Genomic DNA, 115,343 nt, shown 5'->3' on the forward strand with positions numbered 1-115,343 from the left:
GGGCCTTTGACCCAAGGTCCGGCCTTGCCCGGGACCATAGCACCCGGGGCGAACCTTGCGCCGACCTCACCGCAAAGCGCCTCGGCGCTGGTGGCCTCGGCGCCTGCGCTGGTGCCCCATGCCGCGGCCCCCAACGGCTTGCCCGAGAACGCGGCCATTGTGCCGCCCGCCTTGGACAGCCGGTTTGGCGGCCACAGCCTTGGCGTGCCCCATGCGGGCAGTGCAGCAGCCGCGCCTTCGGGGCCGCAGCCCTCGGCTCCGGCGGGTCTGACGCAAACCTTACCCACAGGCCATCTGCCCCCCGGTCGGGCGCCGAGCCCGCCCTCGACGCCGTTCTACTTCCTTGAGGAATCAACCTCGCTGCCCGCGCAACCCTATGCCGCGCCGAAGCAAGACCATCTCGCCGCGCGCAGCTTCCATCTGCCACAGGACGGCGACCTCCGCGACCTGCTGGCCGATACCCGCCAACCGCGGGAACCCGACACTCAGGCGCCGCAACAGGGCTACTACTTCCTGCTCAAGGACACTTCCTCTGACGGTCGCGGCGTCCCGCAGGTCGGCCGTGGCGCCTATCCGGCCTTTGACGTCAACGCCGTGCGCCGCGATTTCCCGATCCTGCAGGAAAGGGTGAACGGTCGCCCCTTGGTCTGGTTCGACAACGCCGCCACGACGCAAAAGCCGCAGTCGGTGATCGACCGCGTGTCGTACTTTTACGAGCACGAGAATTCCAACATCCACCGCGCCGCCCATGAACTCGCCGCCCGCGCTACGGATGCCTACGAAAAAGCCCGCGAAAAGGTGCGCGCCTTCCTCGGCGCGGCAGCGGTCGAGGAAATCATCTTCGTCCGCGGCACCACCGAGGCGATCAACCTGATTGCCAAGACATGGGGCGTGAAGCACGTGGGTCCGGGGGACGAGATCATCGTCTCGCACCTCGAACACCACGCCAATATCGTGCCGTGGCAACAACTTGCCGCCCAGGTCGGGGCCAGGATCAAGGTCATCCCGGTGGATGACTCCGGTCAGGTCCTGATGGAGGAATACAAGAACCTCCTGTCCGACCGCACCAAGATCGTCTCGGTCACGCAAGTGTCGAACGCCCTGGGAACCGTGGTCCCGGTCAAGGAAATCGTCGAACTCGCCCACCGCGCCGGAGCCTGCGCCCTTGTCGATGGTGCGCAGTCGGTGTCGCACATGCGGGTCAACGTGCAGGACATCGGGGCGGATTTCTTCGTCTTCTCGGGTCACAAGGTCTTCGGACCGACTGGCATTGGTGTGCTTTACGGCAAGCGCGCCCTCTTGGACGACATGCCGCCCTGGCAAGGTGGCGGCAACATGATCGCTGACGTGACCTTCGAACGCACGATCTTTCAGCCCCCGCCGAACAAGTTTGAGGCGGGCACCGGCAACATCGCCGACGCCGTGGGTCTTGGGGCCGCCATCGACTACGTCCAGCACGTCGGCCTGGAGGTGATCGACCGCTTCATCGCCATTGCTCAAAGGCTCAGTCGGGAAAGACGTTAAGACCCTGAACCCGTACCTGATGCCGGGATTGGCCATGCAGAGCACCACGCTCCGCATGGCCAATGCAGCTCATTCTACCAACTGCCTTCGCAAGCCGATCAGCCCCGGTTGCCCGACAAACGCGCCCGAACCTTCACGGGTACAAGGCACATAGGCAACGCCGGATTTTCAAACTTGCACCAAGGTTTGCCACCTGCGGCGTCCGTTCACGCAAGTTGCGACCGTTTGCAGCGAGCAAGCGACAAGCCCTCTTGCAGTCTTTTCAGGAATCTCGTAGGTGCGCTCTTGGGACACCCCTCCCCACCGGGGGGCTTTTAGCTGGAAGGCTACCATGACTGATCTGACTGCACCGGCCACGCGCCCGGCAAATCCGCGCTTCTCCTCTGGCCCCTGCGCCAAGGTTCCCGGCTTCTCCCTTGACATGTTGGCTGATGCACCGCTGGGTCGGTCGCACCGTGCCGCCGTTGGCAAGGCCAAGCTGAAAGAGGCGATCGACCTCACCCGCGAAATTCTTGGCGTTCCCGCCGACTACCGCATTGGCATCGTGCCCGCATCGGATACCGGTGCGGTCGAAATGGCCATGTGGTCCATGCTGGGCGCCCGTCCGGTTGAAATGCTGGCCTGGGAGTCGTTCGGCGAAGGCTGGGTGACGGATGTGGTCAAGCAGCTGAAGCTGAATGCAAAGGTCAAGATCGCGCCCTATGGCCAGATCGTCGACTTCGCCACCGTCGATTTCGATTCCGACGTGGTCTTCACCTGGAACGGCACCACCTCTGGCTGCCGCCTGCCGAACGGCGACGGCATTCCGGCCACCCGCCAAGGCCTGACCATCTGCGACGCCACCTCGGCGGCCTTTGCCATGGACCTGCCGTGGGACAAGCTGGATGTCACCACCTTCTCTTGGCAAAAAGTGCTGGGCGGCGAAGGTGCGCATGGCATGCTGATCCTGTCGCCCCGCGCCGTCGAACGGCTGGAAAGCTACACCCCTGCCTGGCCACTGCCGAAGATTTTCCGCCTGACCTCCAAGGGCAAGCTGATCGAGGGGATTTTCGTCGGCGAAACCATCAATACCCCCTCGATGTTGGCTGTGGAAGACTACCTCGTCTCGCTGAAATGGGCCAAGTCGGTCGGCGGCCTCAAGGGCCTTGTGGCTCGCGCCCAAGCCAACGCCAAAACCATCTGGGATTTCTGCGCCGCCAACCCGTGGATCGCAAATCTGGCCGAAACGCCGGCGATTGCCTCCACCACCTCGGTCTGCCTGAAATTCACCGACCCGCGCATCAAGGACGGCGAGGCTTTCGCCAAAGCTGTGGCCAAGCGGATTGAAAAGGCCGGGGCGGGCCTTGATATGGGCGCCTACCGCGACGCCCCTCCGGGCCTGCGCGTCTGGTGTGGCTCCACTGTGGAAACAGCTGACGTTCAGGCGCTTCTGCCTTGGATCGCCTACGCTTTCGCAGCCGAAATCGCCGCACAATAATTTCCAAGGCGGTGCGTGAAATCACGCACCCTACCCCTCATCCGTAGGGTGCGTGATTTCACGCACCGTTTGAAAAGGATCAAGACATGGCCCCCCGCGTTCTCGTTTCCGACGAACTCTCTGAAACCGCCGTCCAGATCTTCCGCGACCGTGGCGTCGAGGTCGATTACATGCCGAAACTCGGCAAAGACAAGGACAAGCTGGCCGAGATCATCGGCCAGTACGATGGCCTCGCAATCCGCTCGGCCACCAAGGTGACCGAAAAGCTTCTGGCCAATGCCACCAACCTCAAGGTCGTGGGCCGCGCCGGCATCGGTGTCGACAACGTGGACATCCCCGCCGCCTCCAAGAAGGGCGTCATCGTGATGAACACGCCCTTCGGCAACTCGATCACCACGGCGGAACATGCCATCGCCATGATGTTCGCTGTCGCCCGCCAGATCCCGGAAGCCAACGCCTCCACCCAGGCCGGCAAGTGGGAAAAATCCCGCTTCATGGGTGTGGAATTGTTCAACAAGACCCTGGGCGTGATCGGCGCGGGCAATATCGGCGGCATCGTCTGCGACCGCGCCGTCGGTTTGAAGATGAAGGTCATCGCCTACGACCCCTTCCTGTCCGACGAACGGGCCAAGACGCTCGGCGTGACCAAGGTGGAACTGGATGATCTGCTGGCCAAGGCCGATTTCATCACCCTGCATGTGCCCTTGACCGACAAGACCAAGAACATCCTGTCGCGTGAGGCGCTGGCCAAGACCAAGAAGGGCGTGCGCATCATCAACTGCGCCCGGGGTGGCCTGATCGACGAACCGGCGCTGGTCGATGCGCTGAACTCCGGCCACGTTGCCGGCGCCGCCCTGGACGTGTTCGAAGTCGAGCCTGCCACCGAAAACCCGCTCTTCGGCATGGCCAACGTCGTCTGCACCCCGCACCTTGGTGCTGCCACCACCGAAGCGCAGGAAAATGTCGCCCTGCAGGTGGCCGAGCAGATGTCGGACTACCTCTTGACCGGTGCAGTGCAGAACGCGCTCAACATGCCCAACGTCACGGCGGAAGAAGCCGCCGTCATGGGCCCGTGGATCAAGCTCGCCAGCCACCTTGGCGGCTTCATCGGCCAGATGACCGAAGAGCCGATCCGCGCCATCAACATCCTGTATGACGGCAAAGTCTCCGCGATGAACCTTGCCGCACTGAATCAGGCTGTCATCGCCGGTGTGATGAAAACTGCCAACCCCGACGTCAACCTGGTCTCCGCCCCCATCGTCGCCAAGGAGCGCGGCATCCAGATCTCGACCACGCGGCAAGACAAGTCAGGGACCTTTGACGCCTATATCAAGGTCACCATGGTCACCGACAAGCGCGAACGCTCGGTTGCGGGCACCTGCTTCAGCGATGGCAAACCACGTTTCATCCAGATCAAGGGCATCAACATCGACGCCGAAATCGGCCAGCACATGCTGTATACGACGAACGAGGACGTTCCGGGCATCATCGGCCTTCTGGGCATGACCATGGGCAAGAACAACGTGAACATCGCGAACTTTACCCTTGGCCGTTCCGGCGTCGGGCAGGATGCCATCGCGATCCTGTATCTTGACCAACCGATCGACCCCAAAGTCGTCAACACGCTGGAATCCACCGGCATGTTCAGCCAGGTCAAGGCGCTGGAATTCGTGGGGGCCTGAGGCGCGCGGTCCAAAGGTCTCGCCTGAATATTCCGGGGGCGCGCGAACTGCGCCCCCGGCTTTCCCCTTAAAGGCGGCGGCATGCACATTTACGCCATCGGCGACATTCACGGCCATCTTGATCTGCTGAAAGGCGCCCATCACCGCATCCAAGCGGATATGGCGCTGCATGGACATGGCAAGATCGTCCACCTTGGCGATCTGGTCGACCGTGGCCCTGACAGCCGCGGCGTTGTCGACTTCCTGATGAAGGGGGTAGAGGCCGGACGTGACTGGGTCGTCTTGAAGGGCAACCATGACAGGCTCTTCACCGGCTTTCTCACTGATCCGGACTGGAAAGACCCCGGTCTGCGCATTGAACATTCGTGGCTGCATCCCAAACTTGGCGGCGCGGCCACCCTTGCGTCATATGGCGTGCGCAGTCCGGCGGATCGCCCGGTTGCCCCGGTGCATGCTGACGCACTTGCCGCCGTACCACAGGCGCATCGCGCGTTCCTGGAAAACCGACCGACCCGCTTTGCCTTTGAATCGGCCATCTTCGTCCACGCTGGGATCCGTCCGGGCATCGCCCTAGAGGATCAGCAGGAAGACGACCTCGTCTGGATCCGCAAGGACTTTCTGGAGGATCGCCGCGATCACGGTGCCCTCGTGGTCCACGGCCACACAGCCATCGACAAGGCCACCCACTATGGCAACCGCCTGAACCTGGATAGCAGTGCAGCTTATGGTGGCCCGCTGTCGGCGGCCGTGATCCAAGGTCGGCAGGCCTTCCTGCTGACGGATGCGGGCCGGGTGCCCCTGCTTGCAGCCTAGCGCATCATGCTGCGGTATGACGCGACAGAGGCCAGGGTTGCGCCGCCGGCCACTGCCGCCACCAGCCAGAAGAAGCCGTGCGGCCCCAGTGCATCCATGAAGCGGGCGTAGACCAAGGGCGACACGATTGCCCCCACCAAACCAACCGCCAGAATGACGGGCGACACCCGTGGGTCATCGCCCATCTTGCGCGTCGCGGTCACATACTCGCCTTGAAAGAACAGGCCGGCCGCGACACCCATCGGAGGATAGAAGAACGCCGGGCTGATCAGCGCTGCCCCCAAGGCACAGACGGCTGCCCAAGCCACGGCAAAGACGAATATGCTGAAGTCGGGAAAGCGATGCGCGATGAGGATCAGCGCGATGCGCCCCGCAAGGGCAGCCACGAAGAATAACGACAGCAGCACAGCCGCCGCCGTTTCGCTGACGCCTGACCGGATCAACGCCGTGGGGCCAAGACCCGACAGGCTGGCCTCGATGCCGATGGCCAGCAGCGCCAGGCCAAGGATCGGCAGATGCAGCTTGAAGCCGCGCCCCTGCGCCTCGGGAACCAGCCCGGTCAATTCCACTTTGCCCGACAGGACCCAGGTCAGCGCCGAAACCGCCGCCATCGACCAGAACACGGGCCGCAGATCGCTGCCAAGCAGCGTAAACCCATAGGGCGCCAAAATCGCGCCGAAGGAATACAGCGCGTTCAGCATCCCGACCTTTGCTGCGCCTGTGCCCCCGAAGGCCGACAGAACACGCGGGTTGAACAGGGCCGCCACCGCACCGTACCCCACCCCAAAGATCAGCGCCCCCGCCAAGGCCACCGGCCACAGCGGGGCAAGGGCCAGAATGACAGACCCTAGCACCAGCAAGGCCAAAGGCAGACGCGGGGTGACCTGCGCGCCCTTGAAGTACATCAGCATGACACCGGACAGACAGCCTACCCAAAGCGTCGAGATCAGCAAACCCGATGTGGCCGTGGTGATCTGAAACGCCTGCTCAAACACCGGAAGGGCAGGTCCAAAGATCGCTGTGCCGGCCCCGACGATAAACAAGGACGACAGGCCCGACAGCAAAAGGGCGTTGTTGGCCGCGGATGACATACGAAATTCCCGGAAAATGTTGCCCTGCAGGCCTATCGGCGGGGCCAGGCAAGGTCAACCGGCACTCAGCGCAATCGTACTCGGGTGTGGGCCGAACGTCCCTCGGCATCAATGACAGACAGGGTGACAAAGCCGCGGCCAAGGGCGGGCAGCAGGATCGAAGGTTCTTCCTCGTCGCTCATCACCGGGGTGCCATCGGCCAGCCAGGTGAACGGTGCCGTCCCCCCCGTGACGCGGACCATCAACCCCTCGGGCAGCAATTCCACCTCTGCCCCATCTGGCGGGAAGGTCACCTGCGGCGACGCGGCATCCGGGGCAAAGGCCGCCTCACGACTGCGGAAATGGCGCAAGGGCTGCGGCAACTGCGCGTTGGACAACATCAGCGCGTCGGGCGGCGGTGGGGGCTGCGGGTCCAGCGCAGGCTTCAGCCTGGCGAAGGCCTGAAACAAGACCGGCGCTGCCAGATCGGCGCCAAAGGCCCCCGGCACCGGGGTTCCGTCGGCCCGCCCCATCCAAACGCCGATCACATCCTTGCCGTCAAAGCCAATCGCCCAGGCATCACGGTGGCCGTAAGAGGTGCCCGTCTTGTAGGCCAGTCGGTTGCTGGGTGCGCCGGGCGGCGGCGCCAGCCCGGCCAGAATATCCCCCACCTCCCAAGCCGAAACCTTGGTCATCACCCGCTGGCCCTCGGGGTTGTCGGCACCCAGAGTGTGCGTCAATGGCCGGGCCACGCCGCCCCGCGCGATGGCGCAGTACAACTGCACCATGTCCTCCAGCGTCACCCCAATTCCGCCCAAGGCCACCGCAAGACCGGGTTGACCGGTCGGCAGGGCGGATTTCATGCCAGCACGGTCCATGCCCTGCAGCAGTTTCGGTGGCCCCAAGGCATCGGTCAGCGCCACGGCCGGGATGTTCAGCGACAACTGCAGCGCCTCGCGTACGCGGATGGTGCCGCGGAATTGGCGGTCGAAGTTCTGTGGGCGATAACCGTTGAAATCGGTCAGCTTGTCGTCAATCGTCGATTCCGGGTGGATCAACCCCTCATCAAAAGCCAGCCCATAGATCAACGGCTTCAGCGTCGAGCCCGGCGAACGCAGCGCCGTCGTCATATCCACGAAACCCTGCCGCTGGTCCCCGGTATAGGCTGCCGAGCCGACCGAGGCGAGGATTTCACCCGTCGCATGGTCCGCCACCACCATCGCCACCTGAATCCGGTCACCCCGGCTGACAACCGTGTCCACGGCAAGCTTTTCCAGCGCCGCCTGCAATCCCTTGTCGATCGTGGTCACATGCCGGGTTTGATCCGGCACCTCGGCAATCACGCGGTCTGACAAATGTGGCGCCAGCGCCGGGAACGGTCGACGCGCTGTCGGCACCGGCTCGGTTTCCGCCGAACGCGCCTGGTCGGCATCAATGAGGCCGTCCGACAAGGCACGTTCCAGTACCCTGTCACGGGCCGCCTTCACTTCGCCGCTGCGATCGGGCCTTCGGGTTTCCGGGCTTTGCGGGATGGCCACCAGAAGGGCCGCCTCCGCCGGGGTCAGGCGGTGCGGCTCCTTGCCGAAATAGGCAATCGTCGCAGCCCGCATCCCCTCGACGTTGCCGCCATAGGGCGCAAGCAGCAAATAAAGCGACAGGATCTGATCCTTGGTCAGATGACGCTCCAGCGCGAGGGCAAGGCGGATCTGCCGCAGCTTGCCGGCGATGCGCCCCGTGCCGGAATCTTCCAGAAGCCTGGCGACCTGCATCGTCAGGGTCGAACCACCCGACACGATATGGCCATTCCAGACGGCCTGCCCCAAGGCACGCAGCAAGGCCTGCGGATCAACCCCACCATGTTGGTAGAACCGCTTGTCCTCGTAATCCAAAAGCAGGCTGATGAAGAACGGATCCACTGCGGCCACTTCCGTCGCCATCCGCCAACGCCCGCCGTCTACCGTATAGGCGCGCAACAGATCGCCGTTGCGGTCCAGAACCTCCTCGCTGGTGTTCAGCACCAAAGGGGGAAGCACCGTGGCATCGATCCACCGATCCACTCCGTCGCGCGCAAAGGCGGCGAGCCACAGACCCGCCGCCGCCGCCATGAACCATCTTGCCCGCATCACTTCGAGATGGTGACCGTTCCTGCGTCCGTATGGGCGTTCAGGTCGGGCCGGTACATATCCTCAACCGAAGCGGCCGGCTGGTGGTACTTTCCAGGGGAAACCGCACGCACGATATAGGCGACGCGGAAGCTGGAGTTGTCAGTCCGGTCAATCGCCGTCAGGAAACGGTCTTGCCGGAACTCGGAATGCGCCACTTCGGTCGCCAGATCAAGGAAGTCGAGCTTGCTGACCGAACCGCCGGTGATCAGGTTCGGGTTGTCGATCTCGAACCCGGCCGCAAGCGGATCATTCACCATCAGACGCGCTTCACCCTTGCCAAAGGGCGTCACTTCCAGCACGGCCACGAACCGATCCCCAACCTTGGCACCATCAAGCGTCGCCGGTTGGCCATCCATCGTGTAATAGCTGCGGGTGATTGAATAGCCATTGCCGCCCGCCGCCACCGGATCAGTCGGCACACCGAAGGTGGTGACGGTCAGCGTGGTCTTGTCACCATCGTTCTTCACGACGACCGGATCTTTGTAGCTGGCATCCAGCACCTTGACCATCGCACCTTTGGCAGGCTCTCCGTTCAGGGAAATTCCGGCGCCGCTGGGGGTCCCGATCAGGGCATTGGCGGCTAGCAGGGTCCAGGTTGCCTCTTGCGTCGACAAGGTGCCTTGGGTTGCGATGCGCGTCGTCAGCGCCTCGCGATCCACGGACTTGGAGCCCGCTTCGACCGCGAGGGTCAAAACGGCCGCCGCATCGCGATAAGGCGTGCCATAATCGGCGCGCATGATCTGGTCTTCCTTGGTCGGTAGCCCATCCAAGGCTTTGACCGCTTTGGCAAACATGGCATCCGCCCGCGGCTGATCGCCATAGCTGGCTAAAGCCGCGCCCAATTGCGCCATCGCCGTCGGGGTGGCAAACGCATCACCCTTCACGTCGGCGTAATAGCGCAAGTCCCCCACCGCTGCCGCCCCTTCGCGGGCCAGAACCATCAGCGCATAGGCCAAAGGCTCTCCTCCCTTGTCGAAGTCGGCATAGTAGTTGACCTGATTGCGCAGGTTGTCGAGGGCAGAGCGGAAGGCTTGATCCGGCACCGCATAACCCTGCGCCTTGGCACGGGACAGGAAGTCGGTGACATAGGCATCCAGCCACATATCACCCTGACCCGGTTCCCACAGGCCGAACGATCCAGAAGCGCTTTGGTTGGTCAGGACCGCAGAAATCGCCTCCTCCACACGCCCCTTGATGTCAGTGGCACCCGGCAGATCCATCGCCTGCGCGACCTGATCAAAGTACAGCAAAGGCATCGCCTTTGACGTAATCTGTTCCGTGCAGCCATAGGGATAGGCGTCCAGCGCGGCCAGCACGCCCGGGGCATTCAGCCGGGCAATCGGGCCGATCGCCATGACGGCCTTGCCCGAACCCGGCAGCAAACCGTCGAAGACATTTTCGTCAAATGTGAAGGACTTACCCTTGGCGAGGTCCAGCCGCGTGACCCGCGAAATCACCGGATCGTCTATTTGAACCGGAATTTTCAGGTCTTTCGTCAAGACCTTGCCATCCGGTGTGGTCAGGCTGACCTCGATGGTTTGTACACCAACCGCATCAGCCTTGATCGGGATTTCCACCACCGCCTTGCCAAGGTCGGCCAAGTCAACCCCGTCCGGCACCTTGCCGATCGTCAAGCCCGTCGAGGTCACAGCCAAGGCCATATGACCAGAGGGCCCCTTGGCATGCACAATCTCCAGCAGCAGGCGGCTTTCGTCGCCGGGTTGCAAGAAGCGGGCAACGCTGGCGGTCACCACGACAGGGTCGCGGACCAGAACGTCGGCGTTCGCCTCACCGACGCCGCGCTTGCTCCATGCCACCGCCATGACTTTCACGGTGCCGTTGAAGGCAGGCAGATCAAAGCTGACGCGGGCATACCCATCTGCCCCCACCTCCACCGGCCCGGCGAAGTTGGCCACCAGTTGCTCTGTCGGAGGCGGCGCCTGCAGCCGCGCATTGGCCCCCGCATCACCACCCGAGCGCACGGTGCCCTCGGCCCCGTTCAACCCATCGATCAACCGTCCATAAAGATCGCGGATGCCCACGCCCAACTTGCGCTGGCCGAAGTAGTGATCCTGCGGATCAGGCGGCAGATAACTGGTCAGGTTGAGGATGCCGACATCAACGGCCGCCACCGTCACATAGGCCTTATCGCCGGGCTGCACGCCGTCCACCTTCACTGCGATGTCAAGCGGACCACGGGGCGCGGCCTCAGCGGCCGTTTCAATCGTCGTCGTCAGGGCGCGGGTGCCCGGGTCAATCTTGGCATAGGCCAGACCCAAGGCGCGCGCCGGGTTCCGGCCCGCCGCCACATCCATCGGGCGCAACACGGCCGCTGTCACGTAAGCGCCGGTCCCCCAGTCATCTGTCACGGGAACCGGGATCAGGTTTTCCCCCTCTTTGACCGCAACCTCTTGATGCGAGACGACCTCGTTGGACAGAACCGTCACCAAAGCCGTCCCAGCCGCCCGTGGCACGATCCGCAGCATGGCCGTATCGCCGACCTTGTAGGACGGCTTGTCCAGCGACAATTGCAGCGTATCGGGCGTCGAGGAAACATCTGGCGGCGCATACCAACCGGCATAGAACTGCACCGAGGACGTGGCCTTCTGCCCGTCACTGCGCGTGACAGACAGCTCATATTCACCCCATGTCACCGGAGCCGCAATCTCGGCCGGAGCGGCAGCCGTCAGATCGGCGTCTCCCTCACTCACCCGGGCGCGCGAGGTCACGGCTTCCCAGTTCCAGCTGCCACTTTGCTGATACCACTGGTAGTTCGTATCGATCCGGGTCAGCTCCCAATGCACTTTCATCGCGGTGGCTTTGCTGTCGTCCCCGACACCAACCAGATCGAACCGCGCCTGCGAATTCTCGGTCACGACATCGGTGAACAGGGGCTTGATGCCAATCATCGCAGCGGAAGGCGTCAAAGCCTTGGTGACTTTCCGCTCGACCGGGCGACCGGACCCTTCGGCAACGCGGGCGACAATCTTGACCTGCAAGGGGATCAGCGGGTCATCGACCTGCGGCAAGGCGGCGTCAATCTCGGCATGGCCTTTGTCATCGGTGCGAATATCCGAGAAAGACGCCAGCTGCGCATCAAAGGCTGCGTCGAATTTGCCGAACTTGTAGCCCGGCCAAGCTTCCAGCCCATCAGCGGCGCTGACGATCACATCGCCTTCCACCGCCAGATCAGCCCCCGGCGCCCCGAACAGATACTTGGCATCGAGCGCCACCTTCGGAACGTCACCCAGATGGATCGGTTGATCCCCGGCATCCAGCTTGAAGTCGATCCGCTCGGGCAGGAAGTCTTCGACGAGGAAGGTCTTGGAAGACAGCGCGGGCGCATCGAGATCCGAGTAAACCGCCATGGTCCACTGGCCGCGCGGTGCATTGCCAGAGATCGGGAAATCGAACACATGACCACCCGCCCCGGCATCATCCGCCATCGCCCGCACATATTCGACCCCATCGGGGCGCGACAGGATGGCTGTCAGCGGCAGGCCGGTGATCGCCTCTTGCTTGGCGTCGCGGGCCAGCGCCGTTGCGTGAACGGTTTCACCAGCCCGGTAAGCACCGCGGTCGGTCGACAGGAACACATCAACCGGAGGCGCCGCCTCATGCCCTTCAACGCCGCGATCCGACAGGTCAAACTCCGGGTCGGTCAGCGACAGGAAGGCTGTGTCCACCTCGCCATCACGCACCACGATCATCGCGGGCGCGGCACTGTCAGTGCCGCGAATCAGGCCCGGTTCGAACAGCACATGTCCATCTGCATCGGTCTTGGCGGTTGCCAGAACCTCGTTTGCGACGGACAGCAATTGCACGTCCACCCCGGCCTTTGCCGTCGCATCTCCCAAAGAGCGGACGAAGACGTTCAATCCGTCGACCCCGCTCATCGTGGTCAAGCCAAGGTCGGACACGACGAACCACTGCCACGTTGCCGGAACCGTCGACACATCGACGCCCGGAACCGAGGCCCGCAGCGCATAGATCCCGGAGGGCTGACCCTTGATCGCCTCGTCCAAGGGCAGGCGGGTGGTGACGTCCTTGTTCACATCCTGCCCAACCGTGGCCGTCCCGGTCCACAGCTTGGTCGCCATTTGATTTTCGAAATCATATTCGTTGTAATCATACATCGGCGCGTCGAAATAGCCGTTTTGCATGATGCGCAACAGGTTGCGGTCCGTGACTTTCCAAACCTCCAGATCCAGCTTGGTCGTGTTTACCGTCACCACCGGGATCGAAGCATTTCCAGTCTTGGGCAGCACATAGCCACGGCCGGTAAACCGCACGCCAGGATTGCGGTCGCGGATATAGGCGGTGATCGGAACGTTTTTCAGCAGCTTCTCGCCCGTCAGTGAAGGCAAGCCCTCACGAAAGGTCAGGGTATACCGGGTGCCAAAGGAAATCCCCTCGACACACAATTGCCGGGAACTGGCCATCGATACGGAAAGCCCCGTGTCGGGCAACTGCACAAAACTGGAATAGTCTACGCCAGAGGCCACCAGATCATCCGAGAAATTCACGCAAACCCGCGGGCGGGCGCTGTCGGTCTGCACCTCGTTGTCGGTGATGCGGAATCCGTATTTCGCAGCTGCATCGTCCAGAAGCGCCGCCGTATCGTCGCGTGGCTGCAATTGTTGCGCCAGACGATAGGCCTGCACAGTGTCGCGACCGCGGTCGAGCTTTTCCAGCGCTTGGCCCATCTGCACCAGGATCGAGTGCTGCAACGCCACATTGTCGGCCCGAAGATAGGCGTTGATCGTCGACCGGAAGGCATCATCGCGCCAGGTGGCCGCGTTGTTCTGGTCATTCTCCGCCGCCAATAGCAGAAGCCGCGCGTATTCCAGCCAGTTTTCCGGCGTATCCGAAACATTCAGGGCCGCCCCGACGAAGGCGAAGGCCCCCGCATAGTCAGCATTGGATTCCGCATCCTTGGCGGAAGACAGAAGATCGTCCGCAGAAACAGCATCGGTGACGTGGCGGTTGGCCATGTCCGCCGCGATGGTCGTCGCAGGCGTAATGTCCCAATCGGGCAGGAAGGTCAGTTCAGGCCGCCGTTTCTGCGCCAGCGCTTCTGCCCCTTTGTCAGCCTTGATCACGGCCCCGGAATAGGCGCCATCAAAAGACTTCGGCGACCCTGCCGTGCTTTTCAGAAAACAGGCGTTCTTGTTGGTGTTGAAGGTGATCGCTTCGCATTTCTTGTTGGTCAGGCAGGCGGTTTCGCAGGCATTCAGCGTCGTATCCAGAATCGAGGACAAATCACCGCCCGGCAGATCCGTGTTTTCGGAAAGGACAAATCGCTTCGGCGGGATCAGATCATCAGCCTGCGCCGATGTCCCGAACAGGAACAGACCCAGAATCACCACGGCCACGGACCGCAACGCAAATCCACGCATCGAAAATTCCTCCGCCCAACGATGGCATAGTCATGCCACGACCGGCCCCGGTTCGGCAAGGAATTAACCCTACATCGTTAAGGGAGCGTTCACACCGATGCGGCAAGTTCACCTCAATCGCGGCAGTGATTCAGGGTTCGGAACGGGCGCAGGCAGGAATGGATATTGTGGAACGTCTGGCGAAGGAACGGCGTGCAAGACTGGCTGCCGAACGGCTTTTGGAACAAAAGAGCCGAGAGTTGTTTGCCGCCAACGAAAAGCTGGGCATGCATGCCCGCTCGCTGTCCGATCAGATCGTGGAACAGCGCGTCGTCACCCGAAATGCGGTGTCCGAGGCCCAGATGCTCAAGGGCCAGCAGTCCCGCTTCATCGAGGATCTGGACCGCGCCCATACCCATGCCGTGATGGCCGAACGGCGGCTGTGGGATTCGATCAACACCATCAATGATGGCTTTGCCGTCTATGATTCCGACTTGAAACTGGTCGCCGCCAACAGCGCCTTCCTGCGCCCGCTGGAGGGTTTGGCGATTGCCCCCGGGATTGCCTATGCCGACATGCTGCGCCTTTTGGCTGCGGGCGGGCGGACAGAACTTTCAGGCGCCTCCGTCGATGACTTCGTGGGCGCGATGGTGGCGCGGCTCGACTCGGACCCGATCGAACCGGTCACGCTGCAAATGACCAACGGGCTCTGGATCAAGCTTGTGAACCGCAGGGCCCGCGACGGCGATCTTGTCTCGCTGGCTGTCAACATCACCGAACAAATGCGCATCTGGGCCGCGATTGAGGCGATTCCGGATGGCTTCGTTCTTTTCGATCGGGAGGACCGGCTTTTGACCTGCAACCAACGGTATCGTGACATTTATTCCGTGTCGGCCCCCGCCATGAAACCGGGCGCGACGTTCGAGGACATCCTGCGCTTCGGGCTGGAGCGCGGCCAACACTCCGACGCCATCGGGCGCGAGGAGGATTGGCTGGCCGACCGCATGGCCCAGCATCGTCAGGCCGATGGGGTCAGCGAACAGCAACTGTCCGATGGCCGCTGGATCCGCACGCAAGACCACGCCACGCCAGACGGCGGGCGGGTCGGCCTGCGGATCGACATCACGGCGCAAAAGGAATCCGAAGCGGCCCTCCTCGCCGCAACCCAGGCCGCAGAGGCTGCCAATCGGGCAAAGTCCGCTTTCCTCGCCAACATGTCGCACGAAATCCGCACCCCGATGAATGGCGTCGTGGGGATGGCAGAGCTTTTGTGCGACACCTCGCTTTCGCCGGAACAGCGGCTGTTTGCCGAAACCATAAAATCCTCGGGCGAGGCGCTTCTGGTCATTATCAACGACATTCTGGATTACTCGAAGATTGAGGCGGAACGCCTGACGCTGTACCCGGAACCTTTTGATCTGGAACGCACAATCCACGAAGTCGCCATGTTGCTGCAACCCAAGGCGCGGGCCAAGGGCATCGACCTGATGATCGACTTCGACATGTTCCTGCCCACGCGCTTCGTGGGCGATCCGGGGCGTTTGCGGCAGGTGCTGACCAATCTGGTGGGCAACGCGGTCAAATTTACCGAAAAGGGCCACGTGCTGATCCGCGTCGTCGGCCTTGAAACCGACCCGGGCGAACAACAACTGCACGTCACGGTCGAGGACACCGGCATCGGCATCGCGCCCGAACACCTCGACCACATCTTTGGCGAGTTCAATCAGGTCGAAAGCGAATCGAACCGCAAGTTTGAGGGCACAGGTCTTGGCCTTGCCATCACGCAGCGGCTGATCGAACGGATGGAGGGGGCGGTCTGGGTTGACAGCGAACCGGGCAAAGGCTCCTGTTTTGGCTTCCGCGTTACCTTGCCTGTGGCAGAAGATGCCGTTGGGCCGGACCTGCCCATTGCCCTCAGCCGTGTGCTTGTGGTCGATGACCTGTTCATCAACCGCACCATTCTGGAACGCCAGCTGCAACCCTCCGGGGTTGAGGTGACGCTTTGCCGCTCGGGCGCCGAAGCGCTGGAGGTTCTGGGGCGCGACACCACCTTCGATGCAATCCTGACAGACCATTCCATGCCAGAGATGGATGGGCTGACCCTGGCATCGCGCATCCGGGCTTTGGGGCTGGCCATGCCCATCGTCTTGCTGTCCTCCAACCCCGCCCAGGCGCGAGAGGGCGAGGGGGCGGACTTTCTGGCGGCGATCATCCAGAAGCCCATCCTTCGCTCTGATCTATACCGCCGGCTGAAGGAAATCGGCGGCGTTCCCGAGGCGGAGGGTGTGATTGAACCGCCACCTCCCGCGACGCTGCGCACGATGCGCATCCTGACGGCCGAGGACAACCGCACCAATCAACTGGTCTTCCAGAAAATGGTGAAGGACGTCGACATCGAACTGGTCTTCGCCAACAACGGGCGCGAAGCCGTGCAGTTGTTTCAGACCTACCACCCCGACCTGATCTTCATGGATATCTCGATGCCGGAAATGGACGGTCGCGAGGCCGCCCGTGCTATCCGCGCGTTAGAGGGCGGCACGTCTCATCTGCCCATCGTTGCCCTGACCGCCCATGCCATGGACGGCGATGCTGACAGCATTCTGGCCGCCGGGATTGACCGCTATATGACCAAACCACTGCGCAAGGCCGCGATCTTTGCCGTCATGGCCGAATTCTGCCCGCCGGAAGCCCGCCCGATCACGATCGAAGAGGTTGAGGTGAGGACCGGCACTTAGGCGTCTTGCAGCACGGCCAGAAAGGCGGGGCCAAAGCGCTCCACCTTCTGGACACCCATGACCTCGGTCATCTCTGCCAGGCTGGAAGGGCGACGTTCGGCTATCTGACGCAGCATCGAATGCGTGCAGGACAGGTACTTTCCAGTGCCGTCCTCGCCCCGCGCCAGTGCCAGCTGCGCCTCGGCCAACCGGTCGAAGATCGGCCCGGCATCGCGGCCTGTCAGTTTGCGGCGGGCGGGATGGACGTTGGCGGGCGCATGGCCAAGGATCACCTCCAGAAACGCCTTTCCGTAGCTTTCCAACTTCCGGGCACCGATGCCGTTGATCCCGATCATCTCTTCCAGCGTCATCGGGCGTTTCTCGGCCATCTCGATCAACGTCTTGTCCGGGAAGACCACATAAGCCGGAACCCCTTGCGCCTCAGCCAGATTGCGCCGCTTCGCCTTCAGCGCGGTCAGCAGCGCGACGTCCTCTTCATCAACCTGCACCCGGGCAATATTTCGTTCGGATTTATCCGCCTTTTCAATGGTATCGGCGCGCAGGGTGACGCTTTCCTCGCCCTTGAGGATCGGCACCGCCGCATCCGTCATCCGCAAGGCCCCAAATCGTTCGGGATCGGGGCGCACCAGATCACGCCCCATCATCTGCCGAAACACCGCCGCCCAAGCCGATTTCGACAGATCCCGGCCGACGGCGAAGGTCGGCAACTTGTCATGCCCGCGCTCCACCACCTTCGGGGTCGCGGTGCCGGTCAGGATATCAATCAGATGACCCGCGCCGAAATATTCGCCCGTCCGCAGCACCGCCGACAGGGCCTTGCGCACAGCCTCGGTCGCATCGAACAACTTGGCGGGACGCTGGCACAGATCGCAATTGCCACAAGGCTCTGAATTTTCGCCGAAATAGCCCAGCAAGACCTGACGCCTGCACAGCATCGCCTCTGCCAGACCCAGCAGCGCGTTCAGCCGCCCGTGATCTGCCGCCTTGCGTTCGGCCGGTGCCGCCCCTTCGTCAATCTGTTGCCGCCGCAAACGGATGTCATCGGGCCCATAAAGCGTTAGGGTATCGGCCGGGGCGCCATCGCGCCCGGCACGGCCGATTTCCTGATAATAGCCTTCAATCGACTTGGGCAGGTCGGCATGGGCCACCCAGCGGATGTCCGGTTTGTCGATCCCCATGCCAAAAGCCACCGTCGCCACGACGATCAGCCCATCCTCTTGCTGAAAGCGCAGTTCAGCCTGCCGCCGCTCCTCGGCTTCCATACCGGCGTGGTAGTGCAGTACGGAATGGCCTGCCTCGCGCAGCGCCTGGGCCAGAACCTCGGTCTTGGCCCGGCTGGAGCAATAGATGATCCCAGACTGCCCCTTGCGGGCCGCCGCATAGCGCAGGATCTGCTCGCGAGGGGAATCCTTCACCGCAAAGGCCAGCCGGATGTTTGGCCGATCAAAGCCACGCAGGAACGTAACCGGGGGCACACCGTCAAACAGCCGGGTCACGATCTCGGACCGGGTTTCGGCATCGGCCGTTGCGGTAAACGCCGCCAGCGGCACACCCAAAGACTGCCGCAGGGCCCCGATCCGCAGGTAATCTGGGCGGAAATCATGGCCCCACTGGCTGACGCAATGCGCCTCGTCCACAGCGATCAAGGACACCCCGATGCGCCGCAGCATCGGCACCGTCGCCACCGCGGCCAACCGCTCGGGTGCCAGATAAAGAAGCTTCAGCCGGCCATCATCCAACGCCTGAAAGACGGCCTCGGTTTCCTCTTCGGTGTTGCCAGAGGTCAGCGCCCCCGCCTCCACCCCGGCCGCCTTCAGCGCCCGCACCTGATCCCGCATCAAGGCGATCAGCGGAGAGATCACGACCGTCACCCCGTCACGGCACAGAGCTGGCAGTTGAAAACACAAGGATTTCCCGCCACCCGTCGGCATGATCGCAAGGGTGTTCTGCCCGGCGATCACCGCCTGGACAATCTCCTCTTGCCCCGGACGGAATCCTGCGAACCCCCACACCTGGTGAAGCAAAACGTCCGGAGAGCTCATGGGATCAATGCTGTACACATCGGCAATTTGCCGCCTTGGGGGTAAACGAAGGGTTAAAACGCGTACATGTTGTTGTGGATCACCACTTCCAGCGCATAGACCGCGAACAGCACGATCAGCGGCGCAAAGTCGATGCCGCTTGTGGCGGGGATCAGCTTGCGGATCCGCGAGTAGATCGGCTCCAGCGTGCGGTTCAGCGCGTACCATATCTGCGCCACCAAGGGTTGCCGCAGGTTCAGGACCTGAAAGTTGATCAACCACGACATGATGACTTGAACCAGCACGATCCAGCGTACAATCTGGACAGCGAACAGCAGGATTTGCAGAAGCGAGGTCATGGGCCAGCCTTTCGATTGCGCACATCTGGTAGCGCGCATGGCACCCAAGCGCAATCTGTTCTGCGGCGCTTGCTTAATTCCGCAGCGTCAGGCTTGATCTGGAAAAACGGGGGCGGTCATGGCAGGCAGGCGGATCTGGGGCTGGTACTTCTATTTCTGGGCGCAGCAGCCCTATTTCACCCTGCTTCTGACCTTCGTCTTCGGCCCCTACATTTCGACCCTTTTTCCGCAAGGCACCGAGGCGCAGACGGTCTGGGGCAATGTCAACACGGCGGCGGGGTTGCTGGTGGCAATCCTGTCCCCGTTTCTGGGCGCCGTGGCCGATAAGGCCGGGGGCAAGCTGCGCTTCATTGCCGTCTTCAGCCTGTGCTACGTGGTGGGCGCTTCCGCCCTGTGGTTCTCGGCACCCGCCGATTTCAACATCTGGTTCATCGCGCTTTTCTTCTCGCTTGGCCTTGTGGCCACCGAACTTGCCGCGATGTTTGCCAATGCCATGCTGCCCGACCTTGGGCCGCCCGAAGCACTGGGCCGCATTTCGGGCGCGGCCTGGGGCTTTGGCTATGCCGGCGGGGTGGTGGCCCTGATCCTGATGCTGGCATTCTTTGTCGAGCAACCCAGCGGGCTGACCCTTCTGGGCTGGGCGCCTGCCTTCGGACTCGATGCCAGTCAGCATGAAGGAACGCGCTTTGTCGGCCCCTTCACGGCGATCTGGTATGCCATCTTCATCCTGCCCTTCTTCCTGTGGTCGCGTGAGGCAAAGGGCGCAAAACATGCGTCGATCCGACAAGCGCTGTCGCAGGCCTGGCCCGAGTTGCGCGGCACCCTCATCGCCCTGCGCCGCCAACCGGTGCTGTCGCGGTACCTTATGTCCTCGATGATCTACCGCGACGCCTTGAACGGCATCTTCGTGTTTGGCGGCCTTTATGCCACGGGTGCCTTGGGGCTTTCAAACGTGGATATCGGCATCTTCGGCATCGTTGCGGCCGTCTCTGGCGCGGTTTTCGCGTGGATCGGGGGCAAGGCTGACAGTGCCTTTGGCCCGAAGCCCGTGATCATCACCTGCCTTCTGGCGCTTATTGTGGCTGGACTGGCACTTTTGTCGGTCAGCACAACCCGGGTTTTGGGTCTGGACCTTGGCCCCTCCGGCCCAAAACTGGCCTTCATCGCCATCGGGGGCCTGATCGGGGCGGGGGCGGGCAGCGTCCAGGCCGCAAGCCGGACGCTGATGGTTCACCTGTCCGACCCCACCAAGCTGACCGAAAGCTTCGGTCTGTACCAACTGGCCGGGCAGGCAACCACCTTCGTCGCCCCCTTCTTTGTTGCCCGCGCCACGGCCGCAAGCGGCAGCCAGCAGATCGGCATCTCTCCGATCATCGCCCTTTTGCTGCTTGGGCTTTTCCTGTTTCTCAAGGTTCCGAATTTCCGCCCAGATCGAGGTGAGCCATGATCCGCCACGCCCTAGCCCTGGTTCTCTTGCTTGCCACCCAGGCAGGCGCTGAGACCCTTGCCGCCAAGCTTTTCGCCGGCCAGACCCAGCCAAGCTCCGGCCCGGCAGAGCCGATTGGCACCTATGCGCGCGGTTGCGCCTCGGGCAATGTCGAACTGCCAGAGACCGGTCCAACCTGGCAAGCCATGCGCCTGTCGCGCAACCGAAACTGGGGCAATCCGGCGCTTGTCAGTTATCTGGAGGATTTGTCGCAAACCGTGACGGCCTTTGGCTGGAAGGGTCTCTACATCGGCGATATGGGCAATCCGCGCGGCGGGCCGATGATTTCCGGCCATGCCAGCCATCAGATCGGGCTGGATGCCGACGTCTGGTATCTGCCACCCGCCAGCCTGACACTGACCGCCCCACAGCGCGAGTCGATCTCGTCCATCGCGATCCGCACACCGGACCAGCTGTCGGTCAACGAGAATTACAATGACAGCTACCGCCAGATCCTGAAGGCCGCGGCCTCAGACCCAAGGGTGGACCGGATTTTCGTCGCCGCAGCGATCAAGCTTGAGATCTGCAAGACGGCCAAGCCGGCCGACACCGTCTGGTTGCAGCGTCTTCGCCCCGAAGTCGGTCATGAAGACCATTTCCATGTCCGCCTGAAGTGCCCTGCCAATTCACCTTTGTGTGAAACGCAAAAGCCGACCGTCTCGGACCTGTCAAAAGGCGGCAATGGATGCGATGACACGCTGGCGTGGTGGGTGTCTGACGCCTATCTGCATCCGAAACCACCGAAGAATCCGGTCAAGAACCCCGGCCCGAAACCGCCACACAAGAAGGGGCCAAGGGAATTCACCATGGCCGATCTGCCGCAACAATGCTCCGCTGTACTCTCGGCCGACTGATCATTCTGCTGGTGATGGCCGGCTTTCGTGGCAGCGCCGGCCCGATGCCGGGCCCGGGCTTCCTGCAGGCAATCGCCTTTTACGGCCACGGCAGCCTGTTTGGCGGCTTTTCTGCGTTGCATATGGCGCCAGACGGGCTGAACTTCATCGCGGTATCTGACCACGGGGCCTTTGTGACCGGGCATTTCGAGCGCGACGCGACCGGCCAGATCGTCTCGATTGCCACCGCAGACATGGTGCCCTTGCTGGACGACGCGGGCAAACCGCTGCGCCCGGGCCGCACCGACAGCGAAGGTCTGGCCATCGCACCGGACGGCGAGGTCTACATCTCGTTTGAGGGTCCGGCGCGGGTTCAGCATTATGCTACACTGGGCAGCGCCGCCGATACCCTGCCCTCTCCCGCGGCTTTCGCCAGAATGGCCCCCAATCGGTCGCTGGAATCTGTCACTTTGGCCGCCGATGGCACGCTTTACACCATCCCCGAGGAATCCCCGGCCCCGGACCTGCCCTTTCCTGTCTTCCGGTTCATGGCGGGCCATTGGGACCAACCCTTCACCCTGCCGCGCCGTGGTCCGTTCCTGATGTCGGATGCCACCTTCGGCCCCGATGGCCGCCTTTACGTGCTTGAACGCGAGTTTCTGGGTCTCGGCGGCTTCGCCACCCGTTTGCGGCGCTTTGACCTGACTCCGGCAGGGCCCGCCAATGAGGTGACCCTGCTGCAAACAGACCCCGGCACCTTCGACAATCTGGAAGGCCTGTCCATCTGGCGCGATGCCATCGGGCTGCGTGCCACCATGGTCACTGACAACAACTTCATCCCATTCTTCCGCAGTCAGATCGTCGAGTATCGCCTGCCCGATTGACAGGCCGCAGCCCGAAGGCTACACGCCCCCGTCCTCATGGGGAGGGCCAAGTCTCCGCGACCTTGTAAAAAACGGATGTGAACATGCAAAAACTTCTTCCGGGCATCCTTGCCATGGCGGTCATTGTCGTGGCCTCCAACATTCTCGTCCAGCATCCGATGGGCGCCTATCTGACCTATGGCGCGCTGACCTATCCGCTGAGCTTTCTGGTCAATGACATCACCAACCGGCTGCAAGGCGTGCGTGCCGCCCGGACGGTGGTGCTGGCGGGCTTCGTGGCCGGGCTGATCTGCTCGGTCATCGGAACGCAAATCCACAATGATTTCGGGCCTTTGGTAACCCTGCGCGTCGCCTTGGGCTCTGGCACCGCCTTCCTGGTCGGCCAGCTTCTGGACGTCACGATCTTTGACCGCCTGCGCAAGGCCGAGTGGTGGCGCGCGCCGCTGATCTCGACCCTCATGGGATCGACCATCGACAGCGTGATCTTCTTCACCATCGCCTTCGCCGCCTCGCTGACCTTTCTGGAGCCGTGGAATGACGTCTCCTGGGCCGCCGCCCCGGGGCCGCTTCTGGGCGTCGGACCGCAGGTTCCGTTCTGGGTTTCCCTTGCTGTCGCCGACTGGTGCGTAAAATTTGGGATCGCTTTGTTCGGACTGCTGCCTTTCCGTCTATTTGTTGCACGAATGACCGCACGGGTTGCGTAAAAGGTTTTGACAAACACAAAATCTGTGCCAACCTGACCTCATCGGCAACAATTTCGAAAGGAGGTGATCCAGTGTCTAGAGTGATATTGGAGAGTGGTGTCGGGACAGCCGGGAGGTTCGTTTTCTAGGGGCAACCCCCTTGCAAGACGGCCAAAGGTTGGATGGATGCCCTAACTGGCCCATCTCCTTGGAACTCGGGAAGGGTCGCTGGCGAAGCGACCCTTTCTCATTTATATCAACGACATGCTGCACATCACCGACGCCATTCAAATCGCCGACTGGGAACTGTCAGAGCAGTTCGTTCGTGCCTCGGGGCCGGGCGGCCAGAATGTCAACAAAGTGTCGACCGCTGTCGAATTGCGGTTTGAAGCGGAACGTTCGCCGCACCTGACCCCCGCCGTCAAAACCCGCCTGAAACGACTGGCGGGGCGTCGTTGGACCAATGAGGGTGCGATCGTCATCCAGGCCGAAGAAACCCGCAGTCAGGCGCAAAACCGGGAACTGGCACGCGAACGGCTGGTCGCCATGATCCGCGAGGCGTTGATCCCTCCGAAACGTCGGCTCGCCACCAAACCCACTTACGGCAGCATTCAGCGGCGCCTGGTGGCCAAGAAGGTCCGCAGCGGTATCAAATCCGCAAGGCAAGCGCCCGAGGAAGAGGATTAGACCCTGACATCCATCGGTTCCTGCATGCCTACGTCAAACACCCGCTTGTAGCGTTCAATCTGATCCGCCGGACCCATGGCCTTGTTCGGGTTGTCTGACAGTTTGACCGTTGGCCGCCCGTCGGCCGAGACCGCCTTGCACACCAGCGAAAACGGCGCCAGGGCGTCATCCGGCACCAAGCCACTGAAATCGTTGGTCAACATCGTCCCCCAGCCAAACGAAACCTTGACCCGCCCCACAAATTGGCGGTGCAACTCTTCGATCTTGGCCACGTCCAGCCCGTCCGAGAAGATCACCAGTTTCTGCCGCGGGTCTTCGCCGCGTGCCGTCCACCACCGAATGGCAACCTCTGCCCCATGCGCCGGATCGCCGCTGTCGATCCGGATGCCAGTCCACGAGGCCAGCCAGTCGGGTGCCTTTTGCAGGAAACCCTCGGTGCCATACGTGTCCGGCAGGATGATCCTCAAGTTGCCGTCGTGTTCCTCCTGCCAATCCGCCAGCACCTGATAGGGCGACCGGGCCAGTTCGGCATCCGTGCGTGCCAAGGCCGAATAGACCATGGGCAGTTCATGCGCATTGGTGCCAATCGCCTCGATATCGCGGCGCTGCGCGATCAGGCAATTGGAGGTGCCGATAAAGCTCTTCTCCAGCCCCTCCATCATCGCCTGCACCGACCAGTCCTGCCACAGGAAGGAATGCCGGCGCCGCGTGCCGAAATCCGCGATCTTCAGGCCCTCAATCGCTTTCAGCCGGGTGATCTTTTCCCACAGCTTGGTCATGGCGCGGGCATAGAGCACTTCAAGCTCGAACCGGCCCAATCGTTGCAGGACGGCACGGCCCCGCAGTTCCATCAACACTGCGAGGGCGGGAATTTCCCATAGCATCACCTCATGCCAGCGCCCCTCGAACGTCAACTCATACTGGCCATCGCGCTTTTCCAAGTGGTAGGGCGGCAGGCGAAGCCCCTCGAACCACTCCATGAAATCAGGGCGGAACATCTGGCGTTTGCCGTAGAACATGTTGCCACGCAGCCAGGTGCTTTCGCCCCGGGACAGCGACAAGGACCGCACATGATCCAGTTGTTCCCGCAACTCCCCCTCATCGACCAAGTCTGCCAGACGGATGTGGCGGCTGCGGTTCATCAGGCTGAACTGGACCATAGTGTGCGGTCGGTTGCGAAAGATCGACTGACACATCAATAACTTATAGAAGTCCGTGTCGATCAGGGATCTGACGATCGGGTCAATTTTCCAGCGGTGATTCCACACCCGTGTCGCAAGATCAACCATGATGAGGCTCCTTCCGCCGGTGACTATGGCAGCAAGCCGGGCAGAAGGTCAAAGCCCCATCGCACGCTTTTGCCGGGTATCAGGCGGGCAATGCGTGCCGATTTCCGCCAGAAGGTCGTGTCGCGACAGCGGTTTGACCAAAAACCCGTCCAGCCCGGCGGCCCGGCAGGCGGCCCGATCCTCGCCAAAGGCATTCGCGGTCAAGGCCACCACCGGACAGCGCGGCAGGGATCGCGCTGCTTCGAAGGCGCGGATGTCGCGGGTGGCTTGCAGACCATCCTTGACCGGCATCGACACATCCATCAGCACCATATCCGGCGGGTTGTCCTGATACAGCTGCAACGCCTCCTCGCCATTTTCCGCCTCGATCAGGGCGGCGATCTGGCCCTTGAGCATCTTGCGCAGGATCATCATGTTGGTTCGGTTGTCCTCGGCCACCATGATCCGCAGGCCCGGGCGCAACAGGGTGACCGGCCGCAGATCCACGTCCACTGCAACCGCCTTGGCCCGTGGCATGACAACCCGCAACGTGAAGACCGAGCCGCGGCCAATCACCGAACGGACAGAAATCCCGCCCCCCATCTGTTCGGCCAGCATCGAGCAGATCGTCAGCCCCAACCCGGTTCCGCCAAACTGCCGCGCGATTCCGTTGTCGGCCTGACTGAAACTGTCAAAGATCCGGCCAATCCGATCGGGCGCGATGCCGATGCCGGTATCAGCCACGTCAATCTCCAGCAGATCCGCAACCGACGGCCGCACTGTCACCGTCACGGCCCCCTCTCGGGTGAATTTCACTGCATTTCCGGCCAGGTTCAGCAGGATCTGCCGCAGTTTTCCCTCGTCACCCAGCACAGTCATTTCTGGCGGGGCCACCAGACGCAGCTCCAGCCCTTTCTTCGCCGCCACAGGCCCAAGGATGCGCATCACCCCCTCCACCGCGCCGGTCAGCGAGAAGGTGCGGCTTTCCAGCGTGGCCTTGCCCGATTGCAGCTTGGCCAGATCAAGGATGTCATTGATGATGTCGAGCAAGAGACGCCCGGATTCCAGAATGGTTTCAACATATTCGCGCTGCGCCTTGGACAATCTTGTGTCTGCCAGCAGTTCGGCCACGCCAATCACGCCGTTCATCGGCGTGCGGATTTCGTGGCTCATGTTGGCCAGAAAGCGCGATTTGGACTGACCCGCCTCCTCGGCGGCGGCGCGGGCGCGGGCAAGTTCAGCCTCACGTTCCTTCGCCTCGCTGATTTCACGCTCCACCGCAATCCAGACCTGCAACTGGCCGGCGTCATCCAGGATCGGCGTGATAGAGGTTTCCATCCAGAACACCCGCCCGTCCTTGGCCTGGTTCAACACCTCGGCGCGGACGGGACAACGGTTTTGGCGCGCGTGGTTCAGGCGCGCAATCGTGTCAGGGTCGGTCCCTGGCGCGTTCAGGATGTCCCCCGGGATCCGCCCCACCGCCTCGTCAAAGGCATAGCCCGTGATGCGGGAGAAGGCGTCGTTCACCCATTCTATCCGGCCGTCCGGGCCAGAGATGATGATGCTGTCCTTGGCATATTTCGCCACCAAAGCAAGACGTTGGCTGTCGCGGGCCGACCGCGCCAGGTCAACCTGCGCCAGTTGCTGCTCGTGCTGATGTTTCAGCAGGGCATATTCGTTGCGCCGGCGTTGCAGATAGTTCCGCTCCACCGTGTTGATGAACAGGATCGAAATATAGGCCAAAAGCCCGAAGGCCGCCGCAAAGAACCCGTATTCCAGCGAGGTCGCCAGTTCTACCCGCCGCAGATCCAGCGCCATCATCAAAAAGCCGGTCAGCGCAAAGATCGCCAGCCGGACATCCGCCGCAGGCCGCAGGTGGGGGCGCGCCAGACCGGCGTTGATCATCGCCGAAATCAGGAAGGCCGAGGCGAAGAACCGCGCCTCATGCAGGGTGATCCCCTGCCAGCACAGCGCCACGCAGCCCGCAATCGTCACCGCCTGAAACCCCGCCGATATCAGCGCAATCCGCCGGGGCCACGGCCCGGCGTCGCCCGCCTCCAGCCTGCCAATCACGGACCGCAGGCAGACCATGTCAACACCCTCTCCCGCCAGGGCCAGCGCAGCCAGCATCACCCCCAGCCAGCCCGACGCCAGCAGCGCAATCGTCCCGGCGCCGAAAACGGTGAGGGTCTGGCGCAGCCAGAAGGTGCGGATGCGGCCCTTTGCATAGTGCAAAAGCTGTCCTGCCGGGCTCATCCGGTCTTCAAAATGCGCCAAGTCAATCAGCGCATCGGTCTGCAAGTCCGCCATGCCCGCCCTTTCCCGAACCTTTGGCGAAAGCCTAGGGCCACAGGGTTAAGGAAGGCTGAACTCAATCGCGCAGCGTGACGCCCGCCGCCCGCATCGCCGCCCTTTGCGCGGCCAGCGAGCCGCCAAGGTCTATCGCCCGGCAGGCACCCTCAAGCACGGTCACGGCAAAGCCCGACGCAGCATCCAGTGCCGAAAACGCCACGCAATAATCCGTCGCCAGCCCGACCAGCGTCAGCTGTGTCACGCCACGCTGACGCAGATAGCCCTCTAGCCCGGTCGAGGTCTTGCGGTCATTTTCAAACAGCGCAGAATAACTGTCGATGGCGCTGCGAAAGCCCTTGCGGATCACCAGATGCGCCAGATCTGTCCGCAGCGCCGCGTGAAACGCAGCGCCTTCGGTGCCCTGCACGCAATGCACCGGCCACAGGGTTTGCGGGCCGTAAGGCATCTGAACCGCGGAAAACGCCTGCGCCCCAGGGTGGTTCGCCGCGAACGAGCTGTGATCCGCCGGGTGCCAGTCCTGCGTCAGGACCACGGTCTGAAACTCCTCCATCAGCGCGTTGATCTGGGGGATGATCGCATCCCCTTCCGCCACGGCCAGGGCACCGCCGGGGCAGAAGTCGTTCTGCACGTCGATCACGATCAGGGCTTCGTCATTGGGGCGCATGGCAACCTCGCTTTGCATCAGGGTTAGGCACAGTGTCGCAAAGGGTCAAGCGCCCCTTGAGTTCGCCCGCCCAACCGCCTAATTCCGCGCCATGTTCACCGTGGCCGCCCTGTATCACTTCACCCCCTTCGCGGACCCTCAGGCCCTGCGCGGACCGTTGTTTGACCTGTGTCAGGCGCAGGGCATCAAGGGCACGCTTCTTTTGGCGAACGAGGGCATCAACGGCACGGTCGCAGGTCCGGCCGAGGGGATTGCGGCCCTCCTGTCCCACATCCGCGCGCTTCCCGGATGTGACAGCCTGATCTGGAAGGAAAGCCACGCCCAGACCATGCCCTTCGTCCGCCTGAAGGTGCGTGTGAAGCGGGAAATCGTCACGCTTGGCGTCGAAGGGGTTGACCCTCTGGCCCGCGTCGGCCGCCACGTGCCGCCGCAAGATTGGAACGCGCTGATCACGGCCCCCGACGTCGCCGTGATCGACACGCGCAATGCCTACGAAATCTCCATCGGGTCGTTCGAAGGCGCCATAGACCCCGGCACCTCGACCTTCCGGGAGTTTCCCGCCTGGTGGCAAGCCAACCGTGCCAAGTTCGAGGGCAAACGCATCGCCATGTTCTGCACAGGCGGCATCCGGTGCGAGAAGTCGACCAACTACCTCCTCGGTCAGGGCGTGCCGGAAGTCTTCCACCTGCAAGGCGGCGTCCTGAAGTATCTGGAAGACATCCCCGAGGATCAAAGCCTTTGGCAGGGCGAATGTTTCGTCTTTGACCACCGCGTTGCCGTGGGGCACGGTCTGAAACAAGGCACCTCGCAGATGTGCCGGTCATGCGGCCATCCGATGGCAGCGGGAATGGATTGCCCGGAATGCGGTCCAAAAGAGATTGTAGCCATCACAAATTAGCATTTGACGCTGCTGCGGGTTAGGGCGAGTTTGCGCGCCTTCTCTGGCAGGTGCGCAATGTCCAAACCCTCGGTCTTTACTCCCGTTCTCATCGCGGGCGGCGCAGTGCTGATGCTCAGCTTTGCCCTGCGCGCCAGCTTTGGCGTCTTCCAGATCCCGATTGCCGCCGATTTCGGTTGGCCAAGGTCGGATTTCTCGATGGCCATCGCCATCCAGAATCTCGCCTGGGGCATCGGCCAACCCGCCTTTGGCGCCATGGCTGAACGGTTCGGCGACAGGCGGGCCATCATCGTCGGCGCATTGCTTTACGCGCTGGGGCTGCTGCTGACCGGCATGTCCACCACACCGGGCGCCATGCAACTGGTCGCGATCCTGGTTGGCTTCGGCATCGCGGGCACGGGCTTCGGCGTCATCCTCGCCATCGTCGGCCGCGCCACCAGCGCCGAGAATCGTTCGTTGTCGCTTGGCATCGCAACCGCCGCAGGCTCGGCCGGCCAAGTCGTCGGCGCTCCGGCAGCGGAACTGCTGCTGCAGCATTACCACTGGCCTGCGGTCTTCGGCATCTTCGCCGTGGCCATCCTGTTCGTCCTCTTCGCACTGCCCTTCCTCAAAGCCCAGCCGATGGCCACCAAGGCCGAGCTGCAGGAAAGCCTTGGCACCGTCCTTTTGCGTGCCATGAAGGACCCGTCTTACGCGATGATCTTCATGGGCTTCTTTTCCTGCGGCTATCAGTTGGCCTTCATCACCGCCCACTTCCCCGCCTTCGTGACAGAGCGCTGTGGCGCGATTGACCCGACGGGGATGCTGGCGGGGATCGGCATCACCTCGACCTCCGCACTGGGGGCCATCGCGATCTCGGTGATCGGGCTGTTCAACATCGGCGGCTCGTTGCTGGCGGGTTACCTCGGCAAACGCTATTCGAAAAAGTACCTGCTGGCCGGCATCTACACCGGCCGCACCTTGGCCTCGATCGCCTTCATCATGCTGCCGATGACACCCACGACCGTTCTGGTGTTTTCCGCTGTCATGGGCTCGATGTGGCTGGCCACGGTTCCCCTGACCTCTGGCCTTGTCGCCCACCTCTACGGCATCCGCTACATGGGCACGCTTTATGGCTTTGTCTTCCTCAGCCACCAGCTTGGGTCTTTCATGGGCGTCTGGCTGGGCGGCACGATGTATGACCTGACCGGAGATTATACCACCGTCTGGTGGATCGGCATCGCGGTCGGTGCCTTCTCGGCCCTGATCCACCTACCGATCCGCGAACGCCGGATGACCCTGCAACCGGCGTAACGCTTCCCAAGCCCGGGCCCATGCGCTAACCAGCGATAAAACGCCAAGGTCCGCATGTCCCAAGCCCTTACGCCCCGCGTCATCGTGATGAACGACACCTCCGGACGCAGCCACCACGGCTGTGCCCGGGTGATGCGTCTGCTTTATCAGGGTCTGGCACGGCATGGTGTCCAGGTGATCCACCGCAGCATGGCCCGTTCAGACTGGACGCGCGAAAAGGGCTTTGCCGAGGCGCTGACGCAGGCAGACCTGATCGTCATCAACGGCGAAGGCACCCTGCACCACGGGCGCGAGGCGGGCCGCACCCTCCTCAACGTCATCCCAGTGGCGAAAGCGCAAGGCGTGCCAGTCGCCCTGATCAACGCCCTCTGGCAAGACAACCCGGCCGAGTGGCTTGACCTGCTGGCAGGTGCCGCCCTGATCGCCACCCGCGACCACCGCAGCGCGGCCGCGCTTGCCAGCCTCGACAATGTCCGGACCCTGCCCGACCTGTCCCTGTCCGCCGGATCAGAACCCCAACCCGGCCCCCGCGACCGCCTGTATTTCGGCGACTCGGTCCGCTGGTCCACCCGCCGCGCCCTCGCACTTGCGGCCAAGCGCCTGAAAGCCGACGCGCTGCTGCCGACCAAAACCCGCGCTTCAGCCCTGTGGACCGGCAAGCCCCTCGGCCCCTGGCTCTCGGCCGCCTACCACGGCGCCGCCCCCTTCGGCCTGCCCCCCCTGCGGCTGGCGGCCTCAGAAGCCGACTACCTCGCTCTCCTCGGCCGCGCCCGCATGCATGTCACCGGCCGCTTCCACGGCATCTGCCTGTCCTTGGTCACCGGCACGCCCTTCCTCACCACAGGCTCCAACTCCTGGAAGATCGAGGCGCTTCTATCCGACGCTGGCCTCCCCAAATCCCGCGCCTTGGCCGAGGCTGACCTTGCCACCCTCACCCAATCCGACCTGAACCGCCCCTTCTCGCCCGAAGAATCCAAAGGCATCGCCGCTTTCCTGACGCAAGCGCAACGAGAAAGCGAATTCCTCTTCAAAGACCTCGCCGCCCTCGCCTGGAGGGGCCGGCCATGATCCTGACTTTCCTCTGGGCCAAACTGACCCGCAACGAGACCGCCCTCGAACGCCTGTCCCTGCCCCCTCAGGCGCTGATGGCTGACCTCAAAGGCAAGACCGTCGCCCTGATCGGCAACGCCAAAAGCCTGTCGCAAGGCCAGTTCGGCCCGCAGATCGACGCCGCCGACATCGTGATCCGCCTGAACGCCGCCCCGATGCCGTCAACCGCCTCGCATGGTGCGAAAACCGACTGGATCGCCCTCTCCACGCCGATCCCGGCTGACATCCTTGCGGCCCGCAACCCAAAGCGCCTCCTCTGGATGACCCGCAAGCGCAAACGCCTGCCCTATGCGCTGGCCACCCGCCCCGGCTTCTACCTCAACCGCCGCGCTGATGTGATGACGCTCCGCGCCAGGATCGACGGCCCCCCCACCACAGGCCTGATGATGATCGACCTCCTGTCCCGGTCCGAGGCCGCCAAAATCACCCTCTATGGCTTCGACTTCTTCGCCTCCCTCTCCCTCTCCGGCAGCCGCACCGCCGCGCAGGTCCCGCACGATTTCAACGCCGAGCGCGCCTTCGTCGAGGCCCTTCTTGCCCGCGACCCCCGGTTTTCCCTGCAAAACCCCTCCGCTATATCGGAATAACCCGCATATCGGCGGAGAGTCGGGCCCATGGCCCATTCGCCCCTTTCCCCCCTCGCCGTCATGCGATAAGGCCCCCCAGTCTTGGAAGGAACCGAGGCTTTGACGTAAAAGGAGAACCCCGATGGGCTATAAGGTCGTCGTCGCGGGTGCCACGGGCAACGTGGGCCGCGAAATGCTGAACATCCTCGCCGAGCGCGAGTTCCCGGTGGACGAGATTGCCGCACTGGCGTCGCGCAAATCCCTCGGTACTGAAATCAGCTTTGGCGAGAAAACCGTCAAAACCAAGGACCTCGACACTTTCGACTTTACCGGCTGGGACATTGCCCTGTTTGCCGTGGGTTCGGAAGCCACCAAGATCTACGCGCCCAAGGCGGCAGCGGCGGGCTGCATCGTGATCGACAACTCCTCGCTCTACCGCTACGATCCGCAAATCCCGCTGATCGTGCCGGAAGTGAACGCCGATCAGATTTTCATGTACAAGAACAAGAACATCATCGCCAACCCCAACTGCTCCACCGCGCAGATGGTCGTGGCCTTGAAGCCCCTGCACGACCGCGCCCGCATCAAGCGCGTTGTGGTGTCGACCTACCAATCCGTCTCCGGCGCCGGCAAGGAAGGCATTGACGAACTGTGGAACCAGACCAAGGGCATCTATGTCCCGGGGCAAGAAGTGGCACCCAAGAAGTTCACCAAGCAGATCGCCTTCAACGTGATCCCGCAGATCGACGTCTTCCTCGACGATGGCTCGACCAAGGAAGAATGGAAGATGGTGGCCGAGACCAAGAAGATCCTCGACAACAAGATCAAAGTCACCGCCACCTGCGTCCGCGTTCCGGTCTTTGTCGGCCACTCCGAAGCGATCAACATCGAGTTCGAAGAACCCCTCGATTGGCAAGAAGCCCAAGACATCCTGCGCGAGGCGCCTGGCGTCCTGCTGATCGACAAACGCGAGCCCGGTGGTTACATCACGCCGATCGAATGCGTGGGCGAATACGCCACCTACGTCTCCCGCGTCCGTCAGGACTCCACCATTGAAAACGGCATCTCGCTGTGGTGCGTCTCCGACAACCTGCGCAAGGGTGCAGCCCTCAATGCCGTGCAAATCGCCGAAGTGCTGGGCAACAAGGTGCTGAAGAAGGGCTAAGGCCCAACCGGGCGGCTTCCCCGCGAAGCCCGCCCGCTCAGTCCTGCAAAAGCGCCGCTCTTCAAAGGCCCTTCCTTCTGGCGGGGCCTTTTCCATTTCATTTCTGTCAAATTTGCCAGACCCCAACCCCTCCGCCGCATCCGGGCGCATGGGGTGCGATCAACACCCTCTCTCCCCACGGGCCGCCTTGCACCCAATTCGCCAAAGATCCGTCTGACCCGCACTGTCCCCCCATTTGCTCCTTTGGAAATACTCCGGAGGGGCACGGGGAGGCTGGCCTCCCCGCCGTCGTCACAAAGTGACCGTTCACCCCTGCAAGGCCGCCACAAAAGCCGCGAACAGCTTCTTCATTGCGGGCTTCTTGTAGGGAAACAGGCTTTCGCTATCCATGTCGTGCACGATCATCGCGACATCCAGTTCAAACACCAACAGCCGCCCGTCCGGAAGTTCCGCACAATCCAGTCCGAAGTAGTCCAGACCCAACCGATCTGCGATGGCCCGCATTGCACCGCCATGGCGCTTGGCAAAGCCCGCGTCAAAGTCCGCCATCCACGCCGCCTCCACCGCCCGTCGCGCCGGATTCGCCTCCATCCCGGCGTTCAGGTAATGCACCATCCAGTGCGGCGAGCAGGCCATGTGGCTGGCATAGGCCTGCCCCTTGATCAGCACGACACGGGCCTTGGCAAACATGCCATCTACGCCGCGATAGTCGACAAAAGGCGCGCAATAGAAGTCATCCTCCGGGCTGATCGCCAGAAAAGCGCTCAAATCCTCTATGTTCTCGACCTTCAGCAGCCCTTTGCCCGCATGCGACCCCACGGGCCGCACCACCGAAGGAAAGTCAAAGAACCGGCCCGAATAGGCCGCCGCGCTCAACATCAGCCGGCTGATCCGTCGCGTTGGCGGGCACAGCACGCCGGGCACGTCGGCCAGCATCTCGCTCACCCGGTCACGCGTCAGGCGGGCGATCAGACCCGGCGCGTTGTTCAGCACCCGGCCGGGATAATCCTTCAGCAAGCGCGCCAGATTGCGCAGCACGCCCACGTTCTCGGGCCCTTCTCCCACGGCCATGAACACCACGTCATGCGGCGGCAAATTGTCCAGGCTCTCTGTCTCCTCATCGACGAAATGCTGGATCAGCACGGCGTCAGAGCCCGCCAGCAGGAAGTCGATCGGCGTGTTCGCCATGAAATCACCCGGTGTCACCAGCGCCAGCACCCGTGGCCCCGCCCCCGTGCCATGCACGACCTCGAAGCTTTGCTGCACCCGGACCGCAGCCCGCTGCATCACCCGCCCCTCGTCCGCCCAGACACCGCCTTGCGCCAGCAGCAGTGTCGACAGGTCCATCGCCGCGCCCGGGTCTGCCACCTCGGCTCCGGCGCGGTTGATCAGTCCGGCGGCAAGCGGGCCGAGATCTGCTTGTTCATAGACCTGTCGCAGGATCGCCGCCTGACCAAGGCTGGGCACGATCTGCGGTTTGAATTCCTGCGGGGCTGCATGTTGCATGGACGCTCCTTCTGAATGCGTGGCCCAACGGCTACCGTCCCGAGGTGAACGACTCGTTTAAGCCCCACCCGTGCATCCATAAAATTCTCTCTGCCCCCAGAGTTGTAGAGCATTGCCCTCCAGGCGCCGCTATGGTCCCGCTGCGAACAGAAAAAGGAACCAACCGTGTTCAAACAAATCCTGCTGGCGATAGCCCTGATCGCCGCACCTGTTGCCGCGTTTTCGGCATGGGAGCATTGGTATGGCCAAGCGCCAGACCAAGCCGCTGCCCCGAACGCCCTTGGCGACATGACCGCCTTCAAGACCATCGCCACCGATGTGCAAACCATTGCCAACAAAGGCGATCTGCCCGGTGCTGCGACCCGCATCACCGATCTGGAATCGGCCTGGGACGATGCCGAAGACAAACTTCGCCCGCTGGACGGGGCGCAATGGGGCGCCGTCGATGGCAAGATCGACGCCGCCCTGAAAGCCCTGCGCGCTGCCTCACCCGAGGCTGCCAAGGTCACTGCCACCCTCGCCGCCCTGCAAACCACGCTCGACAATCCCGGCGCTGCCGTAGGGACCACGGGCGTCCAGATGGTCTCGGGCATTGCTGTCACGGATGCAGGCGGCCATCCGATCTCGTGCGAGGTCATGCTAAAGGACCTCGCTGCGCAACTGGCCCTCAAGCCCAGCGCCGACGCCACCGCTCTGCAAGCCAAGGCGCTGGAGCGCTGCAATGCCGATGATGACCAGCATGCCGACGCCTTTTCAGCTCAGGCGCTTGCACTTCTGCGGTAAGGAAGCGGCGTGACGTCAAGCGTCGCCCCCAAAATCACGCGCGACGTCCGGATCATCCAGCTCCCTGCCGTCATCACCATGGGCGGCACCGTCGATCCTCATCTGGCAGTGCGCAGGACCGCGCCACCATCACGACCTCGGCCCTGTTTCTGGGCACGATCATCCTCGTAGGGACTTGTCGAAGCGTCACCGGCAACGGGCTGGCGGCCACACGGAAAAAGGCGGCCTCAGGCCCCCACCGCTTTCAGCGCCTTTTCCAGATCATCCGCCTGTTCGCAGGTGCCGCACAACGACTTGATCTTCACGAGGTTGCCCTTGGCCAGATCAATCTTGCCGGTCGTGATGAACAACTCGCCCTGATACTCCAAGGCGCCCAGATGGTTGGGGTTGATCGACAACACCACCAGATAGGCCTTGGAGCTTTCGTCCAGCTGCCCCAGCTTGCGATAGGTGAAACCCAGCAGGTTCCAGGCATCGGCGTTCTTGGGGTCAACCTTGGTCAGGTTATCCAGCTTGGGCAAGGCCGCCGCATAATTGCCCTCGTCCACCATCGCCTTGGCCTCGTCATAGACCGAAACCGTCGCCGAAGCAGTGGAAGAGCCGTCAGAGGTGCCCGCCGCCATCGCCGGGGCGACGAAGACAGAGAAAATCGCCAGAATGCCGACCAAAAAGCTGCTGATAATATGTGCCATGTCACCGCTCCGTTTTTATTTGTTCGACCGATGATACGCACAGGGCAACGATTCCCGGCAATCAACCCTGCGTGAGGCTCAGGCCAAGCCTTCCGCCTGCAGCACTTGTTTGATCGAAGTGGTGCATTTGCCCACAATTTCCTCAAGTTCCGCATCGGTGCAGTTATAGGGCGGGGCAAGGATGACGATATCGCCCCGCGTCCCATCCACATTGCCGCCGACCGGATAGCAGATCAGCCCATTCTCCATCGCCTGCGCCCGGATCTTCAGGAACAACTTGCGCGTGGCGTCGAAGGGTTCCTTCGTCGCCCGGTCCGCCACCAGTTCCGCGCAGATGAAGTGCCCCCGGCCGCGAATGTCACCCACCGCTTCCACCCCCGCCAAGGCGTCCGCCATCCAGCCCTTGATCCGCGCCTCATTCCCGGCAACCCGGGCCAGCAATCCGTCACGCGCAATGATCTTCTGCACCGCCACACCGGCCGCACAGGCCGCCGTGTGGCCGGTAAAGGTATGCCCGGTGCCAAAGGCGCCATCCTTGGCCCGGATCACCTCCCACACCGCCGAGGTGCAGATGGCGGCCCCCAAGGGCACATACCCCGCCGCCAACCCCTTGGCGACCGACATGATGTCCGGCTCTACGCCGTCGCGTTCCAACGCGCGCCACGGCCCGGTGCGCCCGGCACCGCACATCACCTCATCGGCGATCATCAGCACACCGTAGCGGTCACAAATCTCACGCACCCGCCGCGCGTACCCCTCTGGCGCCGGCACGCAGCCGCCCGCCGCCCCCACGACCGGCTCAAACACAAACGCCGCAATCGTCTCAGGCCCAGAGGCCAGGATTGCCGCCTCCAGTTCCGCCGCGCAGGCCTCCCCCGCCGTCTCGACCGTAGCTCCCGCAACCGGTCGATAGGCATTGGCCGGTGACAGCTTGATCGACGGGATGAACGCCCCTTCATAGGCCGCCGTTCGTTCCTCGAACCCCGACAGCCCCAAGGCCCCCAGCGTATTGCCATGCCACGACCGCTGCCGAGAGATGAACCTGCGCCGAGATTTCTGGCCATTGGCGCTGTGATATTGCAACGCGATCTTCAGGCAGCTTTCCACCGCCTCAGACCCGGAGGTCACATAGACCATCTCGCGCAGAGTGCCGCCACAATGGCCCCGAATGATCTCGGTCAACTCCTCCAACGCATCGGTGGTGAAGTTGTAGCGGTAGGCGTGGGCAATATCGCCCATCTGCGCGAAGACCGCCCGGTTCACCTCGTCATGCGCATGGCCCAGACAATAGACCGCCGGCCCACCCGATCCGTCGATGTACTGCTTGCCCGCCGTGTCCCACAGATAACTCCCCTTGGCGCGCACGACCTTCGGCAGACCACCGGTGGAAACCAAGGCATCAGACTTCGCAGACATCGGGAAAACTCCTCTTTTGCCGCACCTTCGCAGCCCCGCCTATCCTCGGCAAGAGCCTTGCCGGACACCGCAGCCAAGCCTAACCTTCCGCCAATTGGAGGAGATTTTCATGCGCCGTTTCATCATCCTTGCCCTTGTCCTGCCCGTCCCCGCCTGGGCCGACACCCTTCAGGCCACCAGCCACATCACCGCCATCACGATCTACCCGCAAGGCGCCCAGATCACCCGAGAGGTGACCTTCACCGCGCCCCCCGGTCCGCATGACATCTTGATCACCGATCTGCCCGCCGACGTCGAACCGACGATGATCCGCCTCGCCTCGCCTGACGCCACCATCGGCGCCTTCGCCTTGCGCACCGACCGCCTGCCGCCGCGCGCCGAGCCCAGCTCTCCGGCGACAGACGCCGCCAAGGCCGCCGTGACGGCCGCGCAAGCCAGCGTGGCCGAGGCGCAAAAGGCCGTCGACGCCATCAATGCCCAGGTCGAAGCGCAGCAGGCCCAGATCGGCTTCCTGACCGGCCTGAAACTCGACAACGGCGGGGCGACCGCAGATAGCCTGACCGCCATCGCCGACATGATCCAGACCAAGGTCCTGACCGCCCGCCAGGCTGCACAAGCCGCACAAGCCGGCCTTCCCGCCGCCAATGCGGCCGTGACCAAGGCACAAGACAGCCTGACCCAGGCGCAAGCCGCCCTCGACGCGCTGTCGAAACCCGATGCCGACTATGCCGCCCTCTCGGTCGCCATCACCTCCACCACCGGAACCGGTCACCTGACCATCTCTCACTTCATGTCTGACGCCTCTTGGGCCCCGGTCTATGACATGACCCTCGACCGCAAGGCCCCGAAACTGACCGTCGACCGTGGCGTTCTGGTCAGCCAATCGACCGGCGAGGACTGGACCGGCGTCGACCTCACCCTGTCCACCGCGCAGCCCTCGCAGCAATCCGAACCCACGCAACTGACGCCAGAACTCAAAAGCATCGGTGACCCGCAACCCCCGGTCGCGCAAGACGCCGTGTCGGACGGCACGGCGGCAGAGCCTTTGGCCGCCCCTGTCGCCGCCGCCAGCGTGACGGCGGGCGTGACCTACCAAGGTGACACCGTCGTCTACCACTACCCCACTGCCGTCGATGTCGCGACCGGCGTGGAAAACCTGCGCCTTGCGCTCGACACGCTGACCTTCACGCCCAAGGTTCAGGCCCGGGCCGTGCCGCGCTATGACGCCACCGCCTACTTGATGGCCAAATTCACCAACACTGCAAAGGAAATCCTGCTCCCCGGTACCGCCTACCTCTTCCGCGACGGCGCTCTCGTCGGCTCGACCGATGTGCAATCCCTCGCCCCCGGCGCGGACACCACCCTCGGCTTTGGCACCATCGAGGGCCTGAAACTGACCCGCGACATGCCGCAAAAGGCGCAAGGCGATCACGGCATCTTCACCACCTCCACCCAGATGGAAGAGAAAGCCACCCTCAAGGTCGAGAACCTGACCGAGGAAAGCTGGCCCATCCACCTGCTCGACCAGGTCCCCTATTCCGAACAGGAGGATTTGCAGATCACCTTCACCGCCGACCCTGCGCCCAGCGCGCAAGACGTCGAAGGCCAGCGCGGCATTCTGGCATGGGATTTCGACATCGCCCCGAAAGAGACCAAAGAGGTCAAGCTCGACAGCGTCATGTCGTGGCCCCAGGGCAAGGTGCTGCAGTAGGCGTCCCGTAGGGTGGGGTTATAACCCCACCCTACCTGTGTCTCAACGCCCCAGGATCTTGTTCATCGACTTCACGTCCTGCGCCTTGTCCGCGAACAGCTTGCCCAATTGCTTGATCAGCTCATCCATCTCCTTGATCCTGGCCAGATCGTAGGCGGTGTTCCTGTCGACATTGTCTTCGAACAGCGAAATGCTCGACTCGACAACCGAGGCGTCAAGCGCCACCTTTTCCGCAGCCTTGGCCTGCTTGTCCAAGGCCCTCTCGGCCAACTCGGTCTTCTTGATCAGGTCCTTGTTGGTCTTGTCCTTCTGCAGGGCCTTTTGCAGGTCATTGAACTCGTTTGCCATTGTGGTCAGGGTATCGAAATTCTCCTCGGCCCGGCGCAGGATCATCTCGACATCGCCGGTCAGGGCCTTGGCCGCCCTTCGGACCTCTTTCAAACCCGCCAAGTTGGTCGAGATCATGTTTTCAGTCGCGGCAAGGACCGAAACACACTCCTTGATCGTGGCACCAAGGCCCAACTGATCCGACATTGCTTTGGAATAAGCCGTCTCGATCCCGTCAATCCGTTTGTCCGCCTCCTTCAAAGAGGATTTGAACTTCTCAACCTTCGCCAGCACTTTCTTGGTATCCAATGCCATTCTATCGCCTCCTCGTCAAAAGAGGGCATCAGACTACATCAGCCCACCCTTTGATCAATCGGTTTCAGGACGCATCGGCATGGCGCAGCCTAGGCTACGCCGCGTGACATCTTCCTAACAAATGCCTAACAGAATTTTCAAAACCTCTTAATTTCAAGGACTTGACCATGATTGCACGCGTGCAATCCGCCGGATTTCACACCGGAACGAAGCCACCCTTGGTGGGATCAAACTGCTCCAGCCCACCCTCGCCGGTGTTGTTCCAAAGGCCATGCAGGGTCAACATGTCATCGGCCACCGCATCCCTGACGAAGGGGAAGGTCATCAGGTTTTCCAGCGAAACCAGCACCGCCTCCTTCTCCAGCGCCGCGATCCGCTCCTCCGGGGGCAGACGTTCCACCCGCTGGTAGCCCGGCCGCAAGATATCCATCCACCGGCCTACGAACGAGGATTTCTCCTCCAGCTGCGGCGCCAAGCCCGAACACATATCATGGCAGCCCTTCACGCCGCCACAGTTGGAATGCCCAAGCACGACGATATGCGCCACCTTGAGCGAGGTCACGGCATACTCTACCGCCGCCGAGGTCCCGTGATACTGCCCGTCGGGATTGAACGGCGGCACCAGATTGGCCACGTTGCGGTGGATGAAGAACTCCCCCTCATCCGCGCCGAAGATCGAGGTCACGTGAACCCGGCTGTCGCAGCACGAAATCACCATGGCCCGCGGATGCTGCCCACTTTCCGCCAGCCTGCGATACCAGGCGCGGTTGTCCTGATAGCTGGTGGCGCGCCAGCCGTGAAAGCGGCTGACCAGATAGGACGGCAGGGGGCGGGCTTGGTCCATGCGAGGCTCCTGTAGGGTCGCCTGACCATAGTTTGCAATCGCAGCAAATTCGAGCAGAATCGTAGCCAATAAGCTGGCGCACGCACAGCTGCAGGCAACCCTTTCTTCAGCATGGCAGGGCAAAGTGAGCCTTGGGTGAGTTAGGAGTGTGGGACATGTCTGAGGACAATGTAGTGGCCTTGCGGCCAAATGATCGGGTACGTCAGGATGCGGAGCCCATCGCAACGATCTATCGAAACCTCGGCACGGCTTCGGCCGAACAGGTGGTGACGCGGGCCTTGACCGAGCTTGCGCTGACCATGTCTGGCCTTGCAGCCCAAGTGCAGGCGCATGATCTGGCCGACATGGCCCGCCAACTGCGCCGCCTGCAACGGATGAGCGAGAATTTGGGCCTCATCAGCCTCGGCCTGATCGCCGCCGACGTCAGCACCTGCATCGAACGCAAAGACGTCACCGCCTTCTCCGCCGTCTGGGCGCGGCTGATGCGGGTGGCCGAACGCTCGCTGGCCGCCGACCGCAGCCTGCTGGGCCTGACGCAGGGCTAGGTCTCGGGCACAACCTCAACCAGATCGCCCACGACGGTGACAAGCCAGCGCTTGCCAACGGAGGTGAAGCGCTGGCGGAAGACCGACCGTTTCGCGGCGATCTCTAGTGAGAACTCGCCCAGGATGCATGGGACGGACGACATCTCCCGGCTTCGGGTCTGGCCATTGCTTTGCTACGGAGCAAAATTCCCGTGTGCCAAAGTTCCGGCGTTTGTGGGTCGCGCAGAGTGCCACAAGTGCCTCGAAATGCCCCGCGGCCATTTCCGACAGCACAAGGCGCCAGTCGCCATATTCACGCACTGGCTGGAAGCTGAACCGCGCCACGGCATCAGGACCGATAAAGAACCTATGGGAGCAATCCTCCTTGCCGTATTTTCCCTTGAACGGGTAAGTGATTTCCAAAAAAATGCACGGGGCTGGCGGCCCTGGAATAACGGAAGGTCTGCGGCTGGATCACGTCAGGGGCCACATCGCCTTTGAAAAGCAGAAACTGTGCAATGTCTGCGCTGAACATGGGAGAGTAGCCACGCTCTGCCGCGATCTGCGCCATCAGGGCTTCGTCCACGGGGCCGACGTTCTTGCCATTGCAATAGCTGACGACCTGCAACCCCTGATCCGTCTGCGCCTGAGCGCACTGGGGCCATCCAACGACAGCGAGAAGCACCAGAAGCACGGCGCTGCCGATCATCCTGAAAAGCCTTTGCATCCTGAAATCGCCTTCTCCTGAAACCCTTGCGCCCATCGAACCTGCCCCCCCCCCGCAGGTGTCAACACCCTTGCGGCCAAGCGCCGAACGGCTAGGGTCGCAGCAGAGGAGATTGCCATGACCGCACCCCGTTTCGCTGACGCTTCCGCCACCTACCGCACCTTGACTGTTGTCACCGCCGAAGACTGGCCCGCCCTGCGCGACAGCCATCACGCGAAAGACTGGCTGTTGGCCTCGGGCTTCGAGGCTGGGTTGGGGGAGTTGCGGTTGATCCCCGGTGAGGGTGGCGTGGCCTCTGCCATCGCGGGCTTGGGCAATGCCAAGGCACGGGCGCGGCTGCGCTTCGGGCTGGCCAAGGCGATTGCGGTTTTGCCTGCGGGGAATTGGGCGCTGGAGGGTAATCTGACGGCGGCCCAACGGGATGAGGCCGTGCTGGCTTGGCTGCTGCAAGGCTATCGCTTTGACCGTTACCGCGCGGCCAAGCCTGCCGAGGCGCTGCTACGCCTGCCGGAGGGGGTTGATGGCGCGAGGCTGCTGGCGATGGCGGAAGGCGAGTTCTTGACGCGGGATCTGGTGAACACCCCCGCCTCCGACATGGGACCAGAGGAGTTGGAAGGTGCTTTTGTAGCGCTGGCGCAGCGCTTTGGCGCGGCGACGACTGTCATTCGCGGCGATGACCTTCTGGCGCAGAATTTCCCGATGGTCCATGCAGTCGGCCGCGCCTCCACCCGAGCGCCGCGGATCATGCAGATGCGGTGGGGCTCGGCTGGCCCGAAGCTGACGCTGGTCGGCAAGGGGGTCTGCTTTGACACGGGCGGGCTGAACATCAAGCCCTCCAATGGCATGAACCTGATGAAGAAGGATATGGGCGGGGCGGCCACGGTGCTGGGGCTTGCGCACATGATCATGTCGTTGGACTTGCCGTTGCAGCTGCGGGTGATTGTGCCGGCGGTGGAAAATGCGATTGCCGGCAACGCCATGCGGCCCAAAGACATCCTGACCTCCCGCAAGGGGCTGACGGTGGAGGTGAATGACACCGACGCCGAGGGCCGACTGGTGCTGGGCGACGCTTTGGCCTGGGCCGAGGAGGAGCCCTCGGACATGATCCTGTCGATGGCCACCCTGACCGGCGCGGCGCGGGTGGCGGTTGGCCCCGACCTTGCGCCCTATTACTGCAACGACGCACACGTGGTCGCAGCCTTGGAAGCGGGCGCGGTGGCGGGCTTTGACCCGGTGTGGCGCCTGCCGTTCCACGATCCCTATGAAGCGATCATCGAGCCGGGGATTGCCGACCTTGACAATGCCCCGGGCTGGGGCTTTGCCGGAAGCGCCACGGCGGCTTTGTTCCTGCGCCGCTTTGTCGACAACCCCAAGTACCTGCATTTCGACATCTACGCCCATACGCCCGCAGACCAGCCCGCCCGGCCAAAGGGTGCCGTCGGACAAGGTGCGCGCGCCGTGCTGGGCGCATTGCCTGCCATTCTGGGCCTGTAAATGGACCGCCGCCTGACCCCCGCCAGCGCACGCGTCGCCCATGTATCGTTGCGCGGGATTGTCGAGGCGCAGGCCTATACCGATGGCCAAAGGCTGCAGATTGCGACGCCTTTGGTCGACCTTTTGCGCAGCCCCAAAGGCGCGCGCGAGCGGCAGCTGTGGCTGGGCGAAGGCTTCATCGTGATTGACCGCGACGCAGGACATGCCTTCGGCTTTGCCGAAAAGGATGGCTACTGCGGCTGGCTTCCCGAAGCCGCGCTGGAGGATGGGCCCAAGCCAACGCATTGGGTGGCCTCGGGCGGGACGCATCTTTATCCCGAGCCCAAGGCCAGTTCGAAGGAACTGGCCGCCCTGCCGATGGGCGCGCGGATCACGGTTATCGGACTGGTCGGCAAATACGCCCAGACGACGCAAGGCTATATCCCGGCCAGCCATCTGCTGCCGCTTGGGCAGTACCATGCAGACCCGGTTGCCGTGGCCGAAATGTTTCTGCAGTCTCCCTATCTTTGGGGCGGCAATTCCCGCGCCGGATTGGATTGTTCAGGCCTCTGCCAGATTGCTCACCATGCTTGCGGCATTCCGATCCCCGGCGATGCGGACCTGCAGGAAACGGCCGGAACGGTGGTGCAAGGCGAATTCCAGCGCGGCGACCTGCTGTTCTGGAGCGGCCATGTCGCCATGGCGGTGGATGCGGACCGCCTGATCCATGCCAATGGCCACACGATGTCCGTGGCCTACGAGGGCATTCAAGAGGCCATCGCGCGGATTGCCGCCTCTGACGGGGCCGCCCTGCGCAGCCACCGCCGTCTTTAGCTACTCGATCACCCGCACCGACTTGGCTTCCAGCACGCGCAACACTTGTGTCAGGTCATGCCCGCGCCGCAGGATGCGGCCATCCATCGCAACGACAGCATACATCCCCTGCTTGGCACGCAGTGCTGGCCGCTTTTCCACCCGGTAGAGGGGCATCTCTGCCGTGCGCCGGAAGATCGAGAACACCGCCATATCGCGCAGGGTAGACAGGCCGTAATCCCGCCATTCCCCGGCCGCGACCATCTTGCCATAGACCGAGAAGATCACTCCAAATTCCCGCCGGTCAAAGCAAACCTGCTCCGGCGGGCGTTCGTTCAACGGGAAGGGGGTCGGCGTCTGGACCGTCATGCTATAATTCTATCGCTGAACCTTCACAAATCAAGTGCCGCGCCAACCCATTCGTCTTGGTCCATACACTCGATTTCACAATCCGAACACGCAATGACCGCAAACGGGTCACGCCGTGGCCCTCTGCCCGCCACATATCCCCGGCATACAGTCATTACCGAACGCAGGGGCCGATGGGGCGGGTTATAGCCCCCACCAAGCACGTCACACCGGTTCCTGCCGTTAAGAAGGCCCTCACCAGTATGGTGGGGGCCTTTGCTTTGGGAGGCATCGGCCCACGCAGGGTTACAGAAAGCCTTCGGCCAGTTGCAGGATTCCGGTTTCTTTGCCGCGCCAGTTCTTTTGCACCGCGTTCAAACGCTTTCTGGCGTAAGGATGTTCGGCGTCCAGCGCCCCCAACCGGACCAGCAGCGCCGTGATCACCGCGTCAGAGGCCCGATAGCCGCCGTCCACGATCTTCACCGCAATTCCGCGCTTCAACTCGGGCAGAATCGCAATATGGACAGCTTCCGCCCCGCCTTTCAGAGTGACCTTGCCATCCATCGCCCGCATCAACTCAGTGTCGGTCGAGGTGTCGCCGGCCACCAGTTCGGGGTATTTGGCCATCGCCCGGCCCAGCCGATACATCGCGCGGTCCCGGGCATCGCCCTCGCCCGTCGCACCGGCAAAGCGTCCCATCGCGCGTGCCAGCCCATGGACCGAGGTCGCAAAGTTCGGGGCAGAACAGCCGTCAACCCCCCAGCCGGGGCTGGTCTCGCCGGTGGCTTCCTCGAAAGCCTGCTTCACCATCACCTGCAGCGGGTGGTCATGCTCGACATATTCCGAGCCGCCCTTGATGTGCTGGTTCAACGTCAGGAAACCCGAGTGTTTGCCCGAGCAGTTGTTGTGGTACTGACACGGGCTTTCATTCGCACGGATCAGACGGTCCCGCTCGATCTTGTCGGAGGGTTCGTGCGAGCCGCAGCGCAGATCGGCCTCGCCCATGCCCAAGCCCTCAAGCCAGGACGACGCCATCTTCACATGCAAGGCTTGCCCGTGATGGCTGGCGCAGGCGAAGGCCAGTTGCGCCTCTGTCAGACCCACGGCGTCGGCGGCCCCGCTTTCCACCAGCGGCAAGGCCTGCAGCATCTTGCAGGAGGACCGCGGGAAGATCACCTGATCGGGGTTGCCCCAAGCTTCGACAATCTCGCCTTTTTCGTCGCAGATCACCGCGTGACCCGCGTGAAAGCTTTCCAAAAGCCCGCCACGCCAAGTCTCCACCATACGTTGCGCCTGCCGGTTTGTCGTCGTCATACCATTTCCCTCACGTTTCAGCGAAAACCTGCCCAAGGGGCTTTCGCAAAAGTGCCATTGTCGTTTAGATATGGGATATCGAGTGAATATGGTCCGCGCCACAGGAAAAACCCCGCATCAAAGGGTTCCAGGCGGGCTGAGGCTTCTGGAGGCTTAAGTATGACAAACTGGATGATGCGCGCCGTGATCGGCGCTGCTCTGGTCCTGACGGCAGAGTCGGCAGGTGCGCAGACAAGCACGGCCCAGTCCGACAATCTGGTGGCCACCAAAACCGCATGGAGCGTGTTTGCGGATACCAGCCCGAAGGAATGCTGGGGCGTGTCCAAACCCAAGGAAAGCGTGAACACCCGTGACGGCAAGCCCGTGACGGTCAAGCGCAGCGACGTGCTGCTGTTCGTGACCTTCCGTCCCGGCCAAACCGGTGGGGAGACGTCATTTACCGGAGGCTACCAGTTCGCCGACAAATCGAACGTGGATGTCACCATCGACGGCCAGACCTACGAGATGACCACCAAGGGCGAATGGGCTTGGGTTGCCACCCCCGAGGATGACGCCAAGCTGCTGGCCGCGTTGCAAAAGGGCTCTGAGGCCACTCTGACGGCGCATTCTGGCAAGGGCACCCAGACCAAGGACACCTTCAGTCTGTCCGGATTTACCGCTGCGATGTCGGAAGCTGCAAGCCGCTGCAAGTAACTGCGGCTCGACTCGCGCAGCGCAAGTGGCCGTGACGTCGAGGACACGGCATAAAGCTTGGCAGGGCTGCGAAATAAGATGAGGGGCTCCCACCCCTAGGAACCCCTCATCCACCCCACGCGCTCCCAGCACCGCACGTGTTCTATGAAAGGTTCGGGACATGATGTCCGTGTTCAAAACATAGCAGGAATCAGCGCGGGCTGGCAAAGGTCAAGAATAGAAAACTTGACCCTTAACCATGCGTTGTCCTGTTCGATCAGGCGAAAGCGGCCTCTTTGCCGAAATGCTTGGTCAGGATATAATACAGAACCGCGCGGAACTTGCTGCGCTCGGACCGGCCGTAAGTGTCCAGGGCTGCGGAAATGGCCTCGTCCAAGGCCGGGCTGTCGGTCAGGCCCAACTTCTTGATCAGGAAATTCTTCTTCACGGTGTCAAGCTCAGCCTTGTCGGTGCCCGCCACGGTCGAGGCATCCTTGTCATAAATCGCCGGCCCGCAGCCGATGGTAATCTTGGTCAAAAGCGCCAGATCGGGGTTGATCTTGCATTTGGTTTTGAGGTCTTCGGCATAAACCGCAATCAAATCGTCTCGCTTGCTCATCTCACTCATCCTGTTTGAATACTTGGCCAGCAGAACTGCGCTGCCCGACAGCACTTTAGGGCCACCGTGAAAAGCCACAAAGGGAATATTTGTCGCGGCTTCCCCCTCGGCGGAAAGCGAAAGGCCCGCCGAGGGGGCGGGCCTTTGACTTGGGACGGCAGGGGCAATCGCTTAGTAGCGGTAATGTTCGCTCTTGAACGGGCCCTCGACCTTCACGCCGATATAGGCGGCTTGGTCCGGCTTCAGTTCGGTCAGCTTAACGCCGATCTTTTTCAGGTGAAGGCGGGCGACCTTTTCGTCCAGCGCCTTCGGCAGGATATAGACGCCGGGGGCATAGTCCTTGCCCTTGGTGTAAAGCTCCAGCTGGGCCAGAACCTGGTTGGTGAACGAGGCCGACATCACGAAAGACGGGTGGCCGGTCGCGTTGCCAAGGTTCAGCAGACGGCCTTCCGACAGCAGGATGATCCGGTGCCCGTTGGGCATCTCGATCATGTCGACCTGTTCCTTGATGTTCGTCCACTTGTGGTTGCGCAGCGCAGCCACCTGGATTTCGTTGTCGAAGTGGCCGATGTTGCCGACGATCGCCATGTCCTTCATCTCGCGGATATGCTCGATGCGGATGACGTCCTTGTTACCGGTGGTGGTGATGAAAATGTCGGCGGAGGCGACTTCATCTTCCAGCAGCGTCACTTCATAGCCGTCCATCGCCGCTTGCAGAGCGCAGATCGGGTCCACTTCCGTGACCTTCACCCGCGCGCCAGCGCCGCGCAGAGACGCCGCAGAGCCTTTGCCCACGTCGCCATAGCCGCAAACGACCGCGACCTTGCCGGCCATCATGGTATCGGTGGCGCGGCGGATGCCGTCGACCAGCGATTCCTTGCAGCCGTACTTGTTGTCGAACTTCGACTTGGTGACCGAATCGTTCACGTTGATCGCCGGGAAAGGCAGTTGGCCTTTCTTGTGCAGCTCGTACAGACGATGCACGCCCGTGGTGGTTTCTTCGGACACGCCCTGAATCGCGGCGCGTTGCTTGGTGAACCAGCCGGGCGACAGCTTCAGACGCTTCTTGATCTGGTTGTAGAGGCAGACTTCTTCGTCCGAGGTCGGGATCTCGATCAGGTCGGTCTCACCGGCCTCAACCCGGGCGCCAAGCAGGATGTACAGCGTCGCGTCCCCGCCATCGTCGAGGATCATGTTGCAGGTGCCGCCTTCGCCGCCGAACTGGAAGATCTTGTCCGTGTAATCCCAGTATTGCTCCAGCGACTCGCCTTTGATGGCGAAGACCGGCGTTCCCGAGGCGGCGATGGCCGCGGCCGCGTGGTCTTGCGTCGAGAAGATGTTGCAGGACGCCCAACGCACATCTGCGCCAAGGGCTTTCAGCGTCTCGATCAAGACACCGGTCTGGATCGTCATGTGCAAGGAGCCAGAGATACGGGCCCCCTTCAGCGGCTGGGTCGGGCCAAACTCCTCGCGGCAGGCCATCAGGCCCGGCATTTCAGTTTCAGCGATGGTCAGCTCTTTACGACCGAAGTCAGCAAGGGCGATATCTTTGACGATGTAATCCGCAGCCATGCGGTGTTCTCCTTGAATCTGTTGTTGCCCGGCAGATAGCATCTACAAGGCAATTCGACAACTCGTGGTAAAGAAATGAAGCAACCCAGAGCCTGGCAGAGAATGCTTTCCGGTCGCCGGCTGGATCTGCTGGATCCATCGGCCGTCGACATCGAGATCGAGGACATTGCCCATGGCTTGGCTTTTGTGGCCCGCTGGAACGGGCAGACGCGGGGGGACTGGCCCTATTCGGTGGCCGAGCACTCACTGCTGGTCGAAGAGATCTTTCGGCGTCAGGGCGGCAGTGACCCGCGCTGGCAACTTGCCTCCTTGCTGCACGACGCGCCGGAATATGTGATCGGCGACATGATCAGCCCGGTCAAGGCCGCGGTGGGATCCGGCTATGGCGATTTGGACGCAAGACTGACGGCGGCGGTTCATATTCGCTTTGGTTTGCCTGCGGCACTTCCTGTCGCTGTGAAGAAAGCAATCAAGGTGGCGGACAAAATCTCTGCCTGGCTTGAGGCGGTGCAGATCGCCGGGTTTTCGGAAACCGAAGCCGACAAATTCTTCGGCAGGCCAGGAGATCACATTCTGCGGGGTCTGGAAATAAGACTGCGCCCGCCCACTGTGGTGCGGGCGGACTATATTGCGCGGCACAAGGCCTTGTTGGATCTGCTGTAGCGTTTACCGGCCACGTTTCGGTGCCTTGTGTTTGGGCATCGGATCAAGCCGGGTCACCAACATCAGCGCATCTGCAAGCAGGGATAACATTTTCGTCTCCTTTCTAGTCATTCGATGCTACGAATATATTGGAAATCGAGGCGCATTCCGAGTCAAAGAAAATCATGGTCTGTTAGGTGTACTAACATGTCGATCGACTGGCGCAGTTTTCCTTCGCTTACTTCGCTGCGCGCTTTCGAGTCCGCCGCACGTCTGCAAAGCTTTTCGCTCGCGGCACGGGAGCTGAACGTCACCCATGCCGCCATAGCACAGCAGGTGCGCGGGCTGGAGCAGCATCTGAGCCGTGAGTTGATCTTCCGTGCCGGTCGGGGCCTGGCCTTGACGGCAGAAGGGGTCAAACTGGCGCAGGCCTTGTCAGACGGGTTCCGCAGCATTGCTCAGGCGCTGGAGGATGTGAAAGTGGCCGGGCCGGGCGCGCCACTGCGCGTGACGCTCACGCCCGCCTTTGCCGCGCAATGGCTCATGCCTCGGCTGGGGGCGTTCTGGAAATCTCATCCTGAGGTTGAGATATCGCTGAACCCCGAAAAACGCATAGTCGATCTTCGGCGCGATGGGATTGATCTAGGCCTGCGCTTTGGCAATGGCACGTGGCCGGGACTGGACGCCGAGTTCCTGACGGCGGCCCATTACGTGATTGTGGCTGCGCCAGAGTTGTTGAATGGCAAACGTGACCTGTCCACAACTGACTTGTCCGCGATGCCTTGGGTCATCGAACAGGATTGGCCAGAAGCCCTGACATGGCTCAAAGGCTTCGGGTTGAAGCCCGATGCCATGAACATTGCCTATATGCCCACTGAAGAGCTTGCCCTCTCAGCGGCGCGACAGGGCTACGGCCTGCATGTCGAAGCCGAGGCTCTGGTCGAGCAGGATGTGGAAAACGGCGCGCTGGAGATTGTCGGGCGTGTCGAGGACGACAGCCTTGCCTATTACATGGTAACGCGGCCGGGGCCAAAACGCCCGGAGTTGAAGACCTTCATGAAATGGCTGAAGGCCGCCTTGTAAGGCGGCCTTCAAGTCGTTGAAAGCGACAGATCAGATTGCCAGATCTTCGGGCTGCTTCCCTTCGGCCAAAGCCGCTATGAACCAACGCGGCTTGCGGCCACGGCCAGACCAAGTATCGGATTTGTCAGCAGGATTGGCATATTTTGCGCTTGCAGGAGCACGGCGGCGCACCACGGGAGCACCCGTGAGTTCTTCAAGATCGAAACCTTTTGCCCGGGCGAATTCGTGCAGTTCCGCGAGGGCTTCCTTTTTCTTGCGATCTTCGAAGGTCGCAATCGCCTTCGCTACTTGGGATTGAAGATCCTTCAACTCTTTAAGCGACAGGCTGTTCAGGTTTTCCACGGGGCTATTCCTTCTTGGTTCCCGACGAATTACTAGGATTAGTCGGAAAGAAACACAAGATGTCTAATTCTATTTCGGACTGCGTTTGGCCAGAATGCGCTGAAGCGTACGCCGATGCATCGAAAGCCTGCGCGCCGTTTCCGATACATTGCGATCGCACATTTCATAGACCCGCTGAATGTGCTCCCAACGCACACGATCAGCCGACATCAGGTTCTCGGGCAATGTCGGGAGCGCCTCATCACGCGCCAAAAGCGCATTCATCACATCGTTGGCGTCCGCTGGCTTCGAAAGGTAATCAATCGCGCCAATCTTGACGGCCGCAACTGCGGTGGCAATTGCCCCATAGCCGGTCAACACCACCACCCGGCAATCTGGCCGCCGGGCGTGCAAAGCCTCGACCACATCAAGTCCATTGCCGTCGCCCAGCCGCAAATCAACCACGGCATAGGCCGGTGGCCGAGCGTTGGCGATGGCTTTTCCCGCTTCGACGCTTTCAGCCGTTTCGGTTTGAAACCCCCGTTTGTCCATTGCTTTGGCCAGACGCTTCACAAAGGCCTCATCGTCATCGACCAGAAGCAGGGTGCGATCCGGTCCGATTTCGGGTGCTGTCTCTTCCGCCAATTTCTCCCCCCCTGCAGCCTTCTTAAATCGGCGGCCAGTCCCCTACGCTAGCCTAGCTTGCCTTCAGGAAACAAGCAGTCCTGTCCGCGATTTCTTGCGCAGTGGCGTCTCGTTGGAAGAAATCGGCAAATCCGGTCTTGGGCAACATAAGGTAAGTCATGGTCGTGTGGTCAACCGTGTAGCCGGGATCGCGTTTTTCGGGCAGCTGGTAGTAAACCTTGTAGGCCTTGGCGGCGGCGGCCACCTGCGCCTCGGTTCCGGTCAGCGCCGTCAGATGGCTGAAGTTGCTGACATAATCAGCAAGGACTTGGGGCGTATCCCGGGCCGGATCGACCGAAATGAAAACCGGAGTCACCTCAAGCCCCTTCTTTGCCAGAATATCTGCAGCTTCGGCATTGCGTGCGTTGTCCAGCGGGCAAACGTCCGGGCAAGAGGCATAGCCGAAATAGACCAGAGACGGCTTCGCCAGCACCGTGGTATCAGTCACCGCAGCCCCCGTCGTGTCCACCAGGGAAAACGGGCCGCCAATCTGGCCACCCGCAACGGCAGCCCCACGGCAATTGGCAAATGCATCGGCACCCCGGCCCCGGATTGCCGTGTAGATCAACGGCGAGCCGATCAGACCCGCAAGCACGATCACTCCGATCCCCACGTATATCTTTGACATGTAAGCCTCCGTTGCGGTCATCCATTGATCAGACCTGTGCGCCTCAATAACAATGCGTGACGCAAGGGGCGAGGGTGGATGTCGATGACTTACGCAGATGTGCATCCGGGGTTCCGCTATGTTCACGGCGATTGGGTGCGGTTGCGCACCCTGACCGCGCTGCGCTGGGTGGCGATTCTTGGGCAACTGATCGTCCTGATCGCGACAGCCTACTATTTTGACCTGGTGCTGCCACGTGGCCCATGCGCCATGGCCATCGGCGCCTCGATTGCGCTCAACATCGGGCTGTCGCTGGTATTCCCGATCAACAAGCGTCTCGCAGACCACGAGGCCATGTTGCTGCTGTTGTTCGACCTGACTCAGATGGTTTTCCTGATCGCGGTGACTGGTGGCCTCAGCAACCCGTTCGCATTGCTGGTGATCGTGCCCGTCACCATCTCGGCCTCGGCGCTGGAGTTGAAGTCGACGGTGTTCTTGGGTGGGCTGACGATCCAGTTGGTGACCGCCATCGCCTTCATCTACAAACCCCTGCGCTTCACCAGTGGCGCCATGCTGAGCCTGCCCATGCAATTCGAGACGGGTTACTGGCTGGCCATCGTCACCGGGACGGTCTTTCTGGCCGCCTACTCTCGCCGGATTGCCGTGGAAATGCGGGCGATGTCGGATGCCCTTCTGGCCGCGCAAATGGCCTTGGCCCGTGAACAGGAGCTGACCGATCTTGGCGGGGTCGTGGCGGCAGCAGCCCATGAATTGGGAACGCCACTGGCAACGATCAAGATGGTCGCCGCCGAGTTGATTGACGAGTTGGAAGGCCAGACCAGCCTGCAGGATGACGCCAAGTTGATCCGGGCCCAAGCGGATCGCTGCCGGGATATCCTGCGCTCCATGGGGCGGGCCGGGAAAGATGATCTTTTCATGCGTCAGGCACCCCTGATCGCCGTCGTCCGCGAAGCCGCCGAACCGCACATGGACCGCGGCAAGGCGGTGATTTTCAACGACCAGATTGGCGCACCGTTTCAGCCGACGATCCTGCGGCGACCCGAGGTGATCCACGGGATTCGCAACCTCATTCAGAACGCCGTCGATTTTGCGACCTCGACCGTTTGGGTTGATTTGGAATGGACGGGGCAACAGATTCGCATCCGTATTGTAGATGATGGCGCGGGTTATCCACCTCAACTGATCCATCGGATCGGCGATCCATTCGTCCGCCAGCGCCGCGAACCGCAACAAGACGGCCTGCGTCCGGAATATGAAGGGATGGGCCTTGGCCTATTCATTGCCAAGACACTGCTGGAACGCTCCGGTGCGGCTTTGACCTTCGCCAATGCAACCGATCCATTTCTGGCAGCCTACGAACGCCCTGATCGGTGCGGTGCCGTTGTAGAGGTTGTCTGGCCGGAAGCCGAACTTCTCGCCCCTCCGGATTCGGGAATCGGAGAAAACAAGCGCAATCGCGTTTGAGTTTGCCGTAAAAGGGCCGGATCCCGGCAAGTGCTTAACCGTTCATTAACCTGCTCCGCTTTAGGTTGCAGGGGTAAGAACGGGAGTTGTGCCATGCAGATCAACTGGATGCTGGAGCTTGACCTGCTTATCATGGCGCTGGGGGCCGCTACGGTGGCCCTGGTGGCGATGGTGTATTTTGAACGGCACCATAATCGGCGGCCGGTGACAGTCTTTACCGAAGACACCTCTGCCACAGTCTACCTGTTTGACGGCGACGTGCTGATTGACAGCACGCCCTCGGCTCGCGCCCTTCTGGCGGCCAGTCAGGTTCATGGCACGGCCTGGACAAAGCTGATGACCTATCTAGCACCCCATTTCGCCGACCTGGAGGCGAAATTGCTTCGCTTGCCTTATGAGGGGGCGCTGACCCTTGCCTCGGCGCCCACCCGGGGTAATCCCCTGTTGCTGCAGGCCGAACAGCGCGGTGGACTGACCCGCCTCGTTCTTGCTGATCCCAGCCGAGAAGATCTTTCCATCGGGCAGGACCTGATGGCCCAGCGCGCCATGCAGGAAGAACTTGACCTGCTGCGCGACACCATCGCCCGCGCCCCGGTTCTGATGTGGAGAGAGCGGTCCAATGGCGACATCATCTGGGCCAACGCCGCCTACATGCTGCGCGCCACCGATGTCCTGGACAAGGGGCTGGACCTGACTTGGCCCCTGCCCCGGCTGTTTGAACGGCAAGCCAGCGCCCAGGGCATCACCGGGCAACGCCAAAAGCTAACCCCACGCGATGCAAAGCCGGTGTGGTATGAATTGACGGGCTTTGCAGACGGCGAAGAACGGCTGATCTTTGCCACGGGTGCAGACTCTGCCGTCCATGCTGAAACCGCCTTGCGCGATTTCATGTTGACGCTGACAAAGACCTTCGCCCACTTGCATGTCGGCTTGGCCATCTTTGACAAACAGCGCCAGCTGGTGCTTTTCAATCCCGCCTTGATGGACCTGACCGGCCTGCCGGCCGATTTCCTGTCCATGCGGCCCTCGCTGCTGTCGGTGCTGGATGGCATGCGCGACCGTAACATGATTCCCGAACCCAAGGACTATCGCGGTTGGCGCCGCCAACTGATGGAGATGGAGCGTGCCGCCGCCTCGGGCCTGTACGAGGAAACCTGGAGCCTGCCCGGAGGTCAGACCTACCGTGTGATCGGCCGCCCCCATCCCAATGGCGCACTGGCCCTGATGATTGATGACATCTCTGGTGAAATGTTGCGGACGCGTCGGTTCCGGGCAGATCTTGAACTTAGCCAATCCGTGATTGACGAGGTTGACGAGGCGATTGCCGTATTCTCGCCCGCCGGCCAGCTGGTCATTTCCAACACGGCCTATGCGCGGTTGTGGGGCGGTGATCCGGCAGCCAATCTGTCGGACGAAACCCTTCGCTCGCTGTCCGTGCGCTGGAGGATGCAGTGCTCTCCCAGCCCGGTCTGGGCGGATCTGGAGGATTTCGCCTCCAACCCCGGGGACCGCGCGCAATGGAAAGCAGAGGTGCGCCGGCTTGACGGCCGCCTGATCGACTGCCGCTTTGCGCCCTTGTCAGGCGGGGCCACGATGACCGCCTTCCGTCTGCGGGATGCCGGAACTGGCCCCAAGGCGGTTTTTGCCGGCACGACGCTGAAGAGGGCATAACAGGCGATTCCAACCGGCCCGAAGCTCGGCTAAGGTCAGGGCATGAACGCGCCCCTGATCCTTGACCTGCCGACTGAAGATGACACAACCCGGCTTGGCCAGGCCTTGGCCGCCAATCTGGTGGCCGGCGATGTGGTGTTGCTGGATGGCCCGATTGGCGCCGGGAAGTCCCACCTTGCCCGGGCTTTTATCCGGGCCAGGCTGGGGGAGGATGAGGATGTTCCTTCGCCAACCTTCACCCTTGTGCAAACCTATCCCGGCAACCCAGATATATGGCACGCGGACCTGTATCGCCTGACCCACCCCGATGAAGTGCTGGAACTGGGTCTGGAAGATGCCTTTTCCACCGCGATCTGCCTCATCGAATGGCCCGACCGGCTGGGCAGCATCCTGCCAGGCAACCCCCTGCGGCTGAGGCTGGAAACATGGGGCGAAGGCCGGCGCGCCACCCTTTGGCCTGGCAACCGCACCGAGTTTGCATCCAGACTGACCGCAGGGCTGCGGACCCTGGCCATGGATGCCTTTGTGCAAACCGCCGGTTGGGCGCAAGCCCTGCGCGTGCCCTTGGCCGGAGACGCCTCTGCCCGCCGATATGAACGACTCAGGATGGGTCCACATACCGCGATCCTGATGGATGCCCCACCCGGGCAGGCGGACTCGGTGACAGATTTCGTCAGGATCGACAGGCATCTGCGGTCCCTGGGACTATCGGCCCCCCAGATCCGGACTCAGGACATTCCGCATGGTTTTCTCCTGCTGGAGGACTTTGGTGACGGACTTTATCCGTCGCTGATCGACAGCAATCCCGCTTGTGAGGGCCTGCTTTACCAAGCCGCAACCGATGTCTTGCTTCATCTGCAAAGCCAGCCTCCCGCGTCCGATTTGCCCGATCTGACGGTACAGGATTGGGCCGAGGCAGCGGGTTTCGCGATCGACTGGTACCGCAAAGGGGTTCTGGGCGACACGAAAGGCAAAGAGGACTGCGTCTCTGTTCTGGCACAAACTCTGGCACAGCACGCGGACGGCCCGCGCGTGATGATCCTGCGCGACTACCACGCGGAAAACCTCCTCTGGCTACCAGAGCGGCAGGACCTTGCCCGCGTTGGACTTCTGGATTTCCAACTCGCCCAGTTGGGTCAGCCCGGCTATGATCTGGTTTCCCTGCTTCAAGACGCCCGGCGCGCCGTGCCGGAAGCCATCGAAGCCGCCATGGTGCACCGTTTCGCCACAAGGCAGGGCGCCGAACTTGCCCAATTTCAGGCGGCCTATGCCGCATTGGGGGCCCAAAGGGCCTTGCGCATTCTTGGCATCTTCGCGCGGCTTTGCCTCAAAGACGGCAAACGTCGCTATACCGCCTTGATCCCGCGGGTCTGGGCTCACTTGCAGCGCAATCTGTCGCATCCGGCGTTGAGCGGATTGCAAGCAGTCTGTGGCAAGCTTTTGCCAGCCCCCTCCCCCGAAGCTTTGGAAAAACTGGAGGCTCAATGCGGCGCTTTCCGGTAATGGTATTTGCAGCAGGCTTTGGCACGAGAATGGGCGACCTGACCAGACATCGACCGAAGCCTTTGATCCGGGTGGCCGGCAAGGCGTTGCTGGACCATGCGCTGGACCTGTGCACGGACGATCTGGTCACGCGAAAGGTTGTGAACCTGCACTATCTTGGCGACCAGATCGCTCAACATCTGCAGGGCCATGACATTGCGTTAAGCCATGAAGATCCCATTCTCGAAACCGGCGGAGGCTTGCGCGCTGCGTTGCCCTTGTTGGGCAAGGGGCCCGTGATGGTGCTGAACAGCGACGCCGTCTGGACGGGGACAAATCCGCTTGAAGAACTCGCCGCGGCTTGGGATGAAGAGAAGATGGATGCCTTGTTGCTGGTGGCCGAGGTCAAGGATGCCACGGGACACAAGGGAACCGGCGATTTCAGGAGTGATGCCGAAGGGCGTCTGAAACGGGCAAATGGCGCCCCGGGAGTGGTTTATTTGGGGGCGCAGATCCTGCGGACCGAAGGTTTGGCGGATGTGTCGCAGAAGGTCTTCTCGCTCAACCTTCTTTGGGATCAGCTGATTGCGCGGGGGCGTGTCTTCGGGCTGGTCCACAAAGGCGGATGGTGCGACGTCGGACGACCCGAGTCCATTGCCCTAGCAGAGGCGATGTTGCATGGCTGACAAGGTCTTCGCTCTGCCGCCCGGTGTCGATTTTGCCACCGAACTGGTGCGCGGCTTACAGGCCCGCTTGCAGGACCAACCGCCCGAGGCGATGGCCAAGGTCACACTATACCTCAACAGCCAGCGGATGCGCCGTCGCGCGACAGAGGTCTTTGTGCAGGGCCATGCCAGTTTTCTGCCGCGCATGTTCGTCCTGTCAGACCTTGCCAGCCATCCCATCCTTGCCGATCTGGCACAGCCGTCCAGCCCCCTGCGCCGCCAACTGGATCTGGCGCGCCTGATCGACCGTTTGTTGCAGGCGCAACCCGATCTGGCCCCGCGTGCAGCCCTGTTCGACCTTGCCAAGAGCCTTGGGCTTCTCCTGGACGAGATGCAGGATGAAGGGGTGGCGGCAGAAACGATTGCCACGCTCGACGTCTCGGGCCATTCCGAACATTGGGCGCGGACGCAGGCTTTCCTGCGCATCGTCGCGCCGATCATGGAGGCGCAGGATGGTCCGGCGCGTCACCGCATCGCCTCGGCGCGCTTGGCACAGGTTTGGCGGGCCAATCCGCCGCAGGGCCTGGTGATCATCGCGGGTTCCACCGGCTCACGCGGGCCGGTCGCGCTGTTGATGAAGGCCGTGGCAGGCCTGCCGCAAGGGATGCTGGTTGTGCCCGGATACGACCCTGACATGCCCGAAACAGTCTGGGCGCAGATGGATGATGCCCTGACGGCCGAGGATCATCCGCAATACCGCTACCGTCGCCTGATGGATCAGTTGGGCCTGCCCCCTTCGGACATCAGGCCGTGGACGCCGAAGGCGCCGCATGACCCGGCCCGGAACAAACTCGTCTCGCTATCGTTGCGCCCCGCTCCGGTCACGGATCAATGGCTGGTCGAAGGCCAAGCCCTGCCGGATCTGGTTGAAGCCACCCGCCAAATGACCCTGATCAAGGCCGCCAACCCCCGGGCCGAGGCGCTGACGCTGGCCCTTATCCTGCGCCGGGCGGTGTCGATTGGCCAGAAGGCGGCTCTGGTGACGCCAGACCGCAATCTCGCCCGGCGGATCGAGGCGCAACTGGATCGTTGGGGCATTCTGCCCGACGATTCCGCTGGGGTTCCGCTGGCGCTTTCCGCACCCGGCCGCCTGTTGCGCCACATCGCCCGCGCATTTGAGGCTCCGCTGACGGCTGATGTGCTGATGACGCTGCTGAAGCATCCTTTGGCCGGAAGTGGCGGGACCCGGGGCGTTCACCTGTTGCTGACCCGTGATCTGGAACTGGAATTGCGCCGGAAGGGACCTGCGTTCCCGAATGCCGCGTTTCTTTTGGCATGGTCCGAAGCGCGAAAAGAGCCGGAAGCGGCCGCCTGGGGCACAGCCATGGCGCAGGTCTTGACGCTTTTGGCCTCACCGCCGGCCGTAAGGCTGGCCGACCATATCTCCCGCCAGCGTGCCGCCGTCGAAGCCTTGGCACGGGGCACCGCTGAAAATGGCGCGGGGGAGTTGTGGGCGCAGGAACCCGGCGTCGCTGCGGCCAAGCTGATGGACCTGTTGGCACGCGAATCCGATCATGAAGGGGCGCTGTCGCCTGCCGACTACCGGATGTTGTTTGAAGGCCTGATCGCCAAAGAAGAAGTTCGCAGCCCGGTTACCGGCCACCCGCTTGTGGCTTTCCATGGTCCGCGCGAAGCGCGCGAGGTTGATGCCGATCTGGTCATCCTGGCCGGTTTGAACGAGGGCACCTGGCCTGCAGCCTCGGACCCGGACCCCTGGCTGAACCGCAGGATGCGCAAGGATGCGGCCCTGCTCTTGCCGGAACGGCAGATTGGCCTGTCTGCGCATGACTATCAGCAGGCAGTTGCGGCCCCCAAGGTCATCCTGTCGCGCGCCCTGCGCGATGCCGAGGCCGAAACGGTTCCCTCGCGCTGGCTGAACCGTCTGTGCAACCTGATGGCCGGCCTGCCTGGCAAACGCGGCGATGAGGCGCTGCGGCAGATGGAGGCGCGGGGACTGGCATGGCTGGACCGGGCCGCCAAGCTGGAACGCCCCGAAGGCGTGCTGGATAGCGGCCTGAAGCCCGCCATGCGCCCCCGCCCCGCCCCGCCGGTGGCAGCGCGCCCGAAGGAATTGGCGCTGACCCGGATCAGAACCCTGATCCGCGATCCCTATGCCATCTATGCGCAATATATCCTGCGTCTCAAACCACTCGACCCGTTGCGTCCCCAGCCAGATTCCCGGGATCGTGGCACGGCGCTGCACCGTATTCTGGAACGCTTTGTGCGTGAAAGGCCCACAACAGAGACACAACAGGAAAGTCGCGCCCGGCTTTTGAGCATCGGCGCCGATGTGCTGGCCGAGGAAACCCCCTTCCCTTCGGCGCGCACCCTTTGGCTGGCCCGGCTGGAACGTGCGGCGGATCATTTCCTTTATCAAGATCAGAAACATGGCGGGCACGCCCTGCAGGTCGAATCCAAAGGCCGCACCAAGGTAGAAGGCACCGATTTTACCTTGTCCGGCACCCCGGACCGGATTGACGTTCTTCCCGATGGCCGCCTGCATCTGATCGACTACAAGACCGGCACGCCGCCGACCAAGGCGCAGCAGACAGTGTTCGACCTGCAACTTCACCTTGCCGCCGCTATGGCTGAACGGGGCGGGTTCACACCGCATCCGATAGAGGTAGCTCTGATCAGCTATATAGGTCTGGGCGCGGGCGAAAAGGTCGAGGAGACGCCGCTGACACCCGAGGATATCACCGCGATCTGGGATCGATTTGTGGCACTGATCAAGGCCTATTCCGATCCGGCGACAGGTTACACCGCACGCCGGGCCGTGTTCGATACGCGCTACCCCGGGGATTATGATCACCTCGCCCGGTTTGGCGAATGGGACATGACGGACCGCGCCGAAACCATCAAGGTGGGCCAAGATGACCCCGCGTGAAGCCATTTCGGCCCAAGTGACCGCAGCCGATCCGGCGGCGTCGACATGGCTGTCGGCCAACGCCGGCTCTGGCAAGACGCGGGTGCTGACCGACCGGGTTGCCCGTCTGCTTCTGGCCGATGTCGAACCGCAGCGCATCCTGTGCCTGACCTACACCAAGGCCGCCGCGACCGAGATGCAGAACCGACTGTTCCAGCGTTTGGGCGAATGGGCAATGATGCCAGACGCGCGCCTGACGGCGGCCCTGGCCGAACTTGGTGAGTTGGTCAAGCTTGACGCCGCGCATCTGTCGCGCGCGCGCCGCCTGTTTGCCCGCGCCATCGAGACGCCGGGCGGCTTGCGCATCCAAACCATCCACAGTTTCTGCGCCAGCCTGCTGAGGCGCTTTCCGCTGGAAGCCGGGGTGTCACCCAACTTCGTCGAACTGGACGAACGCGCCGCCCGCCTGTTGCGGCAGGATATTCTGGAGGAAATGGCCGACACGACCGCGACCGAAGCCGTGCGGCAAGCCGCGCTGGTCTTTCAAGGCGACGATTTCACCAGCCTGATGGAGGAGGTCGCCGGCTACCCTGATGGCTTTTCGGGCTCTGTTCCAGCGATTTTGGGGCTACCCGCCGGCGAGAGCGTCGCTCGGGTGTTGGCAGACGTCTTTCTGGGCGATGAGGCGGACGTTCTGCGGACCTTGTTGCCAGCTCTCGCCTTGGGAGGGGCCAACGACAACAAGGCCGCGGACAAGCTGCGGGGAATTGACCTTTCGTACCCTGATCTGGCGACGCTGGAGCGGTTGGAGGGTGTGTTTCTGTTCGGTTCCGGCCCGCGGGCCGGGTTGGCCAAGATTGGCGACTTTCCCACCAAAGCCACACGGGGCAAGATCGCCGACCTGATGCCCCGGCTGGACAATCTGATGGGCCGCGTGGAACTGGCCCGAAGCCGTCGTCAAACCTTGCAGGCGGCCGAGAAGACCGAAGCCATCCACCGCTTCGCCCATGCTTTCTTGCCGGTGTATCGGAACCGCAAAGCCGCGCAGGGGTTGCTTGACTTTGACGACCTGATCGCCCGCGCCCGCCATCTGTTGTCCGCGCCTTCGGTGGCGGCTTGGGTCCTGTTTCGGCTTGACGGTGGCATCGACCACGTTCTGGTGGACGAGGCGCAAGACACCTCCCCCAGTCAGTGGGATGTGATCGGTCTTTTGACCGCCGAATTCACGGCGGGCGAAGGATCACGCCCAGGGGGACGCACCCTGTTTGTGGTGGGTGACAAAAAACAGTCGATCTACTCTTTCCAAGGCGCGGATGTGGCAGCCTTCGACCAGAAACACATCGAATTCGAGGGTCGGTTCACCGCCGCCCGTCAGACGTTTCAGACCCTGCCGTTGCAATATTCCTTCCGATCCTCTCCGGCGATCCTGACTCTTGTGGATGCCGCACTGGGGGGCCTTTCGCCCGAAGCTTTGGGCGCGACCGTCAGCCACAGCGCTTGCTTCCCGGACCTGCCGGGTCGCGTCGATCTTTGGCCTCTGATCGAGGCGGACGAGGAGAAGGACGATATCCATTTCGAAGACCCGGTCGATCTGATCCGCGCGACCCATCCCGTAGCCCAGTTGGCCGACCGGATTTCTACTGAAATAGAGACACTTTTGTCCAGCGGAACCCAGATCACCACGCGGCAAGGACCGCGCCCTGTCCATGCCGGTGACTTTCTGATCCTCGTGCAGACCCGGGGTTCGCTGTTCGCGGAAATCATCCGCGCCTGCAAGGCCCGGGGCCTGCCGATTGCCGGGGCCGACCGCTTGAAACTGGGTGAGGAGATGGCGGTCAAAGACCTGGTGGCCCTGTTGTCCTTCCTCGCCACGCCTGAGGATGATCTGTCGCTTGCGGCGCTGCTTCGCTCCCCTCTGATTGGGATCAGCGAGGCGGAACTCTACACCCTTGCCCATGGTCGCCCCGGGTATCTGTGGGAAAAGTTGCGCAATCTTGATCACCGCGCCGTGCCGATCCTGACGGACCTGCGCAATCAGGTCGATTATCTTCGCCCGTTTGATTTGTTGGAACGCGTATTGGTCCGCCACGACGGTCGTCGCCGCCTTATCGCCCGGTTGGGGCAAGAGGCGGAAGATGCCATCGACGAACTGCTGAATCAGGCTCTGGCCTACGAACGCACTGCGGTGCCAAGTCTTACAGGGTTTCTGTCGTGGCTTGAGGCGGACTCGGTGCAGGTCAAGCGCCAGGCCGATGGGGCGGGCGACAAGATCAGGGTGATGACGGTGCACGGCGCCAAAGGGCTGGAGGCCGAGATCGTCATCCTGCCCGACACAGCGGACCGCAACCCGCAGGAACGCGATCAGCTTTACGAAGATCCGGCCGGTCAAATGCTTTGGAAGACGCCGAAAGACGAAAGCCCGCCAATCATCGCGGCTTTGCGGCAGCGCAAACAGGCCCGCGAAGCCGAGGAGAACCTGCGCCTGCTTTACGTCGCCCTGACCCGGGCGCGGTGTTGGTTGATTGTCGCGGGTGCCGGAAAGGCAACAAAGGACGGCGCTTGGCACCGGATCGTTGCCCACGGCATGGCGAAGCTGACAACGGTGCCAGTGGCGAATGGCATGCGCTATGACTGCGGTCAGTGGCCGGCACCTCTGGCCCGGACTGAGCCCATCAAAAAGCCGGAGCCAGCCGCCGAAGACTGGATGTTCCTTCCGACAGAAAGGCCCGCGAAAACGACCCTTTCGCTGTCCCCGTCTGACCTCGGCGGAGCAAAGGCATTGCCCGGCGCAGGGGACGACAGCGAAATAGCAAAGGCCCGTGGAACCGCCTTGCATCTGTTGCTGCAGCACTTGCCGGACCACGGCGAAGAGACATGGGTCTCAATTGCCAGCCATCTGGTTGGGGATCAGGCCTTGGATCTGCTGCCACAGGCGCGCAGCCTGCTGACGCATCCGGCCTTGAAACAGCTTTTCGGGCCGGAGTCTTTGTCGGAAGTGCCGCTGACCGCGCCGTGGAGGGGGCAGCGCCTATTGGGAACCATTGATCGTCTGGTCCTTGCGCCACACCTTCTTGCTGTAGACTTCAAAAGCAACCGGACGGTCCCCCAGACGGTCGAAGCCGTACCAGAGGGCATTCTGCGCCAGATGGGCGCCTATCAGCACATGCTGGAGACCCTTTATCCCGAACGCCCCGCAGACCTTGCCATCTTGTGGACTGAAACGGCCACCCTGATGCCACTCCCCCCCGATATGCTGAGGGCGGCGCTTGGTCGCGCCACGATTGATGGTGTCAGCAACCCTTGACGTCAGCCCCCCTCGCCCATAGGTTCAAAGGCCGAAATCCCTAGGAGAACCATCATGGGCGCTGCAACCGTTGCCGTGACCGATTCCACCTTCGACAAGGAAGTCCGCCAATCCACCGTCCCGGTGGTTGTCGATTTCTGGGCGGAGTGGTGCGGCCCCTGCCGTCAAATTGGCCCGGCTCTGGAAGAGCTGGCCGCTGAATACGGCGGTAAAGTGAAGATCGTGAAGATCAACGTGGACGAGAATCCCGATAGCCCGGCAGCCTTGGGCGTGCGTGGCATCCCGTCGCTGTTCCTGTTCAAGGACGGCCAGGTCGCCTCGAACAAGGTTGGTGCGGCGCCGAAAGCCGCCCTGAAGAACTGGATCGACTCCTCCATCTGACGTGTAAACATGGCTTCAATGGGGCGCCTTCGGGCGCCCTTTTCGTTTGCCCCGCTCTCCCCCATATTGGCACAAACGGAGGCTTACATGTCTGACGATAAATTCCCCGGCTGGCACGGCACGACAATTCTGGCGGTTCGCAAAGGGGGCGAGGTTGTGGTGGCGGGTGACGGGCAGGTCAGTCTGGGCCAGACCGTAATCAAGGGCACTGCACGCAAGGTGCGCAGGCTTTCCCCGGGGGGCAAGGATGTGGTCTGCGGCTTTGCGGGTTCCACGGCAGATGCCTTCACCCTGCTGGAACGGTTGGAGAAAAAGCTGGAGGCCGCGCCCGGCCAACTGGCCCGCGCCTGTGTCGATCTGGCGAAAGACTGGCGGATGGACAAATATCTGCGCAACCTTGAAGCCATGCTGATCGTCACCGATGGCGAGGGACTTTACGTTCTGACTGGCGCCGGCGACGTGCTGGAGCCCGAGCATGACGTGACCGCGATCGGATCGGGCGGCAACTACGCCCTCGCCGCTGCGCGCGCCCTGATGGACAGCGACCTGCCGGCCGAGGTGATTGCCCGCAAGGCCATGGCGATTGCGGCGGATATCTGCGTCTATACCAACGGCAACCTGACGGTGGAGAAGATCCGCAAATAGGCAGTCCGTCACCGGGGAGGGGAGCGGATGGATACAGAGTTTGACGCCCGCTGTGCGGCCCTTCTGGGCAGCATCGGTCTTTGTAACCCCAGCGACGTGTCAGAGGTGCGCCGACTGACTGGCGGGGTCGCATCCGACATAGCGGCGGTGTCTTTCGGCGGGCGCACGGTTTGCGTCAAATTCGCCCTGTCCAAGCTGAAGGTGGCGCAGGATTGGTTTGCGCCTGTGCATCGGGGGCGGGCAGAATTCGCCTGGCTGAACGTCGCGGGTACGACCGTTCCCGGGACGGCGCCGATTCTTTATGGCTGGTCTTCGCGGGAAAACGGATTTGCGATGGAATACGTCGCCGGTCCGCAGGTTTACTTGTGGAAATCCGCTCTTCTGCAGGGCGCCGCACCAAAGGGCGAGGCGGCGGCGGTGGCTGACGCCTTGGGCCAGATCCACGCGGCCTCCACCGAGCCGGGCTTTGACATCACCCCCTTCGACAATGCCGATGACTTTGACGCGATCCGGCTGGAGCCCTATCTGCGCTTCACGGCCACGCGCCATCCGGCCTTGGCGTCTGGGTTGGTGGCGATGGCGGATGCAACCAAGGCCAGCCGCAAGGCGCTGGTGCATGGCGATGTCAGCCCCAAGAACATCCTGTTCCGGGCGGGACACCCGATCATCCTTGACGCCGAATGCGCCACGATGGGGGATCCGGCCTTTGACGTGGCGTTTTGCTTGAACCACCTGATCCTGAAATCCGTCCACCTGCCCTTGCGGCGGGATGCGCTGCGTGCAGAGGTTCTTCAGTTCTGGTCGACTTACGTCCGCCACGTGTCGTGGGAAGCCGCTGCCGATCTGGAATGCCGCGTCGCAGCCCTGCTGCCAGCGTTGATGCTGGCCCGCGTCGACGGGAAATCCCCGGTGGAATATCTGACCGATCCGGCCCGGGTACAGGTGCGCGAAGCCGCCGTAGCCTTGATCGTCAGGCCAGAAGACGCTCTCGCAAGCCTGCTCAATCGCCTGCCAGAAGGACCAGCCGCATGACACAGTCCACGATTGCCAGGGTGCAGGCGCGCCGGGTCTGGGACAGCCGGGGCAATCCCACGGTGGAGGTTGAGGTCACGACCACCTCGGGCAAGCTGGGCCGCGCCATTGCACCAGCCGGCGCGTCGCGCGGGACACGCGAGGCCGCGGACCTGCGGGATGGCGGAGCTAAGCTGGGCGGGATGGATGTGCAAGCCGCCGTCGCCAACGTGAACCGGGTGATTGGCCCCGCGCTGATCGGGATGGATCCCCGGGACCAGGCGGCGGTGGATGGCGTGCTGATCGCGCTGGATGGCACCGTCCTTAAATCAAAGCTGGGCGGCAATGCCGTCGTGGCGACCTCTTTGGCCGTTCTGCATGCCGGCGCGGCGGTTCAAGGCCTGCCGCTTTGGCGGCATGTCGCTGACATCAGTGACCAAACTCCCAGCCTTCCCCTGCCGGAAATCCAGATCTTCGGCGGGGGGGCGCACGCCAGTCGCCGCGTCGACGTTCAGGATTTCATGGTCATGGTCCCCGGTGCCAGCAGTTTCGCCGAGGTGATGGAGGTGACGTCGGAAATCTACCGCGCTGCCGGGGCCATCATGAAAGGCCGAGGCCATTCCATTGGCGTCGCGGATGAGGGTGGCTGGTGGCCGGTCTTTGACAGCACCGAACAGGCGCTGGATACCCTGATGCAGGCCATCGAAGCCACCGGGGAAAAGCCCGGAGACCGCGTTGTCATCTCGCTGGACATTGCTGCCTCTGAATTTGGCAGGAATGGCCGCTATCGGCTGGCACTTGAAAACCGCGATCTGGACCGCGACCAGATGATTTCCCTTCTGGGCCGCTGGCTGGACACTTACCCCATCGCGTCCATCGAAGATCCCTTGGCCGAGGATGATCCGGACGGCATGGCGGCCTTCACCCAAGCTTACGGCAACCGGGTGCAGATCATCGGTGACGACTACTTTGTGACAAATGCCCGCCTCGTCAACGCTGCCGCCAAGGCGGGGGCCTGCAATGCGGTGCTGATCAAGGTCAATCAGGCCGGCACGGTGACGGAATCGACGCTGTGCATGGCAACCGCGCAAGCGGCGGGGTACCGTTCCATCGTTTCCGCCCGCTCCGGCGAGACCGAGGACACCTCGATCAGCCACCTCGCGGTGGGATTGAATGCCGGCCAACTGAAGGTCGGTTCCATCACCCGGTCAGAACGTATGGCCAAATGGAACGAATGCCTGCGGATCGCCGAAGTTTTGCCCGCCAATGCCTTTGTCGGCGGTGCGCCGCTGGCGGACACTTGGTGGGGCCGCGCAAGCCGCGTTCCCTGTTCGACCTGATCTTGTTAGGCTCTCTCAAACACATGAACCCAAAGGCCCCGCGATGAACACTTATGATTATACCGACAAAGTGGCCGTGATCACCGGCGCTGCAAATGGGATCGGAGCAGCCGTCGCCGAACGCATGGTCCGGTCGGGCGCCAAGGTGGCGATCTGGGATATGGACATCACCGCACCCGAGGCGAAGGTCTCCGGCCTGCCCGACGCCGCACGCCTGTTCGTGCAGGTTGATGTCAGCGATGAAGCCAGCGTTGCAGCGGCCCTGACCGAGACCGAGGCCGCCTTTGGCAAGGTCGATGTCCTGGTCAACAGCGCCGGCATCGCGGGCCCGACCGGACCTTTGGCCAAATACGACACAGCCATGTGGCGCAAGATCCTTGCCATCAACCTCGACGGGACCTTTCTGTGCTGCAAGGCTGTCACCCCCGGCATGATGGCGCGCAATTATGGGCGGATCGTCAACATCGCCTCCATCGCAGGAAAAGAAGGCAACCCGAACGCCTCGGCCTATTCTGCCTCAAAGGCCGGCGTGATCGCCCTGACCAAGTCGTTGGGCAAGGAACTTGCCGGGCATGACATCGCCGTCAACTGCGTCACCCCTGCCACCGCCAAGACGCGCATTCTGGAGCAGGTGTCCCAGGAATTCATCGACTATATGCTGTCGAAAATCCCCCGTGGCCGCTTCGTCACCGTCGAGGAGATTGCAAGCATGATCCTGTGGATCGCCTCGGCCGAGAATTCCTTCACCACAGGCTCGACCTTCGACCTGTCCGGTGGACGCGCGACCTATTGACCTGCCATTTGGGACATCACCATGTCTGACCTGACCCCACGCGAAATCGTCTCGGAACTTGATCGTTTCATCATCGGCCAGCGCGATGCCAAGCGCGCCGTGGCTGTGGCCCTGCGCAACCGGTGGCGCAGGAAACAGTTGGGCGACGACCTGCGCGATGAGGTTTACCCGAAGAACATCCTGATGATCGGGCCGACGGGTGTGGGCAAAACCGAAATCGCCCGCCGTCTGGCGCGCCTGGCCAAAGCACCGTTCCTGAAGGTGGAAGCCACCAAGTTCACCGAGGTCGGCTATGTCGGCCGCGACGTCGACAGCATCATCCGCGATCTGGTCGATGTGGCCCTCGTCGAAACCCGCGCCCGCATGCGCGAGGAGGTGCGCGCCAAGGCCCAGAAAGCGGCGGAGGAGCGGGTGGTGGAAGCCCTTGCCGGCAAAGATGCGCGCGAACAGACGCGCGAGATGTTCCGAGGCAAGCTTAGGCGCGGCGAACTCGACGACACGCTGATCGAACTCGATATCGAGGAGCCCAGCCCTTCCATGCCTATGATGATGGGCGGGCAGGGCATGGAAATGCAGATGCAAGGCCTGCAGGACCTGTTCAAGGCGTTTGGCAGCCGCACCAAGAAGAAGAAGGTCACGGTCGCCGACAGTTATGACCTGCTCTTGGGGCAGGAAGCCGACAAACTGCTGGATGACGAGGCGGTCAAGGCTGCAGCTCTGGAAGCTGTTCAACAAAGCGGGATCGTATTTCTGGATGAAATCGACAAGATCTGCGCCCGCGCGGAAACCCGTGGTGCCGACGTCAGCCGCGAAGGGGTGCAGCGCGACCTGCTGCCGTTGATCGAAGGCACCACGGTGTCCACCAAATACGGCCCGATCAAGACCGACCACATTCTGTTCATCGCCTCTGGCGCGTTCCACATTGCCAAACCCTCCGACCTGCTGCCCGAATTGCAGGGCCGTCTGCCGATCCGCGTGGAACTGCAACCTTTGACCGAAGAGGATTTCGTCAAGATCCTGACCGAAACCGACAACGCCCTGACCCGCCAGTACACTGCCCTTCTGGCGACCGAGCAAGTCAAGGTCACCTTCACGGCCGATGGCATCGCCCAACTTGCCGCCATCGCCTCTGAAGTGAACCGCAGCATCGAAAACATCGGGGCCCGCAGGCTTTACACGGTGATGGAGCGGGTGTTTGAAGAACTGTCGTTCAACGCCCCGGATCGCGCCGGAACCGAAGTCGTCGTCAATGAAGTCTTCGTCGAGGCCAATCTGGGGGCCCTGTCCCGTTCGGCTGATCTGTCCCGCTATGTTCTGTGAAAGGTGCCATGTCCGATGCGCCGGATAAGCCGGGTCATTCCGATCCTGTGTCTGGTCTTGCTGACCGCCTGCACCCAGCGCGGTTCGGTCACGCTGCTGCCCGAAGGGGCCGCCGTTGGCGATGTTGAAAAGGTCTTCATCGGCACCACCCGCAAGCAAGAGCCGGACGGATCCTTCAGCGGAGGCCGGTCCGAGGCGGTGCGATTTGCCGAATACGATGTCTCGGTCCCAAAGAATCGCGCGTTGGGAGAGATCAACTGGCCACCGCGGTACGGCAAGATCGATCCACAAACCCAGTTTGTCACCTCGTATGAAGAGGTCTTCCAAACAGACGCAACCTTCCGCGGCAGGCTGCACCAACAACTGTCGCAGACAGGGGGCGAAGCCGTCATCTTCGTGCACGGATACAACACCAACTTTGCCGAAGGGGTCTACCGTGTCGCACAGTTCGCCCATGACCTGAAACTGTCCGGCACCATCGTGGAATATTCCTGGCCCTCGGCGGCCGCGGCTTTGGGCTATGCCTATGACCGCGATTCCGCGCTGTTTGCCCGTGATGGTCTGGAGTCACTGATCCACGAGGTCGCCGCTGCTGGGGCCAAGCGCATTCTTCTGGTGTCGCATTCCATGGGGTCGGGCCTGATGATGGAGGCGTTGCGCAGTTCAGCCTTGCGAGGCGACCGTCATGCCATGGGTCTGATCGGTGGCGTGATCCTGATTTCGCCGGATATTGACGTGGATGTGTTCCGCGAAGAAGCCCTTTCGATCGGCACATTGCCGCAGCCTTTCGTGATCTTCGGCTCGGACCATGATAAGTTTCTGCGCCTGTCCGCCGCCCTGACTGGGCAATCCGAACGGCTTGGCTCGCTGAGTGATGTGTCGCGGGTGGCGGATCTGAAGGTGACATTCATGGATGTCCGCGCCTTCGCCAAGGGAACCGGGCATTTCGTCATCGGCGACTCCCCGGCGCTGATCGCCCTTCTGAACCGGATCACCGACATTCAAGGGGCGTTTGAATCGGATCGTCAGGCACGGGTTGGCCTGCTGCCGGGTCTGGTGCTGACGGTGCAGAACGCCACCCAGATCATCCTGCGTCCGCTGACCGGGATAGACACATCGCCGTACAGATGAACGTCAGCGCCCGCGGCGAAGATAGATATAGTAGGCGCCGCCGCCGCCGTGCTTCAAATGCGCCTCGGTGACTTGCAGGATTGCCGGACCCAGCGGTGCCATGTGCAACCATAGCGGCACCTGATGGCGCAGCACGCCGATGCGCTGTGGGATCGGGCCATGGTCCGGGCCTTGCTTGCCTTTTCCGGTGATCACCAGCACCAGCCGCAGTCCAGCCGTCTGGGCGTTGAGGATAAACCGGATCAGTTCGGGATGCGCCTCGGCAAGGGTCATGCCGTGCAGGTCAATCCGCGCCTCGGGTTCCAGCTTGCCGCGGGTCATCTTGGCGTGCTTGCGGGCGTCCATCAGCAGCGGAGCTTGCGCGAGCGCCTCAGCCGGGGTGGGTGCGATATGGGCGGCAGAGCGCAGGGGCCGGGCCTTTTCACCAAGACGGAAGGCGGTGAACAGATGCTTGGGTTCGTGAACCGCCGGTGCGGCGGCGGGGCTCTCGACCACATGCACCGGTTTGCGCAGCCGGGCCAGGGCCGCTTCGGACGTCGGGCGGATGGTGCGGGCAACCTCGTGCCACAGCTGTTCTTCTTCAGGCTTCAGGATACGGCGACGGGCCATGGGTCACCCGTTCGGCAGCATGGCAAAGGCGCGGTCAATCGGCAAAAGCATGATCAGCCGCCCCGCATCCTTGATCGCCCCGGCCGCCAGTCCAGCGGCTGACCCGGTGCCATAGTAAATATCCGCACGTTGCGCCCCTTTGATCGCGCCCCCGGTGTCCTGCGCCACCATCAACTGATGTAGCGGATCGGCCCCTTCCTTCTCGACCCAGACCGGTGTCCCCAAAGGCACATAGGCCGGGTCCACCGCAACTGACCGCAATGGCGTGATAGAGCGCCCCATGGCGCCAATCGGGCCCTGATCATCGGCCAGATTGGTCAGTTGGCGAAAGAAGACATAGGACGGATTTTCGTTCAGCAGATCCGCCCCCATCGTGGGATTGGCCCGCACCCATTGGCGGATCGACTCGGCAGAAAGCTGATCTTGCGACATGTATCCCCGCTGCACCAGCATTGACCCGATGGAGCGGTAGGCATAGCCGTTGCGCCCGGCATAGCCAACCCGGATCACGCGGCCATCGGTCATGTGGATGCGGCCAGAGCCTTGGATGTGCAAGAAAAATACCTCAACCGGGTCGTCCAGCCAGGCAATCTCCAACCCGCGCCCGTTCAGGATGCCGCGTTCGATCGTGGCGCGGTCGTACCATGTCACCCCGTCGCGCAACTCGGGCGGGCGGCGGTAGATCGGGTAGGCAAACCGCGGCGTCCGCACCGGCGAGCCTTGCAGAACGGGTTCATAATATCCCGTAAACAAAGCCGGCGGAGAGCCGATCAGAACGGGGCGAAACAACAGCTCGAAGAACGCCCGCGCGGCTGCCTCGTTGGCGTCAACCGCCGCCGCAAATTGGCAGATCGGCTGCCAGTCCGGCTGGTCGATCAGGTCACAGGTGCGCTGAAAACTTTGCAAGGCCGCCAGATGATCATCCTTGTCCCATCCTGGCAGGGATTCGAAATCCAGCACCTGAGCCGTCGCGGGCGTCAGCGACATGAAGACCAAAGCCAAAGCAAGCAGCAGCGCACGCATTCCCCCGCCTTAGTCGCTTGTAGCCGTCAACTGCCAGTTCGGATCGCCCGCTCCCATCAACCGCGAGAAGGTCCAGGTCTCTTTCTGGCGCTGGATGGCCGTGGCATTCCCTTCGATCACCGTGCCGGAGGCATCGCGCACCGCGCGGATCAACTCTCCCATGAAACGCACCGAAATCTCCGCGCGTTTGGTGGTGGCGTCAAATTCCGCCTCGGCCAACGTCAGTTCGCGTACGCCGACAAACGTCGACGTGACCGAGAGCCCGCGTTTGGCCCGATCAGCCACGGCGGCGTCAAAGCTGGCCTCGACCTCATCACCGACGAAAGGCCGGATCCGGTCAATCTCACCCCGGTCAAACGCCATAAGGATCATCTCATAGGCCGCGCGCGCGCCTTTCAGGAAATCAGTCACAGAAAAGTCCGGCTCAACCGCCTTCATCGCCGCCAAGGCCGAGCGCGACGCGTCATCGGTTGCGTTGTCGATGATGTCATGGTCCAGCGAGCCATCGATCACAACCCCGTTTGGAACAGGTCGCAGGGTCGGGGCTGGCGTGGTCTTTTCAAATCCTTCCCGCGTGCCCAGAACCGAGCGTAGCTTGAGGATCAGGAAAATCGCGATCCCGGCGAGGACGATAAGCTGGATCGGTGCGGAACTCATGCGGAACCTTTTTGCAGGGCCAAGGGGGCTGGCCGTGAAGTGGCGTCGACCTTATGTAAGGGTTGGGGTTGGCCAAGTCCACCTGCCGAGGCTGGAAGATTTCGTTCGAGGGTCCGCAATGCGCGTCATATGGCTGCTCCTGGTGTGGACGATGATCGAAATCGGGCTTTTCGCCAGCATCGGTGGCCGAATTGGCGTTCTGGCCACTTGGGGCGTGGTTCTGGGCAGTGCAGCTTTGGGCCTGTGGCTGATCCGATGGCAGAAGCGCACAGCCCTTGGGCAGGTGATGCACGATTTGCAGGCCTTGGGCGATCCGGTGACGCCAGCCGCCCATTCCGCACTGATCGTTCTGGCAGGCGTCTTGCTGATCCTGCCGGGGTTTCTGACGGACGTGCTGGGTCTGGCCCTGCTGATCCCGGCGGTGCGCAATCGTCTCATCGGCCATCTGCGCCAAAGGGCCCGCATGTCTGCTGTCGACCGGGCCGTCGTGGGCATGTTGCACCCAAGGTCATCGCAAGATGCGCCCGATGTGATTGATGCCGTGGCCGAAGAGGTTCCCGCGGCCGCATCACATCCCCGCAATCCTTCGGGATGGACCAAACCCTGACCGCCTGTTAGGAACACTCTGACCATTTGCGGAGGGGTTTGATATGGCCGAAGAAAATGAAAATGGCGCAGCAGCGCCTCAGTTGAAAATGCAGGTGCTCGCGCAGTTTATCCGCGACCTGTCCTTTGAAAATCTGGTGGCACAAAAGGGCCTGTCCGGCACCGAAATGCAGCCCGAGATTACGGTGGGCGTCAATCTGGATGCACGCCAGCGGCCGCAGCCCAACACCTATGACGTGATCGCGAAATTCAAAGTTTCGTCCACCAACAAGGCGAATGGGGACACGCTCTTCCTGCTTGAGCTTGACTATGGTGGCGTTTTCCATGTCGAAGGCGTTCCTGCCGAACAGCTGCACCCATTCCTGCTGATCGAGTGCCCGCGCCTGCTGTTCCCCTTCATCCGCCGCATCATCTCGGATGTGACGCATGATGGCGGCTTCCCGCCGCTGAATATCGACAACGTTGATTTCTTGCAGCTTTACCGTCAGGAAATGTCCCGCCGCGCCCAGCTTGCCGCAGCACAGCCGACAGCCTCGGCCTGACGCCCTAGCTCCGCTTCAGCCACACTGCCGCGTCGCCCATCTTGCCTACGAAGGCCTGATGGGCGGCCGCCTCTTCCGCACTCAGACGCGATGGCAGGGGGTTCGGACGCGGCTTGACACTTCCCGCGAGTTTACTGCGTTGATTGGCCGCAGTCTGTGCCGCCGCCGTCGCAAGCATGAAATCCGGTTGTCGCCCGCCAATCAACTCCAGATAGACTTCCGCCAGCAATTCCGAGTCCAATAGCGCGCCATGTTTTTCGCGGCCCGAATTGTCGACGCCAAAGCGCCGGCACAGCGCATCCAGTGTGGCGGGCGCACCGGGAAACTTCCTGCGCGCCACCGCCAGCGTATCCAGTGCCTGGCTCATCGGCAGACCGGGGTGGCCAAGGGTCTGCAATTCGGCATTCAGGAATTTCATGTCGAAAGAGGCGTTGTGAATCACCAGGGTGGAGTCGCCGATGAATTCGATGAATTCGCGCGCGATGGCCTTGAAGACCGGCTTATCACGCAGGAAATCATCACCCAGCCCATGCACATCGAAGGCCTCTTTCGGCATCATGCGTTCGGGGTTGATGTACTGATGATAGGTGCGTCCGGTCGGCATGTGGTTCAAAAGCTCAACCGCGCCGATTTCGACTATGCGGTGCCCTTCCGAAGGTTCGAAGCCGGTGGTTTCAGTATCCAGCACGATTTCACGCTGACCTGCCGGTTTTTGAGTTTCAACCATCATCTCACCTTCCGGGTTCTGCATTCGACGCTAAGGCACGCCCCTCGGACTATACGCGCCATGGCCCGTCGCACAAGGTCGCCCCAGACGCAAACCTGTCGCCTCTGTCTGCGACAACCACCCCCTCAGGCGCAGGATATCATCTGACATTGCCGCAGGAGGCCCCATGCAAACCGTCATCAAACTTCCCCCGACCCACGGATTTGACCCTTCGACCGACGACCTCGATGGCTGGGTCGTCACCGAAGGCACCCCCAGAATGAAGACTTGGGTGCTGCACACCTCTGCCGCCGGAGACATGGCTTCGGGCATCTGGGAATGCACAAAAGGCAGCTATCACGCCACCTACACCGCTTACGAATATGTCGTCCTGATCGCCGGTCGAATCACGATCACGCCGGATGGCGGCGAGCCGGTGACGGTGAAGGCAGGGGATGCTTTCGTGGTGGAACCCACGTTCAAAGGCACCTGGAAGATAGAAGAGGACGTGCGCAAGCACTTCGATTTCCGTCTGAAGTAGATCTGACGGGCGGGGGGCCCTCCCCGCCCGACCCCATCCAGAATTTCCAGTATACATTTAAATCAATGCATTACGGCGAACCCACCTGCCTGTTATCCCATAGCAAGCCGCTGATTTTGCCTAGCCCGCCCCAAAGGTCCATGTCTGTCCCAAGGCAAACGCCAATCGGCCCTGCCACCCCATCCACTCGAAAGGACATGACATGCTGCCCCTTATGTCGAACGTCAAAACCAAACTGATCGCCGGCACTGTCGCCGTCGCCCTGCTGGCCACTTCTGCCGCCCCTGCCATGGCTTGGGGCAAGAATGAGCAGAACATGGCGAAGGGCGCCTTGGCCGTGCTGCTGTTCGGCGCCCTGATGCGGGACGCCAACCACCACGCGCAAGAGCAACAGCCGGTCTACAACCCGCCGGTCTATAGCGGCCCAGTCTATTATCAGGACGAACCGCGTCATCATCATCACGACTATCAAGACCAGGACAATCAACCGCCGGTCTATCAGCCGCCAGTTCAAAGCTACTACAACACGCCCGCTGCGATGGCTTTCAACGCCTACTCCGGGGACGAGCGTCTGCGCATTCAAGGCACTTTGGCCAACTACGGTTACTACCACGGCCGTGTGGATGGCAACTTTGGCGCCGGCACCTATCAGGCGCTGACCGCTTATGCTTCGCAAACCGGCAAGATGGCCATGCTGGAAACCCGTGGCGGCGCCTTCGGCCTGATGGACGGTTTGCTCTACTAGATTTACCCCGGGGAAAAAGACCATCGAGCAGGCTTCCCCACAAAAGCCCTTTTCAGCACAGTCAGGAGGCGGGCGTCCCCCCGCCTCCTTTTTCTTGGGCTGCAGCCAAGGATAGACGGGCGGGCTGCGTCAGACCTAATGTGATGCCTATGAAAACCGATGATGAAGCCCTTGCCCGTGCCGCCGCTTCCGGCGATCGGGCCGCCTTTGCCGCGTTGATCGGACGCCACTACGACCGGATTCTTGGGTTAAGCTACCGTCTGACCGGGCTTCGGGCCGAGGCGCAGGACCTGACGCAAGACATCTGCGCCGCACTGCCGGCCAAGCTGGTGGCATGGCGCGGCGAGGCGCGGTTCACGACCTGGCTTTACCGTATTGTGGTCAATGCGGCCCATGACCGCCGCCGAAGGCAGGCCACACGTGCCAAAGCGGCGCAGGGCTGGGGCGATTGGGAGATTTCGCGTCAGGACGAGATTGCTGTTCAGGCCGAGGCGCTAGATTGGCTGACCCAGACCATGCAACGCTTGTCGCCCGAATTGCGCGACACTGTCGCGCTGGTCCTGGGCGAAGACCTTACACAAGCGCAGGCCGGTGAGGTCTTGGGCGTTTCGGAAGGCACCGTGGCCTGGCGGATGTCCGAAGTGAAGAAACGCCTGCGGGCGATGGCCGCAGAGGATGCAAAATGACCGATGATCTTGACGCCCTGCGCGCCGCCCTGAAGGCCACGCCCGCCCCTGATCCGCAAGCCAGAGAACAGGCACTGCGGCTGGCGATGGAAAATTTTGACAGGCTCCAAGCATCGGTTGATCCCGCGCGTCTACCTTTGGACCGCCCACAAGGGGCGGGGTTCCTGACAAAGGTGCGCATCATGCTCAAGACCATTTCCTCCCGCCCGATCCTGACCGCCACCACCTCTGCCGCCGCCCTCTGCCTTGGCGTGGTGCTGGTGTTGCCCTTGTTGCAACATCCACTGCCCGTGGCAGAGCCGAAAGTGGTGGCGCAGACCGAAACCCTGCAAAAGCCCGCAACAGAGCCTGTTGTCGTGGCCCCGACCGTTCCGCAAGGGCCGCCCAAGCCGGTGATGGAAAAGCCGTTGCCCCCGGCGAGCCGGACCGATGCGCCGGCCAATGCGGGGAACGCCCCGGCTCCCGCGCCGGTTGAGGCGGGCAAAGCTGCCGCCGATCAGGCCATGCCGCAAAGCCCGCAGGTCGAGTCACTCGGCATCGCGCCTGCGGCCAAGATGGCTGCGCCGTCCATGGCCGCGTCTGGAACCGTTTCAGACACTTCGGCCGCACTGCCCCCGCCGCCCAACACCGAGGCCTTTGCCAATGCCGCCCAAAACCCGGTTCACGTCACCAGCGAGGAGCCGGTCTCCACCTTCTCCACCGACATCGACACCGCGGCCTATTCCGTGATCCGATCCTCGCTGAACGCCGGTCAACTGCCGCCCGCAGAAGCTGTGCGGGTGGAAGAGATGGTCAACTACTTCCCCTACGATCTGCCGCAACCCAAAGCCGATGCGCCGTTTGAGCCCTCGGTTTCGGTGATGCAAACGCCGTGGAACCCGAACACCCGCCTTGTGACGATCGCCCTGCAAGGTCGCTCTGTCACCGAACGCCCGCCGCTGAACCTCGTCTTCCTGATCGACACCTCTGGCAGCATGGAAGACGCCAACAAACTTCCCCTTCTGAAGCAAAGTCTGGCGCTGATGCTGCCCAAACTGCTGCCACAGGACCGCGTGGCCATCGTCACCTATGCCGGGTCCGCTGGTGAGGTTCTGCCCCCCACTCCTGCCAGCGACCGCAGCACGATCCTGAAGGCGCTGGACAATCTGTCCGCCGGCGGCTCCACGGCAGGGGCCGAGGGTCTGACGCTGGCCTATCAAGTTGCTGATCAGATGGCCGAGAAAGATCGCATTTCCCGCGTGCTTCTGGCGACGGATGGCGATTTCAACGTCGGCATCGACAACCCGGATGATCTAAAGACCTTCATCGCCACGAAGCGCAACAGTGGCACCTATCTGTCCGTGCTTGGCTTCGGTCGCGGCAATCTGGACGATGCCACGATGCAGGCGCTGGCGCAGAACGGCAATGGCACCGCCAGCTACATCGACACCCTGTCCGAGGCGCAGAAGGTGCTGGGCGATCAGCTGACCGGCGCCCTCTATCCCATCGCCAATGACGTGAAGATCCAAGTGGAATGGAACCCCTCGCAGGTCGCCGAATACCGCCTGATCGGCTATGAAACCCGGGCCCTGCGGCGCGAGGATTTCAACAATGACAAGGTGGATGCCGGTGACATCGGCGCCGGCTTGCAGGTGACGGCGCTGTACGAGGTCACAGCCCCCGGCAGCCCAGCCATCCTGAACGATACGCTGCGCTACGCGCCTGCGCCGCAAGCCAGCGGGTCGCGTGAACTGGGCTTCCTGCGGCTGCGCTACAAGGATCCCGGACAGACCATATCCCATCTGATCGAAACGCCAATCACGCCCGATACCCCCGCGACGTCCGAAGCCCATTTCGCGGCCGCCATTGCAGGCTTCGGCCAATTGCTGGAACATTCCTCCTATCTGGGCAGTTGGGGCTATGATCAGGCCATAGCCCTTGCAACCGCCTCGAAAGGTGCTGATCCCTACGGTTACCGGGCCGAAGCGGTCACCCTGATGCGGCTGGCTCAAAGCCTGTCGCAGTAAACGGCGTGACGGACAATGTGCCCAAAGTCCCTATGCAAAAGGCCCGGGACATCCCCGGGCCTTCTTATCATCTCGACAATTTCAGGAAACCTTGGCTTCCAGCGCCTTGACCTGACCTTGGCCAATTTCAATGCGGCGCGGCTTCAGCGCTTCGGGCGTTTCGCGGACGAGGTCGATCGAGAGCATCCCGTTTTCATGCACGGCCCCGGTCACACGCACATGATCGGCCAGCGTAAAGCGGCGTTCGAAGGCGCGGGTGGCGATGCCACGGTGCAGGTAGGTCTTGGGATCCGTCTCGGCAGCGCGTTTGGCCGACACCACCAGACCGCCTTCCTTCACCTCGACCGACAGTTCGTCAGAGGTGAACCCGGCGACGGCGATCGAGATCCGGTAGGAATCCTCACCGGTCTTTTCGATGTTGTAGGGCGGATAGGTCGGCTGCGCGACATCCGCGCTCAGGGCGCGGTCCATCAGGTTGGCGATCCGGTCAAAGCCAACAGTGGCACGGTACAGCGGAGCAAAGTCAAAAGCTTGCATGGCATCCTCCTTGGAGCGATACATAAGGCCCTCCATATGGCAGGGCAGTTGATGGCCGGACCCATCTGGCATCCGGCACAGGTTTGATGTGGGAAAAGCCCCTGATGATTTCAAGGGGGGCGCAGGGACGAAGTCATGTGAACTGCGCCCCTGCTTTGGTGTATCAGCTCAGAACCTTAGCCCGACTTTCACTGTCAGTGCGGTGTCCTTCAATGTGACGCCGGTGTTGTTGAAGTCATTGTAGCGGTTGGTGGAAAGTTCGCCGCCGACGGTCCACTGCTGGTTCAGCGCATAGTCGGCCCCGATCCCCACGGAATAACCAGTGTCAGTGGCGGTAACGCCTGCCAAGGTTGCATCGGCTCTGGCAACGCCTACAGCGCCATAGACCAGTGTCCGGCCCAGATCGGTGCCGACGATCAGTTTCAGGCCGGTCGTATTGTTGATCGTTCTGTCCGCCGCGCCCACGTTGACGTTGTCCTTGTCATAGCTCAGCTCTCCGCCAAGGACGAGCGTTCCCATCTCTTGACGATACCCAAGGTTCACGCCGGCAATGTGCAGTTTGCCGTTTTGACCGAGGCCCTTGGTTTGCGAGGTGCCGTAGCCGACCGTCAGGCCCGAATAGAACCCGGTCCAGTCGCCAGATTGTACAGGCTGGCTCACGGGTGCTGGCGTGGTGACCGGCGGCTCCATCGCGGGTGTTGCAAGACCGCCAGCCATGGCGGCGGCCGGCGCGGCAAGAAGGATAAGGGTCGAAACTGCGATCCGTTTCATGTTTCTGCTCCTGTGGAATTTATGGCATCTGGTGGCACATGCGCCCCGTGCACCCCTAGGGTGGGGTCTGATCAGCGCCTGCACCAGTGCCTGACAGAACACGTCCTGTTGAAGTCTGGATCGAAATGCCGGTCTCGGCTGAAATCAGCCAAGGTCTTGAAAGTGTTAGGCCAATCTTGGCCGATCTCGTCGTGTCGGCTTGGTGGGTGGGCTCCGCTCGCGCACGACGGGGTCGTCTGCTGCCCGCACATTCGGCGGACGTTGCAAAGCTCAGGGCGTATCGGTCGCCGCAGGCTTCACAAATTTCGCACCGCCACCAAGACCGCCTGACAGGATCTGCACATGCGACAGATCGCCGGTCGCAGTCTCGCCCGCCTGCAATTCGTCCATCAGCTTGCCCAACGGGATCTGCAGGGCTGAACCCAGCGAAACGCGCTTCCCCTCCACCTCGGCCTTGGCTGAAATGACGGACACGACCATCGGCACGCCATCCTTCATTTGAAATACAGGGGCGCCCGACGATCCGAAATCCACGTCGCAGGTCATCACCAGAATGCCGGTTTGCTTGTCCATCACGGTGCAGGCCTGCTGCAGGGACGGATTGTCTGCCCGGTCCTGCCCATAAGACACCACCGCAACGGTATCGCCAGCCTCGGGTGTGTCGGCAATCGAGAAGGGATGCACAGCAGGCGTCAGGATCGGCTGATCAAGTTCGATCAGCGCCACGTCATCAGCCACCCGGTCCAGCGAGTTATCCTCACCATAGACATAGTTCGGATGCGCCACAGCCTGCTTCACGCCCCGATAGGCCTCGGCCCGGCCATTGCGCCACCCGGCGAGGAACTTGATCTGACGCGGGTCCAACCTTGCACCGGTTTCCTTGTCGAACAGGCAGTGGGCCGCGGTCAGGACCAGTTGCGGGGCAATCAGTGCCCCTGTGCAAAAGCCCCGGTCGCCCAGGACCAGCTTGCCCACCGCCTCCCAGCCTCGATTGTCGTTCAGGGTCTGCAGCTTGACCAAGGGTTGGTCGGCCCAGGCGGGTGCAGCGATCAGCGCAAGAAGCATCAGGAAACGCATGGAACCTCCGGTGTCGCCCTCTGCCTAGTCTGTCAGCTTGGCAGGATTGCGGCACTCATCTGGCGCAGTGCGGACGGAATTGGCCCGCCTGTCGCCCAATCCAGCAGGCTGACCGTGTGCACCACCGGCACCCCGGCTTCCTGCCCGATCTGGATCATGCAGCCCAAGTTGCCGGCTGCGATCACGTCAGGCTTGCGCGCCATCAGTGTCGCCACCTTGCGCGTGCGCAATTGCCCAGAGATTTCCGGTTGCAGAATGTTGTAGGTTCCCGCCGACCCGCAGCACAGATGGCTGTCCGCAGGCTCGCTGACCTTGAACCCGGCGGCCTTCAGCAAATCCTTCGGCAGCGTCTTGATCTTCTGGCCATGCTGCAACGAACAGGCCGAGTGATAGGCCACCGCGATCCCTTTGGCCTGAACTTTGGGCAGTCCCAAGGCGGAAATCACCTCGCTGACATCCTTGGCCAAGCCTGCCACCGTCGCTGCATCGCCCGAAAGCCCCTCGCGGGCGAAAAGATGCCCATAGTCCTTGATCGTCGTCCCGCAACCCGAGGTGTTGATGACCAAAGCGTCCAGCCTCTCTCCCCGGTGCTCTGCCATCACTGCCGCGACCATATCCCGCGCGAGCGGCAGGGCGGCATCCTCCTTGCCCATGTGCAACGGCAGACCGCCACAGCAGCCCATGTTGCGCGGCACCACCACCTCGGCGCCCAAGCGGGTCAGCAGACGGATCGTGGCATCGTTGATCTCTGTATCCAGCGCCTTCTGCACGCAGCCGGTCATCAAGGCCACCCGCATCTTACGAGGCCCAATCGCGGCAAACACCTGCGCGTCATCATTCCGGCTGACCGGCGGCAGCGTCTTCGGTGCCAGTTTCAGCATGGCCTTCACGCGGGCATCAGGCACCAGAGCCGCCAAAGGCCGCATCACCCGCGCCGCAAACAGCGCCAGCCGGAATCGCGTCGGATAGGGCATCACCCGCACCAGAACCGCCCGCAGCAGTCGGTCCATCCAGGGTCGCTTGTAGGTCTTCTCAACATGCGCCCGCCCCATGTCGATCAGATGCGCATAGTCAACGCCCGAGGGGCAGGTCGTCGTACAGGCCAGACACGACAGGCACCGGTCAATATGCTTGGCGGTCTTGGCATCCGCGGCCCGCCCGCTCTCCAGCATCTCCTTGATGAGGTAGATCCGACCACGAGGGCTATCCAGTTCATCGCCCAGCACCTGATAGCTTGGGCAGGTCGCAGTACACAGGCCGCAATGCACGCAAGTGCGCAGGATCTTGTTGGCCTCGGCCAAAGTCGGGTCGGCCAACTGCGCGTCGGTGAAGAAGGTCTGCATCAGCGCCCCGCCTTTTGATCGAATATCCCTGCATTCAGAAGCCCTCGCGGATCGAACTTCGCCCGCAAGGCCCGGCTCAATGCCGCCACACCGGAAGCCTCCGGATGAAATGCCGGCGCGCCGCTTCCGCGGATCAACGTCGCATGACCCATGCCCATCAGAGCGGTCCGGATCAACGAGGCCCCGGCATCTGCCGCGCCGCGCACCGCGATCCAGATCAACCCGCCACCCCAGTCGAACGTGGCGTCATGATCCAGCCCCTGCAAAGCCGCAACCACAGCCATCGCCGCCGTAGGCTTGCACGACACCCGCCACAAAGCGCCCTCCCCCAAACCACCGCCGTCGCGCACGGTTGCCCAAAGCGCCTTGCCCTCCACCTCTGCCCAACCGCCACCAAGCAGCGCCTTCAAAGCCCGCGCCCGATAGCGGACCGAAGCCTCCATCCCCTCGATCCGCAAAATTGCGCCAAACGCCCCATAGGCAGCCCCCGATACCTCGAACGGCGAGCCCAAGGCCTGACGCAACAGGGAAAGGCCCTGCGCCAAAGGCACCCGAGCCTGCAACGTCACCTCTGCCTCAGGCACCGCCTGCAGTTTGAAGGCCACCTCTGACAGAACGCCCAAGGTTCCGTGGCTTCCGGCCATCAACTTCACCAGATCCAGCCCCGTGACGTTCTTCATGACCCGCCCGCCAGACTTCACCACTGTCCCCGCGCCGTCGATGAACCGCACGCCGATCAGGTGATCCCGGCACGCCCCGACCTGCACGCGTCGCGGACCACAGGCATTGACCGCCACCACCCCGCCCAGCGTCGACACACCCTCGCGTCCCAGAACCTGCCGCATGTCTGGCACCTCGAAGGCCAGCCGCTGGCGTTCGGCCGCAAGAACTGCCTCCACTTCGGTGACTGAAGTCCCCGCCCCCACAACCAGCGTCAGGGCCCCCGGCTCGTAAAGCCTGATCCCTGACAGGCCTGACGTCTCCAGAACAGTGCCCGGCCCAAACGCCACGCCACGGGTTCCCCCACCCTGCACCCGCAGCGGCGCTGTCGCCGCCCGAACCATATCGCTCAGTTCCGCTTCACTCTCGGGCTTCATTGCGCCTTCTTCCGTTCCTGATCTTCTGCACGCGGACCAGAGGGTCAGACCCTCCGACCCTTCATCCCGCGCGCCGACTGGCCGTCACATCCAGCGGAAACACCTTGGCCGGGTTAAGCAGCCAGCCCGGATCGAACACATCCTTCACCCGCAGTTGCGCGTCCAGATCGGCGGCATTGAATTGCACGGTCATCAGATCACGCTTTTCAACACCCACCCCATGTTCCCCCGTCAGGCAGCCACCGACTTCAACACACAGCTTCAGGATATCGGCGCCCAACTGCTCGCAGGTCTCCAGTTCGCCCGGTTCATTGGCGTTGTACAGGATCAGCGGGTGCATGTTCCCGTCGCCAGCGTGGAACACGTTGGCCACCGAAAGCCCCACTGCGGCACTCATCTCGGCAATCCGTCGCAGCACATAAGGCAGTTCCGACACCGGGATTGTCCCATCCAGACACATGTAGTCCGCGATGCTTCCCATCGCACCAAAGGCAGACTTGCGCCCAAGCCAGATCTTGCGGCTTTCCTCTTCCGACCCGCTTTCGCGGTAGGCCACAGGGTCATGGCGCAGGGCAATTTGCTTGATCCGCGCCAACTGGGCGTCAATCTCGGGATCGCTGCCCTCGACCTCAACAATCAGCAGCGCTTCGCAGTCCGGATAACCGGCCTTGGCGAAATCCTCACAGGCGCGGATACAGGGGCGATCCATGAACTCGATAGCGACCGGCAACAACCCGGCCCGGATGATATCCGCCACACAGGCCCCCGCCACTTCGTTGGAGCCAAATCCCATCAGCACCGGCCGCGCCCCCTCAGGCTTGGGCAGGATGCGCAGGTAAGCCTCGGTGACCACCCCCAACTGCCCCTCTGACCCGCAGATAACCCCCAGCAAGTCCAGGCCCGGCGCATCATTCCATGGTCCGCCAATCTCGACGATCTCACCGCTCATCAGGACAAGGGTCACACCCATCAGATTGTTCGTCGTGACCCCGTATTTCAGGCAATGCGCCCCGCCCGAATTCATTGCGATGTTGCCCCCAATCGCGCAGGCCAACTGGCTGGAGGGGTCGGGTGCGTAAAACCAACCGTCCGCTTCAACCGCCCCGGTCACGGCCAGATTGGTCCGCCCGGTCTGAACCCGGATGAAACGGTTCTCGTAATCCGTCTCGATCACGCCGTTCATCCGCGACACACCCAGCACGACGCAGTCGGCCGTCGGAAAGCTGCCCCCGGCCAGACTGGTGCCTGATCCGCGCGGCACGACCTTGACCCCCATCTCGCTGCACAGCCGCAGCAGGGCCGAAACCTCTGCCGTGGTCCTTGGCAATACCACGGCCAACGGGGCGCAACGATAGGCAGTCAGGGCGTCGCATTCATAGGCCCGCGTTTCAGCCGGATCCGAGATCACGGCTTCCGCCGGCAGCACGCCCCGCAGGCGCGCAATGATCCTGTCGCGCGCCGTCATCACGTCGCGATCTGGCACTGGCATGTCCATGGCGCATCTCCCTTTGCATCAAGGTTACGGGCGCAAGCCGCCACTGGCAAGGCGCGCTGCGGCCCGCTAATGTGATCACATGAACATCCTCGCCACCCTTGAAACCACCTTCACCGGCCTTGATACGGCAGCCTTCCTGCTGTTCATCCTGTCATGGCTCGCCACTGGTTTTCTGGCGGAATATCCGCCGAAGTGGCGACCCTCGGTCTCTCATCTGATGAAGGACTATCGCCGCCGCTGGATGGTGGAGTTCCTGACGCGGGAGCCGCGCATTTTTGACATCTCGCTGATCGACAGCCTGCGGCAAGGCACTGCCTTCTTCGTTTCCGGCAGCATGATCGCCATTGGTGGCGGCGTCGCGATGATCGGCAATGCGGCCACCTTGCAGGGTTTGGCGCATGACCTGACCATCGGTGCAGAAACGTCACAGCTGCGCATCAAGCTGATCGTCGTCGTGGCCCTGATGGCCAACGCGCTCTTGAAATTCGTCTGGAGCCACCGTCTTTTCGGCTACTGTGCCATCATGATGGCCGCCATCCCGAACGACTACACCGATCCCAAGGCCGCCCCCCGCGCCGCGCAGACCGCCGAGATCATCATCACCGCCGCCCGCAGCTTCAACCGTGGCCTGAATGCCATCTACTTCGCGCTCTGCGGTCTGGCCTGGTTGATCGGCCCTCGGACTCTGATCTACGCCGTGATCCTGACCACTGCCGTCCTGATCCGCCGCGAGTTCGCCAGTCACTCCCGCGCCGTGATGATGGAAAAGCTCGACTGACCTTGCCCTTTCATATTTGCACAAAGATCCCACGGGAGGTCCGGAGGGTGTGAAACCCTCCGGCGTGTGATGCAGCAGGCTAGGCTTTCGTCCCTCGCCGCCCTTCGATCAACCAGGCCAGAACCGAGGTCATCGCCGCCAACAGCAAATACAACCATGGCGGCAGCAGGGCCAAGACGGTGATGTCACCCGTCACATAAGCCCCTCGCGGTGTTATCCCGATCCAGCCGCGCCCGGCGGCCGGCCTGCCGTCGTTGACCAGACGGATGTCCGGAATCCCATTCTCCAGCCGCAGGATGCCTCCTTTGGTCGGCGTCACCGCGGGTTCCAGCTTGTCGCCCGAGGCAATCGTCTCTTCGAACTCCTTGGGGGCCAAGGGGCCAACAGCCACAACCTTGGCCAGTTCGCCCTCTTGCAGCCGATAAAGCCCCAGCAAGGGTGCCTGATAGGTGCCGTCAAACTGCCCCGGTGCTGTTTGCTTCAACTCCACCGTCGCCGACGTGCCATCCGGCAGCGTCACCGCCACCGGAGGAGGCGGCGTATCCAGAATTGTCCGACGGGTGATTGTCAGGCTCTGCCCGACCGCAGTGGCCCCCAGCGCCTCTTCTTCCAGCTCGGGTTGCTTCAGCATCCAGTGCGCCAGTCGCCGCAGCAGTTCCAACTGCGGTCCGCCGCCTTCGAACCCGCGCCCCCACAGCCAGCTTTGATCCGAGGCCAAGACAGCGACACGGCCTTTGCCAACCCTGTCCAGCACCAGCAAAGGCTTGTCATCCGGCCCGCTCATCAACACCTGACCCGAGCGTTGCGTCACTTCTATCAGCCGGAACCAGCGGCCCCACCCTCCGGGCGGGGCCAAAGCCTCCAACCCTTCGGTCACCGGATGGCGGCGGCCAACATCGGTCAAGGTCGGTTTGAAGCCCTTTTCTATGATCTGGCTGGTCGGCTCCACGGGCAGAATCTGGCTCAGCGGCGAACGCCACAAGCTATCGACCTGGCCAAACTCCGGCCCAGCCGCGACCAGCACGGTGCCGCCGCCTTGCACATAGTCCACCACGTTCTGCAGATAGGACATCGGCAGGATACCCCGCATCGCATAGCGGTCAAAGATGATCAGGTCGAAATCCTTGATCTTGTCGACAAACAGCTCCTTGGTTGGGAAGGCAATCAGCGACAGTTCCGAGACTGGAATGCCGTCCTGCTTTTCCGGTGGCCGCAGAATGGTAAAATGCACAAGGTCCACCGACGGGTCGGACTTCAGCAGGTTTCGCCAGACCCTTTCGCCTGGGTTCGGCTCCCCTGACACCAGAAGCACGCGCAACCGGTCCCGCACCCCGTTGATCTGCACAACGGCGGCGTTGTTTCGGTCGGTCAGCTCGCCCGCCTGACCGGCGATCGACAGTTGCAGCACGTTGATCCCGGCGTGCGGCAGTTCGATGGGCAGATCAAGGTCCTGCCCCACCGGCACGCTGAAGGTCGAGGGCGCATCGGCATCCAGCGCAATGGTCACATCCACCGTCTTGCCCGCTGTTGCCGGAGCTTGACCCTGATCCTCGACCCGGAACTTCAGGCTGGTCTTTTCGCCCATGATCGCGAAGGCGGGGGCGTTGGTGATGACCAGCCGCCGATCCCAATCATCCTTGCGCCCGGTCAGCAAGACTTGCAACGGCGCGGGCAGCTTCGGGGTCACGCCCATGTCATGCACCTGACCGTCGGTCAGCAGGATGGCACCGGCGATCCGCGCCTGCGGCTCCTGCGCCAAGGCTTGTGCCAGGGCGCTCATTGCCAAAGTGCCGGCATTATCCTTGCCATCGGCAACATGGACGATCCGCAGTTCCGTGTTCGGGATCAACGAGACCTTGGCCTTGATCGCCTCCACCGCCTGCGCAGTCTGGAACGGTCGATCGGACAGTTGCTGAGAGGAACTGTCATCCACGACCAGCACGACGATATCGGACAGGGCCTTGCGCTCTTCGTTTTGCAAAGAGGGGTTGCCCAAAGCCACCAGCACAAAGCCCAAGGCCAGCGCCCGGATGGCCCAGCCGATCAACCCGCGCCACAGTGCCAAGGCCAGAAGCAGAACCGATACCACGGCAAGAGCAATCAACGCCCAGTCGGGGATGAGAGGTTGAAAGATCAGGGTCTGGCTCATTTGCCCAGCCTTTCCAGCAGGGCAGGCACATGGACCTGATCCGACTTATAGTTCCCCGTCAGCACATGCATGATCAGGTTGATCCCGAAGCGGTAGGCATATTCGCGTTGGTCATCCCCGGCGGCCCCACGTCCGACTGGCAGCATGGGTGCGCCGTCCTGATCGACCGCCCAGGCGCTGGCCCAGTCATTGCCGCCAATCACCACCGGCGTCACCCCATCGTTGAGGTTGCGAAACGGCATCCCCTCGGCCTTGACCGCGTCCGGAGGCGAGGCCTCCACCCACAAGCCACCCTCCGAAAAACGCCCCGGGAAAGCCTGCAGCAAATAGAAACTCCGCGTCAGAACGTGATCCTCCGGGATCGGTTCGATCGGCGGAATATCCAGCCCCGAGGCGATCCGTTGCAAAGCGGCTCCCTCCGGCGTTGCCCCAGCCGTCGCCATATCGGCATCCCGGGTGTCAAACAGGATCATGCCACCGGTTCGCAGATACTTGTTCAGCTTGGCAAAGGCAGCAGAGGACGGCACCGGAGCATCTGCCGTCACCGGCCAGTACAAGAAGGGAAAGAAGGCCAGTTCGTCCTTCTCGACATCCACACCCATCGGCGTCAGCGGCTCCACCGCCGTGCGGTTGGACAGCTGATTGCTCAAGCCTTGAAGTCCGGCGGCAGAGATGTCGTCGACCGTCTTGTCGCCGGTCATGACATAGGCCAGCACCACACCATCGGTCGCCGCAATCGCGCGCTGATCGGCAGCGTCATCCGCTTTGGCCCCCTGTGGCTGCGTCAACATGGCCAAAGCCACCAAGGCCGCACCGGCACCCCGCCGCAAGCGACCGGACAAGGCCAGTGTGGCGATGACGTCCAACAAAAGGAGGATCAGCGCCAAGGACAGAACCGGGCCTTTCAGCGCCTTTTCGGCAGGCAGGCTCAGGTCAGCCACCGTCACACCTGCAGGCCAGACCGCTGCCTTGAAGGCAAAACCCTCTGCCACCGGATTGACGGCAACAACACGCCCGTCGTTGCGATAAAGCCCTGCCGGAGCGGCAGCCCCGGGCCCTTCCTTCATCGCCGTCAGCATATCCGCGCCCTGAACACCTGGCAAGCTACCGGGATCGCCCAACTCTCCCCAGCCGTCCAGAACGTGTTCCGGCGTCCAGACCAGCCCCTTGATTGCTTCATCCGGTACCGCGCCCATCGTGGTCGATATCGCCAGCCGCTCTAGCATCGACACAAAAAGCCCCGATAGCGGCAAGTCCGACCATTCTGCATTGGCGGTCACGTGGAACAGCACTACCTGCCCTTGGCCCATGATCTTGCGGGTAACCAGCGGCGTACCGTCATCCAGCGCCGCCAGCGTCCGCGCGGCGAGATCCGCATCGGGTTGCGCCAAAACCTGGGTCTTCACCCGCAAGTCCGCCGGAATATCCAAGCCATGGAACGGCGAGCCGTCCGGGAAGGCCGCCAGCGTCTTTGGGGCGCCCCAACTCATTGCGCCGCCGGTGGTCAGGCCGCCTTGGCGCAGGGTCACCGGCATCAACGGGTCTTCCGCCAATTTCGCCATGTCGGCCGCCGCCAGATGCGGCCCGGCAAAGCGCAGCAGCAGCCCACCCTTCTGGACCCAATCAAGCAGGGCATCACTTTCGGCCTGCGGTATCTGCGCCACATCTGCCAGCACGATCACATCCGGCTTTGCGGGCACCACATCCATGACCCCGCCCTCGATCAGGTCAGCCGATGGCGAAAGGGCCTGACGCAGATAGTGGATGGGCGACAGAAGTTGCAGCCCCTCACTGTCGGCGGCATCGGTCACCAAGGCCACCTTGCGCCGTTTCAGCGAATCCCCCGCAAGGGAATCCGCTCCGGCACTCCGCTCGCCCTCCAGCGCGAAACGGTTAACGCGGTTGCGCAGTTCGGGCGGCAGATCAAGCACGGCCTTCGCCGTTGCGGCCCCGTCTGCGAACGCCAAGGGCGCGCGGGCCAATTCGCGGTCCGTCCCGGAAGGGTCGGGCCCCCGCGCCACAAGGTTCAGCGCCGCCACACCAGCCGGAAAGCGCGAGGCTGTCAGCGTCAGTTTTCCATCGGCCTGAACCGCAGGGCCCAAGGCGTAAACCGGTTTGTCAGAGCCGAATACCGTCACCGGCCCTGCCTTTTGCAAAGCGGCCAGAAGGTCTGCGCGCCCGACGTGATCCAGCCCATCCGCAACCCAGGCCGTCTCGAACGCACTGGCGGGCAAGCGGTTGATCCACCCATCAAGTCCGGCCGGCAACCAGCCGCGCGGCGCCAACGCCGCCAGCTTGCCGCGCACATCCGCCGGGGCCTTGAACTCGACCGCTTGGGGGGCGTCAGCCAATTGGATCACCGCGACCGGGCGTCCGGCTTGATCGGCACCATCCAGCAGACTTGCCGCCTTGCCGAGCCGCTTGGTCCAGTCGTAGGCATCCGCCCAGCCGCCATCAACCACGATCAACAGCGGGTCCTTGCCCGCCACCACCGCCCGGGGGTTCAGCACCGGCCCAGCAAAGGCCACAATCGCGGCGGCGATCGCCAGCATGCGCAAGGCCAGCAGCCACCACGGTGTCTTGGCAGCTTCGCGGTCCTGATCCGTCAATCCCAACAACAAGGCGACGCCCGGAAACCGGCGCCTGATTGGTGCAGGCGGTACGGCCCGCAGCAGGAACCACAACACCGGCACAGCCAAAAGTGCCAATAGCAACAACGGAGAGGCAAATCCCAGCATCACCGCCCCCCCTCCAGCGCGCGATAGGCCCAAAGCAAGGCGGCTTGGGCCGGTTCGCCGGTGTGATGCACGGAGTAATGCCAGCCCGCCGCCCGCGCCAACTCGGCCAGTCGCGCCTTGCGTTCGGCCAGACGCGCCAGATAGCGCGCCTTCAGATCGCCCGCCCTTTGTGTTTCATGACTGACCGAACCACCCATGGAAACGAAGATCGTGCGCCCGTCAAAGGGGAACTCCTCTTCCGCCGGGTCCAGCACTTGCAGCAGGATGCCTTTCACGCCACGCCCGGCGGCTTGGCCCAGCGACCGCTCCAGCGCGTCCAGATCGCCCAGGAAATCCGATACGAAGACCGCCCTGCCATGCGCCACAAAACCACCGGGCAGAGGCGCACCAAAGTCCGCCGCACCTTTCGCAAGGTCCAGCGCCATCGCCTCGATCAGGCGCAGCATCTGTCCTTTGCCGGCACGCGGGGCCTCTGCACCGGACAGGCCGACCTGTTCTCCGGCGCGCAACAACAGAACCGCCAGGGCCAAGGCCAGAACTCTGGCCCGGTCCGCCTTGGCGGGCCGGTTGGATGCCCCGGAGAAATCCATCGACTGCGCCGCATCGACCCATAAAACGACGGATTGCGCCGCCTGCCACTCGCGCTCCTGCACGAAGGCCTGATCGGACCGCGCCGACCTGCGCCAGTCGATCGCCCGCAGCGCATCCCCCGGCCGGGCCGCCCGATACTGCCAGAAATCATCACCCATGCCCGCCCGGCGTCGGCCATGCTCGCCCAAGGCCACGGTCGCGGCCAAATGCTCCGCCTCCGCAAGCAGGGGCGGCAGGGTCTGCCCCAAGGCCTCGGCCCGGGCGCGCAGAACAGCGGTCACCGTCACGCGAGAACCTTGTCCACCACGCGGGAAATCACACTTTCCAAGCTATCCCCACGCGCCCTTGCTGCAAAGTTCAGGGCCATCCGATGCTCCAGCACCGGCTGGGCCATCGCTTGCACATCTTCTGTATTCGGCGCCAGCCGCCCGTTCAGAAGGGCACGCGCCCGCACCGTCAGCATCAGGGCCTGTGCCGCACGCGGGCCGGGCCCCCATGCCAGAATGTCCTGCAGGTCCTTGCCCTCAGGCTCGCCGGGGCGGCAAGCGCGGACGAGGTCGAGGATAGCCTCCACCACCTTGTCGCCTACCGGCATCCGGCGGATCAGCCCCTGCGCCGCGATCAGTTCTGCCCCCGAAAACACCGGCGAAACCTTGGAAACCAGTGCCCCGGTCGTTGCCAAAAGGATATCTCGCTCGGCTGCGCGCGACGGATAGGCCACGTCGACCTGCACCAGGAATCGGTCCAGCTGCGCCTCTGGCAGCGGATAGGTGCCTTCCTGCTCAATCGGGTTTTGGGTGGCCAGCACATGGAAGGGCGGCCCAAGCGGGCGGTGCTTGCCGGCAATCGTCACCTCGCGCTCTTGCATGGCTTGCAACAGGGCAGATTGTGTCCGGGGCGAGGCGCGGTTGATTTCATCCGCCATCAGCAGTTCGCAGAACACCGGCCCTTCAATGAAGCGGAAGGCCCGCGTGCCATCCGCCGAGGTCTCCAGCACTTCCGAACCCAGAATATCGGCCGGCATCAGGTCCGGAGTGAACTGGATGCGGTTGGCCTTGAGGCCCATAACGGTGGACAAGGTATCGACCAGCAACGTCTTCCCAAGGCCCGGCAACCCTACCAGCAAGGCGTGACCGCCTGACAACAAGGCGGCCATCGTCAACTCGACCACCTTTTCCTGACCGATGAACCGCCCGCCAATCGCAGCCCTTGCGACCCCCAGACGGTCAGCCAGCGCTTCAATGGCAGTGACAAGATCTTCGGCTTGGGACATGACTTTGCTCCGGAATGGTTCTGTGGGACACTAAAGCCAATCCTGACCGCAGGCACAAACGGCAAAAGGCAAAAATCCACAAATGATCGTGAAACCCGACGCCGAGGCGCTGCTTTCCGCCGTCACGAAGGCCGCAAAGAAAGGCCCACCGCCAGTTCACCTGTGGAATCCGCCCTTTTGCGGCGATATCGACATGCGCATCGCGCGTGACGGGACCTGGTTCTACCTTGGCACGCCCATTGGCCGCGCCCCTATGGTGAAACTCTTTTCCTCGATCCTGAAGCGCGAAGGCGAGGCTTTCTTTCTTGTCACCCCGGTCGAGAAAGTGGGAATCAAGGTTGATGACGCCCCCCTGCTGGCTGTGGACTTTTCTGCGTCGGGCGAAGGCCGCGACCAAATCCTGCATTTTGTCACGAAAACCGAGGATCATGTCGACGCAGACGCCGACCACCCCATCGACATCCGCATGATTGACGCAGAACCTGCCCCCTATATCCACGTGAGGGCTGGTCTTTACGCATTGATTGACCGCAAGAGCTTCTACCGCCTGATCGAATTGGGTTGCCATGAGGTGCAAGACGGTCAAAGCTGGTTTGGCCTCTGGTCACACGGCCAGTTCTTTAAAGTGATCCCTTCCGCCGACCTGACTTGAGAGTACATGCCCCGTTACGCCGCCAATCTGACGATGTTGTTCACCGAGGTCCCCAGCCTTGATCGGCCCGGTCTGGCTGCTCAGGCGGGGTTTGATGGCGTAGAGATCTTGTTTCCCTATGACCATCCCGCAAAAGACTGGCAGGCGGCACTTGCCGGGATGCCGCTGGCGCTGATCAACACGCCGCCCGGGGATTGGGCGTCGGGCGACCGTGGCCATGCGGCGGTGCCCGGGATGGAAAACCAGTTCCGCGAGCATTTCTTGCGCGCCGCAGATCTTGCGACCCGTTTGGGGGCGGGCAAGGTTCACATCATGGCTGGCGTGGCCAAGGGTCCGCAGGCCACGCAGATTTTCACTGAAAATCTGGCTTGGTCGGCGGAGACTGCCCCGGACCTGTCATTCACGATCGAGCCGCTGAACGCCGAAGACTGGCCGGGCTATTTCCTGAATGATTTCGATCAGGCCGCGCGCATTCTGCAGGACCTCGACAACCCCAGGATCGGATTGCAGTTCGATCTGTGGCATGCCGCTCGCATTCACGGTGATGCGCAATCCGTATGGGAAAAGCATCATGCCTTGGTGAATCATGTACAGATCGCCGGCTTTCCAAACCGGGCCGAGCCGGGTGGCGGCGGCTTCGATCTGACCGCGATGTTCCGGGATCTGGATGCGCAAGCCTATGCGGGCTGGGTCGCCGCCGAATACCGACCGGCGCGGGCCACCGTGCATGGCTTGGGTTGGCTGAACGCGTTGAAGGCGCGCGATCGCATGATTGGCACGGGGTCCTGATCAGGCGGGTGTCGGCCCCTTGGGGCCAACACCTTTGGTCAATCTGCCTCAGACGCTGAGGCAGATGTATTTCAGTTCCATGTAGTCTTCGATCCCGTGATGGCTGCCCTCGCGGCCGAGGCCGGACTGCTTGACGCCACCAAAGGGCGCAACCTCGGTGGAAATCAGGCCGGTGTTCACGCCGACCATGCCGTATTCCAGCTGCTCTTGCACCCGGGTGATGCGGCCGATGTCGCGAGAGTAGAAATAGCTGGCCAGCCCGAAGATCGTGTCATTCGCGCGGCGGATGATTTCTTCCTCGGTATCGAACTTGAACAGCGGGGCAAGCGGGCCGAAGGTTTCCTCGGTCGCGACCTTGGCGGTCGGCAGAACGCCGGTCACCACGGTCGGCTCAAAGAACGTGCCGCCCAAAGCATGGCGCTTGCCACCGGTGACGATCTGGCCACCCGAGGCGAGAACGTCGGCGATATGCTCTTCGACCTTCAGCACAGCGTCTTCGTTGATCAGCGGGCCGGTGGTGGTGCCAGCCGTCAGCCCATCGCCAATCGCCAGTTTCTTGACCGCGGCCGCCAGTTTCTCGGCAAAGGTATCGTAGACCCCGGCCTGCACATAGATCCGGTTCGCACAGACACAGGTCTGACCATTGTTGCGGAACTTGGAAATCATCGCGCCTTCGACGGCCTTGTCGAGGTCTGCATCATCGAAGACGATGAAGGGCGCATTGCCGCCCAACTCCATCGAGCATTTCAGCACCTGTTCCGCGGCTTGGCGCAGAAGGATGCGACCGACCTCAGTCGAGCCGGTAAAGGTCAGCTTGCGGATCGCCGGGTTCTCGCAGAACTCTTTCCCAATGTCGGAAGAGCGTTTCGAGGTGATGACCGAGAACAACCCAGCCGGCACGCCAGCCCGTTCCGCCAGAACTGCCAGCGCAATCGCCGACAACGGCGTTTCCGCGGCAGGGCGCGAGACGAAGCCGCAGCCAGCCGCCAAAGCCGGGGCAACTTTGCGGGCGATCATCGCATTCGGGAAGTTCCACGGCGTGATGGAAGCCGCAACGCCGATTGGCTGCTTGATCACCGTGATGCGCTTGTCACGCTGGTGGCCCGGGATCGTCTCACCATAGATGCGCTTGGCCTCTTCGCCGAACCATTCGATGTAGCTGGCACCATAGGCCACTTCGCCCTTGGCTTCCGCCACCGGCTTGCCCTGTTCGGCGGTCAGGATGATGCCCAGATCGTCCTGGTTCTCCATGCACAGCTCATACCACTTGCGCAGCACGGCGGCGCGTTCCTTGCCGGTGCGGGCGGCCCATTCGTGGCGCACCTTGTCGGCCATGGCAATGGCGCGGGCGGCATCGACGCGGGTCAGGTTCGGCACCAGGGCGATCACGTCGCCACGTGCCGGGTTGGTCACCGGGAAGGTCGCCCCATCCGCCGCATCCACCCATTCCCCGGCAACATAGGCCTTGTTGGGAACCAGCGATGGGTCTTTGAGGATAGCGCGCAGATCGGTTACGGAATCGAGCATGAGTGGACCTCCAAATCTCGTTTGCACTGCAATGCCGGAGAGCCGCAGAAAAGTCTAGTTCCCGGGCGGGTTCTGGACCTATGGTTTGATCAAATCTGGAAGCGGAGTTGAAAATGCAGGACTTGGACCGGGCCTATCAGAACGGAGCCTTCATTGCGGGGGCTGATGCCTTTCCACCGAAATGGCAGGCCGCGGCGCAAGGCTTCCGTGACAGCTTGGGGGCGAGGGCCGAGCTTGGCCTGCCCTACGGCCCGGGCGAGCGTCACCGCTTCGACCTGTTCCGGCCTCAGGGTTCGACACGCGGCTTGCTCGTGTTTGTCCATGGCGGCTATTGGATGGCCTTCAACCGCGATGCCTGGTCGCACCTTGCCGCAGGTGCCCTGGCGCGGGGCTGGGCCTGTGCGATGCCGTCCTATACGCTGGCACCGCAGGCCCACATCGCGCAGATCACGCAAGAGGTGGCGCGGGCCGTCACCGCCGCTGCGGCCCTTGTCGCCGGTCCGGTCGTGGTGACCGGCCACTCTGCCGGCGGTCACCTTTCGGCCCGCATGGGCTGCGCCGATGTGGCCCTGCCGCAGGTGCGCCGCGTGGTGCCAATCTCGCCGCTGTCGGAACTGGAGCCTTTGCGGCAAACCGCCATGAATGCCGATCTGCAGCTCGACCCCGCCGAAGTCGCCAGCGAAAGCCCGGCCCGGCTTGCCCTGCGCGAAGGCTGTGAAGCGCATGTCTGGGTGGGTGGCAACGAACGCCCGGCCTTCCTTTGGCAAGCCCGCACCCTGTCCGAGGAATGGTCCTGCCAGTGGACCGTCGCCCCCGGTCTGCATCATTTCGACGTCATCGACGATCTGGCCGATCCGGCCTCGATCCTGATCAACACTTGCCTGCAAGGGCTCTGACCTTTCCGATTCATCCAGGTCCAAATATCCATTCTACGCCAAAGTCTCGTGCTGCCAGTCGTCATTGAACGCCACCCGGTCGCATCCTGCGAACCGGGCGAGACGGTCGAGTTCGCCCTCCAGCTTCGTCAGCCGGCCCTTGCCCATGGCGACGCCGGCCTCCGGCCAGAAGGCCCGGATGCGCAAGGTGCCCTCGTCGCGGAAGGCCTTGGTGTCGATGCGGCCAATCAGGCGGTCGCCCTCCATCACCGGAAAGACGTAGTAGCCGTATTTGCGCTGCGGTTCGGGGACGAAGACTTCGATCCGGTAGCGGAAGCCGAACAGGAACTCGGCCCGATCGCGGTCGCGCAGGGCGGGATCGAAGGGCGACAGGATGCGCAGGCGGTTGACGGGTTCCGGCGCGTTCGCCGCCGCCTGCAGCACATCCGGCCGGGCGAGGCTGCGCTTGCGGCTACCATCGGCGCCCTCGATTTCAACCGGCACGACCGCGCCGCGATTTATCGCGGCCCTCGCCCAAAGTTTCGCTTCTTCAGGCGTGATGAGATGCCAGTAGGCCCGAAGCTCGCTGGTATCGGCAAACCCCAGGCGGTCCAGCGCCGCAGTGCACGACCAGTCCACCATCGTGGCCCGATCCCCCAAAGGCGCGCGGTGCGGCTCGGGGATGACGCGGTGCGACAGGTCATAGACCTTGCGGAAGCTTTCGCGCCGGGCGATCGCCAGTTGACCGGTGCGCCACAGCCATTCCAGTGCTGTCTTCGAAGGATGCCAGTCCCACCAGCCGCCCTTCCCGCGCACCTCGCCCTCGCCGACATCGGCTGTGGTCAGCGGGCCGTCCTGTTCGATCCGCCGCAAGATCGTGTCGAACTGCGTCTCATACCCTTCGCGGAACCACTTGCGCCAGTTGCCGTGCAGACGTTCAGCGTCATGGGCGAAGCGGTGGTGCCAGTGGCCATGAAGATGGATCGGCAGGATCGAGGCGTCGTGGGTCCAATGCTCCCACAGGGCGCGATCCTTCTCGATCAGCCGCTGCAGCGCCTCGGGTTTGTAGCTTTGGCGGCGTGACCACAGGATCATGTGGTGCGCGCGTTCCACCGTGCTGATGCTGTCGACCTGCACGAAGCCGATCCGGTCGATCAAGGCGGCCAGCGCGGTCCCCGAGGCGGGGCCGGTGGGCGCCTCGGACAGGGCGTGGCGGTCAAGGAACAGGCGGCGGGCAAGCGGGTTGGATATCAGCATCACGGCAGGCTAGCAGGCACTTGGGCGGGGGCCAAGCGGCACCACAGGGTCAGGGGTATCAGTGACTTCGCCGTCAGGAACCGTGCGGGGTTTGCACACCCCGGCCCCGGACAGGTTACTTGCGCAGGACTGAGCCAGTTTAGTTGATGCCGTAAAGGCAGCGCATTTCACGGAAACTCATCAAGCGCTGGGTCTTTTCATCCCACAGTTTCAGCTTCACGCAGGACAGGCTTTGACGAATGGTCAACGTTTGTGCCTTCGCAAGTTCTGGCTGATCGCGCAACACTTCGGTCAGGCGATAGAAGGGAATCCGGCTGTAGAGGTGGTGCACATGGTGGATGCCGATGTTGCCAGTCAGCCACTGCAGCGGTTGCGGCAGCTTGTAGTGTGAGGACCCTTCCAGCGCCGCATCGTGCAGTTGCCATTCCGGCTCTTTCGCCCAGTGCGTTTCTTCGAACTGGTGCTGGACGTAGAACAGCCAGACGCCAATGGTCGCCCCGATGACCGAGGTCGGGATGTAAATCAGCAGCAAGGGCATCAGCCCCCCCAGCCACAGGATCAGGCTGACGATCAGCACGATCAGGGCATTGGTCCCCATGGCCGAGGTCCAGTAGCGCCACCCGGATTTCATCAATCCGAAAGGCAGGCGGTTCTGCAGGATGAACAGATAGCTGGGGCCAAGCACGAACAAGATGACCGGATGTCGATACAGCCGGTACATCAGGCGTCCCCATCGGCTGCGGGCGCGGTATTCCTCCACCGTCAGGGTCAGCACATCGCCTATGCCGCGCATGTCGAGGTTGCCATGATGGGAGTGGTGGATTGCGTGGGTGCGCTTCCAGACGTCATAAGGTGTCAGCGTGATGACGCCCAAGGCGCGGCCCAGCCAGTCCGAGAAGGTCCGGTTGGCAAAATAGGACGCGTGGCCAAGATCGTGCTGGATGATGAAGATCCGCACCAGAAAGCCGCCGTTCAGAATGGCAAGGGCCAGCGACAGCCATGGCGAAACCTCCAAAGCCGCCCAGGCAAGCACCCAAAGCAACAGAAAGGGAACCAGCGTTACCGACAGTTCAAACAGACTGCGGAAGGTCGAGGGTTCACGGTAGCGCGCAAGCTTAAGCACCCATTGCCGGGCGCTTTCCTGCCGCGAATGCGCGGCGTTAGTGTCATTGGTCATTCAGGAGCCTATGTGAAAGGCACAGAGGGAAGGCAGGACGCAAGGTTCAGCTTTCGCTCTGAGGGGCCGGGACCTTGCCCGGGTGTGGGCGGCATTGTGGACCTTTTGCCGCCTCCGTGAAAGCCTATTCCGCCGCCGGTGCCGCCTTCAGGGCGGATTTGCGCTGCTTTTCTGTCGCGGATTTGAGCTGTCCACAGGCCGCCATGATATCCTCACCGCGCGGAGTGCGGATGGGCGAGGCGTAGCCGGCGTTGTGGATGATATCGGCAAACGCATGGATCCGGTTGCCCGACGACCGCTTGTACGGCGCGCCCGGCCACTCGTTGAACGGGATCAGGTTGACCTTGGCCGGAATACCCTCCAGCAGCTTGACCAGCCGCCAAGCGTCTTCCTTGGTGTCGTTCACCCCGTCCAGCATCACGTATTCAAACGTGATCCGTTCCGAATTCGACAGTCCGGGATAGGCGCGCAGGGCGTCCAAGAGGGTGGCGATGTTCCACTTCTTGTTCACGGGCACGAGTTTGTCGCGCACCTCGTCCGTGGTGGCGTGGAAGGACACGGCCAGAAGGCAGCCGATTTCCGTGGCAGTGCGGGCAATTTCCGGCACCACACCCGAGGTGGACAGGGTGATGCGGCGACGACCAAGCCCGATGCCTTCATCATCCATCACGATCTTCATCGCGTCACGGACGTTTTCGAAGTTGTACAAGGGCTCTCCCATGCCCATCAGCACGACGTTCGACACCAGCCGGATTTCCGGCTTGGGCTGGCCTTTGATCGGCCATTCGCCCAGATCATCGCGGGCCAGCATGACCTGACCGACAATTTCGCCAGCCGTCAGGTTGCGCACCAGTTTTTGCGTGCCGGTGTGGCAGAACGAACAAGTCAGCGTGCAGCCAACCTGAGACGAGATGCACAGCGTGCCGCGATCGGTCTCGGGGATATAAACCACCTCAACCTCGTGCCCGCCGGCAATCCGCACAAGATACTTGCGCGTGCCATCTTCCGAGACCTGCCGGGTCACCACCTCGGGCAACTCGATGCTGAACGTCTCGGTCAGCATGAGGCGGAAGTCCTTGGCGAGGTTGCTCATCGCCATGAAATCGCGCAGGCCCCAATAGTAGACCCATTGCCAGACTTGGCCCACCCGCATCTTGGCCTGTTTTTCCGGAGTGCCCGCGGCGATCAACGCTTCGCGCAACTGGTCGCGGGTCAGGCCGATGATGTTGGTCTTGCCGCCCTCGGGCAGCTTGCGCGGCAGGGTCAGCACGTCTTGGGTGATGGGCGCCGAGGCGAGGATGCCGGAATCGGACATGGTGGGGAACTTCCGTGATTGATCGGCTGATATAGGACAGCGCAGCCGAAAAGGAAACAGGCTGCGCGCCGAAGGGGGTTGCGGTGGCCCAAGATTGCGCCTTGTGCGTGTTGCGGCCGTGGCTCGGGCGACATCTCCGGACGGCTCTCTTTACAGGTGGGCAGGTCCGTGGGCTTCTTCGGGCTGAGGTCGACAGATCTTCATCACCAAAGGCAAAAGTATTCCATGGCCATTTTCAACATCCTCAGCAACGCCGACTGGGACAGCTATGACGGTCCGGTAGGTGGGTCCATTCAAAGCCGCTCGGGCGATTCCTTCGTGTATCTGTCCCTGCCCGGTTATGCGGTCACCGTGACCGGGACGGGGTTTGCCTATGACGCCGAAGGCATCGCCATCGGGGGAACTGTGACCAGCCTGGATGTCTAAGCTGGTACGACGCGCTACGCGCATTATTCCGGGCTGGATGCTGCATTGACAGACTATCTCACCTACGGCTTCGGCCTGACGAGTGGCGTGGCTAGCAAGGTCGAACCGGATACCGATGCACTCTACGCCGTCCTGCGTGCGGGAGACGACCGGATCAATGGCAATGACCAAAGCAAGACCATCCTTGGCTATGAGGGCAACGACACGATCCGTGCCAACGGCGGCGATGATTGGATGAACGGTGGCTCCGGGCAGGATCTGTACTACGGCGGGCCAGGGAATGACGGCGTCTATTTTCTGGATGCGTCGGCAAACCAGCACGGGGTTCACCTTGATCTGTCGCTGGCGACTGGAACGATTCAGGACGACGGCTTTGGCAATGTCGAGAACGTCTTCGGTGTGGAGAAGTTCGAAGGGTCAGACCATGCCGATGTGCTGAAAGGCGGCTCGCATGATGACGCCTTCTTTGGCGATGGCGGCAACGATACCCTGACCGGCGGTGGCGGCGGCGACCAGCTTTACGGCAATGATGGCAATGACTCGCTGAATGGCCGCGCAGGGAATGACACTCTGGAAGGCGGGTCCGGGCGGGATCAACTGATGGGCGGCGGCGGGGAAGATGTTCTGGTCTTCTGGGATGTTGCGGCGCCGGACGGCCACGGTGTCAACGTCAACCTTGCCAATGCCGCAGGTCAGGTGATTGACGATGACTATGGCCAAACCGAGACGGTCAGCGGTTTTGAAGACCTTGGCGGGTCGGATTACGGCGACCGGCTCATGGGCAACGGGCGTGACAATTCCCTGTGGGGCAATGCCGGCAATGACCCGATCTATGGCGTGGCGGGCTATGACCTTCTCTACGGCGGCGACGGACGCGACAAGCTGTTTGGCGGCGCCGGTTTCAACGCGTTCCATGGCGGTGCCGGTCAAGACACGATCACCGGCGGCCCCGGGCTGGACTGGTTCGTGTTTGATACGCCCAAGGCAATGTCCGGCTATGGCGACAAACTTCTGGGTGTCGGGGCCAACGATGTCGTCTGGATCCCGACCTCCTGGGCAGCGGACCTACTGGCGGGTGGACTGAGCACCGCACAGTTCGAGTCGAACGTCCACGGCACGACACCCAGCACGGCAGCAGTCAGGATCTTTCATTCGGACGATTCGTGGTTTTATTTCGATCCCGACGGCAATGGTAGCGCCCATGCCCTTAGGCTGGTCGAGATCGGCGGCACATCCGGCTTCTTCACCTTCCAGACCTATGATCTGACCTGATCCAAGTCATCGGGCAGCTGTCCCTTTGTTCGCACAGCGCCGTCAAATCGCAGGACCAGATGCCACTGCAAACTGCCCGCCGGCGGCGTTCGCTTGCCGATTTCCAACGCAAGTCCACCGGGTGATTGACGCGACGCGGCCTTCTGGTCCTATGGACGCCATGATCAAAAGGCTATGGTCGACAGGCGATGAGCACAGAGATGACGGCACCGAAATGGCCAGTCGCGGCAGATGCCGGCGCAAAGCGCTCAATCCTGGCAGAGAATCTGGAGATTGAGGGCGATATCAGCGCAATCGGGCCCGTCGATATACTGGGCAAGGTCACCGGCACCGTGCAGGCGCCGGAGGTTCTGATCGCGGCCAGCGGACAGCTTGTTGGCAAGGTCACAGCAGTTGGCCTGACGGTCTTGGGTGGCCTTGACGGATCGATTGCGGCAAAGTCAGTTACGCTTGCCGGTTCCGCCCGGGTGAAGGCGGACATAACGCATGAGAAGATCACCATTGAAAGCGGCGCCCTGTTGGAAGGAAGCCTGAAGCGCAGAATCTGACACGACGACAGGCGTTGCACGCTTTAGGACGTCAGACGGGAGAACGACATGGCGCATGATCTGGTCCTGGTTGGCGGCCGGGTGATTGATCCCTCGCAAGGCATCGACCGGGTCGCGGATGTGGCCTTTGACGATGGGCGGGTCGCCGCCGTCGCACCCTCGCTGCATGGCCGCGAGATGCGCGATTGTACCGGGTTGATCGTGACACCGGGACTGATTGACCTGCACACGCATGTCTATTGGGGCGGAACTTCTTTGGGCGTCGAGGTGGACGCCTATGCCCGGCAGTCGGCGGTGACGACCAGCGTCGATACGGGAAGTGCGGGGCCGGGCAACTTCGCCGGGTTTCGGGCCCACGTGATCAAGCGGGCCAGATCACGGGTGCTGGTCTATCTGCACGTGTCCTTTGCCGGGATCTATGCCTTCTCGCCGACGATCATGGTCGGGGAAAGTCAGGACATGCGCCTGATGGCCGCAAACGAGGCGGTGGCGGTCGCGCGGGCGAACCCGGACTGCATCATTGGCATCAAGGTCCGCGTCGGGCGCCATGCCAGCGGCCCGTCCGGCATCCAGCCGCTTGACGTAGCTTTGGATGTAGCGGATGCGACGGGCCTGCCCCTGATGGTTCATATCGACGAGCCGCCGCCGACCTATGCCGATGTGGTGGACCGCCTGCGCCAGGGGGATGTTCTGACCCATTGCTTCCGCCCGTTCCCCAACGCGCCCTGTCATGCCGATGGATCTATCCGCGCTGCGGTTTTGGCGGCGCGGCAGCGCGGCGTGCTATTTGACATCGGGCATGGCATGGGGTCCTTTTCATGGGACACCGCGCGCAAGATGACGGCAGCAGGGTTCTGGCCGGATACGATCTCGTCCGACGTCCACGCCATGTGCATTCACGGCCCGGCCTGGGACCTGCTGACCACGATGACAAAGTTTCTGGCCCTTGGCATGTCCTTGCCGGATGTCATCGCGCGCGCGACGGTAAATTCGGCCTTTGCCTTGCGCAGACCGGATCTGGGAACTTTGGCCCCCGGGGCCATCGGCGACGCCAGCGTGATCACGCTGGAGAACCGACCGATTGATCTGGAAGACTCGCGGGGTGAGGTCTTGCCCCATCCCCAACGGCTGAGCGCCAGGGGCATGGTCATTTGCGGCGGCTGGGAGCCGGCTGGAACATGAGCAAGGTTTCCGTCTGGACCTATCCCTGGGACCTGCATGATCTGGGGGCAGAGCAGGTCGCAGCTTCCTTGGCAGAGGTTGGCTGCACCATGATTAGCCTTGCCACATCCTATCATGCCGGGCGGTTCCTGCAGCCGGGTAACCCCAAGCGGCGGGTCTATTTCCCTCAGGATGGTACGGTTTACTACAAGGTGGATGCTGCACGCTGGTCCGAAGCCGAAATCGTGCCGCTGGAAGCCGACATCGTGGGGGTCGAGGGCGATCAACTGGCCGCTTTGGTGGCCCTACGCGACAAGGGCGGGCCGGGGCTCAGCTGCTGGACCGTCTGTTTGCACAACACACGCCTTGGCATGCTGCATCCCGGCCATGTGCTGCGGACCGCACACGGCGACCCGCAATATTACGGGCTTTGCCCTTCCAGCCCGGCGGCGAGGGCCTATGTCACGGGCATGATCCAGGAAATTGCCGAACGCTACCGCCCCGACCGGATCGAGCTGGAAAGCGTGGACTTCATGGGGTTTTCCCATGGCTATCACCACGAAAAGGATGGCCTGCCTGTCCTGCCTGAGGATGCTTTCCTGCTGGGGGTCTGCTTTTGCGATCATTGTCTGGCCCGCGCCAAGGCGGCCGGGGTTGACGGTCAGGCGGCACGTGCCATTGCGGCAGACCTTTTGGACGCGGCCTTTGAACGGGACTTGCCCCAAGCCCGGTTCCCCGCCTTCGCCGCCGAGGGCATCGCCGCGTTTCGCGGGCTGCCGGCACTTTACGATTTTCTTCAATGGCGATGTGAACCCGTGACCGCTCTCATCGCGGACATCAGGGCGGTTGTGCCAAAGGGCGTGCAGTTGCTGCTGATCGACGCAGAGGGATCATGGTGGGGCGGGGTGGATGTGGCGGCGATTGCCCCCTTTGTCGATGGCGTGATCCACTGCGCCTATGTCACACCCTACAGCCGGATTTCCGCCGTGATGGCAAAGGCACGCCGTCTGCTGGGCGCCAAGAAAACGCTGATCGCCGGCTACCAGCTTTTCCATCCCAACGTGGCAGATAGCACCGATCTTGCGGCCCGTGTGACCGCCGCGCGCAATTGGGTCGATGGGTACAACTTCTACAATCTTGGAATGGTGCCGTCCAAACGGTTGGACTGGATCAGGACCGCGCTCGGCGGGGCGACGGCAGCGCCGTGATCCAGGTCACCTGCTATGACCCGCGCCAGATGATCGCAAACCCCTCAGCAACCATGTTTCCAAATCGCGGGTGATCCTGCGGCATTGGGGCCTTTGTTCGCGATCAGGTTGGCGACTGTGTCATCAGGGCCGCGGTCCGCGACCATTGTGTCCATCTCGGGCGGCGAGAAGGACAGTTTTGGTTGGCAGAAGCGCGGTTTCCACGACAATGCCACGACGGAGCGCTTTTCAAAGGGCGGGAGCCAAATGTCCGGCCCCGATATTGTCTGATGGATTGGGACAATCCATACGAGGTGCAGGTCAGATGCCAGTTGCCCAACCCGTCCGGCAAGACGACGGACCGGTAGACCGGGCCCTGCGGCTTGGTGTTATGGTGGCCGCACAGCCGGACGGCGCACTGCCACCGCAGGCGGTTCGGCTGCTGGCAGGTGTGCTCTTTGATCCGGGCTTCGCTGTCAGGATTTTTGCCGCTCCGCCTCCTTCGCGAGAGCCGGTGTTGCGGACCGTTCTTCCGCTGCTTCTGGCAGAAAAGTTTCTGGTCAAACCACCGCACCGCAGTGCCTTGCCGACCCTTGCCACCGTCACGGTCGAACCTTCTGTGGCAGCAAAGGGCTTGGCCATGGACGTCATCGTCGACTTGGGCGGGGGCGCGGTCGACCCAACCCTGGCCGAGGATACGGTTCATGGGTTGTGGCGCGTGATGGCGACGCCGCTGCAGGCCGCCTTGGCTGGCGCAAGCTGTACCGAAGCAACACTGGTCCGGTTCGATGGCACAGCCACGCCAAAGGTCATCGCCCGCGCGATCTACGACACAAAACCACTGGCAACGCACAACGCCGCCTATGTGTCCGAAAAATCGGCACAGATGATCTTACGGGAATTGAAGCGCTGCGCCCGGGACGGTGTCCCGGCTGATCTGGGTCCCGCGCTATCGGCGGCGCCGATCCACCTTTCCGGCGCGTGGGACTATGTGACCCGCACCGCCAGCAAGTCATTGCACCGGGTCCGCAAACACATCGCAAAGCGGCGCGGCCAATTCCTGCAAGGGTTCAGCCTGCAACTGGGGCACGGCACCGCGCTTGATTTCGATCCGGCGGCCACGCACCCGGTTCCCATGCCGCCGGTGTCCCTTTGGGCTGATCCGTTCCTGATTGTCCACGAAGGCGCAGTTCACTGCTTTTTCGAAGACGTCGACCCTGCCGTTGGCCATGGGCACATCAGCGTCGGCCGCGTCACCGAAACCGGATTGGTCGAGGTGCAGACCGCGCTAAGACAGCCGCATCACATGTCCTATCCCTTTGTCTTTCACCATGAGGGCAATCTGCTGATGATGCCCGAAGTGCATGCGGCAGGACGGCTGGAAATCTGGCGCTGCACCGCTTTCCCCTCGGTCTGGGAACTTCACGCCACCGCGTTTGAAGGCATTCCTGTGGCCGACAGCGTTCTGCTTGAACGGGATGGCACATGGTGGCTGTTCACCCACATTTCGCGCGACAGTTTCGGTGATTTTTGCAGCGACCTGCATGTCTTTCGGGTGAACGGCCCAGACCTGGGCGGGCTGGTTCCGCATCGTCTGAACCCCGTGGTCACCGACGCCTCGACAGCCCGCGGCGGCGGGCGCATCCATCAGGCCAACGGGCGCCTCCTGCGCTTTTCGCAGGACAATTCCGGCGGATCTTACGGACGCGCCTTGAACGTGATGGAGATCGTGCAGCTGGACCTTGACCATTATGAGGAGCGCCGTCTGCGCCACATCACTCCCGACTTCGCGCCGGGGCTAAACGGCTGTCACCATTTCGACGCCGTGGATGGCTGGATCGTCATGGACGTGCGGCATACCTGACCCGCGTCACTCGGCGGCAAGCGTGATGGCAGTGGCACCGTCAAGAACGCCCATCTCTTGCAGAACGCCCGCCATCTTGCTGCGGAACACCGGTTCGGCGAATTGCGCGGCATGCCGAACAAATTGCTGGGGATCGACATGCTCCAATCCCGAGGCTTCAAACCTTTCGACCGCGTCGACCAGGCCATCAACACTTTGATCCTTGAACAACACGCCCGTTTCGCCATCGACGACGGAATCCAGCACGCCGCCGCGGCCATAGGCAATCACCGGACGGCCTGCCGCCATCGCTTCGACCGGAACGATGCCGAAATCCTCCTCGCCCGGGAAGATCAGCGCCCGACAGCACGACAGATAGCGGCGTAGACGCTCGTCATCCACCCGCCCCAGAAAACGGATGTTCCCCTTGGACTTTCGCGCCAAGGCGGCCTCGGCCTTGTCAGGCCCCCCAATCACGAACAGGGGCCGGTCCAGCCGATTGAAGGCTTCAATCGCAAGGTCCGGACGCTTGTAAGGCGCAAGTTCGCCCAGCCACAGGTAATATCCACCGCGTTCTTCCGGAGCTACGGCAGTGAATTTTTCGACCGAAACCGGCGGGTTGATCACGTCAGCGTCGCGGCGCCAATACTTCCGGACGCGGCTTGCCACATGGTTCGAATTGGCGATGATGCGGTCCGGACGGGCCGCGGTATCAACGTCCCATGCGCGCAGGCGGCGGGCCATCGCAGGCATCAATTGCCGGGTCACGAAACCAGCATTCTCGCGGTAGATGGGATACTGATCCCAGATATAGCGCATTGGCGAATGGCAATAGCACAGATGCGGCACATCAACCGGTGTGATAACTCCCTTGGCGGGCCCCGCCTCGGACGACAGCACAAGATCGTAATTCGACAGGTCCAGCTCATCCAAGGCCGCCGGCATCAGCGGCAAGTACTTCTGGTACAGCCGGTCTGCCATTGGCAGCTTACCCACCGATGTTGTTATCACGCGATGGCGGCGCAGTTGGGCGCTGATCTTGTCGGGACGATAAGCGTGGGTGAAGATATCGGCTTGCGGAAACATTGTGCAAAGAGATTCGAGCACCTTTTCTCCACCACGCATTCCAACCAGCCAGTAATGGATGATCGCCACGCGCAAATCCGGGCGCAGGTCCGCGCAAGGTGCGTTTGAAAGGAATTGTCCGCCGCGATTTTGGGAGCCTGTTTTCATAGCCATATCCTCCTTCTAACGGGTCCGAAGATTTCCGCGCATCCACCTTGTTCAGAATGAGCCCGCGAACCTCGATCCCCATTTCATGCAATGTCGTCAAACCACGCTGAACCATGTCGCGCGGCGTCTGGTCGCAACTGACCAGGAAGAAATTCATTTCGACTTCCTGCGCGACGATCAGGGCATCCGGCACAGAAAGCAGCGCCGGGGCATCGACGATCACGAAGTCATAAGCGCGTTCCAACTCGCGCAGGACCTGACCAAACCAGGTGACCGACAAGGCATCTGCGCCCGTCCGAAGCGGGTCACGCGCGGCAAGCACGTCGAAATTGCAGCCAGACGGGCGGCTGATGGCTTCGGGCAGGTCGCATTTGTATTCAATGTAGTCGGCGAAGTCATAGGACTGATGCAGCCTGCCGCCCAGGGATTCCATGACCCTGGGACGGCGCAGGTCGCAGTCGACCATGATGACCGACCGCCCGGACAAGGCCACCATATGGGCCAAGGCCAGCGCGGTGGTCGTCTTGCCCTCACCCGGTGCCGCACCGAGGATCTGGACGCTTTGGCCACGCCCGGTGACGGGCCGACGCAGGCTTATGATGGTGCGAAGCTGGCGGATGCGTTCGGCATAGACCGAATTCGGATTTTCCTTCAGATCTGCCAGCATGTCCCGTGTGTCCTGCCAACCCTCGTCAGGGAGCGCGGTCAGCACTGGCAGTCCGGTCGCCGGTCCAAGCTCCCGGGTGGAGCGGAAGGTGGTGGGCGCCATCTCTTTGAACAGAACCCAGGCGGCGGCCAAGGCGGCCGTGACGGTCAGGGCAAGGCTTGCCAGCAAAGTGGGCCGGGGCGCTGACGGAGCTTCCGGCAGCATGGCGCGTTCCACCTGAACCGCATCGGGCTGCTGCATTTCCTGTTGCGCGCGTGTCTCGTTGATGCGGGCCAGGAAGGATTCATAGGTCTGTCGGGCGGCGTCGGCTTCGCGATTCAACTGGCGCAGGCCAAGCTGGCTGGCTGTCATGTTCGTGACTTTGCCTTCCAGATCACGGATCGCCGTTGCGATTCCAGACTCACGGTTGCGCGCCAGGTCCAGTTGACTGCGCCCCGCCGCGATGGCGTCTTCAAGTTCGCCCTGCATCGCGCTGCGCACTTCCTGCAGCTTCGTCTGGATTTCAACCCGGTGCGATTGCGTGGCGTCGTAGGTGCGCGCCCAAACCGCATCATCTTGGCGCAGCTTTAGCTGTTGGGCCGCAAGGTCCTTCATCGTCGGCGTATCGATGACGGTTGCCGCCGCCTCGATGTCCTGATGGGCCAGCATATCGGTCAACTGGCTCAACCGCGCTTCGGCTTCGACCCGGGCGGTGCGAACCGAGGCCAACTGGGCGTTCAGGTCACTCAGTTGCTTGGACACGTTGTCCAAAGTGCCGCCATCCGAGATCAGGCTATCGGATTGGAACTGGGCAACAGCGCGCTCCGAGGTCTCGACCTGCTGGCGCAGAGCACCAAGTTGATCTTCCAGCCACGCGGTCGCACGGACCACCGCCGACCGGCGATTTTCAAGCTGCAGCGCGATGTAGGCGTCCGAAAGCCCGTTGGCCACGTCGCGCGCCAAGACCGGGTCCGCCGCATCGACGCGGATGATCATGACATAACTGTCGGTCTGGGCATAAGCGGTGCGAATGTTCTGCACGGCGTCGACAAGCCGCGCTTCACGCGCGCTGGCTGCTTCGGCGTCGCTGACCGGGGCCGGATCGCTTGAAAACAGCGCGTGGAACAGGCCCTTCACCCGCGCCACCAGCGACTTCGGCTTGTTCGCCGGATCGAGTTGATCCAGTTCCTTGGGCGTCAGGCTATCCAACATCTTCTCGATGACAAGATTTGATTGCAGCACGCCGATTTCGCTGTTCACAATCTGGGCGCTTGGGGCGACATCGGCCACGACATCCGCGCTGCCGACGACCTGCACCTTGCGGGTATCAAGCATGAGCTTGCTGTAAACCGTATAGGTCGGCGTCACCTGCTGCATGACGATCCAGACCAGAAGGCCCGCGCCAAACGCCAACCCGCCGATCTTCCAGCGACCTTGCCACAAAGCCCGGAACAGGGTGCGCGTTTCGACGGCGTCGAAATCCTGCGCGGTCGGCACATTCTTGGCGTTCGACGAAAGCGCCTGAAATCGTGCTGCTCGGGCGTTCATTCCACATTCCTCACATAACAGCCACGCAGTGCGCGCAGCGGGACTCTTGTCCTGATCCTGTCTTCAGGCCTCGCAACACCGCTGGACCAATCGCCCGAGCGGCAATTCGAGGGCAGTCCCTGATCTTGCCGCGACACTCATCCGTCGCGCGACTTCTTGTCAAATTTCTTGCAATTTCGTCGATCCTTTGATCACGAAAGACGACCCAATCCGGGTCTTTGGCAGTCACTATCCCTCAGGGCGGGAAAGTGTAGTCGATTGCTTCCAATCGATTCGAAATGGTGGCAGTCTGGGTCGAAATTCCCCGATGCAGATCGCTTTCGGGTGAATTCAATATCGTTCGGGCACCGCCAAGTCATGCAGTTCTTGCCAAGCACGCCGATAGCCATCGTCCTGATCGGCGCCCTGATGGCCGTCGGTTTGCGTCGGGGATTGTGGCTGTTCTTTGCCATGATGCCGCTTGGGGCGGCGGCGGCGTTCAATTTGCCCTCGGTCGGGAACGCATCCTTCGGCATCAAGGAACTGGCCTCCATCCTTGTGTTGGGGATGGTGTTCTTCCGGCCCCGCGGATTTGACAATCTGATCGGGACGCTGCGGCCGGGCCAGCCCGGGGCGATTGCGCTTGTTCTGTTTGTCTATTGCATCCTGTCGGCCCTTTGGGTGCCGTCGGTGTTCGGCGGTATGACAGAGGTTTTCACCATCTCACGCGATGCCAACACCAACGGCATCCGGTCGATTCCCCTCGGGCCCACAGCGGGCAACCTGACCCAGCTTTTTGCGCTCTCGCTCAGCTTGGCAGCCTTTCTGGCGCTGGCGACCCATAGCCGGACTGATCCGGATCCGCGCCGAATTGAACTGGCCATGGCGGTTGCCACCGGACTGAACCTGGCCTTGGGCCTGATCGACATTCTCAGCGCCGATGTCGGGGCATCCCACGTGATGGACGTGCTACGGACGGCGAACTACTCGATCCTCTCGGAAGCGCAGATGATGGGGTTCAAGCGGATGATCGGCGGCTTTCCCGAGGCATCAAGCTTCGGCAGCTTCTCGATGGGGCTGATGGGGTTCTGGTTACACCGCTATCTGATCGATCCAAAATCGAAGCTGGCCCTGACGATGGCCTTGATCGCCTTGTTCTGCGTGGTGCGGTCCACCTCTTCGGCAGCCTATGTCGCGATGGTGGTCTATATCGGGATCTATGCAATTTACGGCGCCGCCACGCGGATCGGGACCGTCCTGTCCAAGCAGATCGTGATCACGTCCATTCTGGGCATCCTCTTGGTGTGGCACGCGATGATCATGATCTACGCCGCCTACGAGCTGGTTGAACCCGTGACCGCCTTCCTCAATGAAAGTCTGTTTGACAAGCTGGGATCGGATTCAGGTGTGGAACGGATGAGCTGGAACGCACAGGCGCTGAAGAACCTGACGGACACCTGGCTGATCGGCGCGGGTCTGGGCAGCGCCCGGGCCTCGAATTGGTTGCTCAGCAGCCTTGGCAGCGTTGGGGTGCCCGGAACGGGCCTGTTCATCGCCTTCCTGATTTCCGTGTTCCGAATGGAGGTGTCAAAGCCGGGCAGCCCGGCCGACATGACGGTCGGCGCGCTGAAATGGGGCTGCGTGGCAACAATCGTGACCGAATTGCTGATCGCGTCCACGCCCAATATCGGGGTCTTCTTCTTTGCCATGACCGGCCTTGCCACCGGGCTGGCCCGCAGCACGCAATTGGTCGAGACGGCCAAACCCACGTCTCCTTTGGTGCGGAGACGCGCGGCATGACCTTTCGCCCTGCGCTGGCTGTGGCGCTTGCGCTTTTCGGGCTCTGGGCACCGGAAGGTGCATGGGCCTACGATCGGGCGCTGACGGGACCGGTCCTGGGGGCCTCGACCGATTTTGGTCAGACGTGGAACCCTGCCATCCTTGGGGCATCCTTAGCGCTGCCTCTGTCCCTGTTTCGCGACGAGATCTTCTGGAAGAATGTGGAAACGGATCGCGGCGCTTTTGTCTTCGACAATCCGCGCACAACCTATCCCGATCTGCTGCCGCCCCTGGGTGCGCACTTGATGCTTCTGGTCAACAACCCGCATCCCGGCCACGACGGCGGCTCGACACCCTGGACCGAGGCGGGCGTGCAAGCCTTCGCCCGCGACACGGTCGAAACACTACGACGCTTTCCCGGCATCGAGATCGTCGAGGTCGGCAACGAGATGAACTCCAAGACCTTCGCTTGGGGACCCGGCTGGGACGGTCCAATCGAGGCGCGCGCAGCCAGTTACGTGCGCCTGCTGGCGGCAACCGCGCAGGCCGTCCGGGCAGAACGGCCCGGTGTGGAGATTCAGGGTGGGGCTGCGCATTCGATCCCGATTGCCTGGTTCAAAGCGATCTTCGCGCAGGGTGCGGCGGCTTATATGGATGCCTTGGTGATCCACCCCTACACGATACGTCCCGAACAGCTGGCCCGCCAGATCGCCCTCCTGCGGCGCGAGGTGCCGCAGACGGCGAACATGCCCATTGCTGTCACGGAATTCGGCCAAACCGATGCGTCGACGGCTTCAGCCTATCTGATGAAGTCCTACTGCCAGCAGGCGATTTCTGGGGTCAGCCGCGCCATCTGGTATCCTCTCAATCCTCGGGGCGACGGACTTGCAGCCCTGCTGTCGCCCGACGGCGGCCTAACCCCGGCAGGAGAGACCTTCCGCTTCATCCGAGCCCATTTCGAAGGCCGCCCTGCGGAGGATATTTCGCCCGACCCCTTCACCTATGGCTGCCGGTTTGGCTCTGACACTCTGGTGATTTGGGGAGAGCCGCGTGACGTCGCCCTCGCCCCGGGCGTCAGGGCGCTTGACCTGTCCGGCAAGCCGTTGCCGGACAGCGCCGCACAAAGGTTGTCGCCGGACGTCCCGCTGATCCTGCAGGGCACCTTGGGCACGCTGCGCCTTGGGCAAGAGGTTAGCCTTGGCCCCAACGGCATCCTTGCCGACAGTTGGAATCAGTTTGCTTATCCCGAAACGGGCGGTGCGCCAGACCCTTTCGAACGTCTGGTCCGCCAAAATGGGCAAGATAGTCCCCTCCTCATGCGCCCCGGCCAGGACAGCGATGGCGTGCCCTGGACACCCTATCTTGGCACAGACATCGACGGCGTCGCCCGCGCTTCGGCAGAATGGGTCCAGCCGTCAAATCCCCCGGCAGGCCCGATCGATATCGTCTACCGCTACCACATGGCAGAGGCGGCACGGGTGACGGCAGAGGTGCGCCTTGAACCCTGGGACGGGGGCGTGACCGTCTCGGTTCTGCTGAACGGAACGGTCCTGCGCCAAGCCGCGGTGACGAACAAGGAAACGATCACACTCGATCCCCTGTCACTGGCTCAAGGTGACGTGATCGAGGTCGTGGCGGCGCCCAACCCCAAGCAGGGTGGCACGGGGCTGCGCGTGATCTTGAAACAGGCTGTGCAATGACGAACCGGGCGCCCCCAGAATGCCGCTGTTCCGGCCCGCAATGGCTGCAATGGACTGACAGCAACTTGGGCATGCGATGCTGACAGGACCAAAATGCAACTGAGCAAGATCGTCATGATCAACGACACCAGCGTTTCGCGCGGCGGCACGGCTGCACTGGCGCTTCTGGCCATGCGAAACCTGCGGGCACGGGGCATCCCAGTGCAGTGGCTGTGCGGCGACGATGGCCGGAACGACGAATTCGCGGCCTTGCAGGTGCCGGTGTCCGCAGCCCATCAAGTGCCCCTGTTGGAGCGGAGCCGGGCAGACGCAGCCCGGGCGGGGGTCTACAACACCGCTGCGCGGGATCTGGTGGCCCATCACATTGCCGCACATGACGACGCAGCGACGGTGTATCATCTGCATGGCTGGGCGCAGATCCTGTCACCTGCCGTGTTCACTGCCCTTGCACCGGTTGCTGACCGCGTATTCGTTCATGCCCACGACATGTTCCTCGCCTGTCCGAATGGGGTCTACATGGATTATCGGCAGGGCGCGGTGTGCACTCGCACCCCGCTCAGCCTCGATTGTGTGCTGACCAATTGCGACAAGCGGGCCTATCATCACAAGCTTTGGCGCGTCGCCCGCCACGCGGTGCTGCGTCGCACGTTCAGCGCCGCTCTGCCTTGGGCCGGTGTATTCCAGATCCACCCCGACATGCAGCCCCGGTTGGAGCGTGGCGGGATTCCTGGCCGGCTTTGCAAGACCCTGCGCAATCCCGCAGATCCCTACTGTGCCACGCGAATCCCGGCCGAGGCCAACACGGGATTGATCTACGTCGGACGCCTTGAAAGGGACAAAGGCGTTCTGGCTTTGGCACAGGCGGCGCGGCGCACCGGGTCCGCGGTGACCTTCATTGGCGAAGGGGTGCTGCGGGCAGAACTCGAGTCGCGGTTCCCGGAATTCCCCGTCACTGGCTGGAAAACCCGGGACGAGATCGGCGCCATAGCCGCACAGGCGCGGGCCCTGGTGATGCCGTCCCTGCACTCGGAACCCTTTGCCTTGGTTCTGCCCGAGGCGATTCATTCCGGTCTGCCCGTGCTGGTGTCCGACACCGCCCTCATGGCACGAGAGATCGTTGCGCGGGGCCTTGGTCTGGCCTTTGACCCAAGCGATGATACGTCTTTCGACGCTGCGCTGACCAGCATCAACACGACCTCACCGGATCGCCTGCGCGGGATGAGCGAGGCGGGTTTCTCTACCCCTCAGCGTCTTGCGCTGACTGTGGAAAGCTGGACTGATGGCCTGATCGAAGCCTATCAGGGGGCCGTCTTGCGCCAGCGGCCCTCTTGATATGATCGGGTGCGGCTGAAGCCAAGGATGCGCTGCGGCTCGCAACGACCAAGACAAATGTCCATGATCGCCTTCATGTTGCCCAGCAGCCGGCCACGGTAATCGGCCCAAGGACGCGGATGCAGCGTGCCCAGAAGGTTCGACCCCATGTTGCGGATCATCAACCGCCGCGCCCGCGGCCAGCCAATCGTGCCCTTGCGCAGCATGTAAACAGGGTTGGCGATCTGCGAATAGCCCAAGTTCAAGCCAGGCGTCCGCCCTGTCTTGGTGCCCAAATGCACGCCGCGCGTCACGGTTGGCTGCACGCAGCGCCCATATGCAAGAAGCCGGGCCGAGAAATCGGCATCTTCCAGCCAGCTGTAAAGTGGCAAGTTCTCGTCAAAGGTGATGGCGTGGGAAACCACCGGCTCCGCCCGGATTGCCATGTTGCAGCCATAGCCATTGTCAACCGGGCGAAACTGCCGTTCCGCCGGAGTGCGGATTGCGTCCGTCAGAAGGCGCTCTCCTTGCTCAAAGTTGAGACCCGGGCCAAGGATGCCATCTGCAATCAAGACCCCCGTGGTCATCACGATGTCCGGATGCGTGTCGAAGATCTGCTCGACCTCTTGCAGGTAATCCGGGGCCATCAGAAAGTCATCGTCCAGAAACATCAGCAGATCGTCGGCGGTAAGCCGGCTCAGGATTGCATTGCGTTGCCGTGACAGACCCTTCGGGCCCAGCAGAACCTCCACTTCGAAGGGAAGATCAGCTGTCTCCAATCCGCCAGCATGCGCCATGTCACTGACGCTCAGCACAACCAACTCGGGCAGCCGGGTCTGACGCGTCAGAAAACGGACTGTCTCTGCCACGATCCCGGGCCGGCCTGCGGTGGGGATGCCAATGACAATGCGGCGCGTACCCGATCCT

98 protein-coding genes and 1 pseudogene (1 of these 99 running past the window's edge) are annotated in these 115,343 nt (G+C 62.4%); 56 read left to right on the top strand and 43 right to left on the bottom strand.

All coding sequences use genetic code 11. The features are described from left to right. From AC1Y2B_RS09110 to AC1Y2B_RS09125, 4 genes are all read left to right on the top strand, one after another. Positions 1-1,524, top strand: a 1,524-nt coding sequence (locus AC1Y2B_RS09110; RefSeq protein ID WP_482252767.1) for an aminotransferase class V-fold PLP-dependent enzyme, incomplete at its 5' end; no start/stop codon positions are given. A gap of 331 nt (positions 1,525-1,855) precedes the next feature. Further along, entirely contained in the window at positions 1,856-3,001 is a 1,146-nt protein-coding gene (locus AC1Y2B_RS09115; protein WP_482252768.1) for a phosphoserine transaminase, read from the top strand. 86 nt (positions 3,002-3,087) lie between these two features. Then, positions 3,088-4,683 carry a phosphoglycerate dehydrogenase gene (gene serA / locus AC1Y2B_RS09120; protein ID WP_482252769.1) on the top strand — a complete coding sequence of 532 codons (1,596 nt, stop codon included), beginning with the start codon at positions 3,088-3,090 and terminating at the stop codon, positions 4,681-4,683. A gap of 81 nt (positions 4,684-4,764) precedes the next feature. Beyond that, positions 4,765-5,496, top strand: coding sequence for a metallophosphoesterase (locus AC1Y2B_RS09125; protein WP_482252770.1), 732 nt, complete (start codon positions 4,765-4,767; stop codon positions 5,494-5,496). Here the strand turns inward: AC1Y2B_RS09125 and AC1Y2B_RS09130 are convergent. The 3 genes from AC1Y2B_RS09130 to AC1Y2B_RS09140 form a co-directional block, all read right to left on the bottom strand. After that, positions 5,493-6,587, bottom strand: a complete 1,095-nt coding sequence (locus tag AC1Y2B_RS09130; protein ID WP_482252771.1) for an MFS transporter — start codon at positions 6,585-6,587, stop codon at positions 5,493-5,495. The two genes, AC1Y2B_RS09125 and AC1Y2B_RS09130, sit on opposite strands and share 4 nt — an antisense overlap. A gap of 65 nt (positions 6,588-6,652) precedes the next feature. After that, positions 6,653-8,692: a penicillin-binding protein 1C gene (gene pbpC / locus AC1Y2B_RS09135; RefSeq protein ID WP_482252772.1), complete on the bottom strand. Its 2,040-nt coding sequence runs from the start codon at positions 8,690-8,692 to the stop codon at positions 6,653-6,655. Continuing rightward, positions 8,689-14,130 (bottom strand): alpha-2-macroglobulin family protein, encoded by a 5,442-nt coding sequence (locus AC1Y2B_RS09140; RefSeq protein ID WP_482252773.1) that lies wholly within the window; start codon positions 14,128-14,130, stop codon positions 8,689-8,691. Before AC1Y2B_RS09140 ends, pbpC begins: the two co-directional genes overlap by 4 nt. Positions 14,131-14,288: 158 nt before the next feature. On the opposite strand from AC1Y2B_RS09140, the gene AC1Y2B_RS09145 reads away from it, so the two are divergent. Beyond that, positions 14,289-16,844 (top strand): hybrid sensor histidine kinase/response regulator, encoded by a 2,556-nt coding sequence (locus AC1Y2B_RS09145; RefSeq protein WP_482252774.1) that lies wholly within the window; start codon positions 14,289-14,291, stop codon positions 16,842-16,844. Here the strand turns inward: AC1Y2B_RS09145 and recQ are convergent. Together recQ and AC1Y2B_RS09155 are read right to left on the bottom strand one after the other, a co-directional pair. Further along, the gene (recQ, locus tag AC1Y2B_RS09150; RefSeq protein WP_482252775.1) at positions 16,841-18,886 is read right to left on the bottom strand and encodes a DNA helicase RecQ; all 2,046 of its coding nucleotides are present in this window, start codon (positions 18,884-18,886) and stop codon (positions 16,841-16,843) included. The genes AC1Y2B_RS09145 and recQ overlap by 4 nt on opposite strands. A 53-nt stretch (positions 18,887-18,939) precedes the next feature. Further along, positions 18,940-19,224 (bottom strand): YggT family protein, encoded by a 285-nt coding sequence (locus AC1Y2B_RS09155; RefSeq protein ID WP_482252776.1) that lies wholly within the window; start codon positions 19,222-19,224, stop codon positions 18,940-18,942. Between the two features lie 118 nt (positions 19,225-19,342). On the opposite strand from AC1Y2B_RS09155, the gene AC1Y2B_RS09160 reads away from it, so the two are divergent. From AC1Y2B_RS09160 to arfB, 5 genes are all read left to right on the top strand, one after another. Then, positions 19,343-20,671 (top strand): MFS transporter, encoded by a 1,329-nt coding sequence (locus tag AC1Y2B_RS09160; RefSeq protein WP_482252777.1) that lies wholly within the window; start codon positions 19,343-19,345, stop codon positions 20,669-20,671. Further along, positions 20,668-21,564 (top strand): penicillin-insensitive murein endopeptidase, encoded by an 897-nt coding sequence (gene mepA, locus AC1Y2B_RS09165; protein WP_482252778.1) that lies wholly within the window; start codon positions 20,668-20,670, stop codon positions 21,562-21,564. Before AC1Y2B_RS09160 ends, mepA begins: the two co-directional genes overlap by 4 nt. Next, a complete protein-coding gene (locus AC1Y2B_RS09170) occupies positions 21,537-22,427 on the top strand; it encodes an esterase-like activity of phytase family protein (RefSeq protein WP_482252779.1) in 891 nt (296 codons plus the stop codon). Before mepA ends, AC1Y2B_RS09170 begins: the two co-directional genes overlap by 28 nt. An 83-nt stretch (positions 22,428-22,510) precedes the next feature. Next, positions 22,511-23,131 carry a queuosine precursor transporter gene (locus AC1Y2B_RS09175; RefSeq protein WP_482252780.1) on the top strand — a complete coding sequence of 207 codons (621 nt, stop codon included), beginning with the start codon at positions 22,511-22,513 and terminating at the stop codon, positions 23,129-23,131. Positions 23,132-23,374: 243 nt separating this feature from the next. Then, the gene (gene arfB / locus AC1Y2B_RS09180; protein ID WP_482252781.1) at positions 23,375-23,797 is read left to right on the top strand and encodes an alternative ribosome rescue aminoacyl-tRNA hydrolase ArfB; all 423 of its coding nucleotides are present in this window, start codon (positions 23,375-23,377) and stop codon (positions 23,795-23,797) included. Here arfB and pncB read toward each other — a convergent pair. The 3 genes from pncB to pncA form a co-directional block, all read right to left on the bottom strand. Beyond that, positions 23,794-25,086, bottom strand: coding sequence for a nicotinate phosphoribosyltransferase (gene pncB, locus AC1Y2B_RS09185; protein ID WP_482252782.1), 1,293 nt, complete (start codon positions 25,084-25,086; stop codon positions 23,794-23,796). The genes arfB and pncB overlap by 4 nt on opposite strands. A gap of 48 nt (positions 25,087-25,134) precedes the next feature. After that, a complete protein-coding gene (locus AC1Y2B_RS09190) occupies positions 25,135-27,375 on the bottom strand; it encodes a hybrid sensor histidine kinase/response regulator (protein WP_482252783.1) in 2,241 nt (746 codons plus the stop codon). A gap of 61 nt (positions 27,376-27,436) precedes the next feature. Next, positions 27,437-28,042: a bifunctional nicotinamidase/pyrazinamidase gene (gene pncA, locus AC1Y2B_RS09195; RefSeq protein ID WP_482252784.1), complete on the bottom strand. Its 606-nt coding sequence runs from the start codon at positions 28,040-28,042 to the stop codon at positions 27,437-27,439. A 91-nt stretch (positions 28,043-28,133) separates the two neighbouring features. Here pncA and trhO point away from each other — a divergent pair, with 91 nt between their 5' ends. The 5 genes from trhO to AC1Y2B_RS09220 all read left to right on the top strand — a co-directional run bounded on the left by trhO (position 28,134) and on the right by AC1Y2B_RS09220 (position 33,074). Beyond that, on the top strand, positions 28,134-28,940 hold the full coding sequence (gene trhO, locus AC1Y2B_RS09200; protein WP_482252785.1) for an oxygen-dependent tRNA uridine(34) hydroxylase TrhO: 807 nt from the start codon (positions 28,134-28,136) through the stop codon (positions 28,938-28,940). Positions 28,941-28,997: 57 nt separating this feature from the next. Next, positions 28,998-30,233 carry an MFS transporter gene (locus AC1Y2B_RS09205; protein WP_482252786.1) on the top strand — a complete coding sequence of 412 codons (1,236 nt, stop codon included), beginning with the start codon at positions 28,998-29,000 and terminating at the stop codon, positions 30,231-30,233. Between the two features lie 54 nt (positions 30,234-30,287). Beyond that, positions 30,288-31,301, top strand: coding sequence for a polysaccharide pyruvyl transferase family protein (locus AC1Y2B_RS09210; protein WP_482252787.1), 1,014 nt, complete (start codon positions 30,288-30,290; stop codon positions 31,299-31,301). After that, positions 31,298-31,930 (top strand): glycosyltransferase family 29 protein, encoded by a 633-nt coding sequence (locus tag AC1Y2B_RS09215; RefSeq protein WP_482252788.1) that lies wholly within the window; start codon positions 31,298-31,300, stop codon positions 31,928-31,930. Before AC1Y2B_RS09210 ends, AC1Y2B_RS09215 begins: the two co-directional genes overlap by 4 nt. 121 nt (positions 31,931-32,051) lie before the next feature. Next, complete coding sequence (locus AC1Y2B_RS09220; RefSeq protein WP_482252789.1) at positions 32,052-33,074, top strand: aspartate-semialdehyde dehydrogenase; 1,023 nt, start codon at positions 32,052-32,054, stop codon at positions 33,072-33,074. 306 nt (positions 33,075-33,380) lie between these two features. Here the strand turns inward: AC1Y2B_RS09220 and AC1Y2B_RS09225 are convergent, their stop codons facing one another. Next, positions 33,381-34,580 carry an ATP-grasp domain-containing protein gene (locus tag AC1Y2B_RS09225; RefSeq protein ID WP_482252790.1) on the bottom strand — a complete coding sequence of 400 codons (1,200 nt, stop codon included), beginning with the start codon at positions 34,578-34,580 and terminating at the stop codon, positions 33,381-33,383. Positions 34,581-34,745: 165 nt separating this feature from the next. Between AC1Y2B_RS09225 and AC1Y2B_RS09230 the strand changes: the two genes are divergently transcribed. Beyond that, the gene (locus AC1Y2B_RS09230; RefSeq protein WP_482252791.1) at positions 34,746-35,363 is read left to right on the top strand and encodes a hypothetical protein; all 618 of its coding nucleotides are present in this window, start codon (positions 34,746-34,748) and stop codon (positions 35,361-35,363) included. Between the two features lie 227 nt (positions 35,364-35,590). Here AC1Y2B_RS09230 and AC1Y2B_RS09235 read toward each other — a convergent pair whose 3' ends face one another. Both AC1Y2B_RS09235 and AC1Y2B_RS09240 read right to left on the bottom strand, forming a co-directional pair. Further along, positions 35,591-36,055: a tetratricopeptide repeat protein gene (locus tag AC1Y2B_RS09235; protein WP_482252792.1), complete on the bottom strand. Its 465-nt coding sequence runs from the start codon at positions 36,053-36,055 to the stop codon at positions 35,591-35,593. Positions 36,056-36,133: 78 nt separating this feature from the next. Beyond that, entirely contained in the window at positions 36,134-37,471 is a 1,338-nt protein-coding gene (locus tag AC1Y2B_RS09240; protein WP_482252793.1) for an aspartate aminotransferase family protein, read from the bottom strand. Positions 37,472-37,580: 109 nt separating this feature from the next. Between AC1Y2B_RS09240 and AC1Y2B_RS09245 the strand changes: the two genes are divergently transcribed. Continuing rightward, positions 37,581-39,182, top strand: a complete 1,602-nt coding sequence (locus tag AC1Y2B_RS09245; protein WP_482252794.1) for a DUF4139 domain-containing protein — start codon at positions 37,581-37,583, stop codon at positions 39,180-39,182. 42 nt (positions 39,183-39,224) lie between these two features. Here AC1Y2B_RS09245 and AC1Y2B_RS09250 read toward each other — a convergent pair whose 3' ends face one another. Together AC1Y2B_RS09250 and AC1Y2B_RS09255 are read right to left on the bottom strand one after the other, a co-directional pair. After that, a complete protein-coding gene (locus AC1Y2B_RS09250; protein WP_482252795.1) occupies positions 39,225-39,824 on the bottom strand; it encodes a hypothetical protein in 600 nt (199 codons plus the stop codon). Positions 39,825-40,020: 196 nt separating this feature from the next. Then, positions 40,021-40,668: a carbonic anhydrase gene (locus tag AC1Y2B_RS09255; RefSeq protein ID WP_482252796.1), complete on the bottom strand. Its 648-nt coding sequence runs from the start codon at positions 40,666-40,668 to the stop codon at positions 40,021-40,023. 155 nt (positions 40,669-40,823) lie between these two features. Between AC1Y2B_RS09255 and AC1Y2B_RS09260 the strand changes: the two genes are divergently transcribed. Beyond that, positions 40,824-41,213, top strand: coding sequence for a hypothetical protein (locus AC1Y2B_RS09260; protein WP_482252797.1), 390 nt, complete (start codon positions 40,824-40,826; stop codon positions 41,211-41,213). Here the strand turns inward: AC1Y2B_RS09260 and AC1Y2B_RS09265 are convergent. Beyond that, complete coding sequence (locus AC1Y2B_RS09265; protein WP_482252798.1) at positions 41,210-41,356, bottom strand: hypothetical protein; 147 nt, start codon at positions 41,354-41,356, stop codon at positions 41,210-41,212. The two genes, AC1Y2B_RS09260 and AC1Y2B_RS09265, sit on opposite strands and share 4 nt — an antisense overlap. A 203-nt stretch (positions 41,357-41,559) precedes the next feature. Further along, complete coding sequence (locus AC1Y2B_RS09270; RefSeq protein ID WP_482252799.1) at positions 41,560-41,919, bottom strand: hypothetical protein; 360 nt, start codon at positions 41,917-41,919, stop codon at positions 41,560-41,562. A 117-nt stretch (positions 41,920-42,036) separates the two neighbouring features. Here AC1Y2B_RS09270 and AC1Y2B_RS09275 point away from each other — a divergent pair, with 117 nt between their 5' ends. Next, on the top strand, positions 42,037-43,413 hold the full coding sequence (locus AC1Y2B_RS09275; protein WP_482252800.1) for a leucyl aminopeptidase family protein: 1,377 nt from the start codon (positions 42,037-42,039) through the stop codon (positions 43,411-43,413). Continuing rightward, on the top strand, positions 43,414-44,226 hold the full coding sequence (locus AC1Y2B_RS09280) for a C40 family peptidase (RefSeq protein WP_482252801.1): 813 nt from the start codon (positions 43,414-43,416) through the stop codon (positions 44,224-44,226). Here AC1Y2B_RS09280 and AC1Y2B_RS09285 read toward each other — a convergent pair whose 3' ends face one another. Together AC1Y2B_RS09285 and AC1Y2B_RS09290 are read right to left on the bottom strand one after the other, a co-directional pair. Beyond that, positions 44,227-44,574 (bottom strand): DUF2794 domain-containing protein, encoded by a 348-nt coding sequence (locus tag AC1Y2B_RS09285; protein WP_482252802.1) that lies wholly within the window; start codon positions 44,572-44,574, stop codon positions 44,227-44,229. It lies immediately after the preceding gene. A 285-nt stretch (positions 44,575-44,859) separates the two neighbouring features. Continuing rightward, positions 44,860-45,867: an asparaginase gene (locus AC1Y2B_RS09290; protein ID WP_482252803.1), complete on the bottom strand. Its 1,008-nt coding sequence runs from the start codon at positions 45,865-45,867 to the stop codon at positions 44,860-44,862. Positions 45,868-46,026: 159 nt separating this feature from the next. On the opposite strand from AC1Y2B_RS09290, the gene AC1Y2B_RS09295 reads away from it, so the two are divergent. After that, positions 46,027-46,560 carry an invasion associated locus B family protein gene (locus AC1Y2B_RS09295; RefSeq protein WP_482252804.1) on the top strand — a complete coding sequence of 178 codons (534 nt, stop codon included), beginning with the start codon at positions 46,027-46,029 and terminating at the stop codon, positions 46,558-46,560. Between the two features lie 256 nt (positions 46,561-46,816). Here the strand turns inward: AC1Y2B_RS09295 and AC1Y2B_RS09300 are convergent, their stop codons facing one another. Together AC1Y2B_RS09300 and ahcY are read right to left on the bottom strand one after the other, a co-directional pair. Next, on the bottom strand, positions 46,817-47,158 hold the full coding sequence (locus AC1Y2B_RS09300; RefSeq protein ID WP_482252805.1) for a DUF2853 family protein: 342 nt from the start codon (positions 47,156-47,158) through the stop codon (positions 46,817-46,819). Positions 47,159-47,329: 171 nt separating this feature from the next. Beyond that, positions 47,330-48,730: an adenosylhomocysteinase gene (gene ahcY, locus AC1Y2B_RS09305; RefSeq protein ID WP_482252806.1), complete on the bottom strand. Its 1,401-nt coding sequence runs from the start codon at positions 48,728-48,730 to the stop codon at positions 47,330-47,332. Between the two features lie 75 nt (positions 48,731-48,805). On the opposite strand from ahcY, the gene AC1Y2B_RS09310 reads away from it, so the two are divergent. Both AC1Y2B_RS09310 and AC1Y2B_RS09315 read left to right on the top strand, forming a co-directional pair. Further along, positions 48,806-49,393 (top strand): HD domain-containing protein, encoded by a 588-nt coding sequence (locus tag AC1Y2B_RS09310; protein ID WP_482252807.1) that lies wholly within the window; start codon positions 48,806-48,808, stop codon positions 49,391-49,393. A gap of 186 nt (positions 49,394-49,579) precedes the next feature. Next, positions 49,580-50,455 (top strand): LysR family transcriptional regulator, encoded by an 876-nt coding sequence (locus AC1Y2B_RS09315; protein WP_482252808.1) that lies wholly within the window; start codon positions 49,580-49,582, stop codon positions 50,453-50,455. A gap of 30 nt (positions 50,456-50,485) precedes the next feature. Here the strand turns inward: AC1Y2B_RS09315 and AC1Y2B_RS09320 are convergent, their stop codons facing one another. From AC1Y2B_RS09320 to AC1Y2B_RS09330, 3 genes are all read right to left on the bottom strand, one after another. Further along, entirely contained in the window at positions 50,486-50,797 is a 312-nt protein-coding gene (locus AC1Y2B_RS09320; protein ID WP_482252809.1) for an H-NS histone family protein, read from the bottom strand. Positions 50,798-50,866: 69 nt separating this feature from the next. Continuing rightward, positions 50,867-51,421, bottom strand: a complete 555-nt coding sequence (locus AC1Y2B_RS09325) for an ActR/PrrA/RegA family redox response regulator transcription factor (protein WP_482252810.1) — start codon at positions 51,419-51,421, stop codon at positions 50,867-50,869. A gap of 52 nt (positions 51,422-51,473) precedes the next feature. After that, complete coding sequence (locus tag AC1Y2B_RS09330) at positions 51,474-52,088, bottom strand: SCO family protein (protein WP_482252811.1); 615 nt, start codon at positions 52,086-52,088, stop codon at positions 51,474-51,476. Positions 52,089-52,166: 78 nt separating this feature from the next. Here AC1Y2B_RS09330 and regB point away from each other — a divergent pair, with 78 nt between their 5' ends. The 14 genes and pseudogenes from regB to AC1Y2B_RS09400 all read left to right on the top strand — a co-directional run bounded on the left by regB (position 52,167) and on the right by AC1Y2B_RS09400 (position 70,221). After that, positions 52,167-53,552 (top strand): sensor histidine kinase RegB, encoded by a 1,386-nt coding sequence (regB, locus tag AC1Y2B_RS09335; protein WP_482252812.1) that lies wholly within the window; start codon positions 52,167-52,169, stop codon positions 53,550-53,552. A gap of 93 nt (positions 53,553-53,645) precedes the next feature. Further along, a complete protein-coding gene (locus AC1Y2B_RS09340) occupies positions 53,646-55,223 on the top strand; it encodes a PAS-domain containing protein (RefSeq protein ID WP_482252813.1) in 1,578 nt (525 codons plus the stop codon). A 42-nt stretch (positions 55,224-55,265) separates the two neighbouring features. Beyond that, a pseudogene (tsaE, locus tag AC1Y2B_RS09345) lies at positions 55,266-55,685 on the top strand (tRNA (adenosine(37)-N6)-threonylcarbamoyltransferase complex ATPase subunit type 1 TsaE); the annotation flags it as partial. Between the two features lie 51 nt (positions 55,686-55,736). Next, a complete protein-coding gene (locus tag AC1Y2B_RS09350; protein WP_482252872.1) occupies positions 55,737-56,726 on the top strand; it encodes an aminoglycoside phosphotransferase family protein in 990 nt (329 codons plus the stop codon). Beyond that, positions 56,708-57,391, top strand: a complete 684-nt coding sequence (locus AC1Y2B_RS09355; protein ID WP_482252814.1) for a nucleotidyltransferase family protein — start codon at positions 56,708-56,710, stop codon at positions 57,389-57,391. The genes AC1Y2B_RS09350 and AC1Y2B_RS09355 overlap by 19 nt, the downstream gene beginning before the upstream one ends. Beyond that, complete coding sequence (addB, locus tag AC1Y2B_RS09360) at positions 57,384-60,317, top strand: double-strand break repair protein AddB (protein ID WP_482252815.1); 2,934 nt, start codon at positions 57,384-57,386, stop codon at positions 60,315-60,317. Before AC1Y2B_RS09355 ends, addB begins: the two co-directional genes overlap by 8 nt. Next, a complete protein-coding gene (addA, locus tag AC1Y2B_RS09365; protein ID WP_482252816.1) occupies positions 60,304-63,600 on the top strand; it encodes a double-strand break repair helicase AddA in 3,297 nt (1,098 codons plus the stop codon). Before addB ends, addA begins: the two co-directional genes overlap by 14 nt. Before the next feature lie 54 nt (positions 63,601-63,654). Then, positions 63,655-63,981 carry a thioredoxin gene (trxA, locus tag AC1Y2B_RS09370; RefSeq protein WP_482252817.1) on the top strand — a complete coding sequence of 109 codons (327 nt, stop codon included), beginning with the start codon at positions 63,655-63,657 and terminating at the stop codon, positions 63,979-63,981. An 87-nt stretch (positions 63,982-64,068) separates the two neighbouring features. Then, entirely contained in the window at positions 64,069-64,626 is a 558-nt protein-coding gene (gene hslV / locus AC1Y2B_RS09375) for an ATP-dependent protease subunit HslV (protein ID WP_482252818.1), read from the top strand. 27 nt (positions 64,627-64,653) lie between these two features. Further along, positions 64,654-65,658 carry a phosphotransferase family protein gene (locus AC1Y2B_RS09380; RefSeq protein ID WP_482252819.1) on the top strand — a complete coding sequence of 335 codons (1,005 nt, stop codon included), beginning with the start codon at positions 64,654-64,656 and terminating at the stop codon, positions 65,656-65,658. Next, the gene (gene eno, locus AC1Y2B_RS09385) at positions 65,655-66,977 is read left to right on the top strand and encodes a phosphopyruvate hydratase (protein WP_482252820.1); all 1,323 of its coding nucleotides are present in this window, start codon (positions 65,655-65,657) and stop codon (positions 66,975-66,977) included. Before AC1Y2B_RS09380 ends, eno begins: the two co-directional genes overlap by 4 nt. Positions 66,978-67,020: 43 nt before the next feature. Continuing rightward, entirely contained in the window at positions 67,021-67,770 is a 750-nt protein-coding gene (locus AC1Y2B_RS09390) for an SDR family NAD(P)-dependent oxidoreductase (RefSeq protein ID WP_482252821.1), read from the top strand. 21 nt (positions 67,771-67,791) lie between these two features. Continuing rightward, a complete protein-coding gene (gene hslU, locus AC1Y2B_RS09395) occupies positions 67,792-69,090 on the top strand; it encodes an ATP-dependent protease ATPase subunit HslU (RefSeq protein ID WP_482252822.1) in 1,299 nt (432 codons plus the stop codon). A 15-nt stretch (positions 69,091-69,105) separates the two neighbouring features. Further along, positions 69,106-70,221: an alpha/beta hydrolase gene (locus tag AC1Y2B_RS09400; protein WP_482252823.1), complete on the top strand. Its 1,116-nt coding sequence runs from the start codon at positions 69,106-69,108 to the stop codon at positions 70,219-70,221. Between the two features lie 3 nt (positions 70,222-70,224). Here AC1Y2B_RS09400 and AC1Y2B_RS09405 read toward each other — a convergent pair whose 3' ends face one another. The 3 genes from AC1Y2B_RS09405 to AC1Y2B_RS09415 are packed head-to-tail and all read right to left on the bottom strand — an operon-like array spanning position 70,225 to position 72,510. Beyond that, on the bottom strand, positions 70,225-70,830 hold the full coding sequence (locus AC1Y2B_RS09405) for a Smr/MutS family protein (RefSeq protein ID WP_482252824.1): 606 nt from the start codon (positions 70,828-70,830) through the stop codon (positions 70,225-70,227). Positions 70,831-70,833: 3 nt separating this feature from the next. Then, positions 70,834-71,853 (bottom strand): murein transglycosylase A, encoded by a 1,020-nt coding sequence (mltA, locus tag AC1Y2B_RS09410; protein WP_482252825.1) that lies wholly within the window; start codon positions 71,851-71,853, stop codon positions 70,834-70,836. Positions 71,854-71,862: 9 nt separating this feature from the next. Beyond that, positions 71,863-72,510 (bottom strand): Tim44/TimA family putative adaptor protein, encoded by a 648-nt coding sequence (locus AC1Y2B_RS09415; RefSeq protein ID WP_482252826.1) that lies wholly within the window; start codon positions 72,508-72,510, stop codon positions 71,863-71,865. 118 nt (positions 72,511-72,628) lie between these two features. On the opposite strand from AC1Y2B_RS09415, the gene AC1Y2B_RS09420 reads away from it, so the two are divergent. Both AC1Y2B_RS09420 and secB read left to right on the top strand, forming a co-directional pair. After that, positions 72,629-73,117 carry an FxsA family protein gene (locus AC1Y2B_RS09420; RefSeq protein WP_482252827.1) on the top strand — a complete coding sequence of 163 codons (489 nt, stop codon included), beginning with the start codon at positions 72,629-72,631 and terminating at the stop codon, positions 73,115-73,117. Between the two features lie 43 nt (positions 73,118-73,160). Next, positions 73,161-73,658 (top strand): protein-export chaperone SecB, encoded by a 498-nt coding sequence (gene secB, locus AC1Y2B_RS09425; RefSeq protein ID WP_482252828.1) that lies wholly within the window; start codon positions 73,161-73,163, stop codon positions 73,656-73,658. A gap of 4 nt (positions 73,659-73,662) precedes the next feature. On the opposite strand, the gene dnaQ is transcribed toward secB, so the two are convergent. Continuing rightward, on the bottom strand, positions 73,663-74,388 hold the full coding sequence (gene dnaQ / locus AC1Y2B_RS09430; protein WP_482252829.1) for a DNA polymerase III subunit epsilon: 726 nt from the start codon (positions 74,386-74,388) through the stop codon (positions 73,663-73,665). 163 nt (positions 74,389-74,551) lie between these two features. On the opposite strand from dnaQ, the gene AC1Y2B_RS09435 reads away from it, so the two are divergent. The 4 genes from AC1Y2B_RS09435 to AC1Y2B_RS09450 all read left to right on the top strand — a co-directional run bounded on the left by AC1Y2B_RS09435 (position 74,552) and on the right by AC1Y2B_RS09450 (position 78,342). Next, the gene (locus tag AC1Y2B_RS09435; protein ID WP_482252830.1) at positions 74,552-74,905 is read left to right on the top strand and encodes a cupin domain-containing protein; all 354 of its coding nucleotides are present in this window, start codon (positions 74,552-74,554) and stop codon (positions 74,903-74,905) included. Positions 74,906-75,107: 202 nt separating this feature from the next. After that, the gene (locus tag AC1Y2B_RS09440) at positions 75,108-75,650 is read left to right on the top strand and encodes a peptidoglycan-binding domain-containing protein (RefSeq protein ID WP_482252831.1); all 543 of its coding nucleotides are present in this window, start codon (positions 75,108-75,110) and stop codon (positions 75,648-75,650) included. A 149-nt stretch (positions 75,651-75,799) separates the two neighbouring features. Next, positions 75,800-76,336 carry an RNA polymerase sigma factor gene (locus AC1Y2B_RS09445; protein WP_482252832.1) on the top strand — a complete coding sequence of 179 codons (537 nt, stop codon included), beginning with the start codon at positions 75,800-75,802 and terminating at the stop codon, positions 76,334-76,336. Beyond that, positions 76,333-78,342: a vWA domain-containing protein gene (locus AC1Y2B_RS09450; RefSeq protein ID WP_482252833.1), complete on the top strand. Its 2,010-nt coding sequence runs from the start codon at positions 76,333-76,335 to the stop codon at positions 78,340-78,342. The genes AC1Y2B_RS09445 and AC1Y2B_RS09450 overlap by 4 nt, the downstream gene beginning before the upstream one ends. A gap of 81 nt (positions 78,343-78,423) precedes the next feature. Here AC1Y2B_RS09450 and AC1Y2B_RS09455 read toward each other — a convergent pair whose 3' ends face one another. The 6 genes from AC1Y2B_RS09455 to AC1Y2B_RS09480 all read right to left on the bottom strand — a co-directional run bounded on the left by AC1Y2B_RS09455 (position 78,424) and on the right by AC1Y2B_RS09480 (position 84,662). Further along, positions 78,424-78,879: an Hsp20 family protein gene (locus AC1Y2B_RS09455; RefSeq protein ID WP_482252834.1), complete on the bottom strand. Its 456-nt coding sequence runs from the start codon at positions 78,877-78,879 to the stop codon at positions 78,424-78,426. 168 nt (positions 78,880-79,047) lie between these two features. Continuing rightward, positions 79,048-79,650 (bottom strand): outer membrane protein, encoded by a 603-nt coding sequence (locus tag AC1Y2B_RS09460; protein WP_482252835.1) that lies wholly within the window; start codon positions 79,648-79,650, stop codon positions 79,048-79,050. Positions 79,651-79,920: 270 nt separating this feature from the next. Beyond that, positions 79,921-80,727, bottom strand: a complete 807-nt coding sequence (locus AC1Y2B_RS09465) for a trypsin-like serine peptidase (protein WP_482252836.1) — start codon at positions 80,725-80,727, stop codon at positions 79,921-79,923. 32 nt (positions 80,728-80,759) lie between these two features. Further along, positions 80,760-82,070, bottom strand: a complete 1,311-nt coding sequence (gene glcF / locus AC1Y2B_RS09470; protein ID WP_482252837.1) for a glycolate oxidase subunit GlcF — start codon at positions 82,068-82,070, stop codon at positions 80,760-80,762. Further along, the gene (locus AC1Y2B_RS09475; protein ID WP_482252838.1) at positions 82,070-83,167 is read right to left on the bottom strand and encodes an FAD-binding protein; all 1,098 of its coding nucleotides are present in this window, start codon (positions 83,165-83,167) and stop codon (positions 82,070-82,072) included. Before AC1Y2B_RS09475 ends, glcF begins: the two co-directional genes overlap by 1 nt. Positions 83,168-83,228: 61 nt before the next feature. Beyond that, positions 83,229-84,662: an FAD-linked oxidase C-terminal domain-containing protein gene (locus tag AC1Y2B_RS09480; protein WP_482252839.1), complete on the bottom strand. Its 1,434-nt coding sequence runs from the start codon at positions 84,660-84,662 to the stop codon at positions 83,229-83,231. A 79-nt stretch (positions 84,663-84,741) separates the two neighbouring features. Between AC1Y2B_RS09480 and AC1Y2B_RS09485 the strand changes: the two genes are divergently transcribed. Next, a complete protein-coding gene (locus tag AC1Y2B_RS09485) occupies positions 84,742-85,440 on the top strand; it encodes a DUF599 domain-containing protein (RefSeq protein WP_482252840.1) in 699 nt (232 codons plus the stop codon). A gap of 79 nt (positions 85,441-85,519) precedes the next feature. Here AC1Y2B_RS09485 and AC1Y2B_RS09490 read toward each other — a convergent pair whose 3' ends face one another. From AC1Y2B_RS09490 to AC1Y2B_RS09505, 4 genes are read right to left on the bottom strand one after another with little or no spacing between them, the layout of a single operon-like run. Continuing rightward, entirely contained in the window at positions 85,520-87,589 is a 2,070-nt protein-coding gene (locus AC1Y2B_RS09490) for a glutamine amidotransferase (RefSeq protein ID WP_482252841.1), read from the bottom strand. Next, the gene (locus AC1Y2B_RS09495) at positions 87,586-90,327 is read right to left on the bottom strand and encodes a DUF4159 domain-containing protein (protein WP_482252842.1); all 2,742 of its coding nucleotides are present in this window, start codon (positions 90,325-90,327) and stop codon (positions 87,586-87,588) included. The genes AC1Y2B_RS09490 and AC1Y2B_RS09495 overlap by 4 nt, the downstream gene beginning before the upstream one ends. Then, entirely contained in the window at positions 90,327-91,205 is an 879-nt protein-coding gene (locus AC1Y2B_RS09500) for a DUF58 domain-containing protein (RefSeq protein WP_482252843.1), read from the bottom strand. Before AC1Y2B_RS09500 ends, AC1Y2B_RS09495 begins: the two co-directional genes overlap by 1 nt. After that, on the bottom strand, positions 91,202-92,191 hold the full coding sequence (locus tag AC1Y2B_RS09505; protein WP_482252844.1) for an AAA family ATPase: 990 nt from the start codon (positions 92,189-92,191) through the stop codon (positions 91,202-91,204). The genes AC1Y2B_RS09500 and AC1Y2B_RS09505 overlap by 4 nt, the downstream gene beginning before the upstream one ends. Positions 92,192-92,273: 82 nt before the next feature. Here AC1Y2B_RS09505 and AC1Y2B_RS09510 point away from each other — a divergent pair, with 82 nt between their 5' ends. Both AC1Y2B_RS09510 and AC1Y2B_RS09515 read left to right on the top strand, forming a co-directional pair. After that, on the top strand, positions 92,274-92,843 hold the full coding sequence (locus AC1Y2B_RS09510) for a DUF1285 domain-containing protein (protein ID WP_482252845.1): 570 nt from the start codon (positions 92,274-92,276) through the stop codon (positions 92,841-92,843). Positions 92,844-92,849: 6 nt separating this feature from the next. Continuing rightward, positions 92,850-93,632 carry a hydroxypyruvate isomerase family protein gene (locus AC1Y2B_RS09515; RefSeq protein WP_482252846.1) on the top strand — a complete coding sequence of 261 codons (783 nt, stop codon included), beginning with the start codon at positions 92,850-92,852 and terminating at the stop codon, positions 93,630-93,632. A gap of 48 nt (positions 93,633-93,680) precedes the next feature. Here the strand turns inward: AC1Y2B_RS09515 and AC1Y2B_RS09520 are convergent, their stop codons facing one another. Continuing rightward, positions 93,681-95,159 carry an NAD-dependent succinate-semialdehyde dehydrogenase gene (locus AC1Y2B_RS09520; protein ID WP_482252847.1) on the bottom strand — a complete coding sequence of 493 codons (1,479 nt, stop codon included), beginning with the start codon at positions 95,157-95,159 and terminating at the stop codon, positions 93,681-93,683. Between the two features lie 113 nt (positions 95,160-95,272). Between AC1Y2B_RS09520 and AC1Y2B_RS09525 the strand changes: the two genes are divergently transcribed. Further along, positions 95,273-96,055: an alpha/beta hydrolase gene (locus tag AC1Y2B_RS09525; protein WP_482252848.1), complete on the top strand. Its 783-nt coding sequence runs from the start codon at positions 95,273-95,275 to the stop codon at positions 96,053-96,055. A gap of 33 nt (positions 96,056-96,088) precedes the next feature. Here the strand turns inward: AC1Y2B_RS09525 and AC1Y2B_RS09530 are convergent, their stop codons facing one another. From AC1Y2B_RS09530 to rlmN, 3 genes are all read right to left on the bottom strand, one after another. Then, positions 96,089-97,291: a winged helix-turn-helix domain-containing protein gene (locus AC1Y2B_RS09530; protein WP_482252849.1), complete on the bottom strand. Its 1,203-nt coding sequence runs from the start codon at positions 97,289-97,291 to the stop codon at positions 96,089-96,091. Between the two features lie 139 nt (positions 97,292-97,430). After that, positions 97,431-98,468 (bottom strand): fatty acid desaturase, encoded by a 1,038-nt coding sequence (locus tag AC1Y2B_RS09535; RefSeq protein ID WP_482252850.1) that lies wholly within the window; start codon positions 98,466-98,468, stop codon positions 97,431-97,433. 124 nt (positions 98,469-98,592) lie between these two features. Further along, positions 98,593-99,768 (bottom strand): dual-specificity RNA methyltransferase RlmN, encoded by a 1,176-nt coding sequence (rlmN, locus tag AC1Y2B_RS09540; RefSeq protein ID WP_482252873.1) that lies wholly within the window; start codon positions 99,766-99,768, stop codon positions 98,593-98,595. A 240-nt stretch (positions 99,769-100,008) separates the two neighbouring features. Between rlmN and AC1Y2B_RS09545 the strand changes: the two genes are divergently transcribed. The 6 genes from AC1Y2B_RS09545 to AC1Y2B_RS09570 all read left to right on the top strand — a co-directional run bounded on the left by AC1Y2B_RS09545 (position 100,009) and on the right by AC1Y2B_RS09570 (position 106,241). Beyond that, a complete protein-coding gene (locus AC1Y2B_RS09545; protein ID WP_482252851.1) occupies positions 100,009-100,209 on the top strand; it encodes a hypothetical protein in 201 nt (66 codons plus the stop codon). A gap of 45 nt (positions 100,210-100,254) precedes the next feature. Next, positions 100,255-101,481, top strand: coding sequence for a calcium-binding protein (locus AC1Y2B_RS09550; protein WP_482252852.1), 1,227 nt, complete (start codon positions 100,255-100,257; stop codon positions 101,479-101,481). A gap of 200 nt (positions 101,482-101,681) precedes the next feature. Then, positions 101,682-102,029 (top strand): bactofilin family protein, encoded by a 348-nt coding sequence (locus tag AC1Y2B_RS09555; RefSeq protein WP_482252853.1) that lies wholly within the window; start codon positions 101,682-101,684, stop codon positions 102,027-102,029. Between the two features lie 48 nt (positions 102,030-102,077). Then, the gene (locus AC1Y2B_RS09560) at positions 102,078-103,211 is read left to right on the top strand and encodes an amidohydrolase/deacetylase family metallohydrolase (RefSeq protein WP_482252854.1); all 1,134 of its coding nucleotides are present in this window, start codon (positions 102,078-102,080) and stop codon (positions 103,209-103,211) included. Continuing rightward, positions 103,208-104,398, top strand: a complete 1,191-nt coding sequence (locus tag AC1Y2B_RS09565; RefSeq protein ID WP_482252855.1) for a hypothetical protein — start codon at positions 103,208-103,210, stop codon at positions 104,396-104,398. The genes AC1Y2B_RS09560 and AC1Y2B_RS09565 overlap by 4 nt, the downstream gene beginning before the upstream one ends. Positions 104,399-104,894: 496 nt before the next feature. Beyond that, positions 104,895-106,241, top strand: a complete 1,347-nt coding sequence (locus AC1Y2B_RS09570) for a glucosamine inositolphosphorylceramide transferase family protein (RefSeq protein ID WP_482252856.1) — start codon at positions 104,895-104,897, stop codon at positions 106,239-106,241. Positions 106,242-106,247: 6 nt separating this feature from the next. Here AC1Y2B_RS09570 and AC1Y2B_RS09575 read toward each other — a convergent pair whose 3' ends face one another. Next, positions 106,248-107,327, bottom strand: coding sequence for a glycosyltransferase (locus tag AC1Y2B_RS09575; protein ID WP_482252857.1), 1,080 nt, complete (start codon positions 107,325-107,327; stop codon positions 106,248-106,250). Further along, a complete protein-coding gene (locus AC1Y2B_RS09580; RefSeq protein WP_482252858.1) occupies positions 107,209-109,647 on the bottom strand; it encodes a GumC family protein in 2,439 nt (812 codons plus the stop codon). Before AC1Y2B_RS09580 ends, AC1Y2B_RS09575 begins: the two co-directional genes overlap by 119 nt. A gap of 357 nt (positions 109,648-110,004) precedes the next feature. On the opposite strand from AC1Y2B_RS09580, the gene AC1Y2B_RS09585 reads away from it, so the two are divergent. The 3 genes from AC1Y2B_RS09585 to AC1Y2B_RS09595 all read left to right on the top strand — a co-directional run bounded on the left by AC1Y2B_RS09585 (position 110,005) and on the right by AC1Y2B_RS09595 (position 114,437). Next, a complete protein-coding gene (locus tag AC1Y2B_RS09585) occupies positions 110,005-111,426 on the top strand; it encodes a hypothetical protein (protein WP_482252859.1) in 1,422 nt (473 codons plus the stop codon). Then, on the top strand, positions 111,423-113,105 hold the full coding sequence (locus tag AC1Y2B_RS09590; protein ID WP_482252860.1) for a glycosyl hydrolase: 1,683 nt from the start codon (positions 111,423-111,425) through the stop codon (positions 113,103-113,105). Before AC1Y2B_RS09585 ends, AC1Y2B_RS09590 begins: the two co-directional genes overlap by 4 nt. A gap of 93 nt (positions 113,106-113,198) precedes the next feature. Continuing rightward, positions 113,199-114,437, top strand: coding sequence for a glycosyltransferase family 4 protein (locus AC1Y2B_RS09595; RefSeq protein ID WP_482252861.1), 1,239 nt, complete (start codon positions 113,199-113,201; stop codon positions 114,435-114,437). Here the strand turns inward: AC1Y2B_RS09595 and AC1Y2B_RS09600 are convergent. After that, a protein-coding gene (locus AC1Y2B_RS09600; RefSeq protein ID WP_482252862.1) for a glycosyltransferase family 2 protein crosses the window boundary here: on the bottom strand, positions 114,404-115,343 show its 3' portion. The gene runs 50 nt beyond the window's last position; only the last 940 of its 990 coding nucleotides appear in the window; the start codon falls outside the window, past its right edge; the stop codon is at positions 114,404-114,406. The genes AC1Y2B_RS09595 and AC1Y2B_RS09600 overlap by 34 nt on opposite strands.

The organism is Stagnihabitans sp., from assembly GCF_964946895.1.

Coding starts and splice junctions, on each gene's coding strand:
- AC1Y2B_RS09115 (WP_482252768.1), top strand. CDS start 1,856: ATGACTGATCTGACTGCACCGGCCACGCGCCCGGCAAATCCGCGCTTC.
- serA (WP_482252769.1), top strand. CDS start 3,088: ATGGCCCCCCGCGTTCTCGTTTCCGACGAACTCTCTGAAACCGCCGTC.
- AC1Y2B_RS09125 (WP_482252770.1), top strand. CDS start 4,765: ATGCACATTTACGCCATCGGCGACATTCACGGCCATCTTGATCTGCTG.
- AC1Y2B_RS09130 (WP_482252771.1), bottom strand. CDS start 6,587: ATGTCATCCGCGGCCAACAACGCCCTTTTGCTGTCGGGCCTGTCGTCC.
- AC1Y2B_RS09140 (WP_482252773.1), bottom strand. CDS start 14,130: ATGCGTGGATTTGCGTTGCGGTCCGTGGCCGTGGTGATTCTGGGTCTG.
- AC1Y2B_RS09145 (WP_482252774.1), top strand. CDS start 14,289: ATGGATATTGTGGAACGTCTGGCGAAGGAACGGCGTGCAAGACTGGCT.
- recQ (WP_482252775.1), bottom strand. CDS start 18,886: ATGAGCTCTCCGGACGTTTTGCTTCACCAGGTGTGGGGGTTCGCAGGA.
- AC1Y2B_RS09155 (WP_482252776.1), bottom strand. CDS start 19,224: ATGACCTCGCTTCTGCAAATCCTGCTGTTCGCTGTCCAGATTGTACGC.
- AC1Y2B_RS09160 (WP_482252777.1), top strand. CDS start 19,343: ATGGCAGGCAGGCGGATCTGGGGCTGGTACTTCTATTTCTGGGCGCAG.
- mepA (WP_482252778.1), top strand. CDS start 20,668: ATGATCCGCCACGCCCTAGCCCTGGTTCTCTTGCTTGCCACCCAGGCA.
- AC1Y2B_RS09170 (WP_482252779.1), top strand. CDS start 21,537: ATGCTCCGCTGTACTCTCGGCCGACTGATCATTCTGCTGGTGATGGCC.
- AC1Y2B_RS09175 (WP_482252780.1), top strand. CDS start 22,511: ATGCAAAAACTTCTTCCGGGCATCCTTGCCATGGCGGTCATTGTCGTG.
- arfB (WP_482252781.1), top strand. CDS start 23,375: ATGCTGCACATCACCGACGCCATTCAAATCGCCGACTGGGAACTGTCA.
- pncB (WP_482252782.1), bottom strand. CDS start 25,086: ATGGTTGATCTTGCGACACGGGTGTGGAATCACCGCTGGAAAATTGAC.
- AC1Y2B_RS09190 (WP_482252783.1), bottom strand. CDS start 27,375: ATGGCGGACTTGCAGACCGATGCGCTGATTGACTTGGCGCATTTTGAA.
- pncA (WP_482252784.1), bottom strand. CDS start 28,042: ATGCGCCCCAATGACGAAGCCCTGATCGTGATCGACGTGCAGAACGAC.
- trhO (WP_482252785.1), top strand. CDS start 28,134: ATGTTCACCGTGGCCGCCCTGTATCACTTCACCCCCTTCGCGGACCCT.
- AC1Y2B_RS09205 (WP_482252786.1), top strand. CDS start 28,998: ATGTCCAAACCCTCGGTCTTTACTCCCGTTCTCATCGCGGGCGGCGCA.
- AC1Y2B_RS09210 (WP_482252787.1), top strand. CDS start 30,288: ATGTCCCAAGCCCTTACGCCCCGCGTCATCGTGATGAACGACACCTCC.
- AC1Y2B_RS09215 (WP_482252788.1), top strand. CDS start 31,298: ATGATCCTGACTTTCCTCTGGGCCAAACTGACCCGCAACGAGACCGCC.
- AC1Y2B_RS09220 (WP_482252789.1), top strand. CDS start 32,052: ATGGGCTATAAGGTCGTCGTCGCGGGTGCCACGGGCAACGTGGGCCGC.
- AC1Y2B_RS09225 (WP_482252790.1), bottom strand. CDS start 34,580: ATGCAACATGCAGCCCCGCAGGAATTCAAACCGCAGATCGTGCCCAGC.
- AC1Y2B_RS09235 (WP_482252792.1), bottom strand. CDS start 36,055: ATGGCACATATTATCAGCAGCTTTTTGGTCGGCATTCTGGCGATTTTC.
- AC1Y2B_RS09240 (WP_482252793.1), bottom strand. CDS start 37,471: ATGTCTGCGAAGTCTGATGCCTTGGTTTCCACCGGTGGTCTGCCGAAG.
- AC1Y2B_RS09245 (WP_482252794.1), top strand. CDS start 37,581: ATGCGCCGTTTCATCATCCTTGCCCTTGTCCTGCCCGTCCCCGCCTGG.
- AC1Y2B_RS09250 (WP_482252795.1), bottom strand. CDS start 39,824: ATGGCATTGGATACCAAGAAAGTGCTGGCGAAGGTTGAGAAGTTCAAA.
- AC1Y2B_RS09255 (WP_482252796.1), bottom strand. CDS start 40,668: ATGGACCAAGCCCGCCCCCTGCCGTCCTATCTGGTCAGCCGCTTTCAC.
- AC1Y2B_RS09260 (WP_482252797.1), top strand. CDS start 40,824: ATGTCTGAGGACAATGTAGTGGCCTTGCGGCCAAATGATCGGGTACGT.
- AC1Y2B_RS09265 (WP_482252798.1), bottom strand. CDS start 41,356: ATGTCGTCCGTCCCATGCATCCTGGGCGAGTTCTCACTAGAGATCGCC.
- AC1Y2B_RS09270 (WP_482252799.1), bottom strand. CDS start 41,919: ATGCAAAGGCTTTTCAGGATGATCGGCAGCGCCGTGCTTCTGGTGCTT.
- AC1Y2B_RS09275 (WP_482252800.1), top strand. CDS start 42,037: ATGACCGCACCCCGTTTCGCTGACGCTTCCGCCACCTACCGCACCTTG.
- AC1Y2B_RS09280 (WP_482252801.1), top strand. CDS start 43,414: ATGGACCGCCGCCTGACCCCCGCCAGCGCACGCGTCGCCCATGTATCG.
- AC1Y2B_RS09285 (WP_482252802.1), bottom strand. CDS start 44,574: ATGACGGTCCAGACGCCGACCCCCTTCCCGTTGAACGAACGCCCGCCG.
- AC1Y2B_RS09290 (WP_482252803.1), bottom strand. CDS start 45,867: ATGACGACGACAAACCGGCAGGCGCAACGTATGGTGGAGACTTGGCGT.
- AC1Y2B_RS09295 (WP_482252804.1), top strand. CDS start 46,027: ATGACAAACTGGATGATGCGCGCCGTGATCGGCGCTGCTCTGGTCCTG.
- AC1Y2B_RS09300 (WP_482252805.1), bottom strand. CDS start 47,158: ATGAGCAAGCGAGACGATTTGATTGCGGTTTATGCCGAAGACCTCAAA.
- ahcY (WP_482252806.1), bottom strand. CDS start 48,730: ATGGCTGCGGATTACATCGTCAAAGATATCGCCCTTGCTGACTTCGGT.
- AC1Y2B_RS09310 (WP_482252807.1), top strand. CDS start 48,806: ATGAAGCAACCCAGAGCCTGGCAGAGAATGCTTTCCGGTCGCCGGCTG.
- AC1Y2B_RS09315 (WP_482252808.1), top strand. CDS start 49,580: ATGTCGATCGACTGGCGCAGTTTTCCTTCGCTTACTTCGCTGCGCGCT.
- AC1Y2B_RS09330 (WP_482252811.1), bottom strand. CDS start 52,088: ATGTCAAAGATATACGTGGGGATCGGAGTGATCGTGCTTGCGGGTCTG.
- regB (WP_482252812.1), top strand. CDS start 52,167: ATGTCGATGACTTACGCAGATGTGCATCCGGGGTTCCGCTATGTTCAC.
- AC1Y2B_RS09340 (WP_482252813.1), top strand. CDS start 53,646: ATGCAGATCAACTGGATGCTGGAGCTTGACCTGCTTATCATGGCGCTG.
- AC1Y2B_RS09350 (WP_482252872.1), top strand. CDS start 55,737: ATGGATGCCTTTGTGCAAACCGCCGGTTGGGCGCAAGCCCTGCGCGTG.
- AC1Y2B_RS09355 (WP_482252814.1), top strand. CDS start 56,708: ATGCGGCGCTTTCCGGTAATGGTATTTGCAGCAGGCTTTGGCACGAGA.
- addB (WP_482252815.1), top strand. CDS start 57,384: ATGGCTGACAAGGTCTTCGCTCTGCCGCCCGGTGTCGATTTTGCCACC.
- addA (WP_482252816.1), top strand. CDS start 60,304: ATGACCCCGCGTGAAGCCATTTCGGCCCAAGTGACCGCAGCCGATCCG.
- trxA (WP_482252817.1), top strand. CDS start 63,655: ATGGGCGCTGCAACCGTTGCCGTGACCGATTCCACCTTCGACAAGGAA.
- hslV (WP_482252818.1), top strand. CDS start 64,069: ATGTCTGACGATAAATTCCCCGGCTGGCACGGCACGACAATTCTGGCG.
- AC1Y2B_RS09380 (WP_482252819.1), top strand. CDS start 64,654: ATGGATACAGAGTTTGACGCCCGCTGTGCGGCCCTTCTGGGCAGCATC.
- eno (WP_482252820.1), top strand. CDS start 65,655: ATGACACAGTCCACGATTGCCAGGGTGCAGGCGCGCCGGGTCTGGGAC.
- AC1Y2B_RS09390 (WP_482252821.1), top strand. CDS start 67,021: ATGAACACTTATGATTATACCGACAAAGTGGCCGTGATCACCGGCGCT.
- hslU (WP_482252822.1), top strand. CDS start 67,792: ATGTCTGACCTGACCCCACGCGAAATCGTCTCGGAACTTGATCGTTTC.
- AC1Y2B_RS09400 (WP_482252823.1), top strand. CDS start 69,106: ATGCGCCGGATAAGCCGGGTCATTCCGATCCTGTGTCTGGTCTTGCTG.
- AC1Y2B_RS09405 (WP_482252824.1), bottom strand. CDS start 70,830: ATGGCCCGTCGCCGTATCCTGAAGCCTGAAGAAGAACAGCTGTGGCAC.
- mltA (WP_482252825.1), bottom strand. CDS start 71,853: ATGCGTGCGCTGCTGCTTGCTTTGGCTTTGGTCTTCATGTCGCTGACG.
- AC1Y2B_RS09415 (WP_482252826.1), bottom strand. CDS start 72,510: ATGAGTTCCGCACCGATCCAGCTTATCGTCCTCGCCGGGATCGCGATT.
- AC1Y2B_RS09420 (WP_482252827.1), top strand. CDS start 72,629: ATGCGCGTCATATGGCTGCTCCTGGTGTGGACGATGATCGAAATCGGG.
- secB (WP_482252828.1), top strand. CDS start 73,161: ATGGCCGAAGAAAATGAAAATGGCGCAGCAGCGCCTCAGTTGAAAATG.
- dnaQ (WP_482252829.1), bottom strand. CDS start 74,388: ATGATGGTTGAAACTCAAAAACCGGCAGGTCAGCGTGAAATCGTGCTG.
- AC1Y2B_RS09435 (WP_482252830.1), top strand. CDS start 74,552: ATGCAAACCGTCATCAAACTTCCCCCGACCCACGGATTTGACCCTTCG.
- AC1Y2B_RS09440 (WP_482252831.1), top strand. CDS start 75,108: ATGCTGCCCCTTATGTCGAACGTCAAAACCAAACTGATCGCCGGCACT.
- AC1Y2B_RS09445 (WP_482252832.1), top strand. CDS start 75,800: ATGAAAACCGATGATGAAGCCCTTGCCCGTGCCGCCGCTTCCGGCGAT.
- AC1Y2B_RS09450 (WP_482252833.1), top strand. CDS start 76,333: ATGACCGATGATCTTGACGCCCTGCGCGCCGCCCTGAAGGCCACGCCC.
- AC1Y2B_RS09455 (WP_482252834.1), bottom strand. CDS start 78,879: ATGCAAGCTTTTGACTTTGCTCCGCTGTACCGTGCCACTGTTGGCTTT.
- AC1Y2B_RS09460 (WP_482252835.1), bottom strand. CDS start 79,650: ATGAAACGGATCGCAGTTTCGACCCTTATCCTTCTTGCCGCGCCGGCC.
- AC1Y2B_RS09465 (WP_482252836.1), bottom strand. CDS start 80,727: ATGCGTTTCCTGATGCTTCTTGCGCTGATCGCTGCACCCGCCTGGGCC.
- glcF (WP_482252837.1), bottom strand. CDS start 82,070: ATGCAGACCTTCTTCACCGACGCGCAGTTGGCCGACCCGACTTTGGCC.
- AC1Y2B_RS09475 (WP_482252838.1), bottom strand. CDS start 83,167: ATGAAGCCCGAGAGTGAAGCGGAACTGAGCGATATGGTTCGGGCGGCG.
- AC1Y2B_RS09480 (WP_482252839.1), bottom strand. CDS start 84,662: ATGGACATGCCAGTGCCAGATCGCGACGTGATGACGGCGCGCGACAGG.
- AC1Y2B_RS09485 (WP_482252840.1), top strand. CDS start 84,742: ATGAACATCCTCGCCACCCTTGAAACCACCTTCACCGGCCTTGATACG.
- AC1Y2B_RS09490 (WP_482252841.1), bottom strand. CDS start 87,589: ATGAGCCAGACCCTGATCTTTCAACCTCTCATCCCCGACTGGGCGTTG.
- AC1Y2B_RS09495 (WP_482252842.1), bottom strand. CDS start 90,327: ATGCTGGGATTTGCCTCTCCGTTGTTGCTATTGGCACTTTTGGCTGTG.
- AC1Y2B_RS09505 (WP_482252844.1), bottom strand. CDS start 92,191: ATGTCCCAAGCCGAAGATCTTGTCACTGCCATTGAAGCGCTGGCTGAC.
- AC1Y2B_RS09510 (WP_482252845.1), top strand. CDS start 92,274: ATGATCGTGAAACCCGACGCCGAGGCGCTGCTTTCCGCCGTCACGAAG.
- AC1Y2B_RS09515 (WP_482252846.1), top strand. CDS start 92,850: ATGCCCCGTTACGCCGCCAATCTGACGATGTTGTTCACCGAGGTCCCC.
- AC1Y2B_RS09520 (WP_482252847.1), bottom strand. CDS start 95,159: ATGCTCGATTCCGTAACCGATCTGCGCGCTATCCTCAAAGACCCATCG.
- AC1Y2B_RS09525 (WP_482252848.1), top strand. CDS start 95,273: ATGCAGGACTTGGACCGGGCCTATCAGAACGGAGCCTTCATTGCGGGG.
- AC1Y2B_RS09530 (WP_482252849.1), bottom strand. CDS start 97,291: ATGCTGATATCCAACCCGCTTGCCCGCCGCCTGTTCCTTGACCGCCAC.
- AC1Y2B_RS09535 (WP_482252850.1), bottom strand. CDS start 98,468: ATGACCAATGACACTAACGCCGCGCATTCGCGGCAGGAAAGCGCCCGG.
- AC1Y2B_RS09545 (WP_482252851.1), top strand. CDS start 100,009: ATGGCCATTTTCAACATCCTCAGCAACGCCGACTGGGACAGCTATGAC.
- AC1Y2B_RS09555 (WP_482252853.1), top strand. CDS start 101,682: ATGACGGCACCGAAATGGCCAGTCGCGGCAGATGCCGGCGCAAAGCGC.
- AC1Y2B_RS09560 (WP_482252854.1), top strand. CDS start 102,078: ATGGCGCATGATCTGGTCCTGGTTGGCGGCCGGGTGATTGATCCCTCG.
- AC1Y2B_RS09565 (WP_482252855.1), top strand. CDS start 103,208: ATGAGCAAGGTTTCCGTCTGGACCTATCCCTGGGACCTGCATGATCTG.
- AC1Y2B_RS09580 (WP_482252858.1), bottom strand. CDS start 109,647: ATGAACGCCCGAGCAGCACGATTTCAGGCGCTTTCGTCGAACGCCAAG.
- AC1Y2B_RS09585 (WP_482252859.1), top strand. CDS start 110,005: ATGCAGTTCTTGCCAAGCACGCCGATAGCCATCGTCCTGATCGGCGCC.
- AC1Y2B_RS09590 (WP_482252860.1), top strand. CDS start 111,423: ATGACCTTTCGCCCTGCGCTGGCTGTGGCGCTTGCGCTTTTCGGGCTC.
- AC1Y2B_RS09595 (WP_482252861.1), top strand. CDS start 113,199: ATGCAACTGAGCAAGATCGTCATGATCAACGACACCAGCGTTTCGCGC.